Source organism: Bacillus stercoris (assembly GCF_029772985.1).
Taxonomy (GTDB): Bacteria; Bacillota; Bacilli; order Bacillales; family Bacillaceae; genus Bacillus; species Bacillus stercoris.
This window is the reverse complement of record NZ_CP121861.1, coordinates 287,570-402,912: the sequence shown is the minus strand read 5'-3', so window position 1 is coordinate 402,912 and position 115,343 is coordinate 287,570. Positions and strand designations below refer to the sequence as shown.

111 protein-coding genes, 6 pseudogenes, 4 riboswitches and 1 other annotated feature (2 of these 122 running past the window's edge) are annotated in these 115,343 nt (G+C 45.4%); of the genes and pseudogenes, 44 read left to right on the top strand and 73 right to left on the bottom strand.

Features of this window, described 5'->3' with window-relative positions:
• Positions 1-988, top strand: partial view of an MFS transporter gene (locus QA442_RS02125; protein WP_095431101.1) — the 3' portion only. 215 nt of this gene lie to the left of the window's left edge; only the last 988 of its 1,203 coding nucleotides appear in the window; the start codon falls outside the window, past its left edge; its stop codon occupies positions 986-988.
• Positions 989-1,021: 33 nt separating this feature from the next.
• The gene (locus QA442_RS02120; protein ID WP_015385004.1) at positions 1,022-1,219 is read left to right on the top strand and encodes a YwbE family protein; all 198 of its coding nucleotides are present in this window, start codon (positions 1,022-1,024) and stop codon (positions 1,217-1,219) included.
• Between the two features lie 32 nt (positions 1,220-1,251).
• On the opposite strand, the gene QA442_RS02115 is transcribed toward QA442_RS02120, so the two are convergent.
• Complete coding sequence (locus QA442_RS02115) at positions 1,252-2,439, bottom strand: class I SAM-dependent rRNA methyltransferase (RefSeq protein ID WP_095431100.1); 1,188 nt, start codon at positions 2,437-2,439, stop codon at positions 1,252-1,254.
• A 120-nt stretch (positions 2,440-2,559) separates the two neighbouring features.
• On the opposite strand from QA442_RS02115, the gene glxA reads away from it, so the two are divergent.
• The gene (gene glxA / locus QA442_RS02110; RefSeq protein ID WP_095431099.1) at positions 2,560-2,940 is read left to right on the top strand and encodes a glyoxalase GlxA; all 381 of its coding nucleotides are present in this window, start codon (positions 2,560-2,562) and stop codon (positions 2,938-2,940) included.
• Between the two features lie 38 nt (positions 2,941-2,978).
• On the opposite strand, the gene QA442_RS02105 is transcribed toward glxA, so the two are convergent.
• Positions 2,979-3,656: a DUF2711 family protein gene (locus tag QA442_RS02105; RefSeq protein WP_071581843.1), complete on the bottom strand. Its 678-nt coding sequence runs from the start codon at positions 3,654-3,656 to the stop codon at positions 2,979-2,981.
• A gap of 78 nt (positions 3,657-3,734) precedes the next feature.
• Positions 3,735-5,069 (bottom strand): PTS cellobiose transporter subunit IIC, encoded by a 1,335-nt coding sequence (gene celB / locus QA442_RS02100; RefSeq protein WP_071581842.1) that lies wholly within the window; start codon positions 5,067-5,069, stop codon positions 3,735-3,737.
• Positions 5,070-5,296: 227 nt separating this feature from the next.
• On the opposite strand from celB, the gene epr reads away from it, so the two are divergent.
• The 3 genes from epr (at position 5,297) to sacY (ending at position 9,940) form a co-directional block, all read left to right on the top strand.
• On the top strand, positions 5,297-7,234 hold the full coding sequence (epr, locus tag QA442_RS02095; protein WP_095431097.1) for a minor protease Epr: 1,938 nt from the start codon (positions 5,297-5,299) through the stop codon (positions 7,232-7,234).
• Between the two features lie 430 nt (positions 7,235-7,664).
• Positions 7,665-9,044, top strand: coding sequence for a SacY negative regulator SacX (gene sacX / locus QA442_RS02090; RefSeq protein ID WP_014665875.1), 1,380 nt, complete (start codon positions 7,665-7,667; stop codon positions 9,042-9,044).
• A gap of 53 nt (positions 9,045-9,097) precedes the next feature.
• On the top strand, positions 9,098-9,940 hold the full coding sequence (gene sacY, locus QA442_RS02085) for a transcription antiterminator SacY (RefSeq protein ID WP_095431096.1): 843 nt from the start codon (positions 9,098-9,100) through the stop codon (positions 9,938-9,940).
• Between the two features lie 52 nt (positions 9,941-9,992).
• Here sacY and QA442_RS02080 read toward each other — a convergent pair whose 3' ends face one another.
• Both QA442_RS02080 and QA442_RS02075 read right to left on the bottom strand, forming a co-directional pair.
• Complete coding sequence (locus QA442_RS02080) at positions 9,993-10,853, bottom strand: glycosyltransferase family 8 protein (RefSeq protein WP_014665877.1); 861 nt, start codon at positions 10,851-10,853, stop codon at positions 9,993-9,995.
• Positions 10,854-10,962: 109 nt separating this feature from the next.
• Positions 10,963-11,676, bottom strand: coding sequence for a YwaF family protein (locus tag QA442_RS02075; protein ID WP_071582427.1), 714 nt, complete (start codon positions 11,674-11,676; stop codon positions 10,963-10,965).
• Between the two features lie 150 nt (positions 11,677-11,826).
• Here QA442_RS02075 and ywaE point away from each other — a divergent pair, with 150 nt between their 5' ends.
• The 3 genes from ywaE (at position 11,827) to ywaD (ending at position 15,357) form a co-directional block, all read left to right on the top strand.
• Positions 11,827-12,342 carry a tyrZ transcriptional regulator YwaE gene (gene ywaE, locus QA442_RS02070; RefSeq protein ID WP_095431095.1) on the top strand — a complete coding sequence of 172 codons (516 nt, stop codon included), beginning with the start codon at positions 11,827-11,829 and terminating at the stop codon, positions 12,340-12,342.
• Positions 12,337-12,551: a binding site (T-box leader), on the top strand. Its footprint overlaps the gene before it by 6 nt.
• Before the next feature lie 41 nt (positions 12,552-12,592).
• Positions 12,593-13,834 (top strand): tyrosine--tRNA ligase, encoded by a 1,242-nt coding sequence (gene tyrS, locus QA442_RS02065; protein ID WP_095431094.1) that lies wholly within the window; start codon positions 12,593-12,595, stop codon positions 13,832-13,834.
• Between the two features lie 155 nt (positions 13,835-13,989).
• Positions 13,990-15,357 (top strand): aminopeptidase YwaD, encoded by a 1,368-nt coding sequence (ywaD, locus tag QA442_RS02060; RefSeq protein WP_071582430.1) that lies wholly within the window; start codon positions 13,990-13,992, stop codon positions 15,355-15,357.
• 46 nt (positions 15,358-15,403) lie between these two features.
• Here the strand turns inward: ywaD and QA442_RS02055 are convergent, their stop codons facing one another.
• The 6 genes from QA442_RS02055 to QA442_RS02030 form a co-directional block, all read right to left on the bottom strand.
• Positions 15,404-16,243, bottom strand: coding sequence for a helix-turn-helix transcriptional regulator (locus tag QA442_RS02055; RefSeq protein WP_095431093.1), 840 nt, complete (start codon positions 16,241-16,243; stop codon positions 15,404-15,406).
• Positions 16,244-16,310: 67 nt separating this feature from the next.
• On the bottom strand, positions 16,311-16,694 hold the full coding sequence (locus QA442_RS02050; RefSeq protein WP_069150568.1) for a carboxymuconolactone decarboxylase family protein: 384 nt from the start codon (positions 16,692-16,694) through the stop codon (positions 16,311-16,313).
• A gap of 6 nt (positions 16,695-16,700) precedes the next feature.
• Entirely contained in the window at positions 16,701-17,894 is a 1,194-nt protein-coding gene (locus tag QA442_RS02045; RefSeq protein WP_095431092.1) for an MFS transporter, read from the bottom strand.
• Positions 17,895-18,031: 137 nt separating this feature from the next.
• The gene (gene ywaC, locus QA442_RS02040; protein WP_071582433.1) at positions 18,032-18,664 is read right to left on the bottom strand and encodes a GTP pyrophosphokinase YwaC; all 633 of its coding nucleotides are present in this window, start codon (positions 18,662-18,664) and stop codon (positions 18,032-18,034) included.
• Between the two features lie 139 nt (positions 18,665-18,803).
• Positions 18,804-19,739 carry a 1,4-dihydroxy-2-naphthoate polyprenyltransferase gene (locus QA442_RS02035; protein ID WP_095431091.1) on the bottom strand — a complete coding sequence of 312 codons (936 nt, stop codon included), beginning with the start codon at positions 19,737-19,739 and terminating at the stop codon, positions 18,804-18,806.
• Positions 19,740-19,901: 162 nt separating this feature from the next.
• Complete coding sequence (locus QA442_RS02030) at positions 19,902-20,036, bottom strand: hypothetical protein (protein WP_141237704.1); 135 nt, start codon at positions 20,034-20,036, stop codon at positions 19,902-19,904.
• A 149-nt stretch (positions 20,037-20,185) separates the two neighbouring features.
• On the opposite strand from QA442_RS02030, the gene QA442_RS02025 reads away from it, so the two are divergent.
• The 7 genes from QA442_RS02025 (at position 20,186) to QA442_RS01995 (ending at position 26,560) form a co-directional block, all read left to right on the top strand.
• Positions 20,186-20,335, top strand: coding sequence for a teichoic acid D-Ala incorporation-associated protein DltX (locus QA442_RS02025; protein WP_003227330.1), 150 nt, complete (start codon positions 20,186-20,188; stop codon positions 20,333-20,335).
• A 17-nt stretch (positions 20,336-20,352) separates the two neighbouring features.
• On the top strand, positions 20,353-21,864 hold the full coding sequence (dltA, locus tag QA442_RS02020) for a D-alanine--poly(phosphoribitol) ligase subunit DltA (protein WP_095431090.1): 1,512 nt from the start codon (positions 20,353-20,355) through the stop codon (positions 21,862-21,864).
• Entirely contained in the window at positions 21,861-23,048 is a 1,188-nt protein-coding gene (dltB, locus tag QA442_RS02015) for a D-alanyl-lipoteichoic acid biosynthesis protein DltB (protein WP_014665890.1), read from the top strand. Before dltA ends, dltB begins: the two co-directional genes overlap by 4 nt.
• Before the next feature lie 16 nt (positions 23,049-23,064).
• Positions 23,065-23,301 carry a D-alanine--poly(phosphoribitol) ligase subunit 2 gene (dltC, locus tag QA442_RS02010; protein WP_003227325.1) on the top strand — a complete coding sequence of 79 codons (237 nt, stop codon included), beginning with the start codon at positions 23,065-23,067 and terminating at the stop codon, positions 23,299-23,301.
• A complete protein-coding gene (gene dltD, locus QA442_RS02005) occupies positions 23,301-24,479 on the top strand; it encodes a D-alanyl-lipoteichoic acid biosynthesis protein DltD (RefSeq protein WP_095431089.1) in 1,179 nt (392 codons plus the stop codon). The genes dltC and dltD overlap by 1 nt, the downstream gene beginning before the upstream one ends.
• Positions 24,480-24,569: 90 nt before the next feature.
• Entirely contained in the window at positions 24,570-25,328 is a 759-nt protein-coding gene (locus QA442_RS02000; protein WP_095431088.1) for an SDR family oxidoreductase, read from the top strand.
• Between the two features lie 140 nt (positions 25,329-25,468).
• Positions 25,469-26,560 carry a branched-chain amino acid aminotransferase gene (locus QA442_RS01995; protein WP_040081401.1) on the top strand — a complete coding sequence of 364 codons (1,092 nt, stop codon included), beginning with the start codon at positions 25,469-25,471 and terminating at the stop codon, positions 26,558-26,560.
• 32 nt (positions 26,561-26,592) lie between these two features.
• Here the strand turns inward: QA442_RS01995 and licH are convergent, their stop codons facing one another.
• The 7 genes from licH to QA442_RS01960 all read right to left on the bottom strand — a co-directional run bounded on the left by licH (position 26,593) and on the right by QA442_RS01960 (position 32,943).
• Positions 26,593-27,921 carry a 6-phospho-beta-glucosidase LicH gene (licH, locus tag QA442_RS01990; RefSeq protein ID WP_040081400.1) on the bottom strand — a complete coding sequence of 443 codons (1,329 nt, stop codon included), beginning with the start codon at positions 27,919-27,921 and terminating at the stop codon, positions 26,593-26,595.
• Positions 27,918-28,250, bottom strand: a complete 333-nt coding sequence (licA, locus tag QA442_RS01985; RefSeq protein WP_040081398.1) for a PTS lichenan transporter subunit IIA — start codon at positions 28,248-28,250, stop codon at positions 27,918-27,920. The genes licH and licA overlap by 4 nt, the downstream gene beginning before the upstream one ends.
• 18 nt (positions 28,251-28,268) lie before the next feature.
• On the bottom strand, positions 28,269-29,627 hold the full coding sequence (gene licC, locus QA442_RS01980) for a PTS lichenan transporter subunit IIC (RefSeq protein ID WP_014665896.1): 1,359 nt from the start codon (positions 29,625-29,627) through the stop codon (positions 28,269-28,271).
• 15 nt (positions 29,628-29,642) lie between these two features.
• Positions 29,643-29,951 (bottom strand): PTS lichenan transporter subunit IIB, encoded by a 309-nt coding sequence (gene licB / locus QA442_RS01975; protein ID WP_069150575.1) that lies wholly within the window; start codon positions 29,949-29,951, stop codon positions 29,643-29,645.
• Positions 29,952-30,079: 128 nt separating this feature from the next.
• Positions 30,080-32,005 carry a transcriptional regulator LicR gene (licR, locus tag QA442_RS01970; RefSeq protein ID WP_095431087.1) on the bottom strand — a complete coding sequence of 642 codons (1,926 nt, stop codon included), beginning with the start codon at positions 32,003-32,005 and terminating at the stop codon, positions 30,080-30,082.
• Between the two features lie 160 nt (positions 32,006-32,165).
• A complete protein-coding gene (locus QA442_RS01965) occupies positions 32,166-32,324 on the bottom strand; it encodes a hypothetical protein (protein WP_095431146.1) in 159 nt (52 codons plus the stop codon).
• Between the two features lie 28 nt (positions 32,325-32,352).
• Positions 32,353-32,943 carry a DNA-3-methyladenine glycosylase gene (locus QA442_RS01960; RefSeq protein ID WP_080488014.1) on the bottom strand — a complete coding sequence of 197 codons (591 nt, stop codon included), beginning with the start codon at positions 32,941-32,943 and terminating at the stop codon, positions 32,353-32,355.
• A 129-nt stretch (positions 32,944-33,072) separates the two neighbouring features.
• On the opposite strand from QA442_RS01960, the gene katX reads away from it, so the two are divergent.
• The gene (gene katX, locus QA442_RS01955) at positions 33,073-34,716 is read left to right on the top strand and encodes a catalase KatX (RefSeq protein ID WP_095431086.1); all 1,644 of its coding nucleotides are present in this window, start codon (positions 33,073-33,075) and stop codon (positions 34,714-34,716) included.
• Between the two features lie 100 nt (positions 34,717-34,816).
• A pseudogene (locus QA442_RS01950) lies at positions 34,817-35,173 on the top strand (MFS transporter); the annotation flags it as partial.
• 5 nt (positions 35,174-35,178) lie between these two features.
• Here the strand turns inward: QA442_RS01950 and QA442_RS01945 are convergent.
• From QA442_RS01945 to sigY, 6 genes are read right to left on the bottom strand one after another with little or no spacing between them, the layout of a single operon-like run.
• Positions 35,179-35,955 carry an ABC transporter permease gene (locus QA442_RS01945; RefSeq protein WP_095431085.1) on the bottom strand — a complete coding sequence of 259 codons (777 nt, stop codon included), beginning with the start codon at positions 35,953-35,955 and terminating at the stop codon, positions 35,179-35,181.
• Positions 35,952-36,839: an ABC transporter ATP-binding protein gene (locus QA442_RS01940; RefSeq protein WP_069838430.1), complete on the bottom strand. Its 888-nt coding sequence runs from the start codon at positions 36,837-36,839 to the stop codon at positions 35,952-35,954. Before QA442_RS01940 ends, QA442_RS01945 begins: the two co-directional genes overlap by 4 nt.
• A 5-nt stretch (positions 36,840-36,844) precedes the next feature.
• Complete coding sequence (yxlE, locus tag QA442_RS01935) at positions 36,845-37,033, bottom strand: sigma Y negative regulator YxlE (protein WP_003227293.1); 189 nt, start codon at positions 37,031-37,033, stop codon at positions 36,845-36,847.
• A complete protein-coding gene (gene yxlD, locus QA442_RS01930; RefSeq protein WP_069838429.1) occupies positions 37,030-37,236 on the bottom strand; it encodes a sigma Y negative regulator YxlD in 207 nt (68 codons plus the stop codon). The genes yxlE and yxlD overlap by 4 nt, the downstream gene beginning before the upstream one ends.
• Positions 37,233-37,553: a YxlC family protein gene (locus QA442_RS01925; protein ID WP_040081385.1), complete on the bottom strand. Its 321-nt coding sequence runs from the start codon at positions 37,551-37,553 to the stop codon at positions 37,233-37,235. Before QA442_RS01925 ends, yxlD begins: the two co-directional genes overlap by 4 nt.
• On the bottom strand, positions 37,546-38,082 hold the full coding sequence (sigY, locus tag QA442_RS01920; RefSeq protein WP_014665908.1) for an RNA polymerase sigma factor SigY: 537 nt from the start codon (positions 38,080-38,082) through the stop codon (positions 37,546-37,548). The genes QA442_RS01925 and sigY overlap by 8 nt, the downstream gene beginning before the upstream one ends.
• 213 nt (positions 38,083-38,295) lie before the next feature.
• Between sigY and QA442_RS01915 the strand changes: the two genes are divergently transcribed.
• A complete protein-coding gene (locus QA442_RS01915; protein ID WP_014665910.1) occupies positions 38,296-39,669 on the top strand; it encodes a cytosine permease in 1,374 nt (457 codons plus the stop codon).
• Positions 39,670-39,682: 13 nt separating this feature from the next.
• Here the strand turns inward: QA442_RS01915 and QA442_RS01910 are convergent, their stop codons facing one another.
• From QA442_RS01910 to cydA, 5 genes are all read right to left on the bottom strand, one after another.
• Positions 39,683-40,513, bottom strand: coding sequence for an NAD(P)H-hydrate dehydratase (locus tag QA442_RS01910; RefSeq protein WP_095431084.1), 831 nt, complete (start codon positions 40,511-40,513; stop codon positions 39,683-39,685).
• An 85-nt stretch (positions 40,514-40,598) separates the two neighbouring features.
• Complete coding sequence (gene cydC, locus QA442_RS01905) at positions 40,599-42,326, bottom strand: thiol reductant ABC exporter subunit CydC (RefSeq protein WP_095431083.1); 1,728 nt, start codon at positions 42,324-42,326, stop codon at positions 40,599-40,601.
• Positions 42,323-44,026, bottom strand: a complete 1,704-nt coding sequence (gene cydD, locus QA442_RS01900) for a thiol reductant ABC exporter subunit CydD (protein WP_095431082.1) — start codon at positions 44,024-44,026, stop codon at positions 42,323-42,325. The genes cydC and cydD overlap by 4 nt, the downstream gene beginning before the upstream one ends.
• Positions 44,026-45,042 (bottom strand): cytochrome d ubiquinol oxidase subunit II, encoded by a 1,017-nt coding sequence (cydB, locus tag QA442_RS01895; RefSeq protein WP_069838425.1) that lies wholly within the window; start codon positions 45,040-45,042, stop codon positions 44,026-44,028. Before cydB ends, cydD begins: the two co-directional genes overlap by 1 nt.
• A complete protein-coding gene (cydA, locus tag QA442_RS01890) occupies positions 45,026-46,432 on the bottom strand; it encodes a cytochrome ubiquinol oxidase subunit I (protein ID WP_095431081.1) in 1,407 nt (468 codons plus the stop codon). Before cydA ends, cydB begins: the two co-directional genes overlap by 17 nt.
• Positions 46,433-46,987: 555 nt before the next feature.
• Between cydA and cimH the strand changes: the two genes are divergently transcribed.
• The 3 genes from cimH (at position 46,988) to QA442_RS01875 (ending at position 50,400) form a co-directional block, all read left to right on the top strand.
• Positions 46,988-48,340, top strand: a complete 1,353-nt coding sequence (cimH, locus tag QA442_RS01885; protein WP_095431080.1) for a citrate/malate transporter CimH — start codon at positions 46,988-46,990, stop codon at positions 48,338-48,340.
• A 122-nt stretch (positions 48,341-48,462) separates the two neighbouring features.
• Positions 48,463-50,151 carry a M56 family metallopeptidase gene (locus QA442_RS01880; protein WP_095431079.1) on the top strand — a complete coding sequence of 563 codons (1,689 nt, stop codon included), beginning with the start codon at positions 48,463-48,465 and terminating at the stop codon, positions 50,149-50,151.
• A gap of 57 nt (positions 50,152-50,208) precedes the next feature.
• Entirely contained in the window at positions 50,209-50,400 is a 192-nt protein-coding gene (locus QA442_RS01875) for a hypothetical protein (protein ID WP_071582446.1), read from the top strand.
• Between the two features lie 12 nt (positions 50,401-50,412).
• Here QA442_RS01875 and QA442_RS01870 read toward each other — a convergent pair whose 3' ends face one another.
• The 4 genes from QA442_RS01870 to QA442_RS01855 form a co-directional block, all read right to left on the bottom strand.
• Entirely contained in the window at positions 50,413-51,252 is an 840-nt protein-coding gene (locus QA442_RS01870) for a polysaccharide deacetylase family protein (protein WP_095431078.1), read from the bottom strand.
• A 102-nt stretch (positions 51,253-51,354) separates the two neighbouring features.
• The gene (locus QA442_RS01865; protein ID WP_041521454.1) at positions 51,355-52,080 is read right to left on the bottom strand and encodes a ZIP family metal transporter; all 726 of its coding nucleotides are present in this window, start codon (positions 52,078-52,080) and stop codon (positions 51,355-51,357) included.
• A 108-nt stretch (positions 52,081-52,188) separates the two neighbouring features.
• Positions 52,189-53,286 carry a maltodextrin ABC transporter ATP-binding protein MsmX gene (gene msmX, locus QA442_RS01860; RefSeq protein ID WP_003242648.1) on the bottom strand — a complete coding sequence of 366 codons (1,098 nt, stop codon included), beginning with the start codon at positions 53,284-53,286 and terminating at the stop codon, positions 52,189-52,191.
• Positions 53,287-53,406: 120 nt separating this feature from the next.
• Positions 53,407-54,300 carry a PucR family transcriptional regulator gene (locus QA442_RS01855; protein WP_095431077.1) on the bottom strand — a complete coding sequence of 298 codons (894 nt, stop codon included), beginning with the start codon at positions 54,298-54,300 and terminating at the stop codon, positions 53,407-53,409.
• Positions 54,301-54,483: 183 nt separating this feature from the next.
• Here QA442_RS01855 and QA442_RS01850 point away from each other — a divergent pair, with 183 nt between their 5' ends.
• Complete coding sequence (locus tag QA442_RS01850) at positions 54,484-55,941, top strand: aldehyde dehydrogenase family protein (RefSeq protein ID WP_069838418.1); 1,458 nt, start codon at positions 54,484-54,486, stop codon at positions 55,939-55,941.
• A gap of 41 nt (positions 55,942-55,982) precedes the next feature.
• Here the strand turns inward: QA442_RS01850 and QA442_RS01845 are convergent, their stop codons facing one another.
• Positions 55,983-56,819 carry a YitT family protein gene (locus QA442_RS01845; RefSeq protein ID WP_003242615.1) on the bottom strand — a complete coding sequence of 279 codons (837 nt, stop codon included), beginning with the start codon at positions 56,817-56,819 and terminating at the stop codon, positions 55,983-55,985.
• 76 nt (positions 56,820-56,895) lie between these two features.
• Positions 56,896-56,998, bottom strand: a riboswitch (guanidine-I (ykkC/yxkD leader).
• A gap of 388 nt (positions 56,999-57,386) precedes the next feature.
• Here QA442_RS01845 and QA442_RS01840 point away from each other — a divergent pair.
• Positions 57,387-57,929 (top strand): DUF4352 domain-containing protein, encoded by a 543-nt coding sequence (locus QA442_RS01840; RefSeq protein ID WP_134975208.1) that lies wholly within the window; start codon positions 57,387-57,389, stop codon positions 57,927-57,929.
• Between the two features lie 76 nt (positions 57,930-58,005).
• Here QA442_RS01840 and galE read toward each other — a convergent pair whose 3' ends face one another.
• Positions 58,006-59,025 carry a UDP-glucose 4-epimerase GalE gene (gene galE / locus QA442_RS01835; protein ID WP_071582450.1) on the bottom strand — a complete coding sequence of 340 codons (1,020 nt, stop codon included), beginning with the start codon at positions 59,023-59,025 and terminating at the stop codon, positions 58,006-58,008.
• A gap of 228 nt (positions 59,026-59,253) precedes the next feature.
• Here galE and QA442_RS01830 point away from each other — a divergent pair, with 228 nt between their 5' ends.
• The 9 genes from QA442_RS01830 to QA442_RS01790 all read left to right on the top strand — a co-directional run bounded on the left by QA442_RS01830 (position 59,254) and on the right by QA442_RS01790 (position 67,074).
• Positions 59,254-59,727 carry a CcdC protein domain-containing protein gene (locus QA442_RS01830; protein ID WP_071582451.1) on the top strand — a complete coding sequence of 158 codons (474 nt, stop codon included), beginning with the start codon at positions 59,254-59,256 and terminating at the stop codon, positions 59,725-59,727.
• Positions 59,728-59,744: 17 nt separating this feature from the next.
• Complete coding sequence (locus tag QA442_RS01825; protein WP_040081362.1) at positions 59,745-60,965, top strand: sensor histidine kinase; 1,221 nt, start codon at positions 59,745-59,747, stop codon at positions 60,963-60,965.
• Positions 60,952-61,608 carry a two-component system response regulator YxJL gene (yxjL, locus tag QA442_RS01820; protein ID WP_069150595.1) on the top strand — a complete coding sequence of 219 codons (657 nt, stop codon included), beginning with the start codon at positions 60,952-60,954 and terminating at the stop codon, positions 61,606-61,608. Before QA442_RS01825 ends, yxjL begins: the two co-directional genes overlap by 14 nt.
• A 49-nt stretch (positions 61,609-61,657) precedes the next feature.
• Positions 61,658-62,890, top strand: a complete 1,233-nt coding sequence (pepT, locus tag QA442_RS01815; RefSeq protein WP_071582452.1) for a peptidase T — start codon at positions 61,658-61,660, stop codon at positions 62,888-62,890.
• 106 nt (positions 62,891-62,996) lie between these two features.
• Positions 62,997-63,122, top strand: coding sequence for a hypothetical protein (locus tag QA442_RS01810; RefSeq protein ID WP_014665931.1), 126 nt, complete (start codon positions 62,997-62,999; stop codon positions 63,120-63,122).
• Between the two features lie 277 nt (positions 63,123-63,399).
• On the top strand, positions 63,400-63,678 hold the full coding sequence (locus QA442_RS01805; protein WP_080478290.1) for a hypothetical protein: 279 nt from the start codon (positions 63,400-63,402) through the stop codon (positions 63,676-63,678).
• 129 nt (positions 63,679-63,807) lie between these two features.
• On the top strand, positions 63,808-64,296 hold the full coding sequence (locus QA442_RS01800) for an LURP-one-related/scramblase family protein (RefSeq protein WP_279473505.1): 489 nt from the start codon (positions 63,808-63,810) through the stop codon (positions 64,294-64,296).
• 65 nt (positions 64,297-64,361) lie between these two features.
• Positions 64,362-64,468, top strand: a riboswitch (SAM riboswitch).
• Positions 64,469-64,550: 82 nt separating this feature from the next.
• Positions 64,551-65,684 (top strand): 5-methyltetrahydropteroyltriglutamate--homocysteine S-methyltransferase, encoded by a 1,134-nt coding sequence (locus QA442_RS01795; protein ID WP_095431076.1) that lies wholly within the window; start codon positions 64,551-64,553, stop codon positions 65,682-65,684.
• Positions 65,685-65,753: 69 nt separating this feature from the next.
• A riboswitch (SAM riboswitch) is annotated at positions 65,754-65,860 on the top strand.
• A 77-nt stretch (positions 65,861-65,937) separates the two neighbouring features.
• Complete coding sequence (locus QA442_RS01790; protein ID WP_071582454.1) at positions 65,938-67,074, top strand: 5-methyltetrahydropteroyltriglutamate--homocysteine S-methyltransferase; 1,137 nt, start codon at positions 65,938-65,940, stop codon at positions 67,072-67,074.
• Between the two features lie 48 nt (positions 67,075-67,122).
• Here QA442_RS01790 and QA442_RS01785 read toward each other — a convergent pair whose 3' ends face one another.
• The 5 genes from QA442_RS01785 to QA442_RS01765 all read right to left on the bottom strand — a co-directional run bounded on the left by QA442_RS01785 (position 67,123) and on the right by QA442_RS01765 (position 71,714).
• Positions 67,123-67,896 (bottom strand): 3-hydroxybutyrate dehydrogenase, encoded by a 774-nt coding sequence (locus QA442_RS01785; protein ID WP_071582455.1) that lies wholly within the window; start codon positions 67,894-67,896, stop codon positions 67,123-67,125.
• A 16-nt stretch (positions 67,897-67,912) separates the two neighbouring features.
• The gene (locus tag QA442_RS01780) at positions 67,913-68,563 is read right to left on the bottom strand and encodes a CoA transferase subunit B (RefSeq protein ID WP_014665937.1); all 651 of its coding nucleotides are present in this window, start codon (positions 68,561-68,563) and stop codon (positions 67,913-67,915) included.
• Complete coding sequence (locus QA442_RS01775) at positions 68,560-69,276, bottom strand: CoA transferase subunit A (protein ID WP_095431075.1); 717 nt, start codon at positions 69,274-69,276, stop codon at positions 68,560-68,562. The genes QA442_RS01780 and QA442_RS01775 overlap by 4 nt, the downstream gene beginning before the upstream one ends.
• Positions 69,277-69,299: 23 nt before the next feature.
• Entirely contained in the window at positions 69,300-70,715 is a 1,416-nt protein-coding gene (locus tag QA442_RS01770; protein ID WP_095431074.1) for a GntP family permease, read from the bottom strand.
• 150 nt (positions 70,716-70,865) lie between these two features.
• Positions 70,866-71,714 (bottom strand): methyltransferase domain-containing protein, encoded by an 849-nt coding sequence (locus tag QA442_RS01765; RefSeq protein ID WP_095431073.1) that lies wholly within the window; start codon positions 71,712-71,714, stop codon positions 70,866-70,868.
• A 386-nt stretch (positions 71,715-72,100) separates the two neighbouring features.
• Positions 72,101-72,202, top strand: a riboswitch (purine riboswitch).
• A 127-nt stretch (positions 72,203-72,329) separates the two neighbouring features.
• On the opposite strand from QA442_RS01765, the gene QA442_RS01760 reads away from it, so the two are divergent.
• Positions 72,330-73,523: a NupC/NupG family nucleoside CNT transporter gene (locus tag QA442_RS01760; RefSeq protein WP_014665943.1), complete on the top strand. Its 1,194-nt coding sequence runs from the start codon at positions 72,330-72,332 to the stop codon at positions 73,521-73,523.
• A gap of 41 nt (positions 73,524-73,564) precedes the next feature.
• Here the strand turns inward: QA442_RS01760 and QA442_RS01755 are convergent, their stop codons facing one another.
• From QA442_RS01755 to QA442_RS01745, 3 genes are all read right to left on the bottom strand, one after another.
• On the bottom strand, positions 73,565-74,236 hold the full coding sequence (locus tag QA442_RS01755) for a DUF3298 and DUF4163 domain-containing protein (RefSeq protein WP_095431072.1): 672 nt from the start codon (positions 74,234-74,236) through the stop codon (positions 73,565-73,567).
• 143 nt (positions 74,237-74,379) lie between these two features.
• The gene (locus tag QA442_RS01750) at positions 74,380-74,664 is read right to left on the bottom strand and encodes a hypothetical protein (RefSeq protein ID WP_014665945.1); all 285 of its coding nucleotides are present in this window, start codon (positions 74,662-74,664) and stop codon (positions 74,380-74,382) included.
• A gap of 49 nt (positions 74,665-74,713) precedes the next feature.
• A complete protein-coding gene (locus QA442_RS01745) occupies positions 74,714-76,774 on the bottom strand; it encodes a catalase (protein WP_095431071.1) in 2,061 nt (686 codons plus the stop codon).
• A gap of 200 nt (positions 76,775-76,974) precedes the next feature.
• Between QA442_RS01745 and citH the strand changes: the two genes are divergently transcribed.
• The gene (citH, locus tag QA442_RS01740) at positions 76,975-78,255 is read left to right on the top strand and encodes a citrate transporter CitH (protein ID WP_095431070.1); all 1,281 of its coding nucleotides are present in this window, start codon (positions 76,975-76,977) and stop codon (positions 78,253-78,255) included.
• A 97-nt stretch (positions 78,256-78,352) separates the two neighbouring features.
• Positions 78,353-78,934: a DUF421 domain-containing protein gene (locus QA442_RS01735; protein ID WP_095431069.1), complete on the top strand. Its 582-nt coding sequence runs from the start codon at positions 78,353-78,355 to the stop codon at positions 78,932-78,934.
• Positions 78,935-79,309: 375 nt separating this feature from the next.
• Here QA442_RS01735 and bglS read toward each other — a convergent pair whose 3' ends face one another.
• From bglS to QA442_RS01720, 3 genes are all read right to left on the bottom strand, one after another.
• Positions 79,310-80,038 carry a beta-glucanase gene (gene bglS, locus QA442_RS01730; RefSeq protein ID WP_095431068.1) on the bottom strand — a complete coding sequence of 243 codons (729 nt, stop codon included), beginning with the start codon at positions 80,036-80,038 and terminating at the stop codon, positions 79,310-79,312.
• A 283-nt stretch (positions 80,039-80,321) separates the two neighbouring features.
• The gene (licT, locus tag QA442_RS01725; RefSeq protein WP_069150604.1) at positions 80,322-81,155 is read right to left on the bottom strand and encodes a transcriptional antiterminator LicT; all 834 of its coding nucleotides are present in this window, start codon (positions 81,153-81,155) and stop codon (positions 80,322-80,324) included.
• Positions 81,156-81,249: 94 nt separating this feature from the next.
• Positions 81,250-81,930, bottom strand: a complete 681-nt coding sequence (locus QA442_RS01720; protein WP_095431067.1) for a hypothetical protein — start codon at positions 81,928-81,930, stop codon at positions 81,250-81,252.
• A 205-nt stretch (positions 81,931-82,135) separates the two neighbouring features.
• Between QA442_RS01720 and QA442_RS01715 the strand changes: the two genes are divergently transcribed.
• Positions 82,136-83,422, top strand: a complete 1,287-nt coding sequence (locus QA442_RS01715) for an MFS transporter (protein WP_095431066.1) — start codon at positions 82,136-82,138, stop codon at positions 83,420-83,422.
• 18 nt (positions 83,423-83,440) lie between these two features.
• Here QA442_RS01715 and dbpA read toward each other — a convergent pair whose 3' ends face one another.
• From dbpA to QA442_RS01645, 14 genes and pseudogenes are all read right to left on the bottom strand, one after another.
• A complete protein-coding gene (gene dbpA / locus QA442_RS01710; RefSeq protein ID WP_095431065.1) occupies positions 83,441-84,880 on the bottom strand; it encodes an ATP-dependent RNA helicase DbpA in 1,440 nt (479 codons plus the stop codon).
• 82 nt (positions 84,881-84,962) lie between these two features.
• A complete protein-coding gene (locus tag QA442_RS01705) occupies positions 84,963-86,111 on the bottom strand; it encodes a rhamnogalacturonan acetylesterase (protein WP_095431064.1) in 1,149 nt (382 codons plus the stop codon).
• Positions 86,112-86,462: 351 nt separating this feature from the next.
• Positions 86,463-86,591: pseudogene (locus QA442_RS01700) on the bottom strand (hypothetical protein); the annotation flags it as partial.
• Positions 86,592-86,608: 17 nt separating this feature from the next.
• A complete protein-coding gene (locus QA442_RS01695; RefSeq protein WP_095431062.1) occupies positions 86,609-87,064 on the bottom strand; it encodes a hypothetical protein in 456 nt (151 codons plus the stop codon).
• Positions 87,065-87,079: 15 nt separating this feature from the next.
• Positions 87,080-87,376 (bottom strand): YxiJ family protein, encoded by a 297-nt coding sequence (locus tag QA442_RS01690; RefSeq protein ID WP_095431061.1) that lies wholly within the window; start codon positions 87,374-87,376, stop codon positions 87,080-87,082.
• A gap of 18 nt (positions 87,377-87,394) precedes the next feature.
• Entirely contained in the window at positions 87,395-87,706 is a 312-nt protein-coding gene (locus tag QA442_RS01685; RefSeq protein ID WP_243571690.1) for a hypothetical protein, read from the bottom strand.
• Between the two features lie 292 nt (positions 87,707-87,998).
• A complete protein-coding gene (locus QA442_RS01680; protein ID WP_251988911.1) occupies positions 87,999-88,214 on the bottom strand; it encodes a hypothetical protein in 216 nt (71 codons plus the stop codon).
• Positions 88,215-88,248: 34 nt separating this feature from the next.
• Complete coding sequence (locus tag QA442_RS01675) at positions 88,249-89,007, bottom strand: Imm26 family immunity protein (RefSeq protein ID WP_095431060.1); 759 nt, start codon at positions 89,005-89,007, stop codon at positions 88,249-88,251.
• A 25-nt stretch (positions 89,008-89,032) separates the two neighbouring features.
• Positions 89,033-89,521 carry a DUF2716 domain-containing protein gene (locus QA442_RS01670; protein WP_095431145.1) on the bottom strand — a complete coding sequence of 163 codons (489 nt, stop codon included), beginning with the start codon at positions 89,519-89,521 and terminating at the stop codon, positions 89,033-89,035.
• Between the two features lie 16 nt (positions 89,522-89,537).
• A pseudogene (locus QA442_RS01665) lies at positions 89,538-89,990 on the bottom strand (hypothetical protein).
• Positions 89,991-90,062: 72 nt separating this feature from the next.
• Positions 90,063-90,390, bottom strand: a pseudogene (locus QA442_RS01660) (DNA-binding protein); the annotation flags it as partial.
• Between the two features lie 28 nt (positions 90,391-90,418).
• Positions 90,419-90,826 (bottom strand): YxiG family protein, encoded by a 408-nt coding sequence (locus tag QA442_RS01655; RefSeq protein ID WP_040081327.1) that lies wholly within the window; start codon positions 90,824-90,826, stop codon positions 90,419-90,421.
• A 686-nt stretch (positions 90,827-91,512) separates the two neighbouring features.
• Positions 91,513-92,448, bottom strand: coding sequence for a DMT family transporter (locus tag QA442_RS01650; RefSeq protein ID WP_014665964.1), 936 nt, complete (start codon positions 92,446-92,448; stop codon positions 91,513-91,515).
• A gap of 68 nt (positions 92,449-92,516) precedes the next feature.
• The gene (locus QA442_RS01645) at positions 92,517-93,260 is read right to left on the bottom strand and encodes an SDR family NAD(P)-dependent oxidoreductase (protein WP_095431059.1); all 744 of its coding nucleotides are present in this window, start codon (positions 93,258-93,260) and stop codon (positions 92,517-92,519) included.
• A gap of 167 nt (positions 93,261-93,427) precedes the next feature.
• Between QA442_RS01645 and QA442_RS01640 the strand changes: the two genes are divergently transcribed.
• Positions 93,428-94,159 carry a 2OG-Fe dioxygenase family protein gene (locus QA442_RS01640; RefSeq protein ID WP_095431058.1) on the top strand — a complete coding sequence of 244 codons (732 nt, stop codon included), beginning with the start codon at positions 93,428-93,430 and terminating at the stop codon, positions 94,157-94,159.
• 33 nt (positions 94,160-94,192) lie between these two features.
• Here QA442_RS01640 and QA442_RS01635 read toward each other — a convergent pair whose 3' ends face one another.
• The 11 genes and pseudogenes from QA442_RS01635 to QA442_RS01585 all read right to left on the bottom strand — a co-directional run bounded on the left by QA442_RS01635 (position 94,193) and on the right by QA442_RS01585 (position 105,147).
• Positions 94,193-94,639: a universal stress protein gene (locus QA442_RS01635; RefSeq protein ID WP_095431057.1), complete on the bottom strand. Its 447-nt coding sequence runs from the start codon at positions 94,637-94,639 to the stop codon at positions 94,193-94,195.
• A gap of 102 nt (positions 94,640-94,741) precedes the next feature.
• Complete coding sequence (bglH, locus tag QA442_RS01630) at positions 94,742-96,151, bottom strand: aryl-phospho-beta-d-glucosidase (RefSeq protein WP_095431056.1); 1,410 nt, start codon at positions 96,149-96,151, stop codon at positions 94,742-94,744.
• Between the two features lie 21 nt (positions 96,152-96,172).
• Entirely contained in the window at positions 96,173-98,002 is a 1,830-nt protein-coding gene (bglP, locus tag QA442_RS01625) for a PTS beta-glucoside transporter subunit IIABC (RefSeq protein WP_095431055.1), read from the bottom strand.
• A 424-nt stretch (positions 98,003-98,426) separates the two neighbouring features.
• Positions 98,427-98,765 carry a hypothetical protein gene (locus tag QA442_RS01620; protein WP_095431054.1) on the bottom strand — a complete coding sequence of 113 codons (339 nt, stop codon included), beginning with the start codon at positions 98,763-98,765 and terminating at the stop codon, positions 98,427-98,429.
• 22 nt (positions 98,766-98,787) lie between these two features.
• Positions 98,788-100,215: pseudogene (locus tag QA442_RS01615) on the bottom strand (T7SS effector LXG polymorphic toxin); the annotation flags it as partial.
• Positions 100,216-100,518: 303 nt separating this feature from the next.
• The gene (locus QA442_RS01610) at positions 100,519-100,845 is read right to left on the bottom strand and encodes an Imm8 family immunity protein (RefSeq protein WP_095431053.1); all 327 of its coding nucleotides are present in this window, start codon (positions 100,843-100,845) and stop codon (positions 100,519-100,521) included.
• Positions 100,846-100,861: 16 nt separating this feature from the next.
• Complete coding sequence (locus QA442_RS01605) at positions 100,862-102,478, bottom strand: ribonuclease YeeF family protein (protein ID WP_095431052.1); 1,617 nt, start codon at positions 102,476-102,478, stop codon at positions 100,862-100,864.
• Positions 102,479-102,497: 19 nt separating this feature from the next.
• Positions 102,498-102,767: a YwqI/YxiC family protein gene (locus tag QA442_RS01600; RefSeq protein WP_014481382.1), complete on the bottom strand. Its 270-nt coding sequence runs from the start codon at positions 102,765-102,767 to the stop codon at positions 102,498-102,500.
• 11 nt (positions 102,768-102,778) lie between these two features.
• Positions 102,779-103,144 (bottom strand): YwqH-like family protein, encoded by a 366-nt coding sequence (locus QA442_RS01595; RefSeq protein WP_014478447.1) that lies wholly within the window; start codon positions 103,142-103,144, stop codon positions 102,779-102,781.
• 306 nt (positions 103,145-103,450) lie between these two features.
• Positions 103,451-104,860: an arabinan endo-1,5-alpha-L-arabinosidase AbnB gene (gene abnB, locus QA442_RS01590; RefSeq protein ID WP_095431051.1), complete on the bottom strand. Its 1,410-nt coding sequence runs from the start codon at positions 104,858-104,860 to the stop codon at positions 103,451-103,453.
• A 97-nt stretch (positions 104,861-104,957) separates the two neighbouring features.
• A pseudogene (locus QA442_RS01585) lies at positions 104,958-105,147 on the bottom strand (hypothetical protein).
• Between the two features lie 287 nt (positions 105,148-105,434).
• On the opposite strand from QA442_RS01585, the gene hutP reads away from it, so the two are divergent.
• From hutP to QA442_RS01555, 6 genes are all read left to right on the top strand, one after another.
• Positions 105,435-105,881 carry a histidine utilization transcription antiterminator HutP gene (gene hutP, locus QA442_RS01580; RefSeq protein ID WP_141237703.1) on the top strand — a complete coding sequence of 149 codons (447 nt, stop codon included), beginning with the start codon at positions 105,435-105,437 and terminating at the stop codon, positions 105,879-105,881.
• A gap of 112 nt (positions 105,882-105,993) precedes the next feature.
• Entirely contained in the window at positions 105,994-107,520 is a 1,527-nt protein-coding gene (gene hutH / locus QA442_RS01575; protein WP_095431049.1) for a histidine ammonia-lyase, read from the top strand.
• Positions 107,517-109,175 carry a urocanate hydratase gene (hutU, locus tag QA442_RS01570; protein WP_095431048.1) on the top strand — a complete coding sequence of 553 codons (1,659 nt, stop codon included), beginning with the start codon at positions 107,517-107,519 and terminating at the stop codon, positions 109,173-109,175. Before hutH ends, hutU begins: the two co-directional genes overlap by 4 nt.
• A gap of 12 nt (positions 109,176-109,187) precedes the next feature.
• On the top strand, positions 109,188-110,453 hold the full coding sequence (gene hutI, locus QA442_RS01565) for an imidazolonepropionase (RefSeq protein ID WP_095431047.1): 1,266 nt from the start codon (positions 109,188-109,190) through the stop codon (positions 110,451-110,453).
• A complete protein-coding gene (gene hutG / locus QA442_RS01560) occupies positions 110,446-111,405 on the top strand; it encodes a formimidoylglutamase (RefSeq protein ID WP_048655066.1) in 960 nt (319 codons plus the stop codon). The genes hutI and hutG overlap by 8 nt, the downstream gene beginning before the upstream one ends.
• A 75-nt stretch (positions 111,406-111,480) precedes the next feature.
• Positions 111,481-112,908: an amino acid permease gene (locus QA442_RS01555; protein WP_071581948.1), complete on the top strand. Its 1,428-nt coding sequence runs from the start codon at positions 111,481-111,483 to the stop codon at positions 112,906-112,908.
• Between the two features lie 44 nt (positions 112,909-112,952).
• Here QA442_RS01555 and QA442_RS01550 read toward each other — a convergent pair whose 3' ends face one another.
• Both QA442_RS01550 and nupC read right to left on the bottom strand, forming a co-directional pair.
• Entirely contained in the window at positions 112,953-114,254 is a 1,302-nt protein-coding gene (locus QA442_RS01550; RefSeq protein WP_014665986.1) for a pyrimidine-nucleoside phosphorylase, read from the bottom strand.
• A gap of 29 nt (positions 114,255-114,283) precedes the next feature.
• Positions 114,284-115,343: the 3' portion of a nucleoside permease NupC gene (gene nupC / locus QA442_RS01545; RefSeq protein WP_003244143.1), read on the bottom strand. The gene runs 122 nt beyond the window's last position; 1,060 of the gene's 1,182 nt are visible here — the last part of the coding sequence; its start codon lies beyond the right edge, outside the window; its stop codon occupies positions 114,284-114,286.

The following is a 115,343-nucleotide window of genomic DNA, read 5'->3' as shown; positions in this document are numbered from 1 at the left end:
AAAAACGAAAAGCTTGCTGGCGGTTTGCACATCAATCACAGGCATCATTGGACTAGGCTATATTGCATTTGACAGCTTTCCTCTGTTTATTTTGATTGCGGCCTGTTTTGCAGCCTTTCAAAGCACGATTATTCCACTTTCGGACAGCATTTCACTAAGGTACACACAAGAAACAAACGGCAATTATGGCGGAATCCGCCTGTTTGGTTCTCTCGGCTTCGGCGTCGCGGTGTTTGTGATGGGACAGGTGACGAATCAGCTGTATCCCATTCATGTGATCTTTATCTTCGGCTGTGCCTTTCTATGCATTGCCGCCATATTGGCTTCTCAAATGCCGGGCCAGCAGAAAACGAAAACAAAGGTCAATATCCGCAAAGGATTCCGAGAGCTTATCAACAACAAAACTTTCCTCATCTTTATGATCATCACTTTTACGACATTTGCTCCAAACTTAGCAAACAATACGTATTTTAGTCTTTTTCTGGACAAAAGCGGCGCGTCACTTTCCGCTATCGGCATTTTATTTTTCATCGGTGTCATTTCAGAAATTCCATTTATGAGATTCGCCCAAACATTTATAGATAAAATGGGGCTGCTCAACGTCATTATGCTGTCAGGCGGAGTCTCATTATTCAGGTGGGCGCTCTATTTCACGGCGCCTTCACTATGGATCATTTATGCGACGGTCTTTCTTCAGGGAGTGGCCATCGGTTTATTTATCCCGGCAGCGCTTCAATATGTGAAAAAGATTACCCCAAGACACGTTGAAGCGACGGCACTGACCATGTACGCCGCCATTGGCAACGGGTTCGGCAACTGGTTCTGCACATTTGCAGGCGGGTACATTTTTGACTACGTGTCGATTTTCGCGGTCTACTTGCTTTTTGGCATTCTGAGCATAGCAGGCTTTGGCCTGACATTATATTTAATGAAGGCTGAAAAAAACAAAAATACACTTCATCAGCCGGCTGTTACTTTTAAACCATAATGACTATAATGAACAAAAGAAAGGATGTGCGTTATGAACGGGCAAGAGCGAAACAGCATTTCGAAAGGGTTGCAGGTTGATATTGTATTGAAAGCGGATCAAAAAACAGGAAAACTGACGCGAGGGACAGTGAAGGATATTTTGACGAAATCAAGCTTTCATCCGCACGGCATTAAGGTCCGGCTTGAAGATGGCCGCATCGGCCGCGTCCAGCAGATCATTTCTACATAAAAAAGCTGCCCCCGAACAGGGCAGCTTTTTCGTTATTTTTTCTGCAGAAAGACCACTTTCAGATAGTTGCCTTCCGGAAATGCCGAAATCGTTTTGAAATCCTCCGGCAGTGTAAATTCCTCAATAATCGTGTAGCGTTCATTTGTTTCTTTAAAGGCGGCATCGATAAAGCCTTTGAATTTCTTCATGCCAAAGGCGCTGCTGTTTGTAGAGGCTACAATGACACCCTTGTCAGCTGTGATGGCGATCGTTTCCTTCAGCAGGTTTTTATAATCCTTGGCCGCGCTGAAGGTGCGTTTTTTTGTACGCGCAAAGGAAGGCGGGTCGAGGATAATGAGATCAAAGCGCAGATCCTTTTTTGCAGCATATGAAAAATAGTTAAACACGTCCATCACTTTAATGTCGTGCGCTTCGTAATCCAGCTTGTTCACGCTGAATTGCTCGATCGTTTTGGCCAGGCTTCGATTTGCCACGTCCACGCTTGTTGTTTTCTCCGCTCCGCCAAGCGCCGCTGCCACGGAGAATGCACCCGTATAAGAAAACGTATTTAAAACTGTTTTCCCTTTTGCATAGCGGTCTCTGATTGCCTTGCGCACATGTCTTTGATCCAAAAAGATGCCCGTCATGGCGCCCTCATTCAGATCCACCGCGTATTGAATGCCATTCTCCTGGATGATGATCGGGAACTCGCCTCTGTCCCCTTTCACGAAGTCATCGTCTTCAACGTATTGTCCAGCCGTGTCGAAGCGTTTCTTCTCGTAAATCGCTTTATAATCAAGATCCAGCTCATCCAAAGCGGAAATCAGCATATCTTTAAAGGTGTAAATGCCCTTGCTGTACCATTGTACCAGCAGATAGCCGTCATAATAGTCGATGGTGACGCCCCCGACACCGTCGCCCTCACCATTGAACAGGCGGAAAGCCGTTGTATCTTGAGCCTCAAATAGTTTGGCGCGCGCTTGGGCCGCTTTTGTTAATTTGGTGAGAAAAAAGGCTTGGTCAATCTGTTCATGTTTATTGCGGGTAAGCGTCCAGCCGACCCCTTTGTTTTGCAGGCCATAATAGCCCCGCGCGAGAAACTCGCCGCTCTCAGACACGATATCAACGAGGTCTCCTTCTTTCATGTGCCCCGCACTCCCTGCGAGAGCTTCTTTTTCGATAAGGGGATAGCCTTTTTTGATTTTGGCAGCGTGTGCTTTCTTTAGGGTGAGTAGCTTCATATATGTCGTCCTCTTTCTGTTTGCTTTCTCTTATCGTACCACAAAACGCCAAGATGTCTGCATTGACAGAAAGGAAAGGTTTTTCTACGATAGACAAAAAGAGTTACGAGGAGGAGCAGCATGCCAAAACGAATTGATCATACAGGCATTATGGTAAGGGATATCAACGCATCCATCACATTTTATGAAGAGGTTCTCGGCATGAAATTGAAGGATCGCATCACACACACGAACGGCGTGATCGAGCTTGCCTTTCTCGGCTTTGAAGATGGCCCGGAAACAGAAATCGAACTGATTCAAGGCTACAGCAGCGAGCTGCCTGTCGAAGGAAAAGTGCACCACATTGCCCTGCTGACGGATGACATCGCGGCTGAATATACAAAAGCGGAAAGAATGAACGCGAAATTTATCGACGAAGAGATCACGACACTTCCAAACGGATACCGTTATTTTTATATCGAAGGTCCTGACGGTGAGTGGATTGAGTTCTTCCAGCGTTAAAAGCAAAGAACGTACATGTTGAGATGTACGTTCTTTTTTCATCTATACCAGCTTATATACGTTGACTCATCGCAAATCAAGGCTTCCCAGCCCATACGCAGAATCAATTCATTGATGTTTTCATCCTTCGCTAAAAAAACATTAATGAATGAGTCATATACACTCATAAACACAAATTCCTTTTTCTCATCAGTCAAAATGAGCTCTGCAGCAGCGTCATCAAGAACCGTCTGCAAATGAGCCGCTGTTATATCCAGAAAGCCGCTGTTTTCCACAATCGGTTCTGCGTAATAAAACCGCTTAGATCCGTTCGCACCTAATACCTTTACCAAACTGGGAATATGAAAAGGAGAAATATGATCCTCACTGGGATAAAAGAGATCTCCTTTTATATTCACATGTAAAAGATCCGCTAATTCCTCTCTCTCGCACTCGTCCCTTAAGGCGCCTATCGATGTCATTAAAGCCAGCGCCAGCTCAGCATGTGTTTGCAAGCCGCAAGAGGACATAACCTTCTCCCAGGAAACAGCCTTGCCTTTTCTTCTTATTTCATCATCGTTTGGATAAATATGCTCGTAATCATGTTTTCTCCTTGCTTTCTCCCATCCTTCAGGCATTTGGATAAAAGGAGAAAAAATAAGAGCAGCTGATGAGTATTCAACAGGTATTTGTTTTAAGATCGGTGATTCGTCATCGAACCATATATAATCTAACATGCGCACCTCCTTTACATATTCTAACATTTCCATTCGTTTGAAAGAAGATGATCAGCCCTATGACAGGCTGATCGTCTATCACTTCACATTCTTATCTCCGGATTCAACCGCACTCTCTTCCCGCCATTTTTGATGATCCCATATTCTGAAAAACGGATAGTAGATAGCACAGGTGATCAGCAGATTCACCAGCTGCATAACGGCGCCCGAGACCTTGCCGCCTGTCGCCAAATAGCCTGATATGAGTGGCGGCATCGTCCATGGCACGGCGATTCCGGCCGGCTTCGCCACCAATCCGGTGCTCATGCCTATATAAGTTGCGGTAATCGTGAGGAGCGGCGCGATGATGAATGGAACAATGAGAAGCGGGTTCATGACAATCGGCATGCCGAAAATGATTGGCTCGTTGATATTAAAAAGCGCGGGCCCAATTCCTAATCGGCCAAGCTGCTTCATTTGTTTGCTGCGAGACCGGACAAGCATCGTCAAGACAAGCGCCAGCGTCGCTCCGCTTCCGCCGACATTGATCCAAATTTGAAAAAACTGAGTCGTAAAAATGCTTGGCAGCGCCTCACCCGCTTGGAAGGCGAGACGGTTGGCATCCATCGCGCCGTACCAAATTGGCGCCATGATCCCGCCAATGATGGAAGCCCCGTGAATCCCACACGACCAAAGCAGCATCTGCACAAATTCAGCAATCAGGCTTCCGCCGAGACTGCCGCCAAGGATGGAAAGCGGTGTGCCAAGCAGGTCTCCTACGACATTGTGCAGGCTCTGAAAAGGTGTCATTTCAATCAGAAGACGCGCCAGCCACACGAGAAACACAATGATAAAGCCGGGGATCAGCGCGACAAACGATTTGCTTACCGCAGGCGGCACACCGTCTGGCATTTTGAAGACGATATTCTTTTGAATAATATATCGATAGATTTCGGTTGAAAACAAAGCGATCAGCATGGCGACAAATAAGCCTTTGCTGCCGAGCAGCGTGATCGGGATTCCGCCCCCTACCATGATGGACTCCGTTGAGCCATCCGGCGTAAACGGCACCTCAAACGGCGTTGCCAATAGAAATGCGGCAATTGAAATCGCTCCGGCCGAAAGGGCATCAACACCATAGCTTTCCGCCAGCCGATAGGCGATCCCGAAAGCGGCGATCATCGCCATAATATCAAACGAAGCATTGACGGGATATCCGAGCTTATCAGCCCACTCCTTCCCAAACACACTCGCCATGAAATCAGCATACCCCGGAATCGGCAGGCTCGTTAAAATCAAGAAGACAGACCCGATAATAATCAGCGGCATGGTCAGGATAATTCCGTCACGCAAAGCGCTGAGGTGCCGCTGTCCGGCAATTTTTCCGGCGACAGGCATTATTTTTTCTTCCATTACCCGAGTGAATGCGCTCATCTGAAAAGCCCCCTTTTCTCATTGCTTTGTAAACAACCTCCGCAATGTTTTCTTTATCTTATTTTGAAAACGCTTACAAATTCATTTGGAAAATTTCCTCTTCTTGCGGAAAAAATCTGCATTTTGCTAAACAACCCTGCCCATGAAAATTTTTTCCCTTCTTACTATCAATCTCTCTTTTTTTCTCCGATATATATATCAAACATCATAGAAAAAGGAGATGAATCATGAAAAACATGTCTTGCAAACTTGTTGTATCAGTCACTCTGTTTTTCAGTTTTCTCGCCATAGGCCCTCTCGCTCATGCGCAAAACAGCAGCGAGAAAGAGGTCATTGTGGTTTATAAAAACAAGGCCGGAAAGGAAACCATCCTGGACAGCGATGCTGATGTTGAAAAGCAGTATAAGCATCTTCCCGCAGTAGCAGTCACAGCAGATCAGGAGACAGTAAAAGAATTAAAGCAGGATCCTGATATTTTGTATGTAGAAAATAACGTATCCTTTACCGCAGCAGACAGCACGGATTTTAAAGTGCTGTCAGACGGCGCTGACACCTCTGACAACTTCGAGCAATGGAACCTTGAGCCCATTCAGGTAAAACAGGCCTGGAAGGCAGGACTGACAGGAAAAAGTGTCAAAATTGCCGTCATTGACAGCGGAATCTCCCCCCACGATGACCTGTCGATTGTCGGCGGGTATTCAGCTGTCAGTTATACCTCTTCTTACAAAGATGATAACGGCCACGGAACACATGTCGCAGGGATTATCGGAGCCAAGCACAATGGCTACGGAATTGACGGCATCGCACCGGAAGCACAAATATACGCGGTTAAAGCGCTTGATCAGAACGGCTCGGGGGATCTTCAAAGCCTTCTCCAAGGAATTGACTGGTCGATCGCAAACAGGATGGACATCGTCAATATGAGCCTTGGCACGACGTCAGACAGCAAAATCCTTCATGACGCCGTGGACAAAGCATATGAACAAGGCGTTCTGCTTGTTGCAGCAAGCGGGAATGACGGAAACGGAAAACCAGTGAATTATCCGGCGGCGTACAGCAGTGTCGTTGCGGTTTCGGCAACAAACGAAAAGAATCAGCTTGCCTCCTTCTCAACAACTGGAGATGAAGTTGAATTTTCAGCGCCGGGAACAAACATCACAAGCACTTACGTAAACCAGTATTATGCGACAGGAAGCGGGACATCCCAAGCGACACCGCACGCCGCTGCCATGTTTGCTTTGTTAAAACAGCGGGAACCTGACGAGACAAACGTCCAGCTTCGTGAGGAAATGCGGAGAAACATCGTTGATCTTGGTACCGCAGGCCGCGATCAGCAATTTGGCTACGGCTTAATCCACTATAAAGCACAGGCAACAGATTCAGCGTACACGGCAGCAGAGCAAGCGGTGAAAAAAGCGGAACAATCAAAAGCACAAACCGATATCGACAAAGCGCGGGAACTCGTCAGCCAGCTGCCGGACTCCGACGCCAAAACTGCCCTGCAAAAAAGACTGGATAAAGTACAGTCATACAGAAATGTAAAAGATGCGAAAGACAAAGTCGCAAAGGCAGAAAAGTACAAAACACAGCAAACCGTTGATACAGCCCAACCTGCCATTAACAAGCTGCCGAACGGAACAGACAAAAAGAACCTGCAAAAACGGTTAAACCAAGTTAAACGCTACATCGCGTCAAAGCAGGCGAAAGACAAAGTTGCGAAAGCGGAGAAAAGCAAAAAGAAAACAGATGTGGACAGCGCACAATCAGCAGTTGGCAAGTTGCCGGCAGGTTCAGAAAAAACGTCCCTGCAGAAACGCCTTGCCAAAGTGAAAAGCACCAATTTGAAAACAGCGCAGCAATCCGTCTCCTTCGCTGAAAAGACATCAACTGATGCAAATGCGGCAAAAGCACAATCAGCTGTCAATCAGCTTCAATCAGGCAAGGACAAAACAGCATTGCAAAAACGGTTAGACAAAGTGAAGAAAAAAGTGGCGGCAGCTGAAGCAAAAAAAGTCGAAACGGCAAAAGCTAGGGTAAAGAAAGCGGAGAAAGACAAAACAAAGAAATCGAAGACATCCGCTCAGTCTGCAGTGAACCAATTAAAAGCATCCAATGAAAAAACAAAGCTGCAAAAACGGCTGAACGCCGTCAAAGCGAAAAAGTAACCAAAACCCTTTAAGACTTGCATACCAGGTCTTAAAGGGTTTTTATCTTCTTAGAACACCGCACACAACCTTTTTCCCATCCATCGCACAGGCTTTTCATACTATTGCTATACAGCCATGAACAGCATAAAATGAACGTTATTACAGTTATCACCACATATGGCGGGATTGTGACTGGGCAGGCAGGCAAGACCCAATGATGCAAAGGGAGTATTAGTGCCTAAAAAAGCAGGGCATTTTAACTCTTCTTTTCGTGTTGGTCTCATAACGGCGCCTTGGACAACAATTCCTATACTAATGCTCCGTCACCGACGCGGGCATTTTTGTCATTTTCAACCGGTATTTCTCACTTTTTTCATTTTGATTGTCAACTTTTCATTTGATACGATGAACAAGCCGACTTTTCTTCAGCAAAGGAGGTTTTGATTGCTTGCATAATGAGATTGCAAAAGACTTACTGCTGCTAGCAGGAGGAAAAAACAACATTATCAGCATCAGCCATTGTACGACCCGTCTTCGTTTTGATGTAAAGGACGAGACGAAAATTGATATACGTGCCATTGAGAACCTGCAAGGTGTGCAGGGCACCTTTTTCCGATACGGACTATTCCAGATTATTTTCGGAGCAGGCGTCGTCAACAAAATATATAAAGAAGTCGTTCAAGTGTGGGAGGCCGCGCCTTCTGAAGAGCCTGTTCACCAGAAAAAAGCCAGCCGGAAGCTGAACCCTGCCGCAGCTTTTGCGAAAACACTGTCTGATATTTTTGTGCCGATTATTCCGGCAATAACAGCAAGCGGCCTGCTCATGGGGCTGATTGGCATGATTAAGGTGTTTCACTGGTTCGCTGCCGGCAGCCCATGGATTAAAATGCTCGACCTCGTGTCCAGCACAGCCTTTATTTTGCTGCCGATTTTAGTCGGCTTCAGTGCCGCACGGCAATTTGGCAGCAACCCATATCTAGGGGCAGTGATCGCGGGGCTTTTGACGCACCCTGATCTGCTGGACCCGTCTATGCTCGGCAGCAAAACCCCGTCTTCTTTAGATATATGGGGGCTTCACATCCCGATGATGGGCTATCAGGGTTCCATCATACCGATTCTTCTCTCCGTTTTTGTCATGAGCAAAATTGAGAAGCTATTAAAAGCGATTGTGCCGAAGTCACTTGATGTCGTGATCATTCCCTTTATTACGGTCATGGTGACAGGGTGCCTCGCGCTGATTGTGATGAATCCCGCCGCTTCTATCGTCGGCCAAATCATGACACAATCGATAGTCTATATTTATGATCACGCCGGCATTGCCGCCGGAGCCCTTTTCGGCGGCATCTACTCTACTATCGTCCTATCTGGCTTGCATCATAGCTTTTATGCGATTGAAGCAACGCTGCTTGCGAATCCGCATGTCGGTGTCAACTTTTTAGTGCCGATATGGTCGATGGCGAATGTGGCCCAGGGCGGAGCGGGGCTTGCAGTATTCCTCAAAACGAAACAATCAAGCCTGAAAAAAATTGCGCTCCCTGCTTCTCTGACCGCGTTTTTAGGCATTGTTGAACCGATTGTATTCGGGGTGAATCTCAAACTGATCCGTCCCTTTATCGGTGCAGCCATCGGCGGTGCTATTGGCGGAGCGTACGTGGTCGCGGTACAAGTTGTGGCAAATTCCTACGGGCTGACAGGCATTCCGATGATTTCAATTGTGCTGCCGTTTGGCGCCGCGAATTTTGTTCATTATATGATCGGTTTTTTGATCGCCGCCGTCTCTGCTTTTATAGCTACATTGTTTCTCGGGTTTAAAGAAGAGACAGAATAACTGGATTTATTCGTTTTCATTCATAAAACGGGGGATGAAAGGACAAAAAAGCTATGAAAATTAAAAGAATCTTAAATCATAATGCTATCGTCGTAAAGGATCAAAATGAAGAGAAGATTCTCTTGGGTGCAGGAATTGGGTTCGACAAAAAGAAGAATGATATTGTTGATCCGTCAAAAATAGAAAAAACCTTTATCAGAAAAGATACAGCTGACTATAAGCAGTTCGAAGAGATTTTAGAAACATTGCCTGAAGACCATATTCAGATTTCTGAGCAAATTATCTCTCATGCCGAAAAAGAGCTGAACATCAAAATCAATGAGCGCATTCATGTCGCTTTTTCAGACCATCTTTCCTTTGCGATAGAACGCCTGAGCAATGGGATGGTCATTAAAAATCCGCTGCTGAATGAAATCAAGGTCCTTTATCCGAAGGAGTTCCAGATCGGCTTATGGGCCAGAGCACTGATTAAAGATAAACTGGGGATTCACATTCCTGATGATGAGATCGGCAATATTGCCATGCATATCCACACAGCAAGAAACAATGCCGGCGATATGACCCAAACGCTAGATATTACAACAATGATCCGTGATATTATCGAGATTATCGAAATTCAGCTGTCTATCAATATCGTGGAAGATACCATCTCCTATGAACGGCTCGTGACCCATCTCCGCTTTGCCATTCAGCATATCAAAGCGGGCGAATCCATTTATGAGTTGGACACAGAAATGATCGACATCATTAAAGAGAGGTTTAAGGATGCTTTCCTGTGCGCCCTTAGCATCGGCATCTTTGTGAAAAAGGAATACGGCTTTGAGTTTCCTGAAAAAGAATTGTGCTACATCGCCATGCATATTCAGCGGTTCTACCAACGGTCAGTCGCACGCTGAAGCAAACAAAAAAACGCTTTTGATCATCTCAAAAGCGTTTTTTATATCTATATTATTGGTTGATCGCCGGATTGCTGATCGTATTCCACTTCGTATACGACATGTAATGGAAATACTCATCGCGATATGGATGTTTTGTATTGGAGTTCCAAGGCTTTTCTCCGCCGCAGAAGTGCACGATTGCCGGGTTTTCTCTCGTTTCATTATATTGCTTCCGCCCTAACAGAGTCGGTGGGGTTTTCAGCTTTAACATGATATAGGTTTGAGCGTTCCAGCGCGGATGAAGTTCATACCACTGATCATACAAGATCGCATTCAGTGCATCTTGGTCGTGCAGCACAAGAAAATCTTCGTCTGGGTGTTCATTGATAAAGTTGATGACTTTTTCTGTGATGTTTTGCTTTCTCCAAGACTCACAATCAATAATCATGATACCTGAGTTAAAATACTTCCCTGTATCAGTGATGTCCATTTCCTTCAGGCGTTCATGCTGCCCCGCATCCTCAACAGCGGCAACGGTGTATGGCGCAATGTCCAAGTCCCATAACTTTGAAATATCCTCTAGGACAAGCGCATCGCAATCGATGTAAATCATTCGTTTGATGCTTTCATCCTTAATTAAGTCGGGAATCGAAATACGGTAATACGCTGCTTTTGTAATATGGCTGCTCTCTACAGCATGTTCATACATGTTGGTATCCACTTCTAAAAACTCAATCGGCACGCCGAATTTCAAAGTAGTTTCTTCCAGTCTTTTTTTGTTATCAGGCTGAATTCCGCCATCAATGACGTATAATTTAACCTCTCTCTCCTGATCCATATTGGTCAATAAAGAAACGAACATCCCACCCAAATGACGAGCATAATTATCATCTGCGCATGATACGATATGCATGATTTCATCTTTCCTCAATGGTATTCATCTCCCTTTTTGTTGTACAAGTTACATACCCTTTTTCAAAAAAATAAACACGTTCTCCGACATTTTTTAAAACAGAATGTGTGATACAACAAAAAAGGTGTCATTTTTTGAAGATGCGATAAAGCCAATAAAGAATGAAAAAGCTGGCGATCGTGATGGCTTCAGCCGAGACGATATACCACGGCCATGGCCCGAGAACATCCAAGAGAGAGGACCCGCCCGGTTTTTTCGTCAAATACATATAATTCGCCCCTAGCCAGCGATCAATCAGGTAAATGCAGACGCCGTACACATTAACAAGCAGGACAGTCACCCATAACGAGCGCTGGCCCATTCTGTAGGTGCCAATCACCGCCATCAGCAGACAGGATAAAAACACGGACCCGTGCGAAATAAAAAAGAGGATATATCGGATATGCGGAAAAGAATACATGCCGAGGTCGGGAGTGGCAAGAGCCTGAATCGAACTGCCAATGCCGGCAAAAAACAAAAATACAAACAGCTTTCTGCTTTTTGTCACTAGCATAATGGCTGACAAATACACCGACAGGTCACTAAGCTGGAGAGGCAATGAAGTGCGCACTGACCACCTGCCCGTGGCGATCATCCATATTTGATAGCCGATTTGCGAACCAAGCAAAAGAAACACAAACAAAAAACGCAAAAACCGGCTGGCCTTAGACCGTTTAATCCCATCTTGAAACAGAAACAACAGAACGGCCAAAAGAGCGATAATCGCTAGCGTTACCACATGCTCTGTCGAAAACAGATGAAATGGATCATGCTTATAGACGGATTGAACATACTTTTGCAAAACTGCACCCCCGTTTGCGGTTTTTTGTTTATTTTGGCGTTGTTTGGGCTTTTTTTATTCAACCGATATATGGGCTTGAAGTTCACATCAGACTCTGTTACAATTCGTTTCATAGCTAATGATTCTGATAATTTAAGGCAGGCCTAAAAAATGGAACGTTCACATCGACATCAGCAGCTTCGGAAGGAAGAACACGATACACTTTCTAAGCTCAAACAAATGCCCGTCGAGTCACTCAACCTGGAAGCCATTTCGATCGCTACGAATCTGTATCGGTCTGCGCAAAGGCTCCGTGTCAAAATGGAGACTGAGGTTCTTTCTTCCTATAACCTTTCTTGGACCGCTTTCTCCATTCTTTATGATCTATGGGTATGGGGAGCGCTCGAAACAAGAAAAATCGCTGAGCTGTCAGGGATATCTACAGCTACAGCAAGCAACGTGATCAAAACACTTGAAAAAAAGAGTTTTTGCCGTAAAAGCATCGACACAAGAGATCGGCGACTCGTGTTTGTCTCCATCACCGATTCCGGCAAACAAGCGATCGAAGAACTCTACCCTGAGTTTCACAAAGGGGAAACAGAGCTCATAGGGGGAATGACAAAGGACGAACAGAAAACATTGACAGGGCTGCTTAGAAAGGTAGCTGACAATCCTCATACACCATAAGCTTTGACGGGAATCCAGTAGGGTTTGTCTCCCTGTTCCAGAGAGCCGGCGGAAGGTGCGAGCCGGCGCACAGGCAAACGTGAATTACCTCCCCGAGCTTTCTTTGTGAACCTTAAAAGTAGCAAAGAACGGGAAACCGTTATTCGAATGAGCGGAAGACGATGTCTTCAACCAGGGTGGTACCGCGTGCATTGAGCCACGTCCCTTATCGGGATGGGCTCTTTTTTGTGTTTGTAAAAAAGGAGGAAAAGTGATGAAAACATTTGAACAGCTCACAGCAGCACAGCAAAAAGAAGTCGAAAGACAGCTTCAGCTTTACATGACAGGCGCCCACGAAGTCATACCGCCGGAGGAATTAAAGGCAAAGCTCGTGAAATCGATTTCGACAGGCACACCGCTCAAAATTAAACTTGGATTAGATCCGTCTGCACCAGATGTACATTTGGGCCATACGGTTGTGTTAAACAAGCTTCGCCAATTTCAAGAAAACGGCCACATTGTCCAGCTGTTAATTGGGGATTTCACAGGGAAAATCGGTGATCCGACCGGAAAATCAGCAGCAAGAAAGCAGCTGACTGATGAAGAAGTTCAACACAACGCCAAAACATATTTTCAGCAATTCGGAAAAGTGCTGGATCCTGAAAAAGTCGAGCTTCACTACAACTCGAAATGGCTGAAAACATTGAATCTGGAGGATGTCATTGAATTGGCAGGCAAAATAACCGTAGCCCGCCTGATGGAGCGCGACGACTTTGAAGAACGCATCGCCATGCAAAAACCGATCTCGCTTCATGAATTCTTTTACCCATTGATGCAGGGATACGATTCTGTCGTTCTCGAAAGCGATATTGAACTTGGCGGAACAGACCAGCATTTCAATGTCCTCATGGGCCGGCATTTCCAAGAACGATACAACAAAGAAAAACAAGTTGTCATCCTGATGCCGCTCTTGGAAGGCTTGGATGGCGTGGAGAAAATGTCGAAGTCGAAACACAACTACATCGGCATTGACGAACATCCAAACGACATGTACGGAAAAACGATGTCACTGCCCGACAGCCTGATGAAAAAATACATCCACTTGGCAACAGACTTAGAGCTTGAAGAGAAAAAACAGCTCGTGAAAGACTTAGAAACCGGCGCAGTTCATCCACGTGATGCCAAAATGCTTTTAGCCAAAACAATCGTCCGAATGTATCACGGAGAGAAAGCAGCAGAAGCTGCCGAACACTCGTTTAAAACAGTCTTTCAGGAAAACAGCCTTCCTGATGATATTCCGTCTGTCCAATGGGAAGGCGAGAAAACAATCGCGATTGTCGATCTGCTCGTTACATTGAAGCTCCTCTCTTCGAAGAGCGAGGCGCGCCGCATGATTCAAAACGGAGGTGTACGCATCGACGGAGAGAAAATAACAGATGTTCACGCCAAAGCAGAGATAAGAGAGAATATGATCATCCAAGTCGGCAAACGCAAGTTTTTAAAGCTCCAATAGTCTGATATTCCGAAACGCTTATGACCCTTCATTCATAAGCGTTTTTTTGCAGGTATAAAGCACTGTCTTTTCAAAAACGCTCTCCATCTTGCAGGAAACTCCTTTAGCATCCCGAAATATTCCCCAACCATACATTTAGGGGAGGTTTATTTTTGATGAAAAAGCTTTTGACTGTCATGACGATGGCTGTTTTAACTGCCGGCACACTGCTCTTGCCGGCACAGAGTGTTACTCCTGCGGCGCACGCTGTACAACTATCAGATAGCGAGCGCGAGCTTCCATTCAAAGCAAAGCGTGCGTACTCTACCATTTCTCAGCTAAGTGAAGCAATCGGCCCCAGAATAGCCGGAACTGCAGCTGAAAAAAAGAGTGCCCTATTGATCGCCTCATCAATGAGAAAATTAAAGCTTGATGTAAAGGTTCAACGATTCGACATTCCTGATCGCCTTGAGGGAACGCTGTCTTCAGAAGGACGCGATATTCTTCTCCAAGCGGCGTCCGGCTCGGCTCCGACTGAGGAACAAGGACTAACGGCTCCGCTTTACAATGCAGGCTTGGGCTATCAAAAGGACTTTACCGCTGACGCCAAGGGCAAAATCGCCTTAATTTCCAGAGGAGACCTGACTTATTACGAGAAAGCCAAAAATGCCGAAGCCGCTGGAGCGAAAGCTGTCATCATTTATAACAACAAAGAAAGCCTCGTACCTATGACGCCAAACCTGTCGGGAAATAAAGCCGGCATTCCGGTCGTCGGCATTAAGAAAGAAGACGGCGAAGCACTTACCCAGCAAAAAGAAGCCACTTTAAAACTAAAAGCATTCACAAACCAAACCTCCCAGAACATCATCGGAATCAAAAAACCAAAGAATATCAAACATCCAGACATTGTGTACGTGACGGCCCATTACGACAGTGTTCCTTTTTCGCCCGGAGCAAATGACAACGGCTCAGGAACCTCTGTTATGCTGGAGATGGCGCGTGTCTTAAAAAGCGTTCCATCTGATAAAGAAATCCGCTTCATCGCTTGCGGCGCTGAAGAGCTCGGTTTGCTCGGCTCCTCTCACTATGTAGATCAACTATCCGAAAAAGAGCTGAAACGAAGCGAAGTGAACTTCAACTTAGATATGGTAGGCACAAGCTGGGAAAAAGCGTCTGAGCTGTATGTCAACACATTGGACGGCCAATCGAACGCTGTTTGGGAATCCAGCCACACGGCCGCTGAAAAAATAGGGTTTGACAGCCTGTCTCTGACACAGGGAGGATCATCTGATCACGTGCCATTCCACGAAGCCGGCATTGATTCCGCCAACTTTATTTGGGGAGACCCGGAAACAGAAGAAGTTGAGCCATGGTATCATACCCCCGAAGACTCGATCGAACATATCAGCAAGGACCGCCTCCAGCAAGCAGGCGACCTTGTGACAGCCGCTGTCTATGAGGCTGTGAAAAAAGAGAAGAAACCGAAAACCAATAAGAAACAAATGAAGGCCAAAGCATCTGACATTTATGAAGATATCAAATAAAAAAAAAGACGGCTTGGGTGCCGTCTTTTTTATAATGATCAGCTGTTTAGCCGTCTATAAGTAAAGCTTTCAGTTTATCAACTGTATTTTCTTTTTCTAACGGCCGATAAATGGTCAGTTTCAAATCAGGAGAATCGTATATTTGTAATGTCATATGCTCCATCACCATTGTTCCGGCTGCCGGGTGATGAAGTACTTTTTCTCCTGCGTGTGTGCCTAATACTTCATGGTGGTTCCACCATTTTTTAAATTCCGGGCTTATTTCAGTTAACTCATCGATCAGCTCTTTTATCCATGCTTCCCCAAGAAACCGGCTGGCTGTCGATCGAAACTGTGCGATCAGTTTTTTGGCGTGGCTTTCCCAGTCGTCAAGCAGATTCCGATACTCCTTCGAGGTGAAACATCGCCATATGGCGTTTCTTTCCTTTCTGCTCATTTGGCCAAAATTGCCGAACACAGCACAAGCTGCTGTGTTCCAAGCAATAACATCCCACTTTTCGTCAGTCACATAAACAGGGCAATTGGTTAAATGATCAATAAAGTGCCGTACAGCCAGAGGAAGGCTTTTATTTTCTTCATCCTGATCATCTAAAGGAACATGATGGCCCGCCAACAGAAAGACATGGCGTTTTTCCTCGTAATTCAATTTGAGCACTCTCGATATGCTTTCCAGTACCTGTGTAGATACCCGAATATCCCTTCCCTGCTCAAGCCATGTGTACCATGTGACACCTATACCGGACAGCTGGGCTAATTCCTCTCTCCTCAAGCCTGTCGTTTTCCTTCTGGTGCCCATAGGCAATCCAAACTCTTGCGGAGAAATCTGTGCCCTTTTAAGTTTTAAAAACTCCCCTAGCTCTTTCCGTTTTTCTGCCATACTGTCCACATACACACTCTCCTTCTGCATAGAATTTCCTATTAGTATTCTACATAAAAAGGAGAAGGTTTTTATATTATTTGTTTCGTTCTGCAAATACTTCCGCGGCCACAGGAAGAATGGTATTCAGTGCATTCGGGAAACCTGAGTAAATAATCATCTGCATCATCACTTCTATGAGTTCTTCTTGTGTCCATCCGACATTCAGGGCTCCGTTAATATAGAATTTTAGCTGCTGGGTATTGCCCAATGCAGTTAATCCAGCAACGGTTGCTAATAATCTGGATTTCAGATCAAGACCTGGTCTTGAAAAAATCTGACCGTAGTTAAACTCCACAGCAAGCACACCAAGGTCAGGAGCGATGGAATGTTTAAAATTGTCCACGATCGCTTCATAGTTCTCCTCATCAATTTGTTTCAGAATATCTAACCCTTTTTTATAACGTTCACTTGTTTGCACCAGCTTCTATCTCCCTTCCAATATCGCTTTTTTAGTCGTACGATTTATGGTAATCCTTGAACTGAAGGCAATACCGACCATGATCATCCCCACAATACAAACGCCGTTCCAATGAAACAGCATCCAGACTGCACCCCCTGCATACGATCCCAAGGCGCCGCCTAAAAACGTGCTGACCATAAAGATGCCATTCAATCTGCTTCTCATTTCAGCCGACAATTGGAAAATCTCCGCCTGACACGCCACCTGATTCGCCTGAATGCCCATGGTGATGAATAAAGCGCCCAATACAATCACAATCAATGAAGTCTGGCCTGCCATTAATAAAACAAATGACAATAAGGTAAAAGACATACAAAGCTTGTTGGAAAAAGCAGCTCCTTTTTGATCAATAATCCGGCCGATCAGCGGAGTCGCAAAAGCCCCGCCAATTCCCACCAAACCGATTGTTCCGGCAGTCTGGCTGCCAAACGAAAATGGAGGTTCACTCACCATAAACACTAACGCCGTCCAAAATAAACTGAAGGCCCCAAACATGAAGCCTTGGTTTACACATGCTTTTCTTAACACCTTCTCCTTGATCAAAAGGGGAAATAATGAAGAAATGAGTTTTCCGTAATGAAATGCATGTGTCCCTTTGCTTTTCGGAAAGCAGAAGTGAATGATCAACATAATGATGACGGCTGCTGCACAGGCAATCCAATACATCACGCGCCAGCCATAATGGGCATCTATCGCCCCGCTGACCACTCTCGCCCCTAAAATTCCGCAAACCAAGCCGATGGCTACGTTTCCGAGTACTTTCCCTCTGTTCCTGTCATTTGCTAAACCTGCCGCAAACGGCACAAGGATTTGAGGAATAATCGTAAAGAATCCCAATAATAAATTTGTGATCACTAGCCATGGAAAGCTTACAGCTAACGCTGAAGCGGCCGAACAAACCCCCACTAAAAATAGCAGGCTCACAATGAAGCGGCGGCGTTCAAATAGATCTCCCAATGGAACAAGCAGCAAGTTCCCCGCCGCATAGCCAATCTGCGCCAATGTAGCAATCATTCCAGCTTGTGCCGACGTCACATGAAACATGCCTGCCATGCTGACAAGCAATGTTTGATTAATATAGACATTAGCTACAGTAAACCCGCAAGTCACCGCTATAAGAAAAATCAAACCTCTCGATAATGAAATGGAATGGTTCATGTTTACCTCCTTTCTTCATGCATGATAAAGCAGGTTCAATCATGGAAACAGAAGTGAGTTTATACTGGTATAAAAAGTACTACAAAGCAAAAAAGCGAAACCCTGTCAGGCTTCGCTTTTGTAAAACATTTTGTTAATCAATCCACTTCTTTCTTAATCCCCAGCATTTTCTCATCTAGGTAATGGGCGATTTCCGCGGCTTCCTTCAGCTCATCTGTTAATTGCTTAGGAACGTCATTGTTCAATTTATAGTAAATTTTATGTTCAAGGCTTGCCCAGAAGTCCATCGCGATCGTCCGGATTTGAATTTCTGCTTTGACATATTCCACACGGTTCGTTAAATTCACAGGCATCTCAATGATTAAATGCAGGCTTCGGTAGCCATTCGATTTGGGTGTCTGGATATAATCCTTTACCTTTACGATTCTCAAATCTTCATGCTGCTTCAACACATTTACGACATTATAAATGTCAGAAATAAAGGAACAGATGATGCGCACGCCGGCAATGTCGTGAATATGCTCCTTCATTTCCCTCGTCGTAATTTCGCAGCCCTTTCTCATTAACTTATTCACGATGCTTTCAAAGCTTTTGACACGGGATTTTGTATGTTCAATCGGGTTGTGTCCGTGAATAAGGTTATATTCCTGGCTGATAATTGAGAACTTTGTATCGAGTGCATCTAGCGCAAATTTATAAACTAATAATTCATTTTTCCAATCTTCCATTACTGTTTTTAAATCGTCCATATGTGTTACAGATAAATCCATTTTCGTCATCTCCTTTAACGGAACTTTATCCGCTGTCCATGTACTAGACGTCCCTGTCAGCTGCAAGGTTCTATGAATTTTTTTACAAAATGCGGTCGATTGTAACAAAAAAGACCGCACGAAACGAGCGGTCTTTTTTTTATCGGAAATAGCTGATCAATAAACCGATTGAGAGCAGGAATCCGAAAAATGTATTTGTTTGGGCTGTTGATTTCATTGCGACAATCATATTCATCGGCATTTCTTTCTGGACGAAGCCCTTCACTGCCTGAACCGGCTTAGGCACGCTCAAAAAGACGACAAACAGCCAAGGGCTTGCGGCACCGGTAAGAACCAAGCCGACAACCCAAATATAAGCGACGGCAAACGACGCAGCTAACAGAGTAACAGCTCCCTTATGCCCCATCAAAATCGCCAATGTTTTGCGGCCGCCTTTTTTGTCCTCTTCAATATCGCGAATGTTGTTTGACAAATTAATCGCGCCGACAAGAATCGCAATCGGGATCGAGATCAAAATGCTTTGCGTGTTGATCATATCTGTCTGAATAAAAAACGAAATCAGCACAAACACCGAACCCATGCAAATGCCTGAGAATAATTCACCGAATGGCGTGTACGCGATCGGCAGCGGCCCGCCTGTATACAGGTAGCCGATTCCCATGCCGACGAGGCCGATCACAGCGAGCCACCAGCTGCTGCTGGCACAAATATAGACACCGAGCAGAATGGCAATCCCGTATGATGCGAGGGCTAATTGCAAAATCGTTTTGGGCTTCATTCCGTGGCGTACAATTGCCCCTCCGATTCCGACTGATTCTGCTGTATCTAACCCGCGTTTAAAATCATAGTATTCATTAAATAAGTTCGTCGCAATCTGGATCCATAGGCAGGAAAACAGCATAGCCAAAAACAGCAGCAGATCAACCTTCACATAAAACATCGCCAAAACGGTTCCGAGCAGCACAGGCACAAACGATGCGGTTAACGTATGAGGACGGGTTAACTGCCAAAGGATCTGCCCCATGCTTTCTTTTTGCGGCGCTGTCTGACCCTCACCCTTATTTGTTTGGTTCATCTTCCTCTTCCTTTCTATTAAAAGGCTTACTTTTTTTTCAGCCGGCAGCTTAATAAAAAACTCCTTTTGCTTCCTTATCTATCATAATGACTTCTCCCTTATTTCACAAGATACCGCAAGAAGGCGTTTTCTTTCTTATTATACGCTTCCGCCCCGATTTCATTAGGTTTCTGCTTTCACTTGATAGAACAGGTACAGAAAAATTTTTTTAAGTACATTACACTTTTTAAAAGTTAAAAAGATCTTTTGACTCCATGTATCTTTTCCTTTATTATGAATCAGCTCGAAACATTCCATTCTTGCCCCTGCAGGTATAAAGATTCATTTTTAAAAACAGACGCCGATATATTAATTTGAGGGAGTTTAGGGAAAAAATGAAACTTTTTGAGCATCTGATCGTCAAATAATCATGTGATTGTCGAAAAAACGGGAAGGGAATTTTTGATATGCTGCAATTAATGAAACAGCTGTATGAAAAACCCGCTGTCAAGTGGACATGTCATACAGGCTTTTATTTGATGATACTGCTTGTTTTGTTTTTTATGTATGGTTTTCACACCGCGAATACCGGTTCATATATTTATAACGATTTCTAATTGGAGAGAGAATAACTATGAAACTTTTACATGCTATTCAAACACATGCGGAAACTTATCCGCAAACCGATGCCTTCCGCTCTCAAGGCCAGTCGCTCACGTATCAGGAGTTATGGGAGGAGTCTGACCGCGCGGCTGCCGCGATCCAAAAACGCATTGCTGGGGAAAAGAAATCTCCTATCCTTGTGTACGGCCATATGGAGCCGCACATGATCGTTTCCTTCTTGGGAAGCGTCAAAGCGGGACATCCTTATATTCCGGTTGATCTGTCCATTCCGGCTGAACGGATTGCGAAAATTATCGAAAGCTCTGGAGCAGAATTGCTGATCCATGCAGCCGGACTTCCAATTGATGCTGTCAGCCAGCAGATTCAGGCAGTTTCAGCGGAAGAACTGCTGGAAAACGAAGGCGGCTCTGTCACCGAAGATCAATGGGTCAAAGAACACGAAACGTTTTATATCATTTACACTTCTGGAAGCACAGGAAATCCGAAAGGCGTGCAGATTTCCGCTTCTAACCTTCAAAGCTTCACAGACTGGATTTGTGCAGACTTCCCAGTCAACGGCGGAAAAACATTTTTAAACCAAGCGCCGTTCTCATTTGATTTATCTGTCATGGACCTATATCCGTGCCTGCAATCAGGCGGGACTTTACATTGCGTGACAAAGGATGCTGTGAATAAGCCGAAAATCTTATTTGAAGAGCTGAAGAAGTCCGGACTGAATGTGTGGACATCAACACCTTCTTTTGTGCAAATGTGCTTGATGGACCCGGGTTTTTCACAGGACCTGCTGCCTGGTGCCGACACATTTATGTTTTGCGGAGAGGTTCTTCCGGTTTCTGTGGCAAAAGCGCTGCTTGAGCGTTTTCCGAAAGCAAAGATTTTTAATACGTACGGCCCGACTGAAGCGACAGTGGCTGTCACATCGGTTGAAATTACAGATGACGTGATCAGCCGCAGCGAATCGCTTCCAGTGGGCTTCGCCAAACCAGATATGAACATTTTCATTATGGATGAACAGGGACAGCCGCTTCCTGATGGAGAAAAAGGAGAAATCGTCATTGCAGGACCGAGCGTAAGCCGAGGCTACCTTGGTGAGCCGGAACTGACGGAAAAAGCGTTTTTCTCTCATGAAGGCCAGTGGGCATACCGGACTGGCGATGCCGGCTTTATTCAAGATGGACAGATTTTCTGCCAAGGGCGTTTGGATTTTCAGATTAAACTTCACGGCTACCGAATGGAACTGGAGGAAATCGAGTTTCATGTCAGACAGTCACAGTACGTTCGCTCTGCTGTCGTGATTCCTTATCAGCCAAACGGAACAGTTGAGTACCTGATCGCTGCTATTGTGCCTGAGGAGCATGATTTCCAGAAGGAATTTCAGCTGACAAGCGCTATTAAAAAAGAGCTTGCCGCTTCTCTTCCAGCATATATGATCCCGAGAAAATTTATCTATCAGGATCACATTCAAATGACGGCTAACGGCAAAATTGACCGAAAACGCATTGGCGAAGAGGTTCTTGTATGACGCCTTACAGCTCGTTTTTATTCTTTATACTGCTTGGCATTCTTCTCCTGCCGACGATCATCCTCGGCTTAAACGGAAAAAGATTTCAAGCATACAACATGTTCATATCTATCATTATATTGGCTTTAATTTTTTCGCACGACTTACATGGGGTCATTGCACTGTGCCTGTTTACAATATGGCAGGTGCTCCTGGTCAGCGGCTATCTGGCATACCGGCAGAAAGCGAACAGCGGCTTTGTGTTTTGCGGGGCTGTTATCGCGTCGATTCTGCCTTTATTTCTGTCAAAAATATGGCCGTTTCTTTCACACCCGCAGCCGCATCATCCGCCGCATAACCTGATCAGCTTTTTAGGGATCTCATATTTAACCTTTAAAGGCGTTCAGCTGATTATGGAAGCAAGAGACGGACTGCTGAAAGAACAGCTGCCATTGCACCGCCTGCTGTATTTCATCCTGTTTTTCCCGACGATCTCCTCCGGTCCGATCGACAGATACCGCCGGTTCGTCAAGGATGAACAAAAGGCTTGGACGAAAGAAGAATACGCCGACCTGCTGTATACGGGGATCCATAAAATCTTCATCGGTTTCCTGTATAAATTTATTATCGGCTACGCGATCAATACGTACTTCATCATGAATCTTCACGCAATCACGCACAATAAGATTCTTGGGAACCTGCTGTACATGTACGGCTACAGCATGTATTTATTCTTTGATTTCGCCGGCTACACGATGTTTGCCGTCGGGGTCAGCTACATTATGGGCATTAAATCCCCGGAAAACTTTAATAAACCGTTTATCAGTAAAAATATTAAAGATTTCTGGAATCGCTGGCATATGTCTCTGTCATTTTGGTTCAGAGATTATGTGTTTATGAGATTCGTATTTTGGATGACAAAGAAAAAGTGGATCAAAAACCGCATGGCTGTCTCAAACATCGGGTATTTCCTGCTGTTTATGCTGATGGGGGTTTGGCACGGGCTTGCGCCGCAATATATCATCTACGGCCTTTATCACGCCGTGCTGATGACATGTTACAACTTTTTCGAGAAGTGGAATAAGAAATATAAATGGCTGCCGTCCAACCGCTGGACAACAATACTCGCTATTGTGATCACGTTCCATTTCGTTTGCTTCGGGTTTTATATTTTCTCAGGAAAACCATTTCATCACCACCATTAAAGGAGATTAGAAAGCTATGGATTTTAAACAAGAGGTATTAGACGTTTTAGCAGAGGTTTGCCAGGATGACATCGTAAAGGAAAATCCTGATATTGAAATTTTTGAAGAAGGTTTGCTTGATTCTTTTGGAACAGTAGAATTGCTGCTTGCGATTGAAAACCGTTTTGATATTTTAGTGCCGATCACTGAATTTGACCGGGACGTTTGGAATACCCCTAACAACATTGTAAATCAGCTGTCTGAGTTGAAATAATGAAAAAGCGTTTTTTCGGTCCAATTATTTTGGCGTTTATTCTATTCGCAGGCGCCATCGCAATTCCATCTTCATGGCTGACAGGCTTCATCACCGATAAGCGTGTGAAAGAGTCAGCAACAGCCTTGAATCCGAGCATGTTTCAAGGGCTATATTTACAAGATCAGATGCTCAAAGATCCGACATATCTTCCGATTTACGGATCTTCTGAGCTTTCACGGCTGGACGAGTTCCATCCATCTAATTATTTTCAGGTAAACAATGAGGGATTCACGCCATACCTTGTCGGCAAAGGCGGGTCCCAATCATTGATTCATTCTTTAAACTTCGCTGCCCATATGGATCAGCTGAAAGGCAAAAAAATCGTATTCATCGTGTCTCCGCAATGGTTTATTAAACGCGGGTCTGATGAACAGCATTTCGCGCCGAACTATTCTGCGCTGCAAGGGCTTGATTTGGCGTTTAACGATCAGATCGACCCTGAGATAAAAAAGAAAATGATGAAACGCATGCTGCGCTTTAAGGCTGTGCAAAACGACGCGATCCTTTCCGAGCTGTGCAAAGCAATCGTAAACGGCCAGACGTGGAAAGCGAACGCCCTAAAGCCGGCAGCGAAAGTGTATTACAGCATGCTGGAAAAGAAAGATCTGTATTATTCAACGACAGAATCATCCGGACCAAAGCGTTATATCTCGCAGTCAGTAAAGGATAAATCATGGTCTGAACTGAATAAACTGGCAGATCAATCGGGCAAACGCCACTCCGGGTCTAACGATTTTCGTATCGACAACCCTGTCTATAAAAAGCTGAAGCCAAAAGTGCAAAAGCTGAAAGGGAAAAACAAAGGAAGATCGTATGCTGTATCACCGGAATACGGCGACTTTGAAATAATGCTCGATATCCTGAAGGATGCGGGCGCAGAACCTATGTTTGTCACTATTCCGGTTAACGGAAAATGGTACGATTACACAGGCTTCCCGAAAAAAGGACGCACTGACTATTACAAAAAGGTAAATAAACAAATCAGAGCCAAGGGCTTCCAGGTTGCTGATTTCTCAGGGCATGAATATGACCCGTATTTCATGAAAGACACTATCCACATTGGCTGGAAAGGCTGGGTGTATGTCGATAAAGCAATTGACGAATTTTATAAAACCGGTAAAGTCACTTCATCCTGAGCATCTCATAGGACGCGGCTGTATATTTCCTGCTAAGATTTGAAATAGTAAAGGAATCACAGCCAACTTAATTAAGAGGTGTTACATCCAATGAAGATGACAGGCAATACGATTTTAATCACAGGGGGTTCTGCTGGCATCGGGCTTGAACTGGCCAAACGGCTGCTGGAGCTCGGCAATGAAGTCATCATTTGCGGACGCAGCGAGGCACGCCTTGCAGAAGCGAAGCAGCAGCTCCCAAACATCCATACAAAACAGTGTGATGTGGCAGACCGGTCGCAGCGGGAAGCATTGTTTGAATGGGCGCTAAAGGAATTTCCGGCCCTGAATGTTCTCGTCAACAACGCCGGCATTCAAAAGGAAATTGACTTTAAAAAAGGGACAGAGGAGCTTTTTGTGGACGGAGACGAAATTGAACTTAATTTCCAAGCGCCTGTCCATTTATCCGCCCTTTTCACGCCTCATTTGATGAAGCAGCCCGAGGCGGCAATCGTGCAGGTTACATCCGGGCTTGCGTTTAACCCGTTAGCTGTTTATCCGGTGTACTGTGCAACAAAAGCGGCACTTCACTCGTTCTCGCTTACGCTCAGACACCAGCTTCGCGATACAAGCGTGGAAGTGATTGAAATGGCGCCTCCTATGGTGGACACAGGCTTAAACCAAAAATCGCGCGATAAACAAGGCCTGACGTACCGGGGCATTTCAACTGAAGAATATGTTCAATATTTCTTGGATGGCTTGCAGGAAGGCAAACAGGAGATTACAAATGAACGTGTTGAAGGTCTTCGAAATGCCACTCGTGCCGATTATGACAGGGTATTCGAGCAAATGAACTCGCAGGAGAATTAATTTCTCCTGCTTTTTTCATATGAATTTCTTACAAATTTGAGCAAACCTATTGCGATTATTTGTTGAAGGTATACAATAGAATATAATTATTTTCAAATAAGTTTGATAATATAAACAATTTAACAGCAGGGAGATTGACCATGACTAAACAAACGATTCGCGTTGAATTGACATCAACAAAAAAACCGAAACCAGACCCAAATCAGCTTTCGTTCGGAAGAGTGTTTACAGACCACATGTTTGTAATGGACTATGCCGCAGATAAAGGTTGGTATGATCCAAGAATCATTCCTTATCAGCCCTTATCAATGGATCCGGCCGCAATGGTCTATCACTACGGCCAAACCGTGTTTGAAGGGTTAAAGGCTTACGTGTCAGAGGATGACCATGTCCTGCTTTTCAGACCGGAAAAAAATATGGAACGGCTGAATCAATCAAACGACCGCCTCTGCATCCCGCAAATTGATGAAGAACAGGTTCTTGAAGGCTTAAAGCAGCTTGTCGCAATTGATAAAGACTGGATTCCGAATGCGGAGGGCACATCCCTTTATATCCGTCCGTTCATCATCGCAACCGAGCCTTTTCTTGGTGTTGCGGCATCTCACACGTATAAGCTCTTGATCATTCTTTCTCCGGTCGGCTCTTATTACAAAGAAGGCATTAAGCCTGTCAAAATCGCTGTTGAAAGTGAATTTGTCCGTGCGGTAAAAGGCGGAACAGGAAATGCCAAAACCGCAGGGAACTACGCTTCAAGCTTAAAAGCGCAGCAGGTAGCCGAAGAGAAAGGATTTTCACAAGTGCTTTGGCTGGACGGAATCGAAAAGAAATACATCGAAGAAGTCGGAAGCATGAACATTTTCTTCAAAATCAATGGTGAAATCGTAACACCGATGCTGAACGGAAGCATCCTGGAAGGCATTACGCGCAATTCTGTCATTACCTTGCTTAAGCACTGGGGCTTTCCTGTTTCAGAACGAAAAATTGCGATCGATGAGGTCATCCAAGCCCATAAAGACGGCATCCTTGAAGAAGCCTTCGGAACAGGTACAGCAGCCGTTATTTCCCCAGTCGGCGAGCTGATTTGGCAAGGTGAAACACTGTCAATTAACAATGGTGAAACAGGGGAAATCGCAAAAAAATTATATGACACGATTACAGGCATTCAAAAAGGCGCTGTCACAGACGAATTCGGATGGACGACCGAAGTTGCAGCACTGACTGAAAGCAAGTAAGAAAAAAGCCGGCCCATTACAGGCCGGCTTTTTTACGCTTCAATTTTATTGAAGAACTGCGGCAGATACGCTTTGTGCGCCTCCAGCATGTCGTCTAAAATCTGTTTGGCCACAGTATCGGACGGGACAAGCGGGTTAATCGTCATGGCAAGGAGGGCGGTTTGATAGTCACCTGTAACTGCCGCTTCTGCTGCGACACGCTCAAAGGATTTGATTTGCTGGACGAGGCCTCGGACAGACACCGGCAAGTCGCCGACAGCAATTGGCTTAGGGCCTGTTTTCGTCATCACACAGTTCACTTCAACTGCGGAATCGTCCGGAATGCTCGCTATTGCACCATTATTGATCGTGTTCACCGGCTGAATGTCATGTTTATCATTGTAAATGGAGCTGATTAGGTTACATGCTGCATCACTGTAGTAAGCTCCGCCCCGTTTTTCCAGCTGCGGCGGTTTGATCGCAAGGTTCGGATCTTTATAGAGCTCAAACAGCTCTTTTTCGACCTTTTGCACGACTTCAGCGCGGGTGCCCTCCGTTTGTGATGCTTCCAGTTCGTGCTCCAGCATTTCTTTTGTTTTGAAATAGTAACGGTGATAGCCGCAAGGGATCACATTGAGCGCTTTTAAGAAATCCGGTTCCCATTCGGCGCCTGAGATATTTTTCATCGTCATCGCGTTTTTCGGGTCACCCATCGCCTCGATGACTTGCTCTTTCACACTTACGCCGTCCAAGAAAACATCCAGCCCGAACACCATATGATTCAGTCCGGCGAATTGGACTTCTACGCGGTCCACATCTACATCAAGCGCTTTGGCTACGCCCATTTTAATGCCGATTGGAACATTACAAAGACCGACGACTTTCTTCAGGTTGGAGTAGCGAAGCAAGGCTTCTGTTACCATGCCGGCAGGGTTTGTGAAGTTAACAAGCCAAGCGTTCGGGCAGAGCTCTTCTATATCCTTTGCGATCTCAAGGATGACCGGAATCGTGCGTAATCCTTTAAACAGGCCTCCCGGACCGTTTGTTTCCTGGCCAATTACTCCGTATTTTAGTGGAATGCGCTCATCCTTTGCTCTTGCCTGCAAAAGTCCGACACGGAATTGAGTCGTAACAAAGTCTGCGTCTTTCAGCGCTTTTCTCCGATCGAGCGTAAGATGAATGTCGATCGGGACGCCTGCTTTTTCAACCATCCGTTTGGCGAGTGTGCCGACAATATTCAGCTTTTCTTCGCCTTCAGGGATATCGACGAGCCATAATTCACGCACAGGCAGCTCATCATACCGTTTAATGAACCCTTCCACTAGCTCGGGCGTATAGCTTGAACCTCCGCCAATCGTTACAATCTTCAATCCTTTTGTCATATGCTTGCTCCCCTTTGCTCGGTGATTTTTTCATATAACTCAATGATCTCTGCAGCCATATCCTTCACTGTCATTGCATTCATTAAATGATCCTGTGCATGAACCATCAGAAGCGTCATTTCCGTCTTATCTCCGCCTGCTTCATTTTGGATCAGCTCTGTCTGATAGTGATGGGCTTTTGACAATTCTTCAGCAGCGTCTTGAAGCTTTTTCCGCGCTTCTTCTGCGTCGCCGCTTTTCGCTGCGGCAATGGCCTCCATTGCGGAGCTCCTTCCGTTTCCTCCGTGAAGGATAATTTGAAAAATGATTTGTTCCATTTTCTCATTCACGCGATTCACTTCCTTTCTCTACAGAGCCGCTTCCTTGTCATCTGATGCAGCAGGTGTTTGGACCAGCTCCAGATCGTTTTCTTCTTTCAGCTTCTGCTTATCCCACATTCTGAAGAATGGATAGTAGACAACAAAGGATACGGCAATATTAATGGCTTGCATGACCGCGCCTGAGACTTTTCCTCCTGTCGCCAAGTAGCCTGAAAAGATCGGCGGCATGGTCCACGGCACTGCGATACCCGCCGGTTTGGCGACAAGGCCGGTGCTCATTCCGATGTACGTGAGTGTCACTGTGACAAGCGGCGTGATGATAAACGGAAGTAAGAGCATTGGGTTCATGACGATCGGCATCCCGAATATAATCGGTTCGTTAATATTGAAGATGGCCGGGCCGATCGCAAGTTTTCCGAGCTGTTTCATTTGTTTGCTTCGGGCACGCAGGAACATCGTGACAACCAGTGCCAATGTCGCGCCGCTTCCGCCGATATTGACCCAGATATCGAAAAATTGCTGGGTGAAAATCTTAGGAAGCTCCTCTCCTGCTTGGAACGCAATTCGGTTGGCATCCATTGCACCGTACCAAATCGGTGCCATGACGCCGCCGACAATATTGGCGCCGTGAAGTCCGCAGGCCCATAAAAGCATTTTGACGGCTTCGGCGACAAGGCTTCCTCCAAGACTTCCTCCAAGAATGGAAAGCGGAGTCCCCAGTAAAACGCTTACAATATTATGAAGACTTTCAAACGGTGTCGCTTCAACTGCCAGCCGGGCTGCCCAAATCAGAAAGATGACGGCAAAGCCAGGAATTAAAGCGACAAATGACTTGCTTACCGCCGGCGGAACGCCGTCCGGCATTTTGAAGACTAAATTGCGCTGGATAATGAGGCGGTAAATCTCTGTGGACACCATCGCGATAATCATGGCGACAAACAGGCCTTTGCTTCCCATGAGCGAAAGCGGAATCCCGCCGCCGACCATGATTTCTTTCGTCGCTCCATCCGGTGTAAACGGCACTTGATAAGGTGTTGCTAATAAAAATGCCGCAAGGGAAATGGCTCCGGCCGACAAAGCATCGACGCCGTATTTCTCGGCGAGCCGGTAGGCGATGCCGAACGCGGCGACTAGCCCCATAATTTCAAAGGTGGCGTCAACTGGGTAGGCCAGTTTTTCAGACCAGGAGCTGCCAAACGTTTTTGCCATAAACTCAGCGTATCCCGGGATTGGGAGATTGCCGATGATAAGGAAAAAGGAACCGATGATAATCAGCGGCATCGTGAGGATGATACCATCACGCAGCGCCTGCAAATGACGCTGTCCTGCAATTCTTCCCGCTATAGGCATGACCTTTTCTTCTAAGATCTGATTGACTTTATTCACATAGCCCGCCCCTTTCTATGACACATTTCCAAGCTGTTCAGCCGATTTCAGCACTTCTGCCCCGTTGCAAGTGCCATAATGGACGGTATTAATGACGTCTACCGGAACCCCCTTTGACTCTCCTAATTTTTTGAGCTGCGGAAGCATATAACGGACTTGCGGCCCGAGAAGCAGTACATCCGCTTTATCGATATGATTTTGTACAGAATCGCCTGAAACTGCCCAAATGGTATAGTCTTTTCCTTGTTCCTGCGCACTTTTTTCCATCTTGCTCACCAGTAAGCTAGTAGACATGCCTGCTGCACAAACGAGTAATATATTCATGTAAAAGACCCCCTAGAGTTTGATCAATCTTGTTATATCCTGCTGTTGCTATCATCATATTATGAAATCGCTTTCATAAACACTCAAGGTTTTTCCGCAGGAAACGGAAAAAAGGTATATACAGGCTGTCAGCTTAGCTTTTTTTGGTCAAACACATCCGAAAGCTCTTGATACGAACGGCATTTGATCAGCTGGTTCACCGCCGCCGGGTCATCCAAAATGCTGCCCAGAAGTTTATACATGCTTTGCAAATCTGTTGTGTTCTCCTTCTCGACACAAAGCAGACAGACAAATTGAACACGCTGATTCTCCCAATCGATCGGTTTTTTGAGCGTACAAACGGCCCAAAACGTAGTTTTTGTCTGCGGAACAAGCGGGTGCGGGATGGCAACTAGATTGCCAAAGCACGTTGGCGACATGTCTTCTCTTTCAAAAATGGAATCTATGATTTCTTCATCTGCATAGCCGCATTCGACCGCTTTCTGCCCTAAAAATTGAATCACTTCTTCTTTTGTGCGCAAATCCTCCTGAAAAAAAACGAGTTCCTTTCTTAGATAGCGATCTGCTTTTTCCTTGTCATCACTTAGAATGGATTCTATTTTTGTAAAGTCAGTTCCGCCTAAAAGTGTGTTAACTTTCAGTACGGGTACAGGGAGCTCTTTTTTCATCGGAATGGTGCTGATGACAAAATCAATGGATTCATAGGATATTTGGTCAAGACTGTAATACTCAGCCGTTCCAAGAATATCGAGCCGATTGCCGAAATGGGAACGGAGTTTTTCGCGCAGAAGCTGGGCGCTTCCGGCACCCGATGCGCATACAATGATACAGCGTTTCGGCGGGCTTTCTGTTTTTTTTCGTTCAATCGCGGCGCCAAAGTGGAGAGCCAAATATCCAATTTCGTTTTCATGAATGTCGATGCCTGTTTGTTCCTTTATCACCAACCCCGCAATGATCCCAGCTTCAAAAGCGAGCGGGTAATGTTCCTTGATCGCTGCCAGCATCGGATTTCGAAGATTCATGCCATATCTGTTGCGGCTGATCGCAGGCTTCACATGCAGGGCCAATCCGATTTTCAGCTCTTTGTCATGCAGAATGCCGAGCTTCAGTTCACGATCAACGGCTTTGATCATGGCAAATGTCAGCTGATCGGTTTCTTCTTCTATTGAAAATGTGTCCTCTCCGCATTGTGATTGTGTCATTCGTTTTGTGCCAAGGAGATGCATGGTGATGTACGCTGTCTCGTCTTTCGGAAACGTAACGGCAAGCGCTGATTCCAGTTCTTTTACGATGGCTTCTGCAGCCTGGTATTCTTTTTGATGCAGGATATGATCCATATCTTCAGGGAAAAGAGATACATAGTTTTCCGTTCTGATCCGTTTACAGGCGATAGCGATATGGATAATGAGGTTATTCAGTCCCAAGTTGGACAGAGGAATGCGGTCGTTTCTCATTTTTTTCAGGATGGCGGAACGGATGATCTCAATTTCTTCTTTTGGCAAAATATCAGCCTTTTCATTCAAAACATCCATCTCCGTTTCTCTTTCATCGACGATGTACTCCGCCATACAGTACCTCATCTGCACCTCGTCCCCGCGCAGCTTGAAGCCATAATTCGGACGTGTTTCCATGACGATGCGGTAAGGCAGCAGACGTTTCTTTACTTCCTTTATATCCGATTGGAGTGTAGATTTTGAGATAAATAGTTCTTCAGCCAGTTCATCGAGCTTGAGGTAATGATCCGCCAGCAGCAGACGTTTCATCAGATAGGCCATTCTCTCCTCCGGCAATACCGGCAGGCCCTTTTTTTGCTGAAACACATCTTGCAGCAGCACCCTAAAAGTCTGCTCATCATTAATGCTGAGCTTGTAGCCGGAGCCTCTTACCGATTGTACAAAGGCACCGTGGCCGCTTAGTACACCTTGCAGTTCCTTTATATCATTGCGGACCGTCCGCGTCGTTACATTTAATTGTGCGGCAAAAAACGAGCTTGTCAACGGGGCTTCAGCCGCCATCAGCAAGCGCAGAATATCACGAAGTCGCCCATGAAGCATGAGAAAAACCTCCTATCTAGTAGATGCAGGGATTCAGTGAATAGGCAGAAAGGATGATGAAGGGATGCGAAATGTATATAAATTCTATAATGGAGAGAATGGCAAGTCAATGAACATCCGGAGGACGAGAGGAAAACTGACCCATAAAAAACAGCCGGGGTCAGCCGGCTGTTCTGGATGTTGACATATTCTTTTGTTTAGATGCCTTTCGATCCTTCATGATTTTTCGAACAATCGGGTAAATGAGCGGCGCCCATTTGAAAACGGTTTTGATCATCTTTTTCAAAGCTTCGATTCTCCCTTCTTTTTTCTCAACCATTCCCCTGATTGCCGCTTGCTTAAACATGCTAACGCGACACGTACCTGTTTCCCGTCACCCAGAAACGCCATGGATAATCGCGGGCCTCCCCGCTGTTGTCGATGCCGATGCGCGGACCGGTTGAAATCTGCTCCGGTGTGTACCCTTTTTCAATGTAAAGCGGCTCTTCCGTGATCCAGCGCCCATAGTCATTCATCGTGACGCCAAGCGCTTTTGTGAGCTTTCCGGGACCGTTTGTCCATTCCCTAGGACTCCTGCCCAGTCTTCTCTCCTCCATTAACAGCTGGCCTTCATGCGGCTCAATCGCCCTGATTAATACCGCTTGCGGGATATTCTCTTCAGCGGCAACGACATTCAGCAATGTATGAGTGTGCATCACATATGTATACACCCGCCCAGCTTCTGCAAACATGATTTCAGTCCGCTTCGTCCGGCGGTTGTTAAAGCTGTGTGCCGCTCTGTCCCCAGCCCCCATATAGGCCTCTGTTTCCACAATATAGCCTGACGCTATGCCTTCGTCTGTTTCTTTTACAAGAAGGCAGCCGAGAAGCGATGGGGCAAGCTCAAGAGCGGTTTTTTGATAAAACGTGATGGGCAGCGGATTTTTTTCTCTCATCACGAATCGACCTCTCCTTTTACCGATTTTTGTACATTGTACCATTCCCGAAGCAGATGAAAAAAAACGGCTGTTTTAAAATCTTTCCATTCAGGGAATATTGTTACCGTTCAAAAAAGGAGGGTCAACCCATTGAAAGATGATCATCATAACAAGCAGCACGGATCAAATGCCCGGGGCAGCGAGGATGCGCTTTCTCATAAGACATCCGGGAAAAATGAGTCAGAGGATACCTTAACGAATAGGCAGGGGCATCCTGTTACTGACAACCAAAATGTGAGAACCGTCGGGAACAGAGGGCCTACAACGCTTGAGAACTATGATTTTCTCGAAAAAATCAGCCACTTCGACCGAGAACGCATCCCAGAGCGCGTTGTTCATGCCAGGGGAGCAGGTGCACACGGGTATTTTGAAGCGTACGGAAGCTTCGGAGACGAACCGATTTCAACATATACCCGGGCCAAACTCTTTCAGGAAAAAGGCAAGAAAACACCGGCATTTGTCCGTTTTTCAACTGTGAATCATGGAAAACACTCACCTGAAACATTGAGAGACCCGCGCGGTTTTGCCGTAAAGCTATATACAGAAGATGGAAACTGGGATTTGGTCGGGAACAACCTGAAAATCTTTTTTATCCGCGACCCGCTGAAATTTCCGGATCTTGTACACGCATTTCAGCCTGATCCAGTGACCAACATCCAGGATGGTGAACGTATTTTCGATTTCATTTCTCAGTCTCCTGAAGCGACGCATATGATCACTTTCTTGTTTTCGCCTTGGGGCATTCCGGCCAACTACCGGCAAATGCAGGGTTCAGGGGTACATGCCTATAAATGGGTAAATGAGGAGGGCAAGGCCGTTCTTGTGAAATACCATTTCGAACCGAAGCAGGGTATCCGCAACCTGACACAGAAGGAAGCAGAAGAGATCCAAGGGAAAAACTTTAACCATGCCACACAGGATTTATATGACGCGATCGAAAATGGCGATTATCCGGAGTGGGAAGTGTATGCCCAAATCATGAGTGATGATGAACATCCTGAACTGGACTTTGATCCTCTTGATCCGACAAAACTGTGGTATAAAGACGATTTCCCATGGAAACCGATCGGCAAATTGGTGCTTAACAAAAATCCGGAAAACTACCATGCGGAAGTGGAGCAAGCTTCATTTGGAACGGGGGTGCTTGTCGACGGTCTTGATTTTTCCGATGACAAACTGCTTCAAGGGCGGACGTTTGCCTACTCTGATACGCAGCGCTACCGTGTAGGCGTAAATTACCTGCAGCTCCCGATCAACTCGCCGAAAAAGCATGTCGCCACCAACCAGGAAGGCGGGCAAATGCAATATCGGGTTGATAGAGCAGAAGGACAAAACCCGCACGTCAACTATGAGCCATCCATTATGGGCGGGCTGAATGAAGCGAAGCAAGATGGAAAAGACCATACCCCTCATGTTGAAGGTGATGTAAAGCGTGAAGCGATTGACAGAACAAACAACTTCGGACAGGCTGGAGAAACGTACCGGAGATTTACTGAATTTGAACGGAACGAATTGATTACGAATTTGGTGAATACGCTTTCTACGTGCCGAAAAGAAATTCAGGATCAGATGATTGAGAATTTCACAAAAGCTGATCCTGACTATGGAAAACGCGTCGCGGAAGGGCTGAAAAAAGCTTCCGAAAACAACAGCAACGGGCCGATCGGCACAACTGAAACGGAACAGGCTGCAAAGCAGGCTGAACAGGAGAGCCATCCATCTGATCCGTATTAAAAACAGCGAACAGGGCTTTTTTAGAAGTCCTGTTTTTTATTTTTCTATTGAAACGCTTTCAATAATTGTGTTGTACTGGAAGGAAAGGGTGGAGAGAACAATGAAATTACAGCAGGACTTGATTCCTCAGAAAAAAACAATCGGCGCTTTAGATCACGCCGTTTTTTTATGCATGGTATTTTGTTTCTGGTTTTCAGGCTATATTTATGTGCCTGTATTCAGCCTGTATTTGGAGGATCTGCACTTTTCATACGGCGCAATCGGCATCATTCTCGGCAGCTACGGGGTCACGCAAATCCTTCTGCGCTTCCCGCTCGGCCTTCTGTCAGATATCCTGTTTTCTTTGCGCAAGCAATTGTTAATTGCCGGGTTCGGCTTTTCCGTCCTAAGCAGCCTGCTATTTCTGGTGTTTGATTCATTCTTCTTCGTGCTGGCCGCCCGGCTGTTTGGTAGCATGATCAATTAATAGCTTTCATACCGCTGGAAGCGCCACACAGAAAACATGGCAAGAAGCATGATGCACAGTATGGAGAAAGTGAGTGACCATCCGAAAAAATCTGCCCGCTCTCCATGAAGAAGGATATGCTCCGCCTGCTTGCAAAGCTCGGCCGGAAGCCACTTCGCATGATCTGGGAATAGTGAGACAGCAAAGGAAACAGCTGCTGTGAAGCCGATCCCGCAAGCCGCAGCTGCTCCGAGAGACCGGAATATCGTGCTTCCGGCAAGACCGGCAGTCACAATAAATATCACCCAAAGAGCGTATAGGCCAAGACTTGCGGCAAAGCGGCTGAATGATGCGTCCTCAAACAGCAGCCGGACGTAATAATAAGCAAGCCCATATCCAGCTGCGAACGACAGAATGCCGATCACACTTTGGGTGAGCCATTTACTCACGATATAATGGGCTGCCGTCACAGGCCGTGACATGATCATCGCCGTTACCCCTTGATTCCTTTCATTGGCTACACAGCCCATCACACTAAAGATGATCAGAGCCATGCCAAGCGTGTTGAATTGAGAAAGCGTGCTGACCATCACTTCAGACCCGGAGGGCACCGTAAAACTGATTTTCATGCCATCAGGAAGATTTCCTCCATGTTCGATGATGTCCGGCATATAATAAATGGTCAGCGGCTGTGTCAGCCCGACGATCATCATCGCAATCGGCAGCCAAACCAGCTTGCCGCTTTTCCACCCTTCCAGCCATTCCTTCTGCAATAGCGCCATCATCACCTTCATGCGTGCACCACCTTGAGGTAGACGTCTTCGAGAGACTCGGTTTTCTGTTCAAAACGGGTGACGGTCAATCCCTTCCGGATACAATCACTTAATAAGGACCGGCCAGCGTGTATATCAGGCAGTTCGAAAACAGCTTGGGATTGATTCTTATAGACAATAGCTGAGATGTAAGGCTTCTCTTCAAGCCAGCCCTTCAGCTTCTCTTTCACTGTAAGGGTAAAAACGTTCGTTTGATGCTGTTTTTTCAGCTCCTGCAGCTCACCTTTCCATGAAACCTCACCGTTTTTCATAATCACCACTTGATCACACACCTGCTCTGCATCGTGCAAAACGTGTGTTGAAAACAGAACGGCCATATGCTTCTTCAGCTCCCGCATCATGTCCAGCACCTCGAACCGTCCTGTCGGATCAAGTGCAGACACCGGTTCATCCAATATCAAAAGCTTCGGTTTATGGAGCAGTGCCTGTGCCAGACCGAGTCTTTGTTTCATGCCTCCTGAATAGCCTCCGATCCTTTTGTGTGCAGCTTCGTGCAAACCGACAAATTCCAGCATCTCACCGATCTCCTCTTGGCACTTTTTCTTTGGAAAACCGGATAGTCGCCCGGCAAATATTAAAAATTCATTTGCGGTCATCCACGAAGAAAAAGCAGGATACTGCGGGAGGTACCCAATCAAACGCCGATCCAGCTTTTTTTCTCCTAACAGCTTAATGCTTCCGGAGGTTGGCGAAAGCAATCCGGCCAGCATTTGCAGAGTCGTGGTTTTGCCGGCTCCATTAGGCCCTAATAGTGCGACACACTCATTTTCATTCACGTGAAAACTGACATTCTTTACAGCTTCATGATGCCGATATGTTTTGCATAATGACTCAATAGACAGCATGCCACTCACCTTTGCTTTCTGCCGACGGTGAAAAATAAAATCGGCCCGATAATATTGATACATACGATAATTGCAGCCCACATCCACTTTGGCCCGTTTGTCCGCTCTTCTTTTATGCAGCTGATGAGAGCAAACACCGCCAAAGCCAACTGTAATACAATCAGCGGCAAAATCATTTCCCAAGAAATATTCATTGCTTGATCCCCCTTTTCTTCCGATCAGGCCTAATGACAAAAAAGTAATAACAAATCAGCGGCATCGGGGCTGTAATCAATCCGACAATCCCCCAAACCCATGCCATGCGATTTCGTTTTTTCGCATCAATAAATAAAAAGATTCCCTGCGCCAATACGATGAGATAAGCCGTAACCGTGATGACAATTTCTGTTTGTGTCATCGGCGCTCCACCTCGCATTCCCCGAGCTGTCTTTTTTTCTCGGTCACAATCAAAATCGGCAGGGTAGCAAGCACACAAACCTGAAGTACAATAAACACAGCGGGAGCTTGAGTGAATGCCAGGATCGCCGCACTCACAACCATCAGCGCGCAGAATACAAATAAGATGATCTCTTTTAGCAGTTTTCTTCTGCGTTCAGCTTTCATTTGTGACAGCTGGTAAAGCAGTTCTTTTTGATTCGGTATAGAGGGATTGGCTGTTTCATCAATTTTCTGCAATTCTGATTTTAAATGAAGAGATACCTTTTCTTTATTCATCGTCCCACTCCTTTCTGATTTGCTGGAGCCCTTTATGCACTCTGGACTTCACCGTGCCTTCCTTGATCTGCAGCATCAGCCCGATTTCGGCGTAGGTATAGCCGTAGTAATGCCTTAATAAAACCGGCGTGCGCAGTTTAGGGTCCAGCTTTGAAAACAGATCGAGCGTTTCGCTCCATTCTGCTCCTTTCACTGACACGTCCCACTTGATCTTGCGGATTGCTTCCTCCGTAACCGCCTGATTCCGTTTCCATTCTCTCTTTCTCTTTTTTTGGTGATCGAGGTAGAGCCTGGATGCAATAGAAATCAGCCACGTGGAGAATTTGGAACGGCCCTGGAAGCTTCTTAAATGAATGTACCCTTTCAAAAAGGTTTCCTGAACGAGCTCCTCACTGAGGTCAGGATGAAGAGAAAGTTTTAGCAAATATTTATATAAAAAAGAATAATGATAGTGGAAAAGAGCTGTAAACGCTTCGTCGTCTCCCTCTTTCGCCTGTTGTATCAGCTGCTGTTCTTCGTGTGTATCCAATGGCCGCGATCCCCCCTTTTTTTGTTTTTCTGCCTTATGTGACGACACCGGATTTAAAAGCGTTCATCTTTTTTTACAATTCTTTTCAGCCATTGACAGATCAGGCTTCCCAGACGTTTGGCTGCATATCCTTATTTGTAAACCCCCTCATAGTCTGTTAAGCTATGACTTTATGTCGATTTCAAAAAAACATCCAATATGGAGGACGATGCATTGAAAGTAGAAAGGCGAACGATTGAATATATTCCGAATGAAGAAAGACATGGTAAAGCGAAAGATTTATTTCCCGTATGGTTCGGGGCTAATATGCATATCACCACGTTAGTGACCGGCACGATTCCCGTTGCAATGGGACTTAATTTATTTTGGAGTGTTGCCGCTATTATTTGCGGAACCTTAATCGGTGCCATATTTATGGCGTCTCATTCCGCGCAAGGCCCTCAGCTTGGCATCCCGCAAATGATTCAAAGCCGTGCCCAATTCGGCGTAATTGGAGCGATTCTTCCCCTCTTCTTAGTCATGTTTATCTACCTTGGTTTCTTCGCAAGCAGCACGATTTTGGCGGCCGGAACCTTAAGCAGCTTTGTTCCCATCCCGGGATCATGGAGCATTATAGGCTTAAGCGCCGTATGTTTTTTACTCACCATTTTCGGTCATGATTTGATTCACAAAATGCAAAAAATCCTTTCTTGGACCTCTTTTGCTGTGTTTTTCGCTGCAACGATTCTTATTTTTCAATTGCCTATTCCGGCAGGCAGCTGGATTCCCGGAGCAGTTGATCTGCCCATTTTCTTGGTGGCAGTCAGCGCAGTTGCGACGTGGCAGCTTGCCTACGCGCCGTATGTTGCCGATTATTCAAGATATTTGCCAGTCCAAACACCGGCTTCAAAAACATTTTGGTACAGCTATGCAGGTACGTCTGTCAGCTCCATCTGGATGATGCTGCTCGGCGCTTTGCTGACAACTGCACTGCCTGACTTTACGGCAAACTCAGGAAGCCAGATTGTCCAATTGTTCGGTCCCTTCTCATTTATTATGCTGATCATTGTGTTATTTGGACAAATGGCAATCAATGTTTTTAACCTGTATGGAGCTTTCATGTCCACGACAACAACGCTGGAGCCGTTTCTGAAATTAAAAGTCACGCCCAAAGTCAGAATCACCATGATCCTGGGTGTCACGCTTGTCGGCACAGTCTTAAGCCTGCTGGGGCAAAGCAATTTTATGGAGCTGTTTTTGAGTTTTATCTTTTTTATCAGTTATTTCTTAATTCCATGGACGGCCATCAATTTAGTCGATTACTACTTCGTCCGCCACGGAAAGTATCAAGTCAAAGCCATGTTCGATGTAAACGGGCCTTATGGAAAGGTCAATTGGATCACCACGATTGCGTTCGTTCTGTCCATCTTGTTGGAAATTCCGTTTATCAATACAACCTTTTACATCGGACCGCTAGCCAAAATGTTTGGCGGCGGAGACATCGCATGGATTGTCGGCCTGGCCGTGCCTTCTGTGCTTTACTATGTATTAATGAAACCGCGTCTGAAAAAACGGGCGGGGTATCAAGAAAAGCTGTCTTCTCTATGAAGACAGCTTTTTATCATTCAAATCGCTTCCACACGCGGGGCAGCATGTCAGAGAGCTCGTGAGCAAGCAGCGTATGAGCGGAATGCTCGTCCGTCCAGAGCTCGGCGCACGCGCCGTGCAGATAGACTGCGTTTAATATGGCGTGCTTTGAGTCCTCATGGCAGCAGAGCATCCCCAATATCATGCCCGTCAGCGTGTCACCGGTTCCGCCTTTGGCGAGCGCCCCGTTTCCGGTTGGGTTGAGCCAGCAGTCGCCATCAGGAAACGCGATGACGGTTTGATTTCCTTTTAATACAATGACAGTCTGCAGCCGAGCCGCCCACTCCTTTGCATGCTCCGCTCTTTTGGTTTGCAGCTCGTTCACTGGCACTCCTGTCATGCGGGAAAATTCGCCCGGGTGCGGCGTAAGGATGACAGGCGCCTCCCGTTTCGGATATGTGCGCTTTGCCAGCGCTCCGGCATCCAAAACAACAGGGCAATCCGCCGCAAGTGCATGATCGACTGCCTGCTGTACGCTTTCCGTTTGCGGAAGACCTGATCCGATGGCAATGGCCCGGTACTTCTCTTCAAGCTGAGCCTCCGCCGCTTTTTTCCAGCCGTTACGCCAATAGGTCGCCTCAGGCAGAACAGGAACAATCAGCGGGATCACGCTTTCAGACGTGCCGATGACAAGCTTGCCGAGACCGCTCCGCATCGCCCCGAGCCCCGCCAGAAGCGCCGCGCCCGGCATGTCGTCGCTTCCCGCCAGCAGCAAGGCCGTACCGTACGTGCCTTTATGGCTCTCGGCATCTCTTTCAGGGAGCGAGGCCCTCACATGCTCCTCCGTCCAAAATGGAATATTCATCTCTATCCCTCCTCTGCTTTCTTTTCCTATTTTTCCTGTACCTTTTCTTTTTCAAACAAAAAAGACAGCCTTTTAGGGCTGTCTTTTATTTTACAGGAACATCAAGGTGATACAGGCGGCGATATCGTTCGTTTGCCGCCAACAGCTCCTCATGGGTTCCTTCCATTTCCGTTTTGCCGTTTTCGAGAAATACGATTTTATCGGCTGCTTCCACTCCCGCGAGATGGTGTGTAATCCATAGAATCGTTTTTCCTTTCAGCACCTCAAACACCGTTTCCATCAATTCACGCTCAGTGATGGGGTCGAGGCCGACTGTTGGCTCATCAAGAATGATGATCGGCGTATCCTGCAGCAAGATCCGCGCAAGTGCGATCCGCTGGCGCTCTCCACCAGAAAAACGGATGCCCGTTTCCTGTACAGAGGTATGATATCCGTCAGGAAGCGACTCAATGTAGTCATGCAGCTTGACCTGCTTTGCGGCACGGCGCACATCCTCGTCGCTTGCTTCTCCGTTTCCGAGCCTGATGTTGTTCAAAATACTTGTATCAAACAGGTGCGGTTTTTGATTTAACACAGCCACCGCATCAGCAATCTGATCCTTTAACAGCGCTGTCTCCACTCCGTTTAACGTTACAGAACCGGAGTCCGGTTTTAAGGCGCCTTCGATTAATGCAAGCGACGTTGATTTCCCAGAGCCGCTTCGGCCAAGCAGCGCCATTTTTTCTCCTTGGCGCAGCGTAAAGGAAAAGTTGTCAAGCACTTGGCTGCTGTTGTCATAAGAAAACGTCACATCACGAAAGGACAGGGTAACATCTTGGAGATCAAGCGTTTGTGCTCCTGATTCTGTTTGTGATGCCTCCGCCTGAGGAGCCACCCTGTTCATGCGTTTGATAGAATCCTGATAGCCCGGCACTTCGCCTAAGGCATCCGAAAGCGGCAAAAAGGCTTCCGTCAGCGGGAACACCACAAGCACAAAAGCGGCAATCATCGTTTTAGCGAGCTCGCCGTCCGCTTGCTGTCCTGCTGTCCAAAAGAGCATCAGCAAAATAAGACCGGCGACAAGGCATTGCGCAGCAAAGTCCCGCCATCTTGTAAAGCGTTGTTTTTTCCGTTCAAGCTCAAACCAATCATGCTCCTCTTTTTCATACGCATCAATAAAAGCATGCCGGCGTCCGCTGAACATCCAATCGCTGACACCCATCACGGCATCTGTCAAACGGCTGTACAGCACATTCCGTCCGCTTTTCAGCTTCGCATTCCTCGCTCTCGTCACGAGCAAAGACACAACCGGAAACAATACAACGAGAACAAACAAATACAGCGCAATCAAGATGGCAAACGGCCAAGAGAAGAAGCCGAGCGCTATCACTGACACAGCATACAGTAACAAGGCTGAGATCGCAGGAAAAATCGTTTTTAAGAAAGCATCCTGCAAATGCTCAATATCCTCAGACAAAATGCCGAGCATATCCCCTGTGCGAAAACGGGAACGCAGCATCAAAGCACCCGGCTCAAGCATATTGTAAAGGCGGACGCGCATGTCGGATACGATTTTCAAAATGATGTGATGGCCGACGAGCCGTTCCACATATCGCGACACCGACCGTGCAATCCCAAAGGTGCGGACAGCGACAATCGGCACATAAATAAGAAGAATATTTTCCGGCCTTGTCGCTGCTTTAGAAATCAAGAACCCTGAGGTGAACATAAGGAAAGCAGCAGAAAAAATCGTCACCGCACCCAAAAAGATAACCAGAACGAACAGGCGGGCATTTTGCTTAATATACGGCAAAATCCATTCTTCTTTCTTCATGCTCTTTCCCCCAGTTGTGCCTTCACGAGTTTGGTGTACACACCGTTTTTCTTCAGCAGTTCATCGTGAGTCCCGATTTCCGCAACCCTGCCCCCGTCAAGCACGATAATTTCATCCATATCAAGCATCCAGTGAAGGCGGTGAGTCGCGAGAAAGACGAGCTTATCCTCAAATAAATCCAGCATCGTTTCTTTTATTTCATATTCTGTTTCGATATCAAGATGGGCGGTCGGCTCATCCAGCAGCAGAATCGGGCGGTTTCCCAAAAAGGCGCGGGCCAGCGCGACACGCTGTGCTTGTCCGCCGCTGAGCGCCCGGCCGCCTTCCCCGATTCGCCCCTCTAATCCGTCAGGAAGCTTATCCACCAGCTCCGTCAGACCCGCCGCAGCAGCGGCACGGACTGTATCCTCTGCCAAAGCGCTTGGGTGGTAGAAGCGAATGTTATTGCTAAGCGTATCATCAAAGATGTACGGATGCTGAGGGATGTACAGAAGATTTTTCTGCCAGCTGCCGTCCTGCAAATGGGACCGGCTTGTGCCATTCACCTCAATCATCCCGCCATCCGGCTCTAAAAATCCGCCGAGGATATCAATTAATGTTGATTTTCCGGCACCGCTTGCACCGATAATGCCGATTTTTTTCTTACCTTTGAAAGACAGATCAATATCAGACACCGAACGGCCGACTGACACGCCTGACAGCTTCAGCTCATCCTGATCACCCCAAGCCTCGAGCTGAAGCGGCGTCTCTTCTTTAAAACCAGGCTGTGACAAAATCTCTTGAATGGTTTTTCCTGCTTCCTGGCCGTTCAGCGTTGCATGATAATCATTCCCCACTTCCCGCACCGGCAGAAAATACTCAGGCGCCAGAATAAGCGCCGTTAAAGCGGGACCAAGCAAAATATCGCCGTCAATCAGGCGCAGGCCCAGAAACACCGCGACTGTCGCCACCGACAGCATCGTGAAGAAATCGAGGGCGAATGATGATAAAAACGCCACCCGGAGTGTGCTCATTGTTGCTTTGCGATACCGCTCACTCACGTAGAAAATATTTTTGCTGTGTGACTTGCTCAAACCTAGGAAACGCAATGTCTCCAGCCCGCGAAGAGAATCAACAAAATGATTGGAAAGTCTCTGATAGGATTTCCACTGGCGATCCGCTTTTCTCTGTGCGACAAGGCCAAGGAGAATCATAAAAATGATCAGAATCGGCATCGCTGCTACTAAAATGACGGCCGACGTACGATCCTGGAAAAACACATAAATGACAACCGCCGCAGGCACAATCGCCATACTGACCATTTTCGGCAGAAACAGCTCCAGGTAGCGGCGGAACTGGCTGATGCCTTCCATCGCCAGCGTCACCATTTGCCCCGTGCCCTCTTTCTTTGCAAAGCGGGGGCCTAAACGGAACAGCTGATCAAGAAAACTTTTTCTCAAATCTGCTCCTGTCCGGGCGGCATATTGATAGACGATTTTCTGGCGCGCCACCGTCACCCCGTGCCGGGCGATAAAAGCGATGAGGAAAAAGCCGATCACCGGAAACAGGGAGGCAATGCTCTTCCCATTGAACAGTCCGGTTACGGCTTCACTCAGCCACTCTGCCTGCATAATAATAGCGGCTGTCTGAATCAGCGTTAAACAAGTAATCACGGTGAGAATCCGCTTCATTCCTTTATATCGAAACAGGTCTTTTCCCATTAATAAGTCATAGGCTCCTTATGGCTGACGCGCTTCCGGAAGACATAATAGCTCCAGATCTGGCTGCCGATGACGAACGGCAATAGCGTTAATGCTGCAATTGACATGACTTTAAGCGAATAATCACCGGAAGAAGCGTTAGCTACTGTTAAATCGTATGCGCTTTGAAGCGAGCTGACCATTACGCGAGGGAATAGGGAAATAAAGATCATTCCCACGGTCAGCGCAAGACCAGCGCCTGTCATCCCAAATGTCCAGCCGTCTTTTTTCTTACGGATAAATACAGCCGCGAGCATAAAGCAGATGACAATCAAAACAACGAGCGGAATGGTAATTTCTCCGCGGCGTGTAAACATGTCTGTCTGATACGCAGAAAGAGCCGCGAAGGCAAGAACCGCTACAAAAACAACACCCATTATCTTTTGTGCCATTTTCCGGGCGCGGTTTTGCAAATCACCAATCGTACGCAGCGTGATAAACATTAATCCGTGCTGGAAGCAAAGAAGTGTTACCGTCACACCGCCAAGTATAGAATATACATTGATATAATCAGATACATGTGCGTGAATGTTCATGTCAGCATCAATCGGCATTCCGCGGAATAATGTCGTGAACAGAACACCAAGCACAAACGGAGGAATCAGACTGCCGAAGAAAACGACCCAGTCCCAAACCTTTACCCATTTCAAATGATCCACCTTGCCGCGGAACTCAAACGCGACCCCGCGGCCCATTAACGCAAGCAGCACAATGACAAACGGAATGTAATAACCGCTCAGCATCGTTGCATACCAGTTTGGAAATGCCGCGAAAATGGCGCCTGCGCCAGTCAAAAGCCACACTTCATTCGCGTCCCAGAACGGCCCGATCGTGTTGATCAGCACTCTGCGTTCTAATTCATTATGGCCAAGAAAACGGGTCGCCATGCCGACCCCGAAATCAAAGCCTTCCAAAAAGAAGAATCCTACAAACAATACAGCAACGAGTATGAACCAAAGATCATGAAGAGATGCCATGGTATACCTCCTGACTAAATGGATCTGTTGATACAGGCACTTCATGATGATCATCATGCTCGGCACCTTTTTTAATCTCACGGATAAACAAGAAGACAAGCAGCGCGCCCAGAATCATGTACATCACACCGAATGCGATGATTGAGAATAACAAGGAGCCCGCTGTTACGTTAGGCGACACGGATTGAGCCGTTGTCATCAAGCCCATAACCGTCCAAGGCTGACGCCCGATTTCTGTCATAATCCAGCCCGCGGAGTTCGCAAGAAACGGGAAGGATATCAAAGCGATCATGATGCGCAAATACCATTTGCTGGTTTCAAGCTTTTTGCGGCGGTTCAGCCAAAGGCCGCCTAACGCTGCAAGAATCATGACAACGCCTGCGCCAACCATGATGCGGAAGCTCCAGAATGTCGTTTTGACCGGCGGAATATAGTCGCCTTTTCCGTATATTTTTTCGTACTCAGCTTGAAGTGTCTTCATCCCTTTGACACTTCCGCTGAATTTCTGATAAGCCAAGTAGCTCAAGGCATAAGGAACTTTGATTTCATTTGAGCTTTTTTCATTTTTTGTATCGATCGTCGCAAAAGCGGTCCAAGCAGCAGGGTCACCGCTGTCTTCCCACAGGCCTTCACTGGCAGCCATTTTCATCGGCTGTGATTCCATTAAGTGCTCAGCCTGCATGTGTCCGCTAAGGCCGACGCCAAGACCTGCACAAAGGCCAACGATCATTGCGAGTTTAAAAGATTGCTTAAAGAACGGCACTTCTTTTTTCTTCAATAGTTTAAAAGCACTCACTCCGGCAATAAAGAAAGCCCCGGTGGCAAGCGCACCGAAAATAACGTGCGGGAATTCAACCCAAAGCTGAGGGTTTGTGATCAGCGCGCCAAAGTCGTTCATTTCCGCGCGGCCGTTTTTGATCGTAAAGCCGACCGGCTCCTGCATAAAGGAGTTTGCTGTTAAAATCCAGAAAGATGACATGATCGTTCCGAATGATACGAGCCATATGCAGAGAGCGTGAATTTTCTTCGGCAGGCGATCCCAGCCAAATATCCATAATCCGATAAAAATAGATTCCATAAAAAACGCCAATAAGGCTTCAATCGCAAGCGGAGCGCCAAATACATCTCCGACAAAACGGGAGTAATCAGACCAGTTCAGTCCAAACTGGAATTCTTGCAAAATCCCCGTTACAACACCGACTGCGAAATTTATTAAGAATAAGTGTCCCCAAAACTTTGCCATTTTGAGATACAGCTCATTTTTCTTCACAAGATAAAGAGTCTCCATCAACGCAACCATAAACACAAGCCCGATAGACATCGGCACAAACAAGAAATGAAACAACGTTGTAGATGCAAATTGTATGCGGGCTAATACCAATTCACTCATGCTTTCTCCTCCATTTCCGGTTGAATCTGTTAATTTGCTCACCACTTCACAAATAGAACCAAAACTTTGATCAGTAATTCACAAAATAGACGAAAAAAATATTGTTCAATATTTCACAAATGTATTAAAAAGTCGTCCAATATGATGCAAGATTGCTAGACTGACAAAATGACACAATCTCTGACTGGTTCATATTAAGTACTTTACAACGATTCATTTCAAAAATAAAGCCTAAAACACCTAAAAAGTCCCATACTATGTGACGGTTTTTTGTCTATTTTGTTGCTTATTTATGTCGGCTGCTAGGATAAATGACCCTTTATCATCGTACATCAACACATCGTTCCTTGCGAACAAAATGCTCACACCCGCTTCAGCACTCGAGTCTCAGCATTCCGTCATAAACCGATTTTAGTCAGAATGCCTCTTTCCATTTAAGCCGGCAAGAGGAGAAAAGCTGAATAGTAAATTTTTAATATATTAATAATTTCAATTTTTTAGTATACTTAACATAGTGAACAATTTCACTGCATCAAGAATAGGGGAGGTTTTTCAATGGGAGAGCTTCAAACACACATGCAATTGCAAACGGATACAATTCACGAAGGGGTTCGAAAAGAGAATTGGTTTGCGAAAGCCATGAATATAAAAGTAGGCATCATACCGCTTCCTGTGTATGCCTTGCTGTTTATATTAATCACTGTTTTTGTTATGCATCACGATGTAAAAAGTGACATTCTGACATCCATTGCCGTCATGGCGTTTTTCGGGTTTACCTTTGCCCAAATCGGCAAATCGATACCGATTGTTCGTTCTATCGGCGGCCCGGCCATCCTAGCTACTTTTATTCCATCCGCTGTCGTGTACTATCACCTGCTGCCTAATGATATCGTCAAATCCACAACAGAATTTACAGAAAACTCAAACTTTCTATATTTGTTTATCGCCGGTATTGTCGTCGGAAGCATCCTCGGCATGAAAAGAGAAACACTCGTAAAAGCATTTATGAAAATCTTTATTCCGCTTATTGTCGGTTCTGTCACAGCCGCTATTGTCGGACTGGCTGTCGGGACTTTGCTCGGAATCGGATTTCAGCATACACTGCTGTATATCGTTATTCCTATCATGGCCGGAGGAGTCGGAGAAGGTGCTATCCCGCTGTCCATTGGCTATTCTGACATCATGCCCATTTCTCAAGGGGAAGCGTTTGCACTTGTTCTCCCATCGATTATGCTGGGCAGCCTGTGCGCGATTATTCTAGCGGGCTTGCTGAACAGAATCGGAAAGAAAAAACCGGGATTGACTGGAAACGGCAAAGTGGACCGCTCCGAAGAAGAGTCCCCTGCGCTGGAGGAATCACAGAGCGGTCAGCACATGTTCAACCTTTCTTTATTTGCGTCAGGCGGTATCCTTGCTGTTTCTTTATACTTAGTCGGCATGCTCGCCCATGATTTTTTCGGATTTCCGGCACCCGTTGCCATGCTGTTACTGGCTGTTCTAATCAAGCTGTTCAGATTGGCGCCTGCCTCAATTGAAAATGGCGCGTTTGGAGTATCCCGCTTCTTTTCAACAGCTGTGACCTATCCGCTGCTCTTTGCGATCGGGGTATCCATGACGCCGTGGGACAAGCTTATCGCTGCTTTTAACCTCAGCAATATCATTACAATTCTGTCTGTCGTTTTGACCATGATGGCCGTCGGCTTCTTCACTGGTAAATGGCTGAACATGTATCCGATTGAAACCGCCATTATTAATGCTTGCCATTCAGGGCAAGGCGGCACCGGTGACGTCGCTATTTTAAGCGCGGCGGAAAGGCTTGAGCTGATGCCGTTCGCCCAGGTGTCTACCCGCATCGGGGGAGCGATTACAGTATCCTTAACCTTATTGCTGCTGCACCAATTTTATTGATACACCTCGGAGCAAGTTCTTCGGAAAACGAAAGAGCTTGCTTTTTGCATGTCCGTATTTTTGCAAGTTCCCATCCCATGCTATAGTAATAGTTGGAAATACTAGATAGAAAGGAATTTGGCATGCCTATGGGAACTCATCTATTTCTCTTTATGCTTCTCGGCCTGGGATTTTATTTGATATCAGCCCTGGCTGCAAAACTCATTCCGGCCATAGACTTCTGGATTGATATTGTGCTATGGGTCGGCGCTGCAGTTTACATCTTCTCTCATCTCTCATTCATGGACGGCATTGTCTCAATGGCGACAATGTTCTACTGCTATTGGACCGCAATGGATCTCATTGTTTCAGAGCGTGCGGAAAAACCTTCGGGAGACTGGCAGGAAATCGAGCTTGCCAAAAACAAAACACGTCTCCTGTCAGACATTACGCTGACCGCCATTGTGTTTGCCGGAGCTGTTATTTTTTTCATCTATGGACCTGACACAAGCCCTCTCAAATATGTGATCCTTCTCGGCATGATCTCCGGCGGAGGGGCACTGGTGAAGCGAATACTGAATGTTTTCAGCGTAAAGGTTTTTTATTCAGCAGCCTTAGAAAAATTGCATATCAGCTCACACTATGAAACCCGGTCATACCCGCTTTCCGATTTGAAGGACATTCAGCTTGAATCAACGGCTGATCTCTTAAAGCTCCATCCGCTTATGACGATGTATTCATCACGTTTAGATTTGACAACAAGCTTTCAGCAAGTTATTAAACTGTCTCTTCCCGGCGAAACACTGTTTCTGACGGTGAAGGAACCGCAAAAATGGAAAACGATTTTCCGAGAATACACAGATGAAGAAATCAAAGTGGACAATGTGATTTCTGTTTTGCCGTTTTATCATAGAAAAAATGTGAAGCGGCTGCTCGGGAAGCTTTATTTTGCCGCCAGCGTAAAAGGGATATCCGCTTACGCCTTATTGGTGCTCGTGTTATACGCATTACACGCCTCTCCATGGGTCATGGCTGTTGCCGTGCTCCTGTATTGGGTATTCAACATGTACATGTCAGACCGTGTGTTGCGGGCGGCGATGGACGCCAAGCCCTGTCATCATCCGCATGTACAGACAGCGGCCGATAAGATTTTCCGCAAGGCCGGCATTTCTCATGTCCGCATATACGAAACGGAGAGTGATGATTACAACGGAATGGCTGTAGGCATGAACATCGGGAGGTCAATGGTCATCCTGACAAGCGCCACACTAACACTTCCGCTGCATGTCATCGAAGGCATTCTGGCTCATGAGGCGATTCATATTAAAAAACGTGATGTACTGTCATCACAGATTTTGCGTTTTCTCTATCTTGGAGCTGTCGTTGGGATTATCCTCTTGTTTGAGCAGCATATCATCCACCCCGAGGCCCACAAAATTGCGCTCTGGGCTTTCATTATGGCAATCATTGTCCTGTTTCAGCTCTATCAATCCTTTTGTTCACAATGGATGGAGGTGCGTGCTGACAACCTTGGCGCTTCCTTGCTGGAGGGCGGTTACAAACAAATGGCTGAAGCTTTGAGAATCTTGGCGGTTCGGCAGGATGAGGACATACAGAAACAAAGTGCCTATAGCGCTGAAGCAGATGAAGACGAGCTTCAAATTGACTCTCTCACCCGGGATAAAAGCTGGCTTTTCAGATTGATTGATTTTCAGTTCGCCCCTCATCCTCCTATGTATTGGCGTGTCGGCACTTTATTGTCAAACAAAGGACACGGGGTGCTGAAGCGTTGGCTCAGAGACCGCCTGAAAGAATCGATCACTTTGAAATGAAACCGGTCAGCGTTTCATCCGTATAACAAATATGGTGAAAAAAGGGAGTGACGAGAAGTGATTGTGATCATCTTATTGTTTATATCTATTATTGTTTTTCTTTCAGTCATTCAGCCGCAGCCATCGGAGCATAAAAGCCGCCAGCAGGCGGACAGCGGGTATTTCGGCTATTCAGATCATGGCTCACACCATGATGGATGCAGCAGTGACGGGGGTTTTAGCGATTCCGGATGTGGCGGCGGCGATTAAGCGCCGCCTTTTTTATTTCATTGATTCGACGTACGCGCCAAAAGCCGAGCCTGACATGCCTGGGGACACGCGCACGCGATGGAGGGCATACATTCCTTGGTCTCTCGAAGCCGCGCCCGGTTCTGTCGTCACGCCTATTTGATAGCCCGTTTCTTTGGCGGTTTTCAGTGTTTCCTCATTGTAGCGCCCTACCGGATAGCTGATGATAGAGGTTTGCTGATGAAACATGCCGTCAAACAGCTTTTTCGAATCAGCCATCTCACTGTGCTGCTGTTCAGGCGTTAACCCGTTCAGCTCAAGGTGGTCAATCGTATGGCTTTCAATCGATATGCCGTGCTGTGTCATTTCTTTCATTTGGTCCTCTGTCAGATGATGCTTATGTCCGATCGATTTGCCGATCATAAAAATCGTCGCCTTCATCCCGTACTTTTTCAGCACCGGATACGCGTCTTGATAATTGTCGGTGTAGCCGTCATCAAACGTAATCAGCACGCATTTCTCACTCGGCTTTTTATCCTGCGTCAGCATGAGATACGCCTCTTTTGGCGTTAATGTCTGATAGCCGTTATCGTGCAGCCACTTCATATGCGCTTCGAATTCTTTCTTTGGCACACGAAGGCTGTTTCCTGAGGAAATGCTGTGGTACATCAAAATCGGCAGCTTTGCCGGTGTCTCTGTTTTGATCCATCCGGCTGTATCGTCTTCTTTTTTCTGAACTTGTACTGCTTTTTCTTCCGGTTTCTTTTGTTCCGCTTTGGGCATCGTCTGCTCTGCATTCGCCTCTTGATCAGCGCAAGCCGCAAGAGCCAAGCAGCTTCCCAAAAGAAAGATGCTTAAGATAAAACGTTTCATCGGTTCCCTGCTTTCTGTCTATTTCTTCCTCCTTTTTCATCGGTCTGATTCTGAGATTTTCAATAGCAAAAAACCGGACATGAAATCATGACCGGCTCACATTTAAGAAAACTGATTCAAAACCAGCGAGGTTAACAGGCCGAGTGCGGCGATTAAACCTGTCATCGGACCGCTGTCTTCGTACGCCTCAGGCATCATCGTTGAAGCAATCATCGCAATGATGCCTCCGCCCGCAAATGCTGCAATCGCTGACATGATTTCTTCAGAAGCGCCGTCGAGAAAGAAAAATCCTGACCATGAGGCAAGAATTGAAATCACGAGCACCGCGGCCCAAAGCAGCATAATTTTCGTTTTCGAGTACCCGCTGTTTTTCAGTCCTGCTGTACTAGACAGCCCTTCAGGGATGTTGCTGATAAAAATGGCGATCACCAAAAGAAAGCTGACCGATTGTTCTTCGAGAAGGCTGGCGCCAATCATAATCGATTCTGGGACAGCATCCATGATCGTGCCGATAAAAATGGCGATTCCGCCGCCGGCAGCTGTTTGTCCCGATCTTTTTCTTTGTGACGCGCCCCGTTTGGAAACCGCGTAGTCAAAAATCGTAAACACAACAGCTCCCGCAATAAATCCCGCGCCTGTCGACACGATTCCGCCCTCTGCTACTGCGTCCCCAAGAAGCTCATAAGCGGCCGCGCCTATTAATACACCTGTGCCAAAAGCCATAATATAGCCGATGATCTGTTTGCGAATCGGAAGAAACATGGACGCCAGCGCGCCCAGCAGTACAGCAGAGCCCGATATCCCGCCCCACATTGCCGCATTCCACATCTCTATCTCCCCTTTCTTACCAACCACTACCCGCTGCCGTTTTTTCCGTAAACCTCGCAAACAAAGAACAAAAAACCGGACATGTCTCCATGTCCGGTTTTGCTGATCTTATCGAATTCTCACTTCTGTCTCACTGTCAAAGAAATGGCCTTTATTCATATCAAATGCAACCGTCAGCTCATCGCCTGATTGAATATCGAGGCGGGCGTCGATCCGCGCAATAAAGTCTTGGTTGTCGATCTGCGAATAAATCATGATTTCTGAACCGAGCAGCTCTGCGACATTGATTTTTGCTTTAATCGAGGAGTTCTTATACGATTCCACGACAATCAATTCATCATGAATATCCTCAGGACGGATGCCGAAGATAACCTCTTTGCCGATGTAGCCTTTTTCACGCAGCACCTTCATTTTTCCTTCCGGCACGGTTAATGCCGCAGAACCGATTTTGATTAAGCCATCCGTGAGCTTTCCTTTGAAAAAGTTCATCGCCGGTGACCCGATAAAACCGCCGACAAAGACGTTTTCAGGAAACTCGTATACATCCTTCGGCGTCCCGATCTGCTGGATTTTCCCGTCTTTCATGACTACGATCCGTGTCGCCATCGTCAGGGCTTCTGTCTGGTCATGCGTCACATAAATCGTTGTGGTTTGCAGTCTCTGGTGGAGCTTAATGATTTCCGCCCGCATTTGCACCCTCAGCTTTGCGTCCAGGTTTGACAAAGGCTCATCCATCAGGAACACCTTTGCATCCCGCACGATTGCCCGCCCAAGCGCGACCCGCTGTCTCTGTCCTCCTGACAGCGCTTTCGGTTTACGGTGCAAATATTCCTCAAGCCCGAGAATTTTAGCGGCTTCCTCTACTCTTTTTTTAATTTCTGGCTTCGGCATTTTCCGAAGCTTCAGTCCGAACGCGATATTATCGTAGACCGTCATATGCGGATAGAGCGCGTAGTTTTGAAACACCATTGCGATATCCCTGTCCTTTGGCGCTACATCATTGACCCGTTTTCCTTCAATATAAAAATCGCCTTTCGAAATTTCTTCAAGTCCCGCGACCATCCGCAGCGTCGTTGATTTCCCGCAGCCGGACGGGCCGACGAATACGATAAATTCCTTATCGGCAATATGAAGGTTAAAGTCATCAACCGCCGGTTCCTTCTGGTCATAAAATTTATAAATGTGCTCCATCCGCAATTCAGCCATCTAACATCCCCCTTTGTTATTGTAAACGCTTTCTTATATTGAGTGTAACAGCAATTTCCTCCCGCTAAAATGGGCAGCGTTCATAAAATCACCCAGCCCTTTTTCGTGCATATTTCCAATTTATTCTGAACTTTCACTTTGCAGGCAGATAAAATAGGCAAGAAGCGCGCCTTTGTACGATTTGATATCTATCCCTGACCGCTCAATAAATTTATCAATCCGATATTGCAGGCTGTTGCGATGCAGATGCAGCTTTTTCGCTGTTAATGTGACGTTTGAGTTGTTTTCAATAAACAGCTTAATGGTCTTCCTTAGCTCAGATTCACTTCCAAATAAAAGCTCAGCTTCTTCAGAGAGCAGCGTTTTCAATTTTTCTTTTTCTGTTTCTAATAATAGAAAAGGAAAAATCATCTCAAAGGTCACACTCTGCACCTGAGGCAGCCGTTTTTCAGCAAACAGAAAATACGCCTGTTCACGAGCGTAATGTTTTCGCAGGCACTCATCCGGCTCGTAAAATCTTCCCGCGTAAAAACGGACACTGAAGTAGAAATCACTTTCAAGAACCTTAGCGAGCGATTCCAGTTCGTCCTTCTCCGCCGCCGCTTCACTTTCCTGCTCAACAATGACGCCTCTGTCCTCATGGATCCACACAATCACAAAAGACACCGGCCAAAAATGGCGTACCGCTTCCGTAAAGGACGTCCTTTCTATTTTGCCGAATAAATGAAAGTGAACAAACCTTGTCCGTTTCTTTATATTCGCCGGCAATTCTCCTCTTGAAAAAAGGAACGAAAACCACTTATTTTCCTCCACTGATTTCATAGACATTTGATTGCCCTCATCCGCAGCCGTCAAAAATGACTGCAGCACCAATACCTCTTTTTCGCTGATCTTTGTTTTCGGAATGGAGATGTACCTCTGACTGCTCTCATCAAAAAAACATAGACAGCCTTCCCTTATGCAAAGCTCCTCAGACACAATCGAACCGGGATAAATAGCCAGCAGCGATTTCATAGAGTCTCCTCTCTTATGTAAGGATCTGTATATTCAGTATAAGGCGAAATACACATGTTCTCCACTAAAAAAGAGTATATCCGGTATAGATAGACGAAAAACTGAAAGAAAACCTCATTCGTTTACATATTGGCGTCAGCGGAAATAGAAGAGGATATGCAGGGCCAAAAGGAGGGTCATCTTATGAGTTTCGAAACGTTAAACAAAAGTTTTATCAACGGAAAATGGACTGAGGGAGAAAGCGGACGTACGGAGGACATTTTGAATCCGTATGACCAGTCTGTGATCACAACAGCATCTTTGGCAACGGGCAAACAGCTGGAGGATGCGTTTGACATTGCACAGAAAGCCCAAAAAGAGTGGGCTAAAAGCACGACGGAAGACCGAAAAGCCGTGCTGCAAAAAGCGCGCGGCTATTTACAGGAAAACCGTGATGACATCATTATGATGATCGCTCGCGAAACTGGCGGAACGATTATGAAATCAACGATCGAACTGGAACAAACGATTGCCATTTTAGATGAAGCCATGACGTATACTGGTGAATTAGGCGGCGTCAAAGAAGTTCCATCCGACATTGAGGGGAAAATCAATAAGATTTACCGCCTTCCGCTCGGTGTCATTTCATCGATTTCTCCATTTAATTTTCCGATGAATTTATCTATGAGAACGATTGCGCCCGCGATTGCGCTGGGAAACAGCGTTGTTCACAAGCCTGATATCCAAACCGCTCTTTCCGGCGGAACCATCATTGCGAAAGCGTTTGAGCACGCTGGTCTTCCTGCCGGTGTCCTTAACGTCATGCTGGCGGATGTAAAGGAAATCGGGGACGGCATGCTCACCAATCCAATCCCGAGATTAATCAGCTTTACGGGATCAACAGCAGTCGGGCGCCACATCGGTGAAATCGCCGGTCGCGCCTTTAAACGGATGGCACTTGAGCTCGGCGGCAACAATCCATTTGCCGTCCTTTCAGATGCGGATGTCGATCGTGCTGTCGATGCCGCGATTTTCGGTAAATTTATTCACCAGGGACAAATCTGTATGATTATCAACAGGATCATCGTTCATCAGGATGTATACGATGAGTTTGTAGAAAAATTCACCTCCCGTGTCAAACAGCTTCCGTACGGCGATCAAACCGATCCGAAAACCGTTGTCGGCCCGCTGATTAACGAGCGCCAAATCGAGAAAGCGCTGGAGATCATTGAGCAGGCAAAGGCAGACGGCATAGAGCTTGCGGTTGAAGGAAAACGTGTCGGAAACGTACTCACGCCGTACGTCTTTGTCGGCGCGGACAACAACAGCAAAATTGCCCAAACGGAGCTGTTTGCCCCAATCGCAACCATTATCAAAGCCGGCAGCGATCAGGAAGCGATTGACATGGCAAATGATACCGAGTATGGCCTCAGCTCTGCGGTTTTCACTTCTGATTTAGAAAAAGGCGAAAAGCTCGCCCTGCAAATTGACAGCGGCATGACCCATGTCAACGACCAGTCCGTCAATGATTCGCCGAATATTGCCTTTGGCGGAAACAAAGCAAGCGGTGTCGGCCGCTTCGGCAATCCGTGGGTCGTCGAGGAATTTACCGTGACGAAATGGATTTCGATCCAGAAGCAATACCGCAAATATCCGTTCTAAACGAAAAAATCCCTCTGCTTCAAGTACAGAGGGATTTTTCTTTATTTTGATATATCCACAAATCCTTCGCCAAACACGTCGCGTACATCATGAACGATTACAAACGCCTTTTTGTCGCAGCTTCTAATGATTTTTTTCAGCATAGAAAGCTCCTGTTTGTTAATGACGATATACAAAATCTCCTTTGATTGGCCCGTATAATTTCCCTTCCCTGATAAAATTGTCACGCCCCGATCCATCAAGGTATTTACCTGCTCTGCAATCTCACTCTTATTTTCTGAAATGACCGTAATGGCTTTTTTCGTATTCAAACCTTCAATAATGAAGTCCATCACTTTCGTACCGATATACAGCATCACGATCGTAAACATCATCTTTTCCGCACCAATAATAAAATAAGAGCTAAATACCACGATTAAATCAAAAAACAAGAGCGCATAGCTGATATTCCAATCTAAATATTTATTAGCAATTCTGGCCAGAATCGCGGAACCTGCTGTCGTCCCGCCGACCCGGATAATCATGCCGATCCCGACTCCAGCAAATACACCTGCGAAAATCGTATTAATAATCAATTCATCAGACGGAATGCTCCACCCATGTGTCAGATGGAGAAAAAGTGAATTTGCCGCGACCGCAATGATCGTATAAACGGTTGTTTTTCCATCCAGAAACTTGTAGCCGATTAAAAGCAAAAACGCATTTAAGATAAAGTTCGTGACACCGGGAGACCATTGAAACAGATAATACAATATCAGCGTAATCCCAGTGACTCCGCCTTCCCCAAGATCATTGGGAATCGCAAATAAATTAACCGCAAGCGCGAAGAAAAAAGCGCCAATCACAAGCATAAGTACATCCAGCATTCTCTTTTTCATCACGAAAACACTCCTTCTCATAGTTCTGTTCTAGCAAATAAAAAAACCCAGGAGAACGCTCTCGAAAAAGAGCAGAAACTCCTGGGCTTTTATCCCACCGTGTCATAACAGCCAAGCTGCTATGTGTTTTCTCTCGGTCACAGTCCAATTTGCATTGCGGAACCCTAGAAAACCACTGTTTTTATCATATCCTTTTCACTTTCCAATATTAGCATTATACGGGACGGTTCGAATTGGTTCAAGGGGTATTTGCGGAGATTTCATCAGATAGACTGAAAGAAAAAACGATTTATCTATTAAAAAAGAGCAGATATAACCGATAAGAAAAAAAGCATATATTTTACAAGTAAATTTAACTATATATGATAATAATTATAAGAAATTCATAATTTTATATTGACTAAGTGAAATAATATGGGCATTATAGTACATATGTTTTGTACATTTAATTACATAGGAGGAAATGAAATGGCAGGAAAACTAGTACCCTGTAAAGCTTGCGGTCAAGAAATTGCAAAGGGTGTAAAAAAATGTCCTAACTGTGGTAAGGATCAACGTAACTTTTTTATGAGACATAAAATCATTACGTTTATTCTCGCAATTGTTGTCATCATTATTATCGGTAATATGATTGGCGGCGGAGGCGGTTCAGAAGCCACTTCCAAAACATCAAGCAGCAGCAAAGCAGAAACTGAAAAAACATACAATATCGGTGATACCGTAAAAACTGAAAAAACTGAAGTGACAGTTACGAAGGTAGAGGACAGAGATTCTGTCGGTACTCAATATATTGAAAAGAAAGCATCTGATGGTGGTACAATTGTAGCTGTTCAATATACAGTTAAAAACGTATCTAAAAAACCGATTAGCTCTTTTTCAATTCCAACTGTTAAATTAGTTGATGCTGATGGCACTTCTTATGATGCAGATATCGATGCTTCTTCAACCTATGCTACCGAGACAAAAGTTGACAACTCTAAAATATTAAGTGATCTAAATCCTAATATTAAAGTAACAGATGTGAAAGCATTTGAAGTGGACAAGGAAGCTTATGCAAAAGGAACTTGGAAACTCAAATTTAGTAATGATGTTATTGTAAAAGTCAAATAATAGCTAACAAGGGTGCCCCTTAACAGGCACCCTTGTTCTTTAAAAAAGGCCTTCTCAATAGAGAAGGCCTCCTTTTTTATTCCGCACTCTTATACCCATTCACATTAGAAGACTGCCATCTCCAGGAATCAGCGCACATTTCCTCAAGGCCGCGTTTCGCTTCCCAGCCCAGTTCCCGCTTGGCTTTCGCAGGGTCTGCGAAGCAGGTGGCGATGTCTCCCGGGCGACGGTCCGCAAAACGGTACGGAACCTCTTTCCCTGACACTTTTTCAAAGGCTTTGACCATTTCAAGCACACTGTAGCCTGTGCCTGTTCCAAGGTTGTATGCATCGGCCCCAGTGGAGTTCAATACTTTTTCCAACGCTTTGACATGGCCTTCTGCGAGATCAACGACGTGAATATAATCGCGCACGCCTGTCCCATCTTTTGTCGGATAGTCATTTCCGAATACGCTTAATTGCTCAAGCTTGCCAACGGCTACCTGTGCCACATACGGCATGAGGTTATTCGGAATTCCGTTCGGGTCTTCACCGATCCGTCCGCTTGGATGGGCACCGAACGGATTAAAGTAACGAAGCAGCGCAACGCTCCACTCGTTGTCGGCTGTATGCAAATCACGCAATATTTGTTCCAGCATGAGCTTCGTCTGTCCATAAGGGTTTGTCGCGCCTAATGGAAAGTCTTCCGTAATCGGCGATATTTCCGGAACGCCGTACACTGTCGCAGATGAACTGAATACGATCTTCTTGACGCCGTATTTCTCCATGGACTCGCATAAAATAAACGTTCCTGTCAGATTGTTATGATAATATTTGAGCGGAATCGCAACAGATTCACCGACTGCTTTTAACCCCGCAAAATGAATCACAGCTTCGATTTCATTTTCAGCAAAAACGGAATCTACCGCTTCCCGGTCCAATAAATCCGCTTCGTAGAACGTTAAATCTTTTCCTGTAATCTCCTTTACACGGTTCAGCGCTTCAGCCGAACTGTTGGACAGATTATCAAGAACAACAATCTCGTAGCCGCTGTTCAATAGTTCAACACATGTGTGGCTGCCAATGTATCCGGCACCGCCAGTAACAAGTATTGCCATGATGTAAACCCTCCTAAAAAATGACCTGTTTTCATTATATAGTGTTTAGAACCGGTCCACATCCATTTTCAAGAAGTTTAATCGTTTATTAATAGTTTCTTCATATATTATCAGCATTTTCATACCTTTATGCAGCGCGAACAAGTCTAGCAGCTGAAAAATCAATCTGCCGGTTGACGTTTTTCTTTCCTATTTTCGCTATGCTTAATGCAGAAAGGATTTGATGACATGGCGATGAGCCCATCTATTTTGATTGTCTTTATTCTTATTGTTTTATCGATGTACAGGGAGAGAACTGTCAGACCCGGAAAGCTTCTGATCATTCCGCTGCTGCTCTTATGGGGCGTATCCGCATCGTTTCAGCCGGCGTATTTTCATTCCGTATTACATGTTGCGATCAGCGGCATTTTATTACTGATCGGGCTGGCCTGCGGGTTTGGCATTGGAAAGATGGTAAACGTGCGGATTCACCCGGAAACCGGAAAGGTCACTTCACGCGGCTCCCTTGGAAGTGTTATTCTCATTCTAGTGATACTTTCTTTGCGCATGGCCGCGAGAACATGGCTTCCTGAGAGCAACGAGATGTTTATTGCCATTATTCATTCTATGTTCTTCATTCCCCTCGGCACCATCACAGCCCGTAACATTATGCTTTATAAAGCATACAGACGGCTGACCGCTGGCAAAGTATCCATTCAATAACTGAAAGAAGGACCAGCATGAACGGACTATCTCCGGCTCGGCACTACAAGAAGCTTGTGCCGAGCCTTATTCTCATTTTGAATTGCATACAATTTTTATCTCATCCAGCCAAAGCCGACCCCATTTTGTTGGCATTTGTATTTGCGGTGTACTTAGCATTCATTTGGGTCATTCCCTATGTGGCATCCGCTGCTGTTCATTTGAGCATATTCGTCGGGCTTTGGCTCCTGACCGTTTTTCTTTGGGCTGTTTCCGGCCAAGAGCAGGGAGCCGCCTTTTTCTTACTCGTATTTTTAATGGTTTATGCGGCCATAAAGCTCCCTGCACGGCTGTCTTTGATCTTTACAGTGTGCCTAATTGGGGGCAATGTTTTCTTTTTGTATACTGTTTTTGACACCAGCTGGGACGATATCGTCAGCAACATCTCGATCATGATCGGGTTGTACGTCCTCTTCTCCTCCATGCGTTTCAGACGAGAAGCGAGAAAGGAGGCTGAGCGAAATCATGCTGAATTGGCGAAAATGCATGTGCAGCTGGAGCATGCTCATCAAGAACTCCAGAAAGCGCATGCAGAGCTGCAGGAGGCATCTGTTCTTTCATTGAGGTACGCGGTCCTCGAGGAGCGTACAAGAATTGCCCGAGACATTCATGACAGCATCGGCCATGAGCTGACTTCTGTGATTGTTCAGCTCCAATCTCTTCCCTATATCCTCAAAAGCAGCGAGGAGGATTCAGAAAAAGTCATTCAAAATGTACTGAGTGTCGCCAGAGAATGCCTTCAAGAAGTACGGTCTGTCGTTCATCAAATGGGCCGAAGTGAATCGATGGTGGGACTTACCGCTTTGCGGGGGCTCATTCATCAAGTGGAGGAACGGAGCGGCTTGCATGTTTCTTTAGATACTGCCGGACTGTCAGAAGAGTCTTGGCCTCAAAACATAAGCGAAACGATTTACCGCATCTTGCAGGAAGCGCTGACCAATATCATTCGTCACGCCGACGCTTCTCATGCGGCGACTGTCATTTCTAACGACGAAACCCATCTCTATGTCACAATTATCGACGACGGACAATTCACCGGCAGCCTTACTTATGGATTTGGCCTGACAGGAATGAAAGAACGCGCTGAAAAAGCAGGCGGTTCCCTTACCTTTAGCGCCGTGCAGCCGAGCGGCCTGCAAATTGAGCTGTCATTGCCGCTCACGACAACGAATAAGGAGCAAAAAGATGAACAAAGATAAAATACGCGTCGCGCTTGCCGATGATCAGCCGCTTGTGCGTGAAGGCTTCCGGTACGTCATCAACGCCCAGACGGATATGACAGTTTCTGGCGAGGCCGGCGACGGTCACGATATTATAGCACTCGCAAAACAAACAAAACCTGACGTCATCCTCATGGATGTCCAGATGCCGCATTGCTCAGGCATCGAAGCGGCGAAAGACATCATGTCCGCCCTTCCAGATACAAAGATTGTCATTTTAACGACCTTTGACACGGAGGAATATGTATTTGAAGGCATCCGTGCAGGCGCAGTCGGCTATTTGCTGAAGGATACGCTTCCTGAAGAATTGATAGATGCGATTCGCGCTGCGGCCAAGGGCGAGGCGATTTTCCGCACAGTCACGGCCGCTAAAATTATTAGTGAGACATTTCGGGCGAAACAGCAAACTCATGTCGAAGAACTGGCAGAGCCGTTCACCAAAAGAGAGCTCGAGGTTCTTCAGCAAATGGCCTACGGGCTGAGAAATGAGGATATTGCTGAAAAGCTTTTCGTCAGTGAAAGCACTGTGAAAACCCACGTGCACCGCATCCTGCAAAAATGCAATGCCCAAGACCGGACACAGGCTGTCGTTTTTGCCATTCGAAACGGTATTGTGCAATAGAAATCTCTCAGCCCGCCATGATAAAATAAGACAAAGGAGATGATTGGAAATGAAAGATGAAATCATTGAACGGTTTACTACATATGTAAAAGTCGACACACAGTCCGATGAATCCGTTGACACCTGCCCTTCCACACCCGGCCAATTGACATTAGGAAGCATGCTCGTTGATGAGTTGAAGTCCATCGGCATGCAGGATGCAGCCATTGATGAAAACGGCTATGTCATGGCGACGCTCCCCTCCAATACTGAAAAAGACGTGCCGACAATCGGCTTTCTCGCTCACGTCGACACCGCTACAGACTTTACCGGCAAAAACGTGAATCCGCAAATCATCGAAAGCTATGATGGTAATGACATCGTTCTTAACGAACAGCTGCAGGTTACCCTGTCACCTGATCAATTCCCTGAGCTGTCTGGCTATAAGGGCCACACACTCATCACCACAGACGGCACCACCCTTCTCGGCGCAGACAATAAGGCTGGTATCGCTGAAATCATGACGGCCATGGATTACCTCATCAAACACCCAGAAATCAAGCACGGCACAATCAGAGTCGCCTTTACGCCTGATGAAGAAATCGGAAGAGGACCGCACAAATTTGATGTGAAACGGTTCAATGCATCCTTTGCCTACACGGTTGACGGCGGCCCGCTCGGCGAGCTTGAATACGAAAGCTTCAATGCCGCTGCCGCGAAAATTACGATTAAAGGCAACAACGTACATCCCGGAACGGCAAAAGGGAAAATGGTCAACTCTGCGAAAATCGCGATGAAGCTGAACAGCCTGCTGCCGGCAGACGAAGCGCCTGAATATACAGAAGGCTATGAAGGCTTCTACCATCTGCTGTCGATTCAAGGAGACGTAGAGGAAACAAAGCTTCACTACATTATCAGAGACTTTGACAAAGAGAACTTCCAAAGCAGAAAAGAAACAATGAAGCGCGCCGTTGAAGAACTTCAGAACGAATACGGGCAAGACCGGATTTTGCTGGATATGAACGACCAGTACTACAACATGAGAGAGAAAATTGAACCTGTCATCGAAATCGTCAACATTGCCAAGCAAGCGATGGAAAACCTCGGCATCGAACCGAAAATTTCCCCCATCCGCGGCGGCACCGATGGATCGCAGCTATCCTACATGGGACTTCCGACGCCAAACATCTTTACCGGCGGGGAAAACTTCCACGGCAAATTTGAATACATCTCAGCCGATAACATGGTCAAAGCCGTAAATGTCATCGTTGAGATTGCAAAGCTGTTTGAAGAGCAAGCGTAATGCCAAAAGCCAGTCCAAAAAAGGGCTGGTTTTTTTTTATGTGAAAATGAAACATTTTAAACACGTCCTCCGTAAAACAAGTATCAACAAATGAGGAGGAAAAACAATGACAAAGCATGCAATTGCTGCAAAGAGCCTATTGAAAAAATGGATCATTTCCAGGCCGCTTAACACGCAAAAGAAATCCAGCCCATTTCAAAAAATCAGAAAAATGTTCAAACGCTTCTTCTGACCAGTCATCCAAATCCCCAAAACAAAATCCGCATTCTCTCGTACCGCCCAAATGCTCCGTAATTTGGGTTTTTTGTGTTCAATTCCGCAAAATAGGGTATAAACTAATTAAGAAAGATAACGGCATCCAAAAACAGGTAATATGAATTACTTTAATTTAGGTTAAAAGTTATATAAAGGAATTCATTTTATCGTCGATAGTAACTATAGAACCAATCATCAACAAGAACAATCACCATAATGCAAGACTATTTTCAGGTCATCAGGTTAGACTGTTTTTGAGGGGCAGTTATTTATTTTTATTTGATTTAGAATTTTTTGAATACTTTTTGACTTTTTATCCGTACAATAGAGAGTACCAAAACTTTTTTTGGGAGGTATGTAATATGATCCTATTTATTATCATCGCTTTATGCGGCTATCTTCTTTTTTCTTTCAGCAAGGACAATCGCCGCAAACCGCAAAAGACAAGCCCTCTTCCAGCAGCCGCATCTCATCACAACAACCTAATCGACCTTGACGCTATCCGCCAAAAACGCCGGATGCATCTTTCCTAATTCTATATTTCAAACGAAAAGGCTGCGGAATGACGCAGCCTTTTAAAATTATGTTGAGATAGAGCCTGAAACCTTTTTATCCTCTATCCGTAATTTCATACAAGGCAAATCCAAAAGGAGACTTCTGCAATGATCGAGTTATTTATGAAACAAAAAATGTTCTCATTTAAAGATGCATTCCACATTTATGACCGGGATGAACAAGAAATCTTCAAGGTAGAGGGGCGTTTTTTCTCGTTAGGGGATTCATTACAAATGACAGATTCATCCGGAAAAACGCTCGTTTCCATAGAACAAAAACTCATGTCTTTATTGCCGCGCTATGAGATTTCAATTGGCGGGAAAACAGTTTGTGAGGTAACGAAGAAAGTAACGTTTTTCAAACCGAAATTTGTGATTTCCGGCCTTAACTGGGAAATCGATGGTGACTTATGGAGGGATGAATTCCAGCTGACGGACGGGGAAAATGTCCGGATGTCAGTGAGCAAAAAGTGGCTCAGCTGGGGTGATTCCTATCACTTGCAGATTGCAAACGAGGAAGACGTTCTGATTTGCACTGCCATCGCGATCGTTCTTGATACGGTTTTATATAACGATGAAGATGAAAGTATTTTCTAAAAAGCATTGACAATTGATCCAAAAGTAATAATATTAAGATAATTGAAATTTGAATATGAAGTTATACCTTATCAAGAGAGGTGGAGGGACTGGCCCTATGATACCCGGCAACCGCTGTTTCAAACAGAATGGTGCTAAATCCTTAAGAACATTGCGTTCTTGCAGATGAGGCGGAGATTTGATCGTTCAAGCTCTTCCTTACACAAAGGAAGAGCTTTTTACATGCTCAATATTTCAGAAAAGAGGCGAATGACATGGCCCACCAAACGAGTGTTGCAGGACAAAAAACAGTAATACAACGCAAAGCACCTTTCCGCGCCGATCACGTCGGCAGTTTGCTTCGTTCCGCTACGGTGAAGGTAGCCCGGCAAAAAAAAGCGGCAGGTGAGATAACAGCGGAACAGCTTCGCGATATCGAAAATCAAGAAATCACCCGCATCGTGGAAAAACAAAAAGAAATCGGTCTTGAAGTGGTAACAGACGGGGAATTCCGCCGTTCCTGGTGGCATTATGACTTCCTGGAAGGACTTGACGGTGTGGAGCCGTTCATCCCGGCTGAGGGGATTCAGTTCCATAACGCGAAAACGAAAGCGCGCAGCATCAAAGTGACGGGAAAACTCGATTTTACGAGCCACCCAGCACTTGCTGATTATCAATTTTTACATGAAGTTGCCGGTGGCGCGACACCAAAGCTGACGATTCCGAGCCCGAATATGCTGTTTTTTGGCGAAAAGGCGGATAAAGGCATCTATAACGATCAAGAGGAATATTTTCATGATTTGGCCCAAGCGTACAAAAAGGCAATCAAAGCCTTCTATGATGTTGGCTGCCGTTATCTCCAGCTTGATGATACGTCATGGTCTCTCTTCTTTGAGGAAAAAGGCAGAGAGGTTGTCCGGGCGCTCGGAGGCGATCCAGAAACATTGCCTGCCTTGTTTGCCAAAACGATTAACGATGCAGTGGCAGACCGGCCTGATGATTTAATGATCACAATGCACATTTGCCGCGGCAACTTCCGCTCAACCTGGGCGGCATCAGGAGGGTACGACGCTGTAGCGGAAACGATTTTGGACGGCTTAAACCTTGACGGCCTGTTTTTGGAATACGACGATGACCGCTCCGGAAACTTCGATCCGCTCCGTTTTGTGAAACGCAAGGATCTGCAAATCGTGCTTGGCTTGATCACATCGAAATACGGCGAGCTTGAAAATCCAGAGGATATGAAACGCCGTATCAATGAAGCGGCGCGTTTTGTCAGCTTGGATCAGCTGTGCCTCAGCCCGCAGTGCGGTTTCGCCTCTACAGAAGAAGGCAATCTTTTGACAGAGGAGCAGCAATGGGCCAAGCTTCGCCATGTCATCGACATCGCCAACGATGTGTGGAGATAATCTATCATTGACAGAAATAGAAAATGTGTGAATAATAGATACTATCAGAAAATTTCATAAAAAAGGTTTTCCTTATCAAGAGAGGTGGAGGGACTGGCCCTGCGATACCCGGCAACCGCTGTTTAACAGAATGGTGCTAAATCCTTTAGAGCAATGATTGCTCTTGAAGATAAGGTTGAGATTGTCACGCAAGCTCTTCCTTATCCAAAGGAAGAGCTTTTTTATATTTGAATGGAAAGAAGGAATGGACAACATGTCACAACAAACAACACCCGCAGAACAACAATCACTTCAAAGAAAAAAACCGCCGTTTCGCGCGGATCAAGTCGGAAGCCTGCTGAGATCTGAGCCCGTCAAAAAAGCGCGGCTGCAAAAAGCGGCCGGCGATATTACGGCTGAGCAGCTTCGCCAGATCGAAAACGATGAAATCATCCGCATTGTGGAGAAACAGAAGGAAACCGGCCTGAACGTCGTGACAGACGGTGAATTCCGCAGAGCGTGGTGGCACTTTGATTTCCTTGAAAACTTAGATGGCGTTGAGCCGTTTACTCCTGAGCAAGGCATTCAATTCCATAACGTACAGACAAAAGCACGCGGCATTAAAGTCACAGGTGATATCGACTTTTCAACTCACCCAATGCTTGAAGATTACTCATTTCTCCATAGCATTGCCGGTGACGCGACGCCAAAGATGACGATTCCAAGCCCGAATATGCTGTTTTTCCGCGGAAAACTGGAAAAGGATGCGTATAAAAACGACTATCACCTTTTCCAGCATGATGTATCCAAAGCATATAAAAAAGCGATTCAAGCGTTTTATGACAGAGGCTGCCGCTACCTCCAGCTTGATGATACGGCATGGGCCGTTTTCTTATCAGAAAAAGGCTTAAAACAAATCGAAGCGTTCGGAACAACGCCTGACGAGCTTCGCCAGCTGTTTGCGAAATCCATTAATGACGCGATTGCAGACCGTCCGGATGACTTGACGGTAACCATGCATATTTGCCGCGGCAACTTCCAGTCCACTTGGACAGCAGAAGGCGGCTATGATGCAGCAGCCGAAACCATTTTTGACGGCTTGAATCTTGACGGCCTTTTCTTAGAGTATGATGATTCACGCTCAGGCGGATTTGAGCCGCTCCGTTATGTAAAACGGTCTGATCTTCAGCTAGTTCTTGGCTTAGTGACATCTAAATTCGGTGAGCTTGAACATCCGGATGACGTGAAACGCCGTATCGAAGAAGCGTCCCGTTATGTCAGCTTAGACCAGCTTTGCCTCAGCCCTCAATGCGGATTCGCTTCAACTGAGGAAGGCAACAAGCTGACTGAAGAACAGCAATGGGCGAAGCTCCGCCATGTGGTTGAGATCGCGAATGATGTTTGGAAATAAGCAAAGAAAAACACACTTGATTCCATTCGGAGCAAGTGTGTTTTTCTGTCATTGTGCGGTGTAGCCCCCATCAAGAACGACAGCCTGCCCAGTGACGCCCTTCGCCTTCTCGCTTGCTAAAAACACGGCATAATCCGCAATTTCCTTGACGGAAAGAAGCCGTTTTTGCGGCACAAGCGGAAAAATGACCTCTTCAAGTACCGAGTCGTAAGGGACATTTCTTGCTTTTGATAGATCGCTAAGCTGATTGCGGACAAGCTGGGTATCGACATAACCTGGACAGAGCGCATTGACTGTAATGCCGTGGGGCGCGCCTTCCAGCGCCCCGACTTTTGTGAGTCCAATGACGCCATGCTTGGCGCTATTATAAGCGGATTTTCCCGCAAAGCCGACTAAGCCATTAACAGACGCGATATTAATGATTCGGCCATACTGCTGTTTTTTCATGATCGGAAAAACATGCTTCATTGCAATAAAGGGCGCCGTCAGCATAACCTTGATCAGCTGTTCAAAGGTTTCTGTCGGAAACTCTTCAATCGGGGCGACGTGCTGCATACCGGCATTGTTCACTAAAATATCCAAGCGGCCGTATCGTTTTTGGATGGCGTCCACCATATCAGCAACTTGCGCTTCCTTTGTCACATCACACGGAATGGCCGCCGCGTCAAAGCCTTCTTCTGCAAGCTTGGAGGCTGCTTTTTCGCATGCTTCCTGACGGAGGTCTGAAACGATGACGCTGGCGCCTTCACGGGCGAATTCTCTTGCCATTTCGAATCCGATTCCGCCGGCAGCCCCAGTCACCAAGGCGACTTGTTTTCTCATGTCAAACACCTTCCCATTAAGAATTGAGTACAGACTGGCTTACAGCGAAATTCGCTTCTGTTTTTTCATAAACCTCTTCAATTGTGACGCCATCCTGAAGCTCCGTCAGTGTCATGCGGCCGTTCACAAAATCAAAAACAGCCAAATCCGTAATCAGCCTGTGCACGACTTTCTGGCCTGTCAGCGGAAGAGAGCATGTTTTTTTTACCTTTGATTCGCCATGCTTATTGACATGCTCCATGATGACAACGATTCGTTTCGCCCCGTTGACGAGATCCATTGCGCCGCCCATCCCTTTTACCATTTTGCCCGGGATCATCCAATTGGCCAAATCACCCTGCTCCGAAACTTCCATTCCGCCAAGGATAGCCAAATCGATATGCCCGCCTCTTATCATCGCGAATGATTCAGCGCTGTCAAAATAAGAAGCGCCCGTCACTTCGGTAATTGTTTCCTTCCCCGCATTGATCAAATCCGCGTCTTCCGTCCCTTCCAAAGGATAGGGGCCGATTCCGAGCAGGCCGTTTTCTGACTGAAGCATGACGTGAACGCCATCGGGTATCTCATTTGCGACAAGCGTCGGCATTCCAATCCCGAGATTCACATTCATGCCGTCCTTGATTTCTTGTACAGCCCGTTTGACCATCCGTTTTCTTGCTTCCTTCACTTCGTCTCACCCTTTCCCGATGCTTGCTGAACTGTTCGCTTTTCAATCCGTTTTTCTTGACTCGTGCCAAGCACGACATGCTGAACGTAAATTCCCGGCGTATGGATATGATCTGGATCGAGCTCTCCCGCTTCCACGATTTCTTCCGCCTCGGCAATCGTGATCTTGCCTGCCATGGCGGCAACAGGATTGAAATTTCTCGCCGTTTTCCGAAAAACCAAATTGCCCATGGTGTCCGCTTTCCACGCTTTGACGATCGCCACATCGCCGGTAATGCCTCGCTCCAGCACATATGTCCGGCCGCCGAATGTTTTATGTTCTTTTCCCTCAGCTACGGTTGTGCCGACGCCTGTCGCCGTATAAAATCCCGGTATGCCCGCACCGCCTGCACGAATTCTCTCGGCGAGCGTTCCTTGGGGAACAAGCTCGACCTCAAGCTCTCCGCTTAAAAACTGTCGCTCAAAGATTTTATTTTCACCGACATAGGATGCGATCATTTTCTTGATTTGCCTATTAGCCAAAAGCAAACCGAGCCCCCAGTCATCGACTCCGCAATTGTTGCTGACAACGGTTAAATCCTTTACTCCTCGATCTCTTATCGACAAAATGAGCTGTTCAGGAATGCCGCACAGCCCAAACCCTCCCGCAATCAGCGTATCTCCATCATGAATCAATTTCGCAGCTTCTTTACTAGATGACAACACTTTTCCCATATTGATGCCCCTTTCGTTTTCTTCTACACCAGGCCAGTCAGGCTGTAAATCGCGATCACAGCAAATACGGCAGCCGTTTTGATGAGCGTGATCGCAAAAATATCGCGATACGATTGCCTGTGAGTCAGTCCCGTCACAGCCAGAAGCGTAATGACGGCGCCATTATGCGGCAGTGTGTCCATCCCGCCTGACGCCATTGAAATGACTCGATGCATCACCTCTGGCGGAATATTGTAAGCCTGAATCGCCTGTAAGTACTGCTCTGACATCGCGCTTAGCGCAATGCCCATACCACCTGAAGCCGAGCCGGTGATTCCCGCCAGCGCAGTTGTCGTAACGGCGCCATTGACAAGCGGATCGGTAAAAGTATGAGAAATTCCGCTGCTCAGCTTATGAAACCCCGGCAGCGCGGCGATAATGCCGCCGAACCCATACTCGGCACCCGTATTCATAGATGCCAGCAAGGCACCACCGATCCCTTCATTCAGCCCTTCCTTCATTTGAGCAAACACGCTTCTCCAATCAAATAAAATCGTTGTGATGATGCCGATCACTAAAGCAATCTCCACCGACCAAATGGCAGCGGCAGAAGAAATATCAAGCCTGCCGAACTCCTTTAATCCTATGGAGGAAAAATCAAATCCATTCGGATACCACTTTGGCAGGTAAATGGTGAAGCATTTATTCACTGCACCGACAAGAATAAGCGGGACAAAGGCAAGTGCATCCCGAATCGGGCTTTTGTCCGGTTTAGCACGGGACTCAGTCGATTCAGGCGCAGCATTCAGCGAATCAAAACCGCCATAACCCTCGCCAGATGCCTGCGCTTTTTTCCGCCTTGATTCCAAATAGAGCATCCCAGCTGCCAGCACAATCACTGCTCCCATCAAACCCAGCCAAGGGGCGGCATAAATGTCTGTTTTGAAAAACGCCGTCGGAATGACATTTTGGATTTGCGGCGTTCCCGGAAGCGCGTCCATCGTAAACGTAAAAGCCCCTAAAGCAATCGTTCCGGGGATGAGGCGTTTCGGTATGTTTGCTTCTTGGAACATGTTTTTCGCAAAAGGATATACGGCAAATACGACAACAAACAGGCTGACGCCGCTGTACGTCAAGACAGCGCCCATCAGCACAATGGCAAGTATCGCTCTTTTTGCCCCGACAAGCCTGACAATCGTTTTCGCGATCGATGCCGCAAGCCCAGCCATTTCAACGACCTTTCCAAAAATCGCACCGAGCAAAAAAACTGGGAAATACAGCTTAATAAACCCCGCCATTTTCTCCATAAAAATTGATGAGAAAAAAGGAAGCACATGGCTTGGATCTGTCAGCAGCACCGCGAATAACGCACAAATCGGCGCAAACAATATGACAGAAAATCCCCGATACGCCGTAAACATCAGCAAACCTAACGCCAATAGAATGATGATCAGTTCCACACACATCCCCCATTTCCGCCAACTAGAAAGCGTTTACAAAACCTGTCCGCATCGGCTGTTTCCGTCCCCTTTCCATATGTACGAGAAGTGTGGGCCAACTATTCCGATTAAAAAAGGAAAGCCCCTTTTTTCGGAGCTTTCCTCTGCCATTCATTTCATTCCTATTAGGATATCAACATCAACCGTAATATCGGCTGATGTCATCTCTTTCAGCAGGCTGACTCGGTCTTTCGGCGCCGACCAGGCAAGCGGCGTCATCTTGAGAAGCCAGTGGATCGCCTGCCGGTCAAGCGTTTTGATATAGCGGAGCCTGACAGGACGGCTGTGCGCCGCATGTGCTGTAAAACGCTCAACAGCTGCCGCATTAGAGTACGTACGCCTCGGTGAATCAGTATATAAAAATTGCCTTAATTCTATTAAATAATCGCTTCGCGGCACTACTTTTATGAGCATGCCATCATCCTTCAGCAGTCTATGAAACTCTGCATAATTAGATGGCGAAAAAATAGACAGAACAACATCAAATTGGCGATCATGAAATGGAGCACGCGCCACATCGGCAACCGCCCACATCTGATCTTTGAATGCCTTAGAAGCTTTTACAATCCCATCCTTCGAAAGATCGATGCCGATTCCCATCGCTTCTTTCCCTAAATAATCAAACCCGCAAAGCGCATTCAAATGAGAACCCTCACCGCAACCGCTGTCCAGGATGGTGAATGCCTCTTGACCGGATTTGGGATGGCTGATGAGTTCTGCAATCGTATCATGGAGCGGCTCAAAAAAACCACATTCTCCAATCAGCCTGCTCCTCGCTTCAAAAAGCTCGGCACCGTAACCGGATTTGACCGGCTTTGTCAGGAAGTTCACGTAGCCGTGCCGAGATAAATCAAATGTATGCCGCCGTTCTGTACAAATCAAGCTTTTTCCTGATGCCGCATCCATGGAAGAACCGCAGAGCGGACATCGAAACAAGCTGATATCAACGGTTTGCTTCATGATAAAAAACACCTCATTCATTCATTTTTAGATAAATGAAAAAGGCATAGACAAATAAACCTAGGCCTATCTCAAAAATTGGCCAGGTCTGGCAGTTTGTCTACACCTGTCATTATCTATAACGAATGAATTGGATAATCATGAAAAAAACTCCCTTTTTGCTGTATGGGTTTCCCCGTTTCCATGATACAACAAATCTCCAGTAGCTGGAACCTTATCGTGAAGAAAAATCAGTACTGACATGCTGGTATCCTGCCAAAATCATATCAACATAGCAATCCAGCATGTTTTTCCTTTATTTTCTCATTTCAGAATATAAATTTTATTATTGTGAAAATAGTTAAAAAGGTTGATTTTCAAAAAGTGAAAGGATAAAATACTGCTATCATCTTAGAAAAAGACATTCTTGTATATGATCAGTAATATGGTCTGATTGTTTCTACCTAGTAACCGTAAAAAACTAGACTACAAGAAAGTTTGAATAAATTTGAACGAGTTGAAAAGGACAAGTTCTTTTCTGTTTGCTCTTATTTTTCACACTTTCTGCACTTCCAGAATTTGTGAAGGATAAGAGCTTTTTTTGTTTCCATAATAACCCTCATAGGAGTTGCTATCATGTACTTTTTACTAAACCTTGTTGGTCTCATTGTGATTATGGCAGTTGTATTCCTATGTTCTCCGCAGAAAAAGAAAATCAAGTGGCGTCCGATCATGACATTAATTGTTCTGGAATTGCTGATTACTTGGTTTATGCTGGGAACAAAAGTCGGAAGCTGGGCCATCGGTAAAATTGGTGATTTCTTCACTTGGCTGATTGCTTGCGCCAGTGACGGTATCGCGTTTGCCTTTCCGTCAGTGATGGCGAATGAAACAGTAGACTTTTTCTTTAGTGCGCTTCTTCCAATTATCTTTATCGTCACATTCTTTGATATTCTAACATATTTCGGAATTTTGCCTTGGCTGATTGATAAAATCGGATGGGTGATTTCAAAGGCTTCCCGCTTGCCGAAATTAGAAAGCTTTTTCTCTATTCAAATGATGTTCCTGGGAAATACGGAAGCACTTGCGGTCATCCGCCAGCAGCTTACGGTATTAAATAACAACCGCCTTCTCACATTCGGCTTAATGAGCATGAGCAGCATAAGCGGCTCTATTATCGGATCTTACCTGTCAATGGTGCCGGCGACATACGTGTTTACAGCGATTCCTTTAAACTGCTTAAATGCGCTGATTATCGCAAACCTGCTGAACCCTGTTCACGTGCCGGAGGATGAAGATATCATCTATACACCGCCTAAAGAAGAAAAGAAAGACTTTTTCTCTACGATTTCTAACAGTATGCTTGTCGGCATGAACATGGTTATCGTGATCCTGGCCATGGTGATCGGATATGTTGCACTAACGTCAGCAGTAAATGGCATTCTTGGCGTTTTCGTACACGGCCTGACCATTCAGACGATTTTTGCTTATCTGTTCAGTCCGTTCGCATTCCTGCTTGGATTGCCAGTGCATGATGCGATGTATGTTGCTCAGCTGATGGGCATGAAATTGGCAACGAACGAGTTTGTTGCGATGCTTGACTTGAAAAACAATCTCAAATCCCTTCCGCCTCACACCGTTGCGGTGGCGACGACATTCCTGACGTCCTTTGCAAACTTCAGTACGGTCGGCATGATTTACGGCACGTACAACTCGATCCTTGACGGAGAAAAGTCAACGGTCATCGGGAGAAACGTGTGGAAGCTCCTCGTCAGCGGAATTGCGGTATCTTTATTAAGTGCTGCGATTGTCGGCCTGTTTGTGTGGTAGAAACATTGAGCCATATCCCTTTTCGGATATGGCTCTTTTGATTATTGAAAAATAGAGGCTGGAACCTGCACATCCCGAATTCCTGCTACATAAGGCCCCAAGTCATACTGGCCGAAGACGATGGCGATCCCGTTTGCCGTAAAGTAAAACATTGTGTTTTGGTTTAGGGTGATATCCTCTTTCTTTACATCAGGGAAAAACAGCTCATCGTGTTTTTTGATATAACTATACAGATAATCTCTCGTTTTGCTCACTTTTGTTTTGGTGTTCAGAATCTGATTCAGCGTCACGCGCTTTTGTGTGTTCAAGTCATAGTTGAAAGACTGAACAGACGTTAAACCATGGGCGCCGCCTGAATAGATATAATTGAGCGTTTGAATGCTGAGTTTGCCCGCCGCATTGTATTTGACGCTGAAGGATGTTTGATATTCCGTTTTGAAGCCTTGTTGTTCACCTGCTTTTTTGTTTTTCAGGTATTCCTGATACGATTGTTCAATGTAGGCTTTCAGCTCTTGATTGATTTTCTTTTCAAAAGCGGCATTCCCGATGTGATGCACTTGTGGATACTTTAATTCCTTGATTTTTTTGTACGTATAGGTGCTGACAGTCGGTTTTTTCGTTTGAACTGCGTTTAAAGATGGGGCCGCATATGCAAATACGGAAAAAAGCAAGACTGCAATCCCCGCAGCTTTCAGTATGTTTTTCCACTTCATTCGATCTCCTCCTTTGATGTCGCTGTTTATCATTCCCTTATTTAAGCAATTCACACTTTTATAGACTGAATAAGTCGAAAGAAGTTTCTAGGTCTAACAGCATGATTTTTCCCACTAAAAAAGAGACACAGAATGTCTCTTTTTTATCGCCCGGAAATCGCTTCATGAACAGCTTGTGCCAAATCTGTATTTCCGAACATCTCTAATACCGCAATGACAGTCTGGTTCGGAATGTGCTCTGCTTCGTGTTTTGGCACGACCAGATCGTCCATGGTTTTTTTCAAGCTTTCATTCAGCTTTTGCTGCGGATACGCTTTGGCGTACAGCTCCATCGGATCAAGGTCATGGTTCACGCACCATTGGGCAAACACCAAAATCATCATATTTTCGTCGCGTTCGTAAGCTTCAGCGAGCTGTTTTTCGTTCATTTGTCATGCTCCTTATGAAAAGTATCTTCCTTAAAGATACAGGAGCCGATCAAATTCGTCTATCCCAATGGCGATGAGCGGCAACCGCATCAATAAATGTCTTGCTGAATGCGGTGTAGTCAGATTCATCTTTAGCCGTCACGATGCCTGGTCCCTCTGTTGTTCCGACAGAGGATTGAAGAAGGTCAATTCCTTCATTTGCCGCACCGATCGCCTTGTAGTGGTCGTAAGATTCCCTGATAAACGCCATCGCTTGTTTGTTGTCTTTTAACTCCGGCCCTCCTGCGGCATAGACGGCATCATACAGAACCGAGTCAACAGTCAGAAACGTGCCGCCAGCCTCCAGCTGCTGTCCGGTGTCGCTTGTCATATACCCAAGATTTTGACTGATAATATCCACTGTAACTCCTTCATTCTTTAAAGCATCCAGCACTGTTTGCAGCTCTTTTTCGTGAAATCCGTTTCCAGCAAGTACAGCGACTTTTCTTGTTGACGCGGTTTTCACTGTACGGGCTTGGCTTAACGCAGGCGAAGTAAGAATTTCTTTAGATGCTTTACGCTTCGCTGGCGCCGCCACACCTACTCCTTTGGCGATTTCTTGCGCCAAATCTTCATCGACATTGCTGAAGACATCAACGACTTGCCGCTGGACGTCCTTGCTTTTGACCTTCCCGACCTCGAAGCAGAAAGCAGAAATGATGTGCTGCTTCTCCACTGGAGACATGCTGTTCCAGAACAGCTTCGCCTGTGAGTAATAATCGTTGAAGCTGTCGCTTCGCTGGCGGATTTTTTTGCCCTCGACTTTTTCCTGATAGTGGACGTATCCGCCTTCTTCAGCTGTCGCAGGCGACGGATCATTGTTTTGCAGAGAGTTTTTATGATAAGCGACAGGTCCCTTATTGATCGTCATCCGGTGATAGCCGTCATACTGGTTGTTATGGAATGGACATACCGGCCGGTTAATCGGAAGCTCATGGAAGTTCGGGCCGCCAAGACGGATGAGCTGTGTATCTGTATAAGAGAAAAGCCGCCCCTGCAGAAGCGGGTCATTTGTAAAATCGATGCCCGGGACGACATTTCCAGGGTGGAATGCGACCTGTTCTGTTTCCGCAAACACATTATCCTGGTTGCGGTTCAGCGTCATTTTTCCAATGATTTTCACTGGCACGAGCTCTTCCGGCCACAGTTTGGTCGGATCAAGAATATCAAAATCAAACTTAAATTCATCATCTTCATCAATCATCTGCACGCCAAGCTCGTATTCAACCGTGCCGCCGTTTTCAATCGTTTCCCACAGATCGCGGCGGTGGAAATCGGGATCTTTCCCGGCAATTTTTTGCGCTTCATCCCATACGAGAGAATGCACGCCGAGCACCGGTTTCCAATGGAATTTCACGAAACGCGCCTTCCCTTGCTCATTGACAAAACGGAACGTGTGGACGCCGAAGCCTTCCATCATTCTGTAGCTGCGCGGAATGCCTCTGTCTGACATCGTCCACATCACCATGTGAGCCGACTCAGGGTTATTGGCGACAAAATCCCAAAACGTATCGTGAGCAGTCGCAGCCTGAGGCATTTCATTGTGTGGCTCAGGCTTAAATGCGTGAACCAAATCCGGAAATTTGATCGCGTCCTGAATGAAAAACACCGGAATGTTATTACCCACAAGGTCACAATTTCCTTCTTCAGTATAAAACTTTGTCGCAAAGCCTCTGGCATCCCGCACCGTGTCTGCGGAGCCTTTAGAACCCGCAACCGTAGAGAAACGGACAAATACCGGTGTCTTCACTGAAGGGTCCTGAAGAAATTTGGCCCGTGTGTACTCGGTCATTGGCTCGTAAACCTGAAAAAAGCCATGCACGCCATACCCGCGCGCATGCACAACGCGCTCCGGAATCCTCTCATGGTCAAAGTGCGTCATTTTCTCCCGGAAGTGAAAATCCTCCATCAGCGTCGGGCCGCGAACCCCGGCTTTTAACGAATGCTCATCCTCTGACACCCGCAAGCCTTGGTTTGTCGTCATTTTCTTCCCGCTGTTATCGGTCCTGTACTGTTCAAGCTGCTCGTCCTTTGAGTGTTCATTTACACGTTTATTTTGATCATTACTCATGTCTAGTCCCCCTTTTTAAAACGAAACATTCTACAGCACATTTACCCGTGGCGTTCTTGATATAAACTGCCAATCCGCTCAATAGGATTTTAGGTCTACATATCAGGATGAGGTCATACACATTTGAAATAAGCCTTCTTTACAAAAATAAATTATGGAAGCGCTTACGAAAAAAGCTGTTGAATAGGGGAGGTCATATCATGCTTGCCATACTCGGTTTTGTGATGATGATTGTTTTTATGTACCTTATTATGTCTAACCGGCTTTCCGCACTTATTGCTTTGATTGTCGTTCCTGTTGTGTTTGCCCTGATCAGCGGATTTGGCAAAGATCTTGGAGAGATGATGATTCAGGGTGTTACAGACCTCGCTCCTACCGGAATTATGCTGTTATTCGCCATCCTGTATTTCGGCATTATGATCGACTCAGGCCTGTTTGATCCTCTCATTGCCAAAATCTTATCGTTTGTCAAAGGAGACCCGTTAAAAATCGCCGTAGGCACAGCGGTTCTGACCATGACCATTTCGCTGGACGGAGATGGGACAACAACCTATATGATTACGATTGCGGCGATGCTGCCACTGTACAAACGGCTCGGCATGAATCGTTTGGTGTTAGCAGGAATAGCGATGCTCGGTTCGGGGGTTATGAATATTATCCCGTGGGGCGGGCCGACTGCGAGGGTTTTGGCTTCCTTAAAATTGGACACGTCAGAGGTCTTCACGCCGCTGATTCCTGCCATGGTCGCCGGTATTCTCTGGGTGATCGCCGTTGCTTATATCCTCGGAAAGAAAGAGCGGAAGCGGCTCGGCGTCATTTCGATTGATCACGCACCGTCTTTCGATCCAGCGGCTACGCCGCTGAAGCGTCCCGCTCTCCAATGGTTTAACCTGCTGCTGACTATTGCTCTGATGGCCGCTCTGATCACCAGCCTGCTGCCGCTCCCTGTTCTTTTTATGATCGCGTTCGCCATCGCCTTGATGATCAACTATCCAAATGTCAAAGAGCAGCAGAAACGAATCTCAGCGCATGCGGGTAACGCGTTAAACGTTGTCTCAATGGTGTTTGCGGCAGGGATATTCACAGGCATTCTCTCCGGCACAAAAATGGTGGATGCCATGGCGCATTCTCTCGTTTCACTCACCCCTGACGCCATGGGCCCGCACCTGCCGTTGATCACTGCGATCGTCAGCATGCCCTTCACCTTTTTCATGTCGAATGACGCCTTTTACTTCGGTGTCCTTCCCATCATCGCCGAAGCTGCTTCCGCTTACGGAATAGACGCCGCTGAAATCGGAAGGGCCTCCTTGCTGGGTCAGCCCGTGCATCTGCTCAGCCCGCTCGTGCCTTCCACCTATCTACTAGTCGGAATGGCAGGCGTCAGCTTTGGCGACCATCAAAAATTCACTATTAAATGGGCCGTGGGGACAACGATTGTGATGACGATTGCGGCGGTTTTGATTGGGATTATTTCGTTTTAATGAGAATAGGATTTCCCCTGGCGGAAATCCTTTTGTTCTGCATAATTTAAAAATCGAAGAGCATACTATGGAAAAATCAAAATAAAAAGGTGATTGCATGAATTTTGCTTGGGAAGCACTCATTTTAATTATATCAGGCATCATATTTCTAAGAATTTCAGGAAGAAAGTCAATCTCTCAGATGACATTAGCACAAACTGTGGTGATGATTTCCATTGGAACGATTATTGTCCAGCCGATTATAGAGACAAGTTTATGGAAAACCCTTGTGGCAGCCGGTATTTTTACTGCGGCTTTAATACTCATGGAATGGTTCCAGGTGAAGGCCAATTGGATGGAAAAGTTCTTAACCGGCAAAGCGAAATTGGTCATTGAAGATGGCAAACTCAATATAGAAAATATGAAAAAACTGCGGCTGACAGTTGACCAGCTTGAAATGCGATTGAGGATTCATGGAATCTCCAGCATAAAGGACATTAAGAATGCAACGATTGAAGCAAACGGCCAAATAGGATATGAATTGCAAGATGACAAGAAACCGCTCACGATGGGTGAATTCAAGAAATTGATGAATATGCCGGCCGCAAACACAGTTAACCAGCCTGAACCAGAAAATCAAGAAAACATTTTTCAAGAAATAAAAAACGGTCATTCTACACCTTCTGGCAAACTAAAATAAGGCTGTTCCTTGTGCAGAAACAGCCCGAGCGAATGACCTTATTGGATATATGAAATGACTGGCAGACTTTCAACACCCGATGCATTGAAAACGCTGAGAAAGTCGATTGCTTTGCCGGTTTTTACATCTACGATTAAAATATGATCTCCGTAGTATTGATCATCTGCATCTAGTCTTCTAAGTGTTTTTTGCCTAATGTATCTGAAAACATTGGATTAATCAGACCGATAAAAAACTGATTTTTATGAATCAAAAGAGGACTGATATAATCTCGATAAGTATTGCCCAGATCAGAAGATTCACGCCAACAACTTCACATTACAATTCATTAGAGCCTGGCTGTATTGAGGCAGCAGACTCTTATCACATTTGACTTTATTTTTTTGTATAGCGCACCCAGTCGTAATGAGCGTATAGCGGATTTACACCATTGTAGGAACCGAGCCAATCATCGACACCCGTGCCATTCCACAGGTTCATCATGATTTTTCCTGGTGTTGTCGGAATTTGGTTTGTTGCAGTATGTTTTAATTGCCCATCGACATACCATTTAATAGAGTTTGGCTGCCAATCGAACGCATACGTATGATAGGCATTGGCTGTATCAAACCCGAGATCCACAATCTTCTCATGGTTTCCTGCACCATTTGTATAATAGTTAAATTGAACCTTTGTTGTGTCTTTTCCTAAAAATTCGATATCAATCTCATCCCAAGGGGTTCCATCTGTTGGACCTGTGTAAGTGAAGAACGATGAAACGATCCCTGTGTTTTTAGCTGGTTTCATTCTGACTTCATATAGTCCATAGCCATATGTTTGGACAGAGCGGTTTTCCCCGCAATCAAACTTGTTATAAGATGGACTTGTTAGCGCTAAACGCATTTCACCCAATGACGTCATTGATACGTTGTTAGCACGCCAAGTGCAGTTGAACATATTTCCATTTGAATAACCATCTGCTTTTTGCCAAAAGCCAGAGTTATAGCCGTTAAAAGGGTCAAAAAACGATCCACCTGTTTGAGCCGAGGCAGTAGAAGTAACTGCAACCAAACTCATAAACAATCCAGTGACAAGAAGCAACAACACTCGTTTCAGATAAGGCATATTGGCATTCCCCTTTCATTGAAAGCATTTTCTATGTTGATCTTACATGATTCTTTTAAAAGGGAACATCGGTCAAAATAATGATAATAACGAATCTTACTGATTGCTATGATCACCCTCCCTCTTAAAAAATAAAAACCTAAATTACCATTAGCCCAGACATAAATGATCCGCACTCATTGTAATTTAGGTTTTGCCTGCTTTATCAGTAACAATCCTACCATCATCATATTGAAATGTAAGAAAAAACGAACACACGAAAATAAAAATGTCAGCGCTCTCATTATGCTTGTTTGACTATCCTTTCTATGTGAATCGTTAAATACAACAGCTCGTCACTTGTGAGCTTGTGCTCATACTCCCGCTCAATGTAGGTTTGGATTTTCTTCGTGCAGTCATACGCCCGATGATACTTTTCTCTCACTGTCTCCAGCAAAAAATCATCCTGGCTTTCCATATGTGTACCGTTAAAAAGACGCTGTGCGAAAAACTTTAAGTGGGTGACGAACCGATAATAGTGAAGCGATTCTTCGTTGAATTCAATTTTAAAATGGTATTTTACAATACTCAAAATCTCTTGCATGACTTTTGTAATGTTGATGATATTTGGCATCTCTTCATTCAGCTCGGCATTGACAATATGCAGAGCAATAAAGCCTGCTTCATCCTCTGGCAGAGACACGCCAGTCTTGTTTTTTACCATGGCCAACGCTTCTTTGCCAATGGCAAATTCGTCTTTATACAGCCGTTTTGTTTCCCACAGCAAGGCGTTTTTGATATCAAGCCCTTTCTGATTGCGCTGGATGGCAAAGTTAATATGATCGGTCAGCGACACATAGATGCTGTCGTTGAGCTTTTTGCCGAGCTGTAATTTTGCGTAGCTGATAATCTCTTCGGATACTTCCATGCACTCGATCGGTATATCATACAAAAGGGTTTTAAATTTTTCTGATACATCCTTGTTATCGAGCGTAAACACCTTCTCAATGCGGGCTTCATCGACATCATCGCCGGACTTTTTCTGGAACGCGAGCCCCCTGCCCATGACAACCAACTCTTTTCCCTGTTCATTGACAACGCTGATCACATTATTGTTGATCACCTTCGCAATTTTCATGACATGTCCCTCCAATCAACTAAGAACAGGCTACATCTTGATTGTACATTCTTTTTGCACTAGGTCAATATCATCAGGGAAAGGCGAGAACCAGTTAGTACAATTCACTCAGTACCGGCTGTCCGGGCTGTTTTTGAAGCAGCGCCTCCAGGTGGCGTTCAAATAATGCCTTATCCGCTTTCTGCTTTTTGACAATGCTATTTATGATTTTGACGCTTTCAGCGCTGTATTGTGTATATTGTTTTTTCAGCTGATCCAGCTGCTGTCTTGTCGTCTTCGCGTTTTTCGGTGTGACTTGACTGATGAGGTTGATCATACGGCCTGTGATCTCAAAAAAAGCGGCTCTATTTTCTGTCAGCTGCTGAATTTCGCTGCGGATCATCTCTTGATTTCGCGTTTTTTCAAGCAAGGCGATCGCCTCGCTGTTTTGTTTTTTGAGCGATTTGCTTTCAATTTTAATCGATTCAAGGTTCTCTTTCGCAATGTCTGCTTCTTCTTCAGTCATGCTGCTTCGCACGAAGTATTCTGGATTGCCGATTCCATAATCAAATGCTTCGCTCACTATGATCATGGAACTGAACACAATGGCCAGCTGCCTTTCGCTTGCAAGGGCTTGGAAATTCTGCTTTTTCTTACTGCTCATCGGTTTGGCTGCGGTTTGTTTTACTGTCTTTTGATCACAGTCTGCGAACGTCTGAGCCTCACCTTCACTTTCGCATGCGCTCATCACAAGAACTGTGACCAGCAGGCTTATACACAAGCCTATTCGCCTCATGCTCTGTCTCCTCTCTGCTGAAGCCTTCTGGAAAATACCATAAAATATAGTTAAATGGTACCAGATGCACCTAAGCCCAGCAATAAATCAAAAGTATGATTTGAAGCGAAAAAACATAAATATTTTGTAAAAATTGACGTGCATTCCATTCTTTTCAGGCCCATTTCTCGTACAATAGAAGTATCGTTACCGGAGAGGGGCTCTGATGATGAAACGTTTTACGAAACAAGAAAACAGCTGGGTGTTATATGACTGGGCAAATTCGGCTTACTCAATTGTCGTGACCACCGCGGTGTTTCCGTTATTTTATAAATCAGCGGCTGCGGAAAGCGGTGTCAACGCCGCTCAATCGACTGCCTATCTGGGCTATACCATTGCGATTTCAACGTTTATTCTTGCATTGCTCGGGCCGATCTTAGGCACGATCGCCGACTATGAAGGGTGCAAGAAAAAGTTCTTCGGTTTCTTTGTGTCAGCCGGTGTCGCCAGCACCGCGATGCTCGCCTTTATCCCTAGTGAACATTGGCTGCTATTGTTACTGTTTTATACGATATCGGCTATCGGTTTTTCCGGCGCCAATGTGTTTTATGATGCCTTTCTCGTTGACGTCACGCCTGAGAAACGAATGAATCTCGTCTCAGCACGGGGTTTTGGCTTAGGATACATTGGAAGCACGATTCCATTTATCATCAGCATTGCTGTCATCCTGCTCGCTCAAGCAGAAACAATTCCAATGTCTGTATCGGCTGCAAGCCAGCTGTCCTTTTTTATAACGGCTGCTTGGTGGGGGCTGTTCACCATCCCCATGATCAAACATGTCCATCAACGCTATTACATCAAAAGAGAACCTCATATTGTCATCAACAGCTTTAAGCGGCTCGGCCAAACGATGAAACGGATCAGGCAATACCGGGCACTGTTCCTCTTTTTACTCGCTTATTTCTTTTATATCGACGGTGTCGGCACGATTATTACGATGTCGACATCCTATGGATCAGATTTAGGGATCGGTTCCTCAAGCCTTCTGATCATCCTATTTGTCACCCAGGTCGTCGCCGCGCCGTTTTCGATTGTATACGGAAAACTGGCAGAACGCTTCACGGGGAAGACAATGCTGTACGTTGGGATCGTTATTTATATGATTGTCTGCGTGTACGCCTATTTTATGGAGACAACGATTGATTTCTGGATACTGGCCATGCTTGTCGCCACCTCGCAGGGCGGTATTCAAGCCCTCAGCCGTTCCTATTTCGCCAAGCTTGTGCCAAAGCGCCACGCCAATGAATTCTTCGGTTTTTACAACATTTTCGGGAAATTCGCCTCAATTATGGGACCGCTGCTCATTGCCGTGACCGCCCAGCTGACCGGAAAATCCTCGACTGCGGTGTTCAGCCTGATCATTTTGTTTGTGATTGGCATTGTGATTCTTGCCTTTGTTCCTGAGGAGACCAGCGCCGATGTCAGCCAGCAGCAAAATGACCTGCCCCTTTAACTGGGAGCAGGTCATTCATCATTTATTCGCTTTATTCACCTTGAGCTTTTTCCCTTTGACGGTTGTGTTCTTCATCACTTGGAGAACATGAGGGCCTTTCCCATTTAAAATCTCAACGTATGAGGCGTTATCCATAATCGTGATGATGCCGATGTCATCAGCTGACACACCGTCAATTTTTGCAATCGTTCCTACAAAATCAACGGCTCTGATTTTCTTTTTCTTTCCGCCGTTAAAATATAGCTTCATAATGTCTTTATTCAGCTCTTCGCTTTTGTCCTTTTTGCTACCCGGACGGTCATTCAGTTTAGCTAGAAATTCAGGTTTCTTCCTTGCCACTTCCTCTTGAGAAGGGGCTTCTATTTTTCGAATCTCAAATCCGATATATTCTTCAATGTCGGCTAAAAACCGTTTTTCGAAGGCCGTGACAAACGAAATGGCCTTTCCTTTGTTCCCTGCGCGTCCCGTTCGGCCCGTGCGGTGCACGTAGCTTTCCTTTTCAAGCGGCAGATCATAGTTGATGACAAGGGAGATATTTTCAATATCAATCCCGCGCGCAGCGACATCTGTCGCGACTAGGTAACGGTACTCGCCCCGTTTAAATTCATTCATGACGTCGAATCGGTCTTCCTGAATCATTCCGCCGTGAATTTTATCGCATGGATATCCTAAGTCATCCAATTCATCGGTCAGCTGATTGACGTGCTCCTTCGTTCGGCAGAAAATGATGCAGCTATCGGGATTCTCCGTCATCAGCACATCTTTCAGCAATGAAAATTTATTCTCTTCTCTTACTTGAATCACCGCATGTTCAATATTCCTTGTGGTTAGGCCGGCCGCTTTGATTTCGATATGCTCCGGGTTTTGCATATATTGACGGCTCAGCTTCTCGATATCCTGCGGCAGCGTTGCCGAAAACAGCATCGTCGTGCGCTCAGTCGGCAGATGCTTGATAATCGCCTCCACCTGCTCGATGAAGCCCATATTCAGCATCTCATCCGCTTCATCAATGACCAAATAAGAGAGACGATCCAACGGCAGCGTGCCTTTTTCAATATGATCCAGAACACGTCCCGGCGTGCCAACAACAATGTGGCTTTTTTGCTTAAGCTCGGCTTTTTGTTTATCGAAGGAGGACTTTCCAAATACAGCTGTCGCTTTGATTCGTTTAAATCGTCCGATGTTCGTGATATCCTCTTTTACTTGCACCGCAAGCTCACGGGTCGGTGTTAAAATAAGCGCCTGCGGCTTGTTTTCATCCCAATCCGCCAGCTCACAGAGAGGAATCCCGAACGAAGCCGTTTTCCCGCTTCCCGTCTGTGATTTGACGACAAGATCCTTTCGTTCAAGGGCAGCCGGGATCACGCTCTGCTGCACCTTGGTCGGTTCTGTATATCCCAGTCCTTCCAGTGCTCGTAAAATGTCATGACTGATTTGATAGTTTTTAAAATGACTCATGTATAAACTCCTGTCTCTTGCAGATGTTCTCATTATACTCTAATTGACGAAGGCGTATGTGTTTTGTCGAAAAAATGACGTGTTAAAAGCCATCGATTCCCTGGCGTTTTAGCTCTTGAACAGCCAATCGCGCCAGTGCGTCGGCCCCCGCGCGGTTCGGATGCAGCGTATCTCCGTCCATATAAAGCGCGAGTGTTTTTTCCGGACCGATCGATGTAAAGTATGCCGAGCTGAGGACATTTAAGTCAATGAGATGTGTTTTTTCCTCTTCGGCCAAAGCCAAAATAGAGGCCCTGTACCATCTGTTGACAGACGAATGGATGCCTTCAGAAGTAAAATCGGTCGCCCGGCCCTGAGGCGTTGATAGGATGACGTCCGCTCCTTTCGCTTTCACCTGGCGGATCATATCACGCATCATCTCTTTAAACTCCGCTTCAGATTCATTATGCTTCGGATTTGTGTCATTAATGCCGAGCTGCAAGATAAAATAATCCCCCGGCTTGATGTACTTCAGGATCGCCTCAAGCTGTCCATCATTTCTGAATCCTCTCGCGATCTGTCCGCCAGACGCCATGTTCCTCACTTGAAAGGTGTGTTTATCGATATAGTGAGGCAGCATCTGCCCCCAGCCCGCCTGCTTGCTGCTGTTGAGCGGATAATAATTGCACACCGTCGAGTCGCCGCCGACATAAATGGTTCGGTTCGTCACCGGCTGATCAGACAGTTTCTTTATTTTCAAGGCGCTAAGCGTAAAAGCGGTGCCTGCCTTTCCCTCTGTCACCAGCAGATTCAGCTGCCCGTCGGTGACAGGAATTTGGAACGTATCCTCCGCGCCATCCCCCGTCATATTGATGACCTGAAACACGCCCTCCGCCGCCACACTGGCCCTTGCCGTATTGCCAAGCGTCACTTTCACCTCATAAAGGCCGTTCGGGAGATCCACTTGAAACGTGTTATTGCTTTTCGTCCCATACGCTAAAAATTGAACCGCATCACTCTTCACACCAGTCCCGGATGCCGCCACATCCTTCATATTCTCCGGTGTTTGAAAACCGTATCCCTTTGACGGGTCATACCGATCAGACGCCCTGACACCAATATAACCAGGCTCCACCGAACCGTTTCCAAAGTCAAACTGATACACCTTCTGCTCCGCTGCCTTTACACTCTCATTCCCGTCAAAACACAGCATCAACATCATCACAAAAACCGCTGCCATCCATTTTTTCATCAAGACTCCCCCTCTATGAAAACGAATACATTAATGCATACTCGGTGATTGTTTCTTTATGATGGCTGAAGGGAGAAAAAAATGGCGTTGAGGAATAAAAATGAGGGGAGAGTCTCAAGAAGGGGAAAATCAGTGTGACTTCTTGTCACACTTGATCACATCCCAACCTCCGCAATAGAAGCTTATTTGGTCTTCTTCGTCATACACATAATAACGGAGTCTTTCCCATTGATCATCAGTCGGTTCAATCTCCAACTCAACCGCATCGATGGATTCAAGGTCATCCAGCTTTGATGCACTAATGTTTTCAAACCGCAATTGAATGTCACAGGTTTGAGCAGATAGTTTTAATTCAAACACAGGAATTTGAATATAACGATCATCTTCTTTCATATAGAAAGAAAACTCGTTTAATGTAAATGGACCTGTATCCTCATCAGAAAGATGCTTTTTCAATTTCTCGTATTGTGTGATATTCAAATGAATTCCCCCTATTTTTATGACTCACCGCCAACCATATAGATGTCCACAGCATCGAATTCAAACCACATGATCCGTTCGCCTGAGTCCGTTAGGCATTGGAGTTTGCCTTCGGAAAAATAGCTTTTATCCGGTTGAGGATTAGTGATCAGAAAAACATCGTCATTGATGGAAGCTAGTAGAAAGAGATAACCTGCAATGTCACGGTCTGCTTTCTGTATTACGGATTCGAAACGGAATTCCCTTTTGCCCAGCTTCGTCACCTTGTAAGCATGTCCTTCAAAATACTCGGAAAGGTGTTCTATAAATGAACCAGTCGTTATTACCTGTATCATGATTCGATCGTAGGCAAGCCCTTCCCAAAAACGATAAAACGACTCTGCATCTTCAAGTTCACAAGACATAACAACTTGGTGAGGCTTAAGAACGATCATGTCCAAATTGCCGATACTGCTTATAGAGGTTATTTCCATAAAATCTTCCCCTTATCAGTTGGATAGCGCAACACAAATCTCTTGTCTGACTTGTTCATACAATAATATGTGACAATACAAATCGGTATCGTTTTTAATCATGGCCGTCGAGATTTCAGGGTACAGCTCAAAAAAACTTTTCTCCAACGAACGCCGCTGATGCCGGGGCATCCTTTTATTCGCCAGCACATAATCCAAACTGCCATCAACTAGCATAAAAAACTCATAGATGTCCGCTTCAAAGCCGTACCGTTCATCAGGATACGGCTTTTCTTCAAGCTCTCGCTGTCTTTTTTTCAGCTGTTCAAACACGCTGATTCTCTCCTCACCCTATTCAACTTCCATCACCTCATATTGCCGGCAATAAAAACGGAACGTCTCCTCTTCCCATTCTTCCACAAGGTAGATGCCTTGCGGTTGCGTTTCAATATGGAGAAGTCCATCAGATAGACCCGATATGGTTTCGATTTCTCTTATTGTAACGCCTGAAACGTCTTTGAATATGACAACAATCGTACGTGAATGATAAACAGCTGCTAACTCAATCGTATAAATGGCACCAAGCACGTGATCTGTTTCCCGATAAAAACGCCATTTCTTGATATGCTGAAACAAAATAGGAGTAGCTCCTGAAATACTCAATTTTGATTCCTCCGTTAATAGCGTCTCTATACTCCATACTCACAGTAAGGCTTCAAGTCAGGAAAAGAATCCTTCAACATTCTTTCTATGTTTTCATCGGTCACTGTAAATATAATATCTGTTGAATCAAAGAAACCGACTTCGAAAATACATTCTTTCACAGGGGAGATATAATCATCTTCATAAAAGTCAGTATTCCCATCAACAAACGGAACTTGTGTTATATCATACAGTATCGTCTCTTTAGGCACAGCAGTTAAAATAGAAAATATCACATAAATCTCATATTCATTTAATATACGATGAAATTCCTCACCTGTAATAAAAGATAGTCTTCACGCTCGCCAATGATATCGTTCCAATGATCCTTATCCGAGGATACATCCATCATATTTAAAATATCGCCAATGACCCAATGATACTCAGTGATACGTAAGGGGAATTGTTTGAAAAAATCATTTAAGAGAAAAAGTTCAGTATTTGCACATTCCAGACAATACCTGCTCATATGTGCCTCAACCTCCCCCTAATAAAAGCCCTTCTTACAACTCATACTTAATCAATTCCTCTATCGAGGTTCCCTTGAAATATTGATAAAGAATATCCTCAATACTAAGGTGACCAAATAGCCCAATCGGGTTGCTAAAGGTCTTCCCCCGTTTTTCATCAACCTCTATTAAATCACTCTCTGCCGCTAATGAATCGTCTTGGCTAATGAGGTATTTTCCATCTTCATACATGACAAATGTTATAGTAGAATGATCAAATTTTTTCATCAAATCTATCGGCACCTTGGAAACAACCTTCCAATTCCCCTGAAGAAAGCCTGTATATCCTGTATTCGCAATAAAAAGGGTTCTTTGCTTTTCTGCCATCATGAGAGAAATGTCTTTTTTACTCAAGCGTTGATCTGTAAAAATATCAAAATACTGAATTAGAAGATCATCATTTTTATCTGTTGCTAAATCTCCTTTTACCACTAATGCATATGTGAACTGATTGATTTTCCGTAAAGGGATTTCAATGACAACACCAGGCCTAACTTCACTTAAAGTAGTTCTTTTTTTCATCTTTAGGTTGATATCGGTGACTTGTTTTCCTTCTAATTCTTTAAAAAGCAAATCGCCGTCTGAGTTTAATACCTGAAAGAGAGTATAAATAAATTCATTTAGAGTAGGCTTGCGATCCAATTGTTCCAGGAACACAGCGTGAAAATCTTCGATGGCGTCGTGACAAATATCCAAACCATCATCACTTACGAATATCTTTTTATTTTTATATTTCTCTTCCCAAAAGCCCATGTTTCACCTCCGTTTTTGAAAACACTCATCTATTTTGAAACAGAATCGGCGGATATTTATCAATTGTCTCCAACAGCTCTTCACCAAACACAGTGATTGTCAATTTCCACGGGTCTCCCAAAAGTCCCCAAGAGAAGTCCTGATGAAAAAAGAAATAATAGTCTCCATTTGGAAATACGGGAACAGGCCATTCGCCAAATTCATCCTTAGGCATTGCCTGATGAGGACTAAAGGTATATCCGTCTTGCTGCCAATCTAGTGCGTACATTACATCTTTCTTTCCAGTACATAATTGAAATGCTTTTAAAATAGAAGTCTCTAAATCACTCAGCACTCCACTCACATCATTATGACCAGCTTTACTGCTCATCGCGCTTGAGATATCAAACACTCGATATGGATCAGGCGGAATGATGTGATGACATCTGCTTCCGGGTTTCCATTTTATGAGCTTGTTCACTTCTGACCAGATGCGGTCTTGTTTTGTCTGACTTAAGGCGCGCCAATTCATCAGGATCTCATCCCTACGCCTATTGGATATCCTGTTTATAAACACCAGAAGAGGCCACTGCATAAACAGCGTTACTTGTCAGTTACTGCTGTTGAACGTCTAGGGCTTCACCGTTCGAGTCACAGCATGTTATCTCTTCCATCTCTTGACTCACATCGGCAGAAATCAAATAAAGAGACGACTCAAGCTCTTCACTGTAACAATTGAACGTCCCAACCAAAAAACCTTCTTCAGATATCGCAAGCTGATAAAATGCTTCTGAGTTCGGCTCTTTATCCGACAGAATCCATACCCGCCTCACGACCGTGTCGTCAAACGCAGCAATGACTGCATCTCCGTAATACAGCATGTATATCAGTCCGTCTTTTTCTGCAAGTGCATAGCAGTCATCTACCACGGGCGCATATATTTCTGAAAGCTGTTGATCAATGTGAGTTTCCTTTAATTGTCCGTCTAAAGTGAAGCACAGCACACTTTGTCCATTTGAGTTTTCGTCATCATAAATACCTTCATCGCTTAAACCGACCCATAGGTTTTGTTTTTCATCCAAAAGACAGCAGGAAACCCCCTGAAGGCAAGTGAAAAGCACTTTCCACCCTTCCCTCTTCTGAAAAAACCTTTACCTTCGGCTTATACGATTCGTAATAAACGAAGACATAGCCATCTGCACATTGTTGAAAGAGCTGAATATCGCTGTATGCAATCTGCTCTTTCACTCTAAAATCCCGAACGTCACCGAAAGGATCATAGGTTGTAATGGTGATATCACCTTTCAACCCTTTTCCAATGTAGACACGCCCCTGTGGATCAGCATGGAAAAAACAATCTTGGGTGTTCGTGTTGATGATTTTATTCATTTTTAATTTTTTCATTGATCATGCTCCCAGGTTATAAATTCTCTTATTCGTTAACCTTATACGCATAAAATTGTTTTGAATCAAAAGAAACAGTCTCAGCCTCTACAGCTATTAATCTTCTGTTTATGTCAACGAGAAAATTTGCATTTGATTGATACTCTGGAATTACAGGATTTGATAGGTTTCCGATTCCTTCCGGATGATAACTAATCTCGAAAATTTGCCAATTAAACTCCTCCGGAACAGCCCTTTCCAATCGAATATCCCCATCACCTCCATTAACATAAACAGAAGCTACATTTTGAAAAATAATATTATGCGTATATTCAGCTTTATTTTGAACAACCTGAATCTCAAGTAAGAGTTCTTTTTTAAAGAACTGATAATCGACCTTTAAAACATTGCAACCCCCATCAATATAATCTATCCATTGTTCAATTGTTTTGTACATTCTTCCTCTCCTGACTAATCTCTGTTTATATATCAATAATTCCAGACAAATTATTTAATAATTGTTAAATGATATTTAGAATATTTTCTCTGTTTATTGATCCTATTCTGATAGTCTCGGAGTCTATTATTTCTATATGGCAGAAGACCACATTCAGTAAATCTTTAACAAGTGTTTTTTCTGTTAAATGAACTCTGCTCAATATATCTTTTAACTCAACATTTTTTTTTCAATAAAATGATATTCTCATGAGCAACAATTATGTTTTAAATTCTTCTGCTGATGTTTTCATAAAAGAAATTTTTTTATAATTAAACAAAGTATTAGTTTTTAAATTCGCAGAGTATATACAATCATTGCTATCATTTTTGATACCGAGTAAGAGTATATTTCATATTGTTCATTTTCTATATTTTTCAATACATCGAATATTATATACTCTATTGTTTTATATTCTTTTTCAAGCCAATCATAGTCATTAAGAGTTGATATTTCATAAAATAGTACATTCACTTTTCCCCTTACCGCAATTGTGAAAGCCTTTTTCCCCACCAAGAATTTGAAATAATTGTATTATTGATTTAACATGTTAGCGTCATTGGAATAGGATTACAATATTTTTCTGGAATGTTTATATTATTTTAAGAATCAAAAAAAGGCCGCATAGGCCTTTTTACATTTTTTCATTATTGGATTTGTTCAATATCCGTACCTTCAGCTGCCACATTCTCCTTCCCCCGCCTCCTGACAAGCGTCAAGGCCATGCCCGCAAAGATCAGCACGATGCCGAGCGTTTGATAGAGGTCAGGGCGGAAACCTGTGAAGACGGTATCGAGCACGATCGCGACAGCGGGGTCAAGAAAGACAATGATTGAAATAAATTTCGTTGATAAAAATCGCAAGCTGTCAAAAAATAACAAATATACAATACCCGTATGAATAATACCGGTAGATACCACCATAATCCAGTTTCCCTGAGACAGGTCAGCAAAAGCGCCGAAGTGAATAAACGGAATCAGGATGATAACTCCTAAACCCGTTTGCAGGAAGGTAGTCGTGTAAGGGCTGAGGTTTTGAATGCCTTTTCCCAATAAAGTGGTGAACGCATAAAACAGTGCGGCGAGAACGGCCCAAATGATCCCTGATCCCATCAGCTGTGTCAATGAAGTACTGCCGTTAATCCCGGAAATCAGCGCAGTTCCCAGAAAACAGATGATAATGGAGCTGACGGAGATGACATGTAGTCTCTCTCTGTAGATGATGCTTCCCAGGAGAAGAACAAGCACCGGTGCTAGGTGATAAACGGAGATAGCAATTGTAACGGACGTTTCTTCAAAAGACTTAAATAAGAACACCCAGTTGAATACAAGAAAGAAACCGCACGCCAATGTTTGCAGCACGTCTCTCTTTCTCCATTTTTCAGTTTTATATTGGCCGGACGCCAGCCAGCAAAAGCTTAAAAATAGCGTCGCGCAAAGGCAGCGGACAAAGACCAATTCAAATGACGGCAAATTGGTATGCTCTGAGAAAAAGCCGATGGAGCCGAAAATCACCATAGAGATGACCATTTTGATTACGGCTGTTGATTTTTGTTTTGGTGTGATTGAGAGATCTTGCTGCATCAAGCGTATTCTACCTCCAGTTATGTATAGGGAAAAGCACCCCAACTGCAAGGTGCTTTTCCCTTTTTTTATAGTTTCTTGCCGGCCGTCCAGCCGCCGTCTATGACAAAGTTTGAACCTGTAATAAAGTGCGCCTCATCAGAAGCCAAATACTTCATACAGGAAACAATATCACTCGGCTGCCCCCATGTATGAAGGGCATGGTTATCCTTGATCAGCTGAACCAATTCATCGTCTTGAAAATACTCTTCCGTTAATTCTGTTTGGATCACGCCCGGTGAAATGCTATTCACCCTGATCCCCTTTGATCCGAATTCCATAGCGAGCTGCTTCGTCAGTCCGATGACCGCGTGCTTGGAAGACACATAGGCAGCCCGCGCAGGCTCTGCCATCAGACCGGACACAGAGGCGATGTTGATTATACAGCCTCGTTTTCCCAGCTTTGACCACAGCCTTGCCGCATCTCGGGAAAGAATAAAGGCTGCCGTGAGATTAATGTCTATGACCTTTTTGAATGATTCTGCCGATAATTCAAGAACAGGGGTGATTTCTCTTATCCCTGCTGCATTGATCAAAATATCCGGGATCAATCGGCTTTGTTCAAGTTTTGGCATCAAAGATTCCGCCTGCTGGACATCAGACAAGTCTGCTTTTTCCATGTGAAACTCACTGTTTACTATAAATTCTGACATTTTATTCGTTTGAATATCCACTCCAACTACTCGAAAGCCTTCTGTAAGAAATTGCTTTACTGCCGCAAAGCCGATTCCACTATTTGCCCCAGTGATCATTATATTCTTTTTCTTCATCATTTTACATTCTGCCTTTTTTCATTTTGGTAATTTGTAATAATCTGAATATTATTATTTGACAATATATTACAAATAATTTAGCATTGTACTACATCCTCTATTTTCCACATTTTCTATCATACAGGAAATTACTAAAAAAATCATCTACTTTTTAAGGAGAGATTCATATGGTTCAAGTTTCAAACGTACAAAAAGAGTTAACATCCGATATTTCTCATTATGCTTCTTTTTTAAAGGAAAACGGCTATTCGTATATTCCAGCAGATTTCTACCGGCAAAAAACTACAGACGCCGCAGTCCGCAAATTACAGCTTACATATGACGCTTTGAAAGCTGATCCTAAAGGAGGCGGCCGTTACAGAGCGCATTCCCGCTACATTTTGGCTCCTCACTCCGACACTCTTGAATTAGATCCGGATAATGGATATTTCCAATCAAAAGAATATAATTATGATGACGGTGGTATCGTCAGACAATTTGAAAAAATATCAGATGAGTTTCTACAGCATCCTATTACGCAGCAAATGATACATTCAAATGTAGAAATGGCGCGCCAAACCGATTTTGTAGATTGGGAGAAAGAAGTGATCGTCGGGCTCCACCAAGTCAGATATCAAGTGACACCTGACGCGCCTTCATACAGCTCACCCATTTGGCTGCATCGTGACGATGAACCGCTTGTTTTCGTCCATCTATTTCAGCTGAGCGAGGATGCCATCGGCGGAGATAACTTGATTGCTCCATCTGTCAAACAAATTGATAAAGTACTGCGGCTGACGAACCCGCTTGAAACACTCGTTCTCGGGCAAAAGGTCTTTCATGCGGTTACACCAGTCGGCACTGCCAATGCAGATGGCGCGCATCGAGATATATTATTAGTTACATTTTCTAATAGATAAAAAAAGCGCCCAAGGGGCGCTTTTTCAATAAATCTATCGAACAATCAAAACCGGGCAGGTTGATAATTGAGACACTTTATGGCTGACGCTTCCAAGCATCATTTCTTTCAGTCCGCTGATCCCCCGGCTGCCAACGATGATCAGGCTGATGCCTTTCTCTTTTGCATGATTTAGTATTTCATGTGCCGGCTCGCCATTCGCATAAATGATTTCAGCTTGAACACCGTTTCCGGCTGCTTTTTCTTTTGCGTTCTCTAGGATTTTCAGGCCTTCTTTTTTAACCTCGCTCCTGATTTCATCAATAAAATGTTCAGGCACATAGACAATTCCCGTCAGAGAAGAAGTGGTGACGACGGCTTCTCTCCCCACATGAAGAATGCTTAGTTCCGCTTGCTGCTCTTTGGCCAAATGCACTGCGGCATCAAGCGCTTTTTCACTCATATCTGATCCGTCAATCGCAACTAACATTTTGTTAAACATGCTCTTCCCGCCTTTCGGACTGTGGGTGGTTCATCTTTCTCTTTTATTGTCCACCTGCTTTTCGTTATTGTCAATTGAAGCGCATGAGTTTTCAAAAAGTTGTCAGAGACTCTCTCCGTTTGTAGCGATGACCTGCTGATACCAGTTGAAGCTTTTTTTCTTGATGCGGTTTAATGTTCCATTTCCTTCATTGTCCCGGTCCACATAAATGAAGCCGTAGCGTTTTTTCATTTCCGCAGTAGATGCACTGACAAGGTCAATTGGCCCCCATGATGTGTATCCGATTAATTCAACGCCGTCCGCAATGGCTTCGCGCACTTCAATTAAATGATCACGCAGATAGTTGATTCTGTAATCGTCCTGAATTGTGCCGTCATCCTCAACTTGGTCTACAGCGCCAAGGCCGTTTTCAACAATGAACAGCGGCTTCTGATAGCGGTCGTATAATGTGTTGAGCGTAATACGCAAGCCTTTCGGGTCAATCTGCCAGCCCCATTCTGATGATTTCAGGTAAGGGTTTTTAACTCCGCCCAGCAGGTTGCCGCCTGATTTTGCAAGCTCTTCCGGATCAGTGCTCGCCGCCATCGACATGTAGTAGCTGAATCCAATGTAATCTACCGTATGTTTTTTCAAGAGCTCTTCATCGCCTTCAGCCATTTCAATTTCAATATTGTTTTCAGCCAGATAGCGTTTCATATATCCCGGGTACGCGCCTCTTGCCTGAACATCTGAGAAGAATAGTGTTTTGCGCTCGTTCTCCATTGCCGCGAAGACATCCTCCGGCTTAGAGGTCATCGGATAGGTTGTCGTGGCCGCTATCATACAGCCGATTTTCGAATCAGGAATGATTTCGTGACCCGCTTTGACAGCAAGAGCACTGGCGACAAATTGGTGGTGTGCCGCCTGGTACATCGCGTTTCGTTTGTTTTCTCCTTCTTCAAAGACAAGACCGCCTCCGGTAAACGGGGCATGGAGCACCACATTAATTTCATTGAACGTCATCCAATACTTCACTTTGTGTTGATAGCGTTGGAATACAGTTTTGGCATAGCGTTCATAAAACTCTATGACTTTGCGATTCTTCCAGCCGCCATACTTCTTCACTAAACCGAGCGGCATTTCATAATGAGAGATGGTTACGACAGGCTCAATATGATGCTTTAACAGCTCATCAAACAGATCATCATAAAATCTAAGACCTTCTTCATTTGGCTCCTCTTCATCGCCATTCGGAAAAATTCTGGTCCATGCTATTGATGTACGGAACGCTTTAAAACCCATTTCCGCAAACAAAGCGATATCCTCTTTATAACGATGATAAAAGTCAATCCCGTTGTGATACAGATTCAAGGAAGTCATTGATTCATCATATGGAGACATGATGCCGTTCGGCGATACGTCAGCTGTCGAAAGCCCCTTACCGCCCTCGTTATAAGCACCCTCCACTTGGTTGGCAGCAACCGCGCCGCCCCATAAAAATCCTTCTGGAAATCGTTTTGCATTTGAACTCATATTGATCACCCCATCAGTTTTTTAAGATAAAGCAAGCAGCGCTTCTTTTGTCTGCACTTTACCGATCTCTTTCACCGGTGAAAACGAATATTGGTCTGTATTGGTCACGATCACCGGGGTAATGACGTCATATCCCGCGGCTTTGATTTGCTCCAGATCAAAGGACACGAGCGGATCTCCCGGTGCGACCTTGTCGCCTTCTTTGACGTGAGCCGTGAACCATTGTCCCTCCAGCTTCACCGTGTCCAATCCAATGTGTATGAGAATTTCAGCTCCCTGATCACTCGTAATGCCAATGGCGTGTTTTGTTTTAAAAATGGTGGTAACACTTCCATGAACAGGCGAGACCACTTCTCCTTCTTCTGGCTCTATAGCAAATCCTTTTCCCATGATCCCGGCAGAAAACACCCCATCTTTGACTTCGCTTAAGGCTTTCACTTCTCCCTTAATCGGGCTGTGAATGATTTCTCCGCTGCCTTCATGCACTGCCGGCTGCTGGCTGCCGTCAGAAGACACATCCTCGAATCCAAGCAAATACGCAGCTGCTGTTCCCGCCACAAATGCAATCACGAGACCGAGCATCGCGTAAATAAACGTTGGCCCGATAAAGACAGGGATGCTCGGCAGTCCTGCATTCCCACCGACGATATAGGAAGCAACACCCGTCATGCCGTAAAACGCGCCACCTGCTGCACCGCCAATCAAAGCGGCCGCAAACGGCTTCTTCAAACGCATATTCACGCCGTACATCGCAGGTTCTGTGATCCCCATCAGCGCCGTGATGCTCGTGGTAAGCGCGAGTGATTTAAATTTTTTGTTTCTGGAGCGAAGGAAGACGGCAAATGATGCCCCGGCCTGCCCCATATTCGCCAAAAACATAGCCGGCAGTAAATAATCGTGTCCGTTTTGAGCAATGTTGTTGATCATAATTGGCACAAAGGCATAATGCATGCCCGTCATAATGATTAAAGAGAATGTTCCCGCCAGCAAAATCATCGCCACAAGCCCTGCATGATCAAACAAATAATTGACCCCAGAAGACAAGTATTCTCCTAAAATAGCGCCAAGCGGACCGACTGTAATCAATGTCAGCGGCACGACAATCAATAATGTCAACGTCGGAACCACAATCAATTTGAGAGACGAGTGTGTAAAACGGTCAATCCATTTTTCCACGTAGGAAGCAATCCAAATCGCCAGCAAAATCGGGATGACTGTTGACGAATAAGTGGCAGCGGTTACAGGAAGCCCGATAAAGGAAATCGGTTTCCCCGCACCGAGCAGGGCTGTCAAATCCGGGTGCAGAATCGCCGCCGCAATGGCTGCCGCTACGTACGGATTGCTTCCGAATTTTCTCGCCGCACTCATCGCAAGCAGGAGCGGCAGGAAGTAGAACGCGCCATCACCGACAGCCGTCAAAATGACATGAACCTGGCTCTTCTCCGCCATCCAGCCAAACGTAACTGCCAGCGCAACAAGCCCTTTGATCATCCCCGCTCCCGCAATCGCAGGCAGAATCGGAGTAAACACACCAGAAATCACATCAAAGACCGCACTCAGCACATTCATTTTCTGAGAAGATGAACCAACGCTCTTTTCATCACTGAGATTGCTGTGCCGCACAATCGCCTGATACACCTTCGGCACATCGTTTCCGATAATGATTTGAAACTGCTCGCCGCTGATATTGGTGCCCATCACCCCCGGCAGCTGCTCCAGCTGACTGCGATCTGCCTTCGCGTTGTCATGAAGATTAAAACGCAGTCTCGTCATGCAGTGAATCACGCGCTGAACATTTTCTTCCCCGCCTACGAGTTGTAATATGTCTTTCGATAATTTATCATAATCCATGTGTATACCTCCTTTTTATGGGGGGACTGCTGGATGAAAGGTGGCCGCCTTTCACCAGCTTTTTTTGTATCAACTGCCGCATCACCTCCTAAAAGAGAATAAAAAAAACCTAAACGACACAGATTGCGAGAGTCTCCTCCTGCACCTGCACCATTTAGGTTTTGCCTGCTTTCGCAGTAACAATCCTGACGGGTCGTTTTATTTGTTTGTAGGTATACTTTAGCACTAGATTCAGAGGATGTCAACGCTTTCATTTTTGGTGTTGACTAAAGGGAATTACTTATTGAGGACTGCTTTGTTATAGAGGGAAGCCATTTTTGTATATTTTGTTTTATTTTCCTGAAAATACTATCAAATATATCAGCTGACTTAATATAAAAGTAAAAAACCTTGAAAGGCAATTTAGCCCATCAAGGTATATGTTTTATTTTTGACTATCCCTTTTCCATATACTTTCTCCGTCAGTTAAAAAAACTGCACTTGGCGGATCATCATAAAGTGAAATTTCAACTAATGAACCTTTCTTTTGTATTAACCAATTATATAAACTACTTTCTTCACTAGTAGGATGAGCTAAAATATCATTTACTTTAAATGCAGCTGCATCATATTCTGTATAATTATTATCATCTTCATCCAATCCATTGTCTGTTTCAAAAACAGTATCTAGTTCTCCAATAATCCTTAACCCACTTGCCCATTCTAGTATCAAGTCATTATTTTCATATTTTATTAAAGTTTCAATTAAAGAATCATAACCCATACGATCCCTCTTTTCCTTATTTTTATGGCCTAGATGGTACTATATGCGCTCCGTCTTTTCCATAATGTATTAATCCTTTAGTAGTCTCAACATATTCACCAGTATTACGATCATAATATTTTCCTATTGGTTTTCCAAAGTCTACTCTTTCCCTGCCATTTTTTAAGAAATCGCCTTTCCCTGCATACTTATCAAGCAATTCCTGCGCTTTTTTATTATCTCCATAAAAAATACTTTTGTTTTTCCCATTTGCTATTTCTTGCTTGTAGTTAGGAGTATTGGGAATATGTTTCTCTTGGGCACCCGGCTTTACTTTAACAGGATATCCATTTACTTCACGATACGGCCCTTTAGGTACTGACTTCTTTCCATAAGAAGGTACACCATTACCCGTATCCTTAGCAACGTTTTTAACTTCCGAAGCCTTCTTAGCCTTTTTCCCATCATTAATAAGTTTATTAATATCTATTAACTTTTCTAACTTAGCTATTTGGGCAAATGGTACTGAGTTTATGGAGGCAACAACACGGTCTTTCCCTGTGACTTTTTCGCCTGATACCGGATCTCTGCCCGTGGCTGCCTTAAAAAGATCATTCACACCGGTAAGATCTACAGCTGTCTCTAACAATTTCACATATCCGCTCTCATCCACTTTAATGTCTGAAAGCGAGACGACAGGTTCAAGTTTCATATTATTACCTGATATATATACATTATAAAGTGTATCATTAAAAACAACTTGCTTAACCTCTGCATTTGAGAAATCAGTTTTTATATGTTCTCTATGTTCACTCGTATTATACACTTTACCATTGATAACGATGATATTTTTACTTACCTTTTTAGAATGACCCGTTTTGACAACTGAATCCACTTTAGACTTTTCATTCTCGGCTAATTTCTTCAGCATCATCTCCATCGGTGAATCATCTGTCTGCTTCATTTGAGAGTTAATAGCGCCGAAGGTTTGGTTGATGTTTTCTTCTTCCTGTGATTTCAGGATGGAGCCGCTCTTGTAGCCTGTGATTTCAATTTTCGGACCAGTGTACATGGTTTCGAGCTGGTCTATATATTTTTTCGTCGTTTGAAAATCTGATTTTGCGGTTTCTAGTGCTTGGGTTTGCTGACCGTCAAATTGAAAGAGCTTATGCAGGGTGTCTGAAATCAGCCGCTCAGCCTGTTCTGTTTCCATACGGAAAAAGGTATCATTGACTGTCGGCAAGCTGACGATGTGGCCGATGGCTGATGTCTGGCGATTGACTGCGTCTGTGAGCTGCTCTGTCACTTCTCGTGCATGCTTGACCCCGTGTCTCGCATCGTGTGAGAGAAAAGCCTCTGCAATCATGCCGTGGGAGTCAGATTCTACAGAAGAAATCGCTTGCTGTGTTTGTTTCAGCACTTTTTTGTATTCGTCGATAAACATGCCAAAGAAAAGGAGAAAGGGTTTATGAATTAGCTATAAAAGATTATTTTTATTAAAAAACCTTGAAAGGCACTTTGCCAATCAAGGTAAAACAGTTACCACTACACTTCTAAAGCTACTCACTAGGAAGCAAACCAGCGGGTCCTGAAAACCATTTAATTAAAATAGTTATGACGTGAGATTTTTATAACCAGGAATATCTTCTAACATGAAAAACCTCTAGTTGTTTATCATATAACATGTGTATTAAATTCGAAATTGATTACAGTTCCGATATATTCATATTCTTTTAGTATAACTATAAGCGACTAGCCAACAACTCTTTTGGTGTTATCCTTGTAATTTAAAGTATTGAGCTAAATTATTTATATACTTATCATAGTCATCGTCTTTACATTTATTCATGATAGTCTCTACAGTAGAATTGACAGTTTTTATATTAAAATCTCTCATTATGAGATATCCATGACCTAATTCAATTTTTGTACTTTCAAGTATCTTATCCAATCTTTTAGGACTAATAATATTAAAAGTAAATAAATCAGAAGCACCTGGTATATCAGGCAATCCTACGTCAAGTTCAAATGAAACGTAGAAATCATCAGCATCCTCACCCCAATTTTCATAGTCTTTAGTTAAAGCTTTAATTTCTAACATAATTATATCCCACCTTTTAATCTAAAATATCAACATGTACATTTCTTAATTCTGTTTTTGATCCTACAACAGTAATTTCATTTTCAGTGAAGTTCGCTCTCCACATTTTTTCCTTTGGTTTATATTGCAATCTGAAAGCTCTCATTTTATCTACACTTTTGTACCCTAAAAAATTTCCTGCTTTATCATACATTTTTTCCGCTCCTTGACCAACCCAGCCTTTTCCTGCATCTAGTGCATTCTGACGTGTTGAGCTACCAAGAGTTGATAAACCTTTAGGGGAATTCTTTATTCCTATAACCGTTTGGGAAGAGCTTAAATTATCTACATATCCAGGATGCCACCACTTGCTATTAACACTGCCTTTAGAAAGTTTCTTTTTTACGTCTCCCTTTATATCCTTCTCCGCTACATGTTTAGCAACATCTGTGACAACACGTTTCCCCCCTCGGACCGCCAATTTTTTAACAGCGCCCTGAGGGCTTACCCACTCAATAAATTCATACTGCGTTCCAGCGAGAAATGAATCAAGTGACTCGGCTCCGCCTACTTTATCCTCTGGAATGTAAGACACTTCTTCTAGCCGCTTTTTCCCTCCGGCGTAGAATTCTCTCACAATTTGGCCGTTTGCATATACAAAATATTTGCCGCCGACGTAGTCGATGCTTGCAGTATCGCGAGTTAGTTCGTCAATCACTTCTATCGTATCTATTTTTTTTAATCCTTTATGATTATATAGTTTATCATTTATCACCCGTATGTCTCCATAGACTTTCGGGTGAGCTGCTGCTTCTTTCTGCAGAACTGTTACGTTACTGTCATCACCATAAATCTCACGCTCAATCTTCTGTTGTTTGCCATCCTTCATCACGGTATCAACGTTGGACTGCTTATGTTTCTCTAGCTTCTTCAACATCATCTCCATCGGTGAATCATCCGCCTGCTTCATTTGAGAGTTAATAGCGCCGAAGGTTTGGTTGATGTTTTCTTCTTCCTGTGATTTCAGGATGGAGCCGCTTTTGTAGCCTGTGATTTCAATTTTCGGGCCAGTGTACATGGTTTCGAGCTGGTCTATATATTTTTTCATCGTTTGAAAATCTGATTTTGCGGTTTCTAGTGCTTGGGTTTGCTGGCCGTCAAATTGAAAGAGCTTATGCAGGGTTTCTGAAATTAGCCGCTCAGCCTGTTCTGTTTCCATCTGAAAAAAGGAATCATTGACTGTCGGCAGGCTGACGATGTGGCCGATGGCTGATGTCTGGCGATTAACTGCGTCTGTGAGTTGCTCTGTCACTTCTCGTGCATGCTTGACCCCATGTCTCGCATCGTGTGAGAGAAAAGCCTCCCCAATCATGCCGTGAGAGTCAGATTCTACAGAGGCAATCGCATGCTGTGTTTGTTTCAGCACTTTTTTGTATTCGTCGATAAACATGCCAAAGAAAAGGAGAAAAGGCTTGTGACACTCCTCGTAAAAAGTCCGGATGGCGTCTCCGCCTTTTCCTTTCAGCGCATCCTTCATGCCTGCCAGATGCTCAACGCTTTTTTCCAGCTTCTCCAGCTGTTGTTTTTGCTTGTCCAGTTTGTCAATCGTATGCTGAATGCCCTCGTGAAGAGCGTGGACATCTAATGTTTTCAATCCCTTGTCCTCCCGCGCTTTATTTCATGGAAGATGATATGTTTTCATCCGTTTCCTTCATGGCATTTACTGCACTTTCCGTTTGTGCAATATGCTTGGCCAGAACGGACGCATATGCTTCAGTGAGCTCTTTGATGTCCTCATTTAATTGCTCGATGGACTTCACAACATTCAAATGGTTTCTGCCTGAGAGATGGCCGGGCAAGGAGGACTTGAGTTCAGCTGAATTCTTGAGCTGAGAAAGCCCTTGCTTCACTGTGCCATACACCATTTTAATTTCCTGTGCCATTTGTGCTCACCTCACTTTTTATGTTTTTCCTTCTCTATTTCATGCTCTATCCTCGTAATTTGGCGTCTTATGGAATAGACATCGCCCTCTAATGAGTGGATTTTTCCTTCTATGCTTTCGATGATTCCGCTGACTTGATCACTTTTGATTTGCTGATATGCTTTGTTCATTCCTTCACGAATATCTTCAAACCGCTGAGCATGTGTTCCTCTCCATGCCTCCCGGTTAAGATGAGGCCGGTGAATGAGATGCTGGGCCTCAGAGAAATCGTGTTTGATTTGCCTAATTTCGTGCAGCACTCGTTTTAATTGATGGATCTGTTCCTGCTTTTCATGTAAGTCGGCTTTTACCGAATGTAACAACATTTCACTATGCATGCCGCAACACCTCGTGTTTCTATCAAACTGTGTCAATTCTTTACAATACAGACTATTTTCATATTACATGATGGGTCATATTGGATAAATAGGTAAAAAGGTTTGTCTTAAGGGGAGTTATAGTGGTTCTAATTTGCTAAAAAAACAGTTTTTACGATTTCACAAGAGGGCGAATAATCACAATAGGGACTTTTCATTCAGGTCTTTCATCTCACTATCATTTACATTTCCCCCTCGTGCTTAACTGTTACTTTTAGTCAATAATAATCATAAAAAAACGCCTTCCCTCGAAGGCGCTTCTCCATCTTATTTAGATCCCCAAACAGCCTCACCGCTGCCATTCAACACACTAAACGTCATGACGTTCTTCTCTCTCACCGAATCCCACTGGCGTAAAAATACCCCGTTATACTTCTTCCCCTCTAACGTGATGTCGGCTGTGTTTTTTCCGGTTTTCTTCCATGTTCCGGTCATTTCCCCGGAAATGGTGTGGTTTTTGTTGAGCTGGATGTTGATGGTTTTTTTGATGTCGGCTGAGATGTCTTTTCCGTGCTGGATGAGTTTGTATGTTCCTGTGATATCTTTTTGTTTTACTTCTTTCAGTGTTTCGCCCGCATAACGATATGGCGCTGCTACCGGCCAGCCGTCTTTGTTCATGAACAATTGGTGGACTCTGACTTCGTGTTCTTCACCCCTGCCCGGGAAGCGGGTGTGGAAGATTAAATAGGAACGCCCGGTTTTTTCATCATAGTATGCGGAGTTGTGGCCTGGTGAGACGTACCCGGTGCCTTTTTCATTTTCTGTTTCAAAAGTGTAACTGCCCATGAGTTTGACGCCGTATGGTTCGATGGAACGGTCGTCGAAGAATGTGCCTTCCTTGCCGCGGACGTCGAGCATTGGATTGCCTTCTGCATCATAGTAAGGGCCGTCCGGTTTCTTGGAGCGGGCCACACGGATGTTGTAGCCGCCTGTTGCATCGAGACCGCCATATGATAGGTATAAGTAGTAGTATTTGGTGTCTGGATTGTAGAGAACATACGGGCCTTCGATTCTGCTGTGGTTGCCGCCGAGCAGTTTTTTCCCGTATCCCTGCCCAGGAAGCGGGAAGCCCGTTTTTGGATTCATTTCAAGTATGAAAATGCCGCCTGAGTATGATCCGTACACCATCCACAGCTTTCCGTCTTTATCAAAGAAGGTATGCGGGTCGACGACATTCGGATGTTTGGTTGCGTCATACGGTGTTCCATCGCTGCTTGTGCCTTCCATTCCTGATTTCAAAAAGATGCCTTTGTTTTTGTATGGCCCTTCGATGTTGTCAGCGACGGCAACACCCATGGCGGACCTAGGCGAGTCGCCGCGGCAGGCGTTGTAGTACATGTAGTATTTGCCGTCCGCCAGCTGCGTGACGTCAGCCGCCCAAAGAGTATCGGATTGCGCCCATTCGAAGGTTTCTTTTAATTCTTTATAGACATTCGGGATAAGTGGGTTGTCGTTGCTTACGCTGTTGGTCAGCTGCTGCCATTGCATGAGGTCATTTGTTTTTGCTGAAGCGAGATGAGATCCAAAAACATAAAAGGTGCCATTTGTTTCAATGATGGAAGGATCATGAACGCTGACTTCTTTAAATACGGGTTTTTGTGCATTAGCGGAGTTTGGCAGGGTGAAGGCCATGATAAGAGCTGCAAGAAAACATACACGGAACAATCGGTTGAACATCTAAACAATTCGCCTCTCTTTTTTATTAAATTTTTAAGCGCTTACATTTCTCTATGAAAATACCCCGCCTATTAAAAACAGCCGAATGTTTTCATATTCAAACAGATATGATTTCTCTTACATAGTCAGACTGATGTCTGTCAGTCTTGCGCAGAACTGCTGCTTGCATATCCTCTCCTTCATAGTTCAACTCTTTTGCTGTTTCTCCTTCTTTCATCACTCTGTTTTCATTCTCATACATGTAATAACTGCTTTGTCAGGTTTTGCATCGACTGTGATACAGCCATTTCGTTGTCGGCGTTTTTTAAGATGATGGCTGATTGCCCGTCAACACCTGAGGCAGTTGGCTGGCTCTTTTGAAAATGCCTTGCGAAAAATACGACGTAGTAAATGCATATTGAGAGTAAGACAGCGGCACTTGCCTCCTGTCTGGATATCGTGTCTGCGTCTCGCTATCACAATAGCAATCTAACTTGTTAAAGACTGTAAAAAATCTTTTGACTTCTGCTGCTGAACCAATTAATATAATACTCAGTTAATAGTTATCAGAATTTTTAGGAATTGAGTGATTCATATGACACTGCACAAAGAGCGTCGGATCGGACGGCTGTCTGTTCTTCTGTTGCTGAATGAGGTGGAAGAGAGTACACAGGTCGAGGAGCTGGAGCGAGATGGATGGAAGGTCTGTCTCGGCAAGGTAGGATCAATGGACGCGCATAAAGTAGTAGCCGCAATTGAAACCGCTTCCAAAAAGAGCGGTGTCATTCAATCTGAGGGTTATCGGGAGTCACACGCGCTTTATCATGCGACGATGGAGGCCTTGCACGGCGTGACCAGAGGTGAAATGCTGCTTGGATCACTGCTTCGGACGGTGGGCTTGAGGTTTGCTGTTTTGAGGGGAAATCCTTATGAAAGTGAAGCGGAAGGCGATTGGATTGCTGTCTCGCTTTACGGAACAATCGGGGCGCCGATTAAAGGTCTTGAGCACGAGACATTCGGTGTTGGAATTAATCACATATGAAACAGCCCATAGATCATAGACGATAGGGGGCTATGCGTGAAAACAGATGTTCACAGCATAGCTCCTTTTTGTATGGGCGCTTTACCAAAGTAAAGACAAAGGAGTTGGACTTATGGTGACTTTAGACGGTTCTTCATTGACAACAGCCGACGTCGCTCGTGTGCTGTTTGATTTTGAGGAGGCAGCGGCTTCCGAGGAAAGTATGGAGCGCGTGAAAAAAAGCAGAGCGGCAGTGGAACGGATTGTACGCGACGAAAAGACAATCTACGGCATCAACACCGGATTTGGCAAATTCAGCGATGTCCTGATTCAGAAAGAAGACTCGGCGGCGCTGCAGCTGAATTTAATCCTCTCTCATGCCTGCGGTGTCGGCGACCCTTTTCCTGAGTGTGTGTCCAGGGCAATGTTGCTTTTGCGCGCCAATGCGCTGTTAAAAGGCTTTTCCGGTGTACGCGCTGAGCTGATCGAACAGTTGCTTGCTTTTTTAAATAAACGCGTCCATCCTGTCATTCCCCAGCAAGGATCACTTGGCGCAAGCGGAGATTTGGCGCCGCTTTCCCACCTGGCGCTTGCGCTGATCGGGCAAGGAGAAGTCTTTTTTGAGGGGGAAAGAATGCCGGCAATGACAGGCTTGAAAAAAGCCGGTATTCAGCCGGTAACGCTGACATCCAAGGAAGGACTTGCCTTGATTAACGGGACTCAGGCCATGACTGCAATGGGAGTGGTCGCCTACATTGAAGCTGAGAAACTAGCCTATCAAACAGAGCGAATTGCCAGCTTAACGATTGAAGGCTTGCGGGGAATTATCGATGCATTTGACGAGGATATTCACTTAGCCCGCGGCTATCAGGAGCAGATCGATGTCGCAGAACGAATTCGCTTCTATCTATCTGACAGCGGCCTGATAACCTCCCAGGGAGAACTGCGGGTGCAGGATGCCTATTCATTGCGCTGTATCCCGCAGGTACACGGTGCAACTTGGCAGACGCTAGGCTATGTTAAAGAAAAATTAGAGATTGAAATGAACGCCGCTACAGACAATCCTCTTATTTTCAATGATGGTGACAAAGTGATTTCCGGCGGAAACTTTCACGGACAGCCGATCGCCTTTGCCATGGATTTTCTGAAAATCGCAATTTCAGAGCTTGCGAATATCGCAGAGCGCCGGATCGAACGACTTGTGAATCCGCAGCTGAATGACCTGCCGCCGTTCCTAAGCCCTCATCCCGGACTGCAATCCGGGGCAATGATCATGCAGTATGCCGCGGCCTCACTCGTTTCTGAAAATAAAACACTGGCCCATCCTGCAAGTGTGGATTCTATTCCGTCATCCGCAAACCAAGAAGACCATGTCAGCATGGGAACCATCGCCGCTCGTCATGCTTATCAGGTGATCGCAAATACAAGGAGAGTCATTGCGATTGAAGCGATTTGCGCATTGCAGGCGGTTGAATACAGAGGCATAGAACATGCAGCGTCCTATACGAAACAGCTTTTTCAGGAAATAAGAAAAGTCGTGCCGTCCATTCAGCAGGACCGTGTTTTTTCCTATGACATTGAACGCTTGACTGACTGGCTGAAGAAAGAATCTTTATTACCTGATCATCAGAATGAAGAACTAAGGGGGATGAACATATGACTGATGTAAAAAAATCAATCCGTGCCAACAGAGGAACAGAGCTTGAATGCTTAGGGTGGGAGCAAGAGGCGGTGCTTCGGATGCTTCGGAACAACCTTGATCCGGAAGTCGCCGAGAAGCCGGAGGATCTCATCGTATATGGCGGCATTGGCAAAGCCGCACGGGATTGGGACGCTTTTCACTCCATTGAGCATTCCTTAAAAACACTAAAAAATGATGAAACCTTGCTCGTGCAGTCCGGAAAGCCTGTTGGCATGTTCCGTACACACCCGCAGGCCCCGCGTGTGCTCTTAGCAAATTCCGTTCTTGTTCCGAAGTGGGCAGACTGGGAGCATTTCCACGAGCTTGAGAAAAAAGGGTTAATGATGTACGGACAGATGACGGCAGGAAGCTGGATTTACATTGGTTCACAAGGCATATTGCAAGGAACCTATGAAACCTTTGCTGAGCTCGCGCGACAGCACTTCGGAGGCAGCTTAAAAGGAACATTGACGCTGACAGCGGGTCTCGGCGGAATGGGAGGCGCCCAGCCGCTGTCTGTCACGATGAATGAAGGCGTCGTCATCGCCGTCGAGGTTGATGAGAAACGCATCGACAAGCGGATCGAAACAAAATACTGCGATCGAAAAACAGCATCGATTGAGGAAGCCTTAGCTTGGGCTGAAGAGGCAAAATTGGCAGGAAAACCTTTGTCCATTGCGCTTCTCGGAAATGCGGCTGAGGTGCATCACACACTTTTGAACCGCGGTGTCAAAATTGATATTGTGACCGATCAGACATCTGCCCATGACCCTTTAATCGGTTATGTTCCCGAGGGCTATTCACTTGCTGAAGCTGACCGTTTGCGTCAAGACAACCCAGATCTTTACGTGCGCCTTGCGAAGCAAAGCATGAAAAAACATGTCGAAGCCATGCTGGCCTTTCAACAAAAGGGCTCTATTGTATTTGACTACGGCAACAATATCCGACAAGTCGCAAAGGATGAAGGGCTGGAGAATGCCTTCGATTTTCCGGGGTTTGTCCCTGCCTACATCCGCCCCTTATTCTGTGAAGGGAAAGGACCGTTCCGCTGGGCGGCGCTTTCCGGTGATCCGGCAGATATTTACCGTACGGATGCGTTATTAAAAGAACTGTTCCCGACAAATAAAGCCCTTCACCGCTGGATTGATATGGCACAGGAAAAAGTCACGTTCCAGGGTTTGCCGTCCCGTATTTGCTGGCTTGGATATGGAGAACGAAAAAAGATGGGCCTCGCCATTAACGAGCTGGTTAGAAACGGGGAGCTAAAAGCGCCTGTCGTTATTGGGAGAGATCATTTGGACTGCGGGTCTGTCGCCTCTCCAAATCGGGAGACAGAAGCGATGAAGGACGGAAGTGACGCTGTCGGCGATTGGGCTGTGCTCAATGCGCTTGTCAACACGGCAGCGGGTGCAAGCTGGGTTTCCTTCCACCATGGCGGCGGCGTCGGGATGGGCTATTCCCTGCATGCCGGTATGGTTGCCGTTGCCGATGGAAGTGAGCTGGCTGACGAGCGGCTCGCCCGTGTCTTAACGAGCGACCCGGGAATGGGCATTATCCGCCACGCTGATGCCGGTTATGAACGTGCCGTTGAAGTAGCGAAGGAACAGGACATTATCGTGCCGATGCAAAAATAAAGGAGTGATGATATGCCAAAGCAAATTGATACGATTCTCACCAACATCGGTCAGCTTTTGACGATGGAAAGCAGCGGTCCGCGTGCAGGCAAAAGCATGCAGGATCTTCATGTAATCGAAGACGCTGTTGTCGGCATCCATGAACAGAAAATTGTGTTCGCCGGACAAAAAGGGGCTGAAGCCGGTTACGACGCAGACGAAATCATTGACTGTTCGGGACGCCTTGTAACGCCTGGCCTCGTTGATCCGCACACCCATCTTGTATTTGGCGGATCTCGTGAAAAGGAGATGAACCTTAAGCTTCAGGGCATTTCATATTTGGATATTCTGGCGCAGGGCGGCGGGATTCTATCTACAGTCAAGGACACCAGGGCGGCTTCAGAAGAAGAGCTGCTGCAAAAAGCCCATTTTCATCTGCAAAGAATGCTGTCCTACGGCACGACCACGGCAGAAGTGAAAAGCGGCTACGGCTTGGAAAAAGATACAGAGCTGAAACAATTGCGTGTCGCAAAAAAACTGCATGAAAGCCAGCCTGTTGATCTTGTTTCCACATTTATGGGAGCCCATGCGATTCCTCCCGAATATCAAAACGATCCAGATCAATTTCTGGATCAAATGCTTTCCCTTTTGCCGGAAATCAAAGAACAAGAGCTCGCCAGCTTTGCTGATATTTTTACAGAAACAGGCGTTTTTACAGTCAGCCAATCCCGCCGTTATTTACAACAAGCAGCTGAGACAGGCTTCGGATTAAAAATACACGCAGATGAAATCGATCCGCTTGGAGGAGCCGAGTTAGCAGGTGAGTTAAAGGCTGTATCAGCCGACCATTTGGTAGGTGCTTCGGACGAAGGCATATCGAAAATGGCCGAGGCAGGAACGATTGCCGTCCTCTTGCCGGGAACAACATTTTATCTTGGCAAAAGCACATACGCCAGGGCAAGAGCTATGATCGATAAAGGGGTATGTATCAGCTTGGCAACGGATTTTAACCCTGGCAGCTCGCCGACTGAAAATATCCAGCTGATCATGTCGATTGCCGCCCTTCATTTGAAGATGACAGCAGAAGAAATATGGCACGCGGTCACAGTCAATGCCGCATATGCCATAGGAAAAGGAGAAGAAGCCGGTCAGCTCAAAGCTGGCCGCTCAGCTGATCTTGTCATTTGGCAAGCCTCGAACTATATGTATATTCCGTATCACTACGGAGTCAACCATGTACATCAAGTCATGAAAAACGGAACAATTGTTGTCAACAGGGAGGGAGCCATTCTTGGATAAGTACCCTTTTCTTAGAGAAGCCGGATCTTCGTTTAAAGACCGGGATGTCACAAAAATGAGCGACCTGATCGCAACATGGGACGGTCAGGACATTAAGGGACCGGCGTTGATAGGTGTCCCCCTATCAAAATCCTCCATCAGTCATTCAGGCGCTTCCTTTGCACCCGGAACAATACGCCAGGCTCTGAAACATTCATCAGCCTATTCTGCTGAGCTTGGAGAGCACGTCGTATCAGAGCTTCTATATGATCTGGGGGATATCGATATTCATGTCACTGATATCGTAAAGTCACATCATCACATTTTCCAAACCATGCACGCTCTGCTTTCGGATCATCCGGATTGGGTGCCGCTCATACTCGGGGGAGATAACTCTATCAGCTACTCCACCATAAAAGCGATAGCACAAACAAAAGGAACGACAGCGGTGATTCAATTTGATGCCCATCACGATGTTCGCAATACGGAGGACGGGGGGCCGACAAACGGCACACCCTTCCGCCGCCTTTTGGATGAAGAGATTATTGAAGGCCAACATTTGATCCAGCTGGGTATCAGAGAATTCAGCAACAGCCAGGCCTATGAAGCATATGCAAAAAAACATAGCGTGAACATTCACACGATGGACATGATCCGGGAAAAAGGACTAATCCCAACGATAAAAGAGATTTTGCCTGTTGTTCAAGATAGAACAGATTTCATTTTTATATCTGTTGACATGGATGTCTTAGACCAGTCCCATGCACCCGGCTGTCCAGCGATTGGCCCGGGCGGCCTCTATACAGACGAATTGCTTGAAGCCGTCAAGTACATCGCACAACAGCCCAATGTTGCCGGGATTGAAATCGTTGAAGTTGATCCTACCCTCGATTTCCGGGATATGACAAGCAGAGCTGCAGCCCATGTTCTGTTACATGCATTAAAAGGAATGAAACTCTCCCCATTCAAGTGATCTTCTGGCAGGTTGTATTTTGGGTATAAGAAACTCATCTGCCTAATGAATGGCAGCTAAAAGGAGGGCGAGACAGTGAATCTTCAGGAGAACAGCGGCCAACAGCTAAAACGCACAATGAAAAGCAGGCACTTATTTATGATTTCATTGGGAGGCGTCATAGGTACAGGACTTTTTCTCAGTACAGGCTATACGCTGCATCAAGCCGGACCCGGCGGTACGATACTCGCTTATGTAATCGGCGGGTTGATGATGTACCTCGTCATGCAATGTCTCGGCGAATTGTCGGTTGCCATGCCGGTAACCGGCTCTTTTCAAAAATATGCGACAACATTCATCGGCCCATCAACCGGTTTTATGGTCGGCATTATGTACTGGATCAATTGGGTGGTGACGGTAGGTTCTGAGTTTACCGCATCCGGTATTCTCATGCAGCGCTGGTTCCCGGACAGCAGTGTGTGGATGTGGAGTGCGATTTTTGCGGCTCTTCTTTTCGTATGCAACGCATTTTCAGTTAAGTTATTTGCGGAAACTGAATTTTGGTTTTCCAGCGTAAAGATTGTCACCATTATTTTATTTATCATTTTAGGAGGAGCCGCCATGTTTGGCCTGATCTCTTTAAACGGGATGGCGGATGCTCCTATGCTGTCGAATTTCACAGACCATGGCGGGCTGTTTCCGAATGGCTTTCTCGCCGTTTTTATCGCGATGATATCTGTGAGCTTCGCCTTTTCCGGTACAGAGTTAATCGGCGTTACAGCAGGAGAATCAGCAAATCCTCAAAAGGATATTCCGCGATCCATCCGTAATGTCGCATGGAGAACCGTGATTTTTTTCATTGGCGCTGTCTTCGTCTTATCCGGGTTGATTTCGTGGAAGGACGCAGGCGTGATTGAAAGCCCGTTTGTCGCCGTATTTGCGGAGATCGGAATCCCTTACGCCGCGGACATTATGAATTTCGTGATATTAACAGCCTTGCTGTCTGTCGCCAACTCAGGCTTATATGCTTCGACCCGTATGATGTGGTCGTTAGCAAATGAAAACATGATCAGCTCCCGTTTTAAGAAAGTCACATCGAAAGGGATTCCTTTAAATGCCTTAATGATCAGTATGGCTGTATCTTGTTTATCTCTCATTTCCAGTATCGTGGCCCCCGGAACTGTCTATGTGGTGATGGTTGCAATTGCTGGATTTGCAGGAGTCGTGGTCTGGATGAGCATTGCCTTGTCCCAGCTCTTGTTTCGAAAGAGGTTTCTGAAAAAAGGGGGAAATGTAAAAGACCTGACATTTCGCACGCCGCTTTATCCTCTTATGCCTATAGCCGCTCTCTTATTATGTTCTGCTTCTTGTATCGGTCTTGCTTTTGATCCCAATCAAAGAATCGCACTTTTCTGCGGAATTCCTTGTATCATCCTTTGCTATCTCATCTACCATTTCAAAAGAAATGTTTCAAAAGCGAAAAAAATCAGCCAAGAGGAATATCCGGCTGATCACATCCTATAATCAAAAAAGCACACCCCCGCTCAGCATGGGATGTGCTTTATTTTTTACTCTGTAATCAACGTATGGATCAGCTTCGGCGCCTTCGCTTCCGCGGCGAGGCGGATGTTGTCATAGACTTTTGCGATGACTTCATCGACGTTTTCGCGGTTGGCGTAAAGCGTCACGAGCGGTTCGCCTTTTTCTACTTTGTCGCCGACCTTTTTGCGGAGCATGATGCCGACGGCTAAATCAATTTCGTCTTCTTTTGTGGCGCGTCCGGCACCCAGCAGCATTGCTGCGACGCCAATTTCGTCAGCGACGATTTCGGAGACGACACCCGCTTCTTTCGCAGGCACATCAATTTGATATGCCGCTTGCGGAAGCTTAGACGGATCGTCAACAATTGAGCTGTCGCCGCCTTGGTTTTTCAGGAAATCCTTGAATTTCTCAAGCGCTTTGCCGTTTTTCATGACTTCTTCCAGCTTCGCTCTCGCTTCGTCCAATGTGTCGGCTTTTTTCGCAAGCACAACCATCTGGCTGCCGAGCGTTAAGACAAGCTCATGAAGATCCTCAGGCCCCTCGCCTTTGAGCGTGTCGATCGCTTCTTTGACTTCAAGCGCGTTTCCGATCGCAAAGCCAAGCGGCTGGGACATGTCTGAAATAACAGCCATTGTTTGGCGGCCGACGTTATTTCCGATGCGTACCATTGCTTTGGCAAGTTCAGCTGCGTCTTCTTCTGTTTTCATGAAGGCGCCCGCTCCCGTTTTTACGTCAAGCACGATGGCGTCCGCCCCGGCAGCGATTTTTTTACTCATAATCGAACTTGCAATGAGCGGAATGGAATTGACTGTTCCCGTTACGTCACGAAGCGCGTACAGTTTTTTATCAGCCGGCGTTAAATTGCCGCTTTGGCCGATGACCGCAACCTTGTCGCGGTTCACAAGTTTAATAAATTCATCCTTCGTCAGTTCCACGTGGAAGCCGGCGATTGCCTCTAATTTATCAATCGTCCCGCCCGTATGACCGAGGCCACGGCCGGACATTTTGGCAACCGGCACATCAAGAGCCGCAACTAGCGGGGCGAGAACGAGCGTTGTCGTGTCGCCGACGCCGCCGGTGGAGTGTTTATCCACTTTAATTCCTTCAATGGCAGAAAGATCAATCGTTTCACCGGAGTTCACCATAGCCATCGTCAAGTCCGCGCGTTCACGGTCACTCATATCCTGGAAGAAAATCGCCATAGCAAGCGCGCTTGCCTGATAATCAGGAATGCTTCCGTCCGTATAGCCGTTCACGAAAAATTGAATTTCTTCAGTGGTGAGTTCTTTTCCGTTTTGTTTTTTGATGATGATATCTACCATTCTCATGTTTGGTCACCGATCCTTTTCGATTAAGTTCAGTAAATCAAGCCCACAATTGCTGCTGATAAAAAGCTGACAAGCGTAGCACCGTATAATAATTTCAAGCCGAAACGAGCGACGACATTTCCTTGCTTTTCATTCAGTCCTTTTACGGCACCGGCAATGATTCCGATTGAGGAGAAGTTCGCAAATGACACAAGGAATACCGATACGATTGCTGTTGTACGGCCACTGAAATGGAAACCATTTTGCGTAAGCGACGTCATGGCGACAAATTCATTCGACACCATTTTTGTTGCCATAATGCTTCCCGCATTAACAGCTTCATTCCATGGGATACCCACAAGAAAAGCGAATGGAGCAAACACATATCCAAGAATGCCTTGGAACGAAATACCGAATACTGCATTAAAAATGCCATTGATCAAGGCGATAATCGCGACAAATCCAATCAGCATCGCAGCGACGACAACCGCTACTTTGAAACCGTCAAGGATGTATTCTCCGAGCACTTCGAAGAAGGATTGTTTTTCTTCTTCCTCAACACGAAGCATATCCTCTTCTTTTGCAACCTCGTACGGATTGATAATAGAAGCGATAATGAAACCGCCGAATAAGTTCAAAACAAGCGCTGTTACAACATATTCCGGTTTCAGCATTGTCATATACGCGCCGACAATCGACATTGATACAGTGGACATCGCAGATGCGCAAAGCGTGTACAAGCGCTGCTGATTTAAAAGACCGAGTTCTTTCTTCAAGGAGATAAATACTTCCGACTGCCCTAAAATCGCAGAAGCCACTGCGTTATACGATTCCAATCTTCCCATACCGTTTACCTTGCTGAGGGCAAGGCCGATATATCTAATAATAAACGGGAGGACTTTCCACTTTTGCAGAATCCCGATCAGAGCGGAAATAAACACGATCGGCAAGAGAACATTCATAAAGAATGTCGTTTGGTCCGCATTCACCAAGCCGCCAAACACAAAGTTGATTCCCTCTGCCGCGTATTCAAGCAGGTAACCGAATCCTTTTGCAAATCCTCCTACGAGGAAATTCCCTATCCCGGTATTGAGGAGAATGTAGCCAAGG

Excerpts from the sequence above, each read along its gene's own strand:
- dltD (WP_095431089.1), top strand. The coding sequence starts at position 23,301 with ATGAAAAAGCGTTTTTTCGGTCCAATTATTTTGGCGTTTATTCTATTC.
- bglH (WP_095431056.1), bottom strand. The coding sequence starts at position 96,151 with ATGAGTTCAAATGCAAAACGATTTCCAGAAGGATTTTTATGGGGCGGC.
- citH (WP_095431070.1), top strand. The coding sequence starts at position 76,975 with ATGCTTGCCATACTCGGTTTTGTGATGATGATTGTTTTTATGTACCTT.
- galE (WP_071582450.1), bottom strand. The coding sequence starts at position 59,025 with ATGGCAATACTTGTTACTGGCGGTGCCGGATACATTGGCAGCCACACA.
- QA442_RS01945 (WP_095431085.1), bottom strand. The coding sequence starts at position 35,955 with ATGAAGGTGATGATGGCGCTATTGCAGAAGGAATGGCTGGAAGGGTGG.
- ywaD (WP_071582430.1), top strand. The coding sequence starts at position 13,990 with ATGAAAAAGCTTTTGACTGTCATGACGATGGCTGTTTTAACTGCCGGC.
- QA442_RS01845 (WP_003242615.1), bottom strand. The coding sequence starts at position 56,819 with ATGAAAAAGAGAATGCTGGATGTACTTATGCTTGTGATTGGCGCTTTT.
- QA442_RS01720 (WP_095431067.1), bottom strand. The coding sequence starts at position 81,930 with ATGAGGCGAATAGGCTTGTGTATAAGCCTGCTGGTCACAGTTCTTGTG.
- QA442_RS01655 (WP_040081327.1), bottom strand. The coding sequence starts at position 90,826 with ATGTACAAAACAATTGAACAATGGATAGATTATATTGATGGGGGTTGC.
- QA442_RS01620 (WP_095431054.1), bottom strand. The coding sequence starts at position 98,765 with ATGGGTTATGATTCTTTAATTGAAACTTTAATAAAATATGAAAATAAT.
- licR (WP_095431087.1), bottom strand. The coding sequence starts at position 32,005 with ATGCTTCATGGGCGACTTCGTGATATTCTGCGCTTGCTGATGGCGGCT.
- QA442_RS01680 (WP_251988911.1), bottom strand. The coding sequence starts at position 88,214 with ATGAGCAGGTATTGTCTGGAATGTGCAAATACTGAACTTTTTCTCTTA.
- QA442_RS02120 (WP_015385004.1), top strand. The coding sequence starts at position 1,022 with ATGAACGGGCAAGAGCGAAACAGCATTTCGAAAGGGTTGCAGGTTGAT.
- cydB (WP_069838425.1), bottom strand. The coding sequence starts at position 45,042 with ATGGCATCTCTTCATGATCTTTGGTTCATACTCGTTGCTGTATTGTTT.
- QA442_RS02115 (WP_095431100.1), bottom strand. The coding sequence starts at position 2,439 with ATGAAGCTACTCACCCTAAAGAAAGCACACGCTGCCAAAATCAAAAAA.
- QA442_RS01830 (WP_071582451.1), top strand. The coding sequence starts at position 59,254 with ATGGCGATGAGCCCATCTATTTTGATTGTCTTTATTCTTATTGTTTTA.
- QA442_RS01850 (WP_069838418.1), top strand. The coding sequence starts at position 54,484 with ATGAGTTTCGAAACGTTAAACAAAAGTTTTATCAACGGAAAATGGACT.
- QA442_RS01925 (WP_040081385.1), bottom strand. The coding sequence starts at position 37,553 with ATGAATAAAGAAAAGGTATCTCTTCATTTAAAATCAGAATTGCAGAAA.
- QA442_RS01790 (WP_071582454.1), top strand. The coding sequence starts at position 65,938 with ATGTCACAACAAACAACACCCGCAGAACAACAATCACTTCAAAGAAAA.
- QA442_RS02030 (WP_141237704.1), bottom strand. The coding sequence starts at position 20,036 with ATGGAATGTTTCGAGCTGATTCATAATAAAGGAAAAGATACATGGAGT.
- hutI (WP_095431047.1), top strand. The coding sequence starts at position 109,188 with ATGCCAAAGCAAATTGATACGATTCTCACCAACATCGGTCAGCTTTTG.
- glxA (WP_095431099.1), top strand. The coding sequence starts at position 2,560 with ATGCCAAAACGAATTGATCATACAGGCATTATGGTAAGGGATATCAAC.
- pepT (WP_071582452.1), top strand. The coding sequence starts at position 61,658 with ATGAAAGATGAAATCATTGAACGGTTTACTACATATGTAAAAGTCGAC.
- abnB (WP_095431051.1), bottom strand. The coding sequence starts at position 104,860 with ATGTTCAACCGATTGTTCCGTGTATGTTTTCTTGCAGCTCTTATCATG.
- ywaE (WP_095431095.1), top strand. The coding sequence starts at position 11,827 with ATGGAACGTTCACATCGACATCAGCAGCTTCGGAAGGAAGAACACGAT.
- QA442_RS01675 (WP_095431060.1), bottom strand. The coding sequence starts at position 89,007 with ATGGGCTTTTGGGAAGAGAAATATAAAAATAAAAAGATATTCGTAAGT.
- QA442_RS01715 (WP_095431066.1), top strand. The coding sequence starts at position 82,136 with ATGATGAAACGTTTTACGAAACAAGAAAACAGCTGGGTGTTATATGAC.
- yxlE (WP_003227293.1), bottom strand. The coding sequence starts at position 37,033 with ATGAATATTTCTTGGGAAATGATTTTGCCGCTGATTGTATTACAGTTG.
- QA442_RS01735 (WP_095431069.1), top strand. The coding sequence starts at position 78,353 with ATGAATTTTGCTTGGGAAGCACTCATTTTAATTATATCAGGCATCATA.
- bglS (WP_095431068.1), bottom strand. The coding sequence starts at position 80,038 with ATGCCTTATCTGAAACGAGTGTTGTTGCTTCTTGTCACTGGATTGTTT.
- QA442_RS01870 (WP_095431078.1), bottom strand. The coding sequence starts at position 51,252 with ATGAAACGTTTTATCTTAAGCATCTTTCTTTTGGGAAGCTGCTTGGCT.
- QA442_RS01745 (WP_095431071.1), bottom strand. The coding sequence starts at position 76,774 with ATGAGTAATGATCAAAATAAACGTGTAAATGAACACTCAAAGGACGAG.
- licT (WP_069150604.1), bottom strand. The coding sequence starts at position 81,155 with ATGAAAATTGCGAAGGTGATCAACAATAATGTGATCAGCGTTGTCAAT.
- dbpA (WP_095431065.1), bottom strand. The coding sequence starts at position 84,880 with ATGAGTCATTTTAAAAACTATCAAATCAGTCATGACATTTTACGAGCA.
- QA442_RS01595 (WP_014478447.1), bottom strand. The coding sequence starts at position 103,144 with ATGCATAGTGAAATGTTGTTACATTCGGTAAAAGCCGACTTACATGAA.
- QA442_RS01755 (WP_095431072.1), bottom strand. The coding sequence starts at position 74,236 with ATGAAGTGGAAAAACATACTGAAAGCTGCGGGGATTGCAGTCTTGCTT.
- hutH (WP_095431049.1), top strand. The coding sequence starts at position 105,994 with ATGGTGACTTTAGACGGTTCTTCATTGACAACAGCCGACGTCGCTCGT.
- QA442_RS01760 (WP_014665943.1), top strand. The coding sequence starts at position 72,330 with ATGTACTTTTTACTAAACCTTGTTGGTCTCATTGTGATTATGGCAGTT.
- QA442_RS01795 (WP_095431076.1), top strand. The coding sequence starts at position 64,551 with ATGGCCCACCAAACGAGTGTTGCAGGACAAAAAACAGTAATACAACGC.
- cydD (WP_095431082.1), bottom strand. The coding sequence starts at position 44,026 with ATGGGAAAAGACCTGTTTCGATATAAAGGAATGAAGCGGATTCTCACC.
- QA442_RS02000 (WP_095431088.1), top strand. The coding sequence starts at position 24,570 with ATGAAGATGACAGGCAATACGATTTTAATCACAGGGGGTTCTGCTGGC.
- sacY (WP_095431096.1), top strand. The coding sequence starts at position 9,098 with ATGAAAATTAAAAGAATCTTAAATCATAATGCTATCGTCGTAAAGGAT.
- QA442_RS02035 (WP_095431091.1), bottom strand. The coding sequence starts at position 19,739 with ATGAACCAAACAAATAAGGGTGAGGGTCAGACAGCGCCGCAAAAAGAA.
- QA442_RS01635 (WP_095431057.1), bottom strand. The coding sequence starts at position 94,639 with ATGTTTAACAAAATGTTAGTTGCGATTGACGGATCAGATATGAGTGAA.
- cydA (WP_095431081.1), bottom strand. The coding sequence starts at position 46,432 with ATGAGTGAATTGGTATTAGCCCGCATACAATTTGCATCTACAACGTTG.
- QA442_RS02105 (WP_071581843.1), bottom strand. The coding sequence starts at position 3,656 with ATGTTAGATTATATATGGTTCGATGACGAATCACCGATCTTAAAACAA.
- QA442_RS01775 (WP_095431075.1), bottom strand. The coding sequence starts at position 69,276 with ATGGGAAAAGTGTTGTCATCTAGTAAAGAAGCTGCGAAATTGATTCAT.
- QA442_RS01765 (WP_095431073.1), bottom strand. The coding sequence starts at position 71,714 with ATGAAGCAAACCGTTGATATCAGCTTGTTTCGATGTCCGCTCTGCGGT.
- QA442_RS01750 (WP_014665945.1), bottom strand. The coding sequence starts at position 74,664 with ATGAACGAAAAACAGCTCGCTGAAGCTTACGAACGCGACGAAAATATG.
- celB (WP_071581842.1), bottom strand. The coding sequence starts at position 5,069 with ATGAGCGCATTCACTCGGGTAATGGAAGAAAAAATAATGCCTGTCGCC.
- QA442_RS01865 (WP_041521454.1), bottom strand. The coding sequence starts at position 52,080 with ATGTGGAATGCGGCAATGTGGGGCGGGATATCGGGCTCTGCTGTACTG.
- dltB (WP_014665890.1), top strand. The coding sequence starts at position 21,861 with ATGACGCCTTACAGCTCGTTTTTATTCTTTATACTGCTTGGCATTCTT.
- QA442_RS01825 (WP_040081362.1), top strand. The coding sequence starts at position 59,745 with ATGAACGGACTATCTCCGGCTCGGCACTACAAGAAGCTTGTGCCGAGC.
- ywaC (WP_071582433.1), bottom strand. The coding sequence starts at position 18,664 with ATGGATTTATCTGTAACACATATGGACGATTTAAAAACAGTAATGGAA.
- QA442_RS02025 (WP_003227330.1), top strand. The coding sequence starts at position 20,186 with ATGCTGCAATTAATGAAACAGCTGTATGAAAAACCCGCTGTCAAGTGG.
- QA442_RS01840 (WP_134975208.1), top strand. The coding sequence starts at position 57,387 with ATGAGACATAAAATCATTACGTTTATTCTCGCAATTGTTGTCATCATT.
- QA442_RS01695 (WP_095431062.1), bottom strand. The coding sequence starts at position 87,064 with ATGGAAATAACCTCTATAAGCAGTATCGGCAATTTGGACATGATCGTT.
- hutU (WP_095431048.1), top strand. The coding sequence starts at position 107,517 with ATGACTGATGTAAAAAAATCAATCCGTGCCAACAGAGGAACAGAGCTT.
- QA442_RS01610 (WP_095431053.1), bottom strand. The coding sequence starts at position 100,845 with ATGTTAGAAATTAAAGCTTTAACTAAAGACTATGAAAATTGGGGTGAG.
- QA442_RS01855 (WP_095431077.1), bottom strand. The coding sequence starts at position 54,300 with ATGAAATCGCTGCTGGCTATTTATCCCGGTTCGATTGTGTCTGAGGAG.
- licH (WP_040081400.1), bottom strand. The coding sequence starts at position 27,921 with ATGACAAAAGGATTGAAGATTGTAACGATTGGCGGAGGTTCAAGCTAT.
- licB (WP_069150575.1), bottom strand. The coding sequence starts at position 29,951 with ATGAATATATTACTCGTTTGTGCAGCAGGCATGTCTACTAGCTTACTG.
- QA442_RS01910 (WP_095431084.1), bottom strand. The coding sequence starts at position 40,513 with ATGAATATTCCATTTTGGACGGAGGAGCATGTGAGGGCCTCGCTCCCT.
- QA442_RS01880 (WP_095431079.1), top strand. The coding sequence starts at position 48,463 with ATGCCTATGGGAACTCATCTATTTCTCTTTATGCTTCTCGGCCTGGGA.
- QA442_RS01645 (WP_095431059.1), bottom strand. The coding sequence starts at position 93,260 with ATGATGAAGAAAAAGAATATAATGATCACTGGGGCAAATAGTGGAATC.
- QA442_RS02045 (WP_095431092.1), bottom strand. The coding sequence starts at position 17,894 with ATGAACCATTCCATTTCATTATCGAGAGGTTTGATTTTTCTTATAGCG.
- hutP (WP_141237703.1), top strand. The coding sequence starts at position 105,435 with ATGACACTGCACAAAGAGCGTCGGATCGGACGGCTGTCTGTTCTTCTG.
- QA442_RS01940 (WP_069838430.1), bottom strand. The coding sequence starts at position 36,839 with ATGCTGTCTATTGAGTCATTATGCAAAACATATCGGCATCATGAAGCT.
- dltC (WP_003227325.1), top strand. The coding sequence starts at position 23,065 with ATGGATTTTAAACAAGAGGTATTAGACGTTTTAGCAGAGGTTTGCCAG.
- QA442_RS01640 (WP_095431058.1), top strand. The coding sequence starts at position 93,428 with ATGGTTCAAGTTTCAAACGTACAAAAAGAGTTAACATCCGATATTTCT.
- yxlD (WP_069838429.1), bottom strand. The coding sequence starts at position 37,236 with ATGACACAAACAGAAATTGTCATCACGGTTACGGCTTATCTCATCGTA.
- QA442_RS01600 (WP_014481382.1), bottom strand. The coding sequence starts at position 102,767 with ATGGCACAGGAAATTAAAATGGTGTATGGCACAGTGAAGCAAGGGCTT.
- bglP (WP_095431055.1), bottom strand. The coding sequence starts at position 98,002 with ATGGATTATGATAAATTATCGAAAGACATATTACAACTCGTAGGCGGG.
- dltA (WP_095431090.1), top strand. The coding sequence starts at position 20,353 with ATGAAACTTTTACATGCTATTCAAACACATGCGGAAACTTATCCGCAA.
- cydC (WP_095431083.1), bottom strand. The coding sequence starts at position 42,326 with ATGAAGAAAGAAGAATGGATTTTGCCGTATATTAAGCAAAATGCCCGC.
- cimH (WP_095431080.1), top strand. The coding sequence starts at position 46,988 with ATGGGAGAGCTTCAAACACACATGCAATTGCAAACGGATACAATTCAC.
- QA442_RS01800 (WP_279473505.1), top strand. The coding sequence starts at position 63,808 with ATGATCGAGTTATTTATGAAACAAAAAATGTTCTCATTTAAAGATGCA.
- yxjL (WP_069150595.1), top strand. The coding sequence starts at position 60,952 with ATGAACAAAGATAAAATACGCGTCGCGCTTGCCGATGATCAGCCGCTT.
- QA442_RS01965 (WP_095431146.1), bottom strand. The coding sequence starts at position 32,324 with ATGGTTGAGAAAAAAGAAGGGAGAATCGAAGCTTTGAAAAAGATGATC.
- epr (WP_095431097.1), top strand. The coding sequence starts at position 5,297 with ATGAAAAACATGTCTTGCAAACTTGTTGTATCAGTCACTCTGTTTTTC.
- QA442_RS01810 (WP_014665931.1), top strand. The coding sequence starts at position 62,997 with ATGACAAAGCATGCAATTGCTGCAAAGAGCCTATTGAAAAAATGGATC.
- QA442_RS01550 (WP_014665986.1), bottom strand. The coding sequence starts at position 114,254 with ATGAGAATGGTAGATATCATCATCAAAAAACAAAACGGAAAAGAACTC.
- QA442_RS01650 (WP_014665964.1), bottom strand. The coding sequence starts at position 92,448 with ATGCAGCAAGATCTCTCAATCACACCAAAACAAAAATCAACAGCCGTA.
- msmX (WP_003242648.1), bottom strand. The coding sequence starts at position 53,286 with ATGGCTGAATTGCGGATGGAGCACATTTATAAATTTTATGACCAGAAG.
- QA442_RS01705 (WP_095431064.1), bottom strand. The coding sequence starts at position 86,111 with ATGAAAAAATGGATGGCAGCGGTTTTTGTGATGATGTTGATGCTGTGT.
- QA442_RS01785 (WP_071582455.1), bottom strand. The coding sequence starts at position 67,896 with ATGAGAAAACAAGTCGCCTTGGTGACTGGGGCTGCCGGCGGAATCGGA.
- QA442_RS01995 (WP_040081401.1), top strand. The coding sequence starts at position 25,469 with ATGACTAAACAAACGATTCGCGTTGAATTGACATCAACAAAAAAACCG.